Here is a 115343-nt window from a genome sequence, read left to right as displayed (position 1 = left end):
TGGTATCGATGCAGCTGATGCTGGTAGCCCGTGCACATGGTTATGACACCAACCCAATCGGTGGTTATGAGAAAGAACAAATGTCCGAATTATTCGGCATGGATACCAAACGTTATGTTCCGGTTATGCTGCTGACAATCGGTAAAGCAGCCAATGAAGGCTACCCTTCGATGCGTCTGCCAATTAACAGCATCGCAGAGTGGAAATAAGAACAACTGCATTAATGAAATGAATGTAGATTAACTTAACACATGGATAAAGTGGATGAACAGGCGACACAAATATAAAGCCTGCTATAGATAAAAAGAGAGACAGCCTCTGAGGCATATCTCTCTTTTTCGTGTTGTAAAATAGGTGTGTTCGCTGTCTGCTGCAAGCAGGAGATCATTTATGATTTGATCGTAGCTACTAACAGTCCCAGGTATTCCTTGAGCGCTGTGCTGGTAGAACTCATCGCTCCGCCGGAAGGCGAGAATTTGCCGGGATACATGGCTTCAGGCTGGCTTACCCAATAGTCTGTAGGGTACGGCTGCACAGCCAGTCCAGCTCGCTGGAATTCCACGACCGAACGAGGCATATGAAAAGCGGACGTTACCAATACCGGATGGCTCCATTTTTTTTGCTGCAGCAGAGCGGCTGTATTGACTGCATTTTGCTCGGTATTCAGAGACTGGTTCTCAGCGAGGATATCTTTGGCAGGGATACCCATACCAATCAGCTGCCGGCGCGCAATATCGGCTTCATTGCCGCTGTCAGCGAATACCTGTCCACCCGAGAAAATAATCGGCAGACCGGTCTGACGGTACAGACGCACAGCTGTAATCAGCCGGTTGCCGGCAGCTCCTGACAGATTTCCTTGACCATCGATATCCGGTGTACCCTGTGTTGCTCCACCGCCCAGTACAACGATCACATCGCCTTGTATCGAGGCTGGCGGAGCATAACGCTGTTCCAGGCTGCCGATCAGAGCGTCACTGACCAGACCTGTCGTAGACAGATACAGCAGAATAGTCATTACTAGCAGTATGAGTGCCTGCCGGAGTTGTCGCCGCCATAGCCAGATAGACATCGCTAGCAGCAGAATAATAAACAACCCAGGTGGAAGTACAAAGCTGTACAAAAACTTGATTACATATAACAAGAAAATCTACCGCCTTTGACAAAGAATAAAGGAATAATTAGAAACATAGGCTAGGATTCATATCATCTGCCTATACAGCTCGCTGTATTGTATCATGATTGAGGCGGCATATCATCGGACTCAGGGGAGGATGTATCCTGTACTGCCGACGAGACAGCAGTATCTTTTGTAGCATTTACATGGTTATGATTCGGCGAATCTTCTCCCGAATCACCGGGCTGATCGGGCCAGGTAATGCGGTGCGAGGTATGACTGATCTGCTCATAGAACAATAACGATCCCTTTCTGAAAAAACGAGTAATCAGATGAATAAAAAATCCGGCATTGATCACAAACAATACAGCCAGATACACAATAGCTTCCAGTCGGGAAGGGTTGCTTGTGATAAAAGGAATATTCAGCAGCCGGTTCAGTCCGAAAAATCCCCAATACAATAATCCATAACGAATAAGCAGTGCCGAGAAAGGAGGCCTGCGCTCCGGCTGATCCCTAAATACCAGATGGATACGTACCATCCATTTCCCAACTGTACGACCTCCCGTTATATAAGGCAGTAGTATAAAGTAAAGACCACTGGATAACCAAAATGTGAACGGAACCTGCATTCTTGTCAGAATAGAGGATAGTATAGACCAGACCAACATATCGATTATAAAAGCAATTCCTCGGCGGGTGTAGGTGACTCTTCGCTGTGACCGATCCAGCTGCTTATCCATCTGCCGTGCATCCGGCAGCCTCTCGGAAATCCAGGATGCCATAAGCAAGCCGATCATGCCACCGAATGTATTGCAGATCAGATCATCCACATCAAAGATCCGATAGGCATGATCATAAATGCCAAAAATGCCGGTTAGCTGAATCGTCTCAAAAGACAGCGAAAGCAAAAAAGACCAAATCAGAGCCGACCACCAGCCCTGACGAAAATAATAACGCAGGAACATTCCGAAGGGCACAGTCAGCAGGATATTGAATAGGACCTGCAAAAAGGCGCGTTCTTTGAATAAATGCATATAGGTCGCCGGATCATGCAAAGAGACCGAGGTTTCTTTCAAAAAATCGCTTACGAACTGAAAGGGTACCAGTTGTAAATCGCCATGCGCCAGCGGCAGATTATGCCGGGACGCCGGAAATGGTAAAATAACAAGGAAGTAGGCATTCATTAGATAAAGCAGTAGAGCATACAGTGTGATCGCCCGAACAATATTAATGTATCCATACTGCCGGTACTGATACACCAGAAAAGGAAAAGTAAATAACGCTGCCGCCAGCGGAAAAGCAAGGAAAGCATATAAAACAGGTAATAAATAGGCGTTGTACATAGATATCATGCCTCCCGATGAACCTTACTCTACCACGCAAAAATAACTATCGATATGTAGACTATTATAAGGAGGAACGCCTTATGAATGAAAGCAGCCCAGCCTTGTCTGCGCGCAGGATTGTTATTATTGATGATGAACCGGATATTACAGACTTACTAACTACAGTATTGCAAAAAGAAGGCTTTCGGCATATTTATACAGCAGCTACAGGAGAAGCGGGCATTAGCTTATGCCGGGAGCAGCAGCCGGATATTATTATTCTGGATATTATGCTGCCGGATCTGGATGGATTTGCTGTCTGTCAGCAGCTGCGTCAGTTTAGTCAGGTACCGATCTTTTTCCTGTCTGCCAAAAATGAAGATATAGACAAGATTATAGGTCTTGGAATCGGTGGTGATGATTATATTACCAAGCCATTCAGCCCCAAAGAACTGGCTTACCGGATCAAGGCACGTTTTCGGCGGGACCTTATGTTGTCCGGCATGATCAGAGAGCAGCGTCCTGTATATGAATATGGCAATATTCGTATTGATGAAAATAAGGGCGAAGTGACTCGTAATAGTGAACCTGTAGGTTTGACAGCCAAAGAGTACAAATTGTTACTGTTATTGGCTTCCCATCCTGATCAGATATTCAGCAAAAGACAGCTGTACCGAAATGTATGGGAAGAAGATGACAGGGGCAGCGATAACGTCATTATGGTTCATATCCGGCATCTACGGGAGAAGCTGGAGGAAGACCCGTCCAATCCGCAGCGGCTGCTGACAGTACGCGGGATCGGTTATAAATGGACTTCGCGGAGCAGAGAATCATGAAATGGAAAATCACCTCGCTGTACGTCGGTTCTTACATTGTCCTGCTTGGATTATTTTTGATTATCTATACAGCAGCTGTTTTTTATTTTATCGATAATGGCAGCGAATTCAGTCCGGTTGAGATGACACTGGAGTTTCAGCAGTACATTATCGGAGATAACCAAGATCAGCCGATCATTACCGATACTGGTAAAAGTCTGCTTCAGCAAAATAAGGCATGGATTCAGGTACTCGATGAAAATGGGACAGAGATCGCTGCCTGGAACAAACCGGATCATACGCCGGAGCATTATACGCCCAGCCGGCTTGTTTTTATTAATAAATTTTCGGTTAATGGATCAACCATTTTCACGGGCGTGCGGGAGTGGAAGGACAGAGAATGGAGTTATTTGATTGCTTTTCCGGAGACTCAGGTAAGTAAATACCCGGTGAATTATGAACCACGCTACATGTTTAACAGTCTTTTTTATATTTTGGGCATATTGATTTTATCGATTCTGCTGATTGGGTATCTGTTTGGCAGTATACTGAGCCGTCCTACATGGAAGCTGATTCAGGCAATCACCCGTCTGTCCAGGCGGGAGTATAGCCCCCGTTATAACGCGCGGGGATTATATCGTAACGTATACGAGAGTCTGAATACCTTGTCGGATAAGCTGCAGGAGCATGAGAGTGAGCATCAACGAATGGAGAAGATGCGGGAGGAATGGATCGCCAATCTGTATCATGATCTGAAAACACCCCTATCTTCGATTCAGGGATACGCTGAATTGATGAGTGATCCTATGGAAAGTATCAATGCAGAAGATCGTTCCCGCTACAGCCGTATCATTGCCAAAAATACTACTCAGCTGGAAGCGCTGTTGAATGATCTTAAGATCACATACCGCCTCCAAAATAATATTCTTCCCTTGACTATGCGCACTGAAGATCTGCTGGAGGTGATTCGTGAGACGGTTATTCAGGTGTTAAATAACCCTATGTATCGGGAACGAGAGATTGATCTGGATTCCGATCAGGAGACGATCTTCATGTCGATTGATCATCAATGGATGCAGCGTGCCCTGAATAATCTGATTCTGAACGCGCTCATCCATAATCCGGTATCCACCCGAATTCGTATTCGGGTGCAGCGCCGACAGCACGAGGTTAAAGTACAGATTATAGACAATGGCAAAGGAATTCCGATTAACGAGCAGCAGCGGCTGTTTGAACGTCATTATCGGGTAGCCGATGCCAGTCAGCCTACGGTCGGTTCCGGTCTGGGTCTGACGATTGCCAAGCAGATTGTAGAAGCTCATCAGGGAAGTATTACGCTGGATAGTGAGCCTGATCGAGGAACAGTAGTCACGCTCCTTTTTGCCCATCCTTCTTCCTGTCCCAACGAGTAATCAGGATGACTCCTATTGTTAAATATACCGTTCATGAATACACAGCAGGTGGATGATGATCCATACTAATCACTGTGAGATGACAGCTGCTTCAAAGCTCCTCTCCACAATAGATCTTTTCTACAAAAGACAGATACCGATGCAACAGGTATCTGTCTTTTTGCTTAAGCCAAACTTAAGGTGATTACAGTACTGCACTTAAACTTGGGTCCGTATACTGGGTGAAGAATCATTAACCAACCCGATATAAAGGAGCAGAAAAAATGAGTGAATGGATCATGGAGACACAGGGACTTACCAAAGCCTACAGGAAATTCATACCGGTCGATCAGCTTCAACTGCATGTGCGTGAAGGCGAAGTCTATGGATTTCTTGGTCCCAATGGAGCCGGCAAGACAACCACTATTCGTATGCTGCTGGGATTAATACGTCCCAGCGCCGGCAGTATTCGCATATTTGATCGGGAGCTGCCTCGGCACAGGTCTTTCATTTTGCGGCAAGTTGGTTCGATGGTAGAAGCACCTTCCTACTATGGGCATCTGACAGGCAGAGAGAATCTGAAGCTGACTTGTACACTGCTGCGGATCCCGGAAACCGAGGTGGATCGTGTGCTGGATATCGTACGCCTCAGCCAGGCACAGCACAAATTGGCGCGGACTTATTCACTAGGGATGAAACAACGTCTGGGTATAGCACAGGCACTGCTCGGTAATCCCAGATTGCTCATACTTGATGAGCCGACTAATGGACTGGATCCGGCAGGTATTCAGGAGATCAGGGAACTAATTGTACAGCTGCCCCGGCAGCATGGGATTACTGTATTTATTTCCAGTCATATTCTCCGGGAGATTGAACGGGTCGCCACTCGTGTTGGTATTATTCATACCGGACGTTTACTTTTTGAGGGAGAAATGTCCGAACTGCAGAGAAAAGGTCATCCTTTTGTGCAGTTGTCTGCCGAACCGATGCAGCAGACGATAGATTGTCTGAGGGATTGGGGATACCTGGTAGAGAAAGCGGATCATGGCATGAATATTATGACAGATCCTGCAGAAGCATCGGTAATTAATCGGAGGCTGGTGAGCCATAATATCGAAGTGTCGCATCTGAGTATAGGAGGTCGCTCGCTGGAAGATATCTTTTTGGAAATGACGAAAGGAGCCGACAGCCTGTGAATTTTATGAGAGTGCTGTATACGGAATGGCTCAAACAGCGGCGTGGATTACTTCCATGGATTGTAGTTGGTGGGCCTTTGATGTTTGCCGGTATGATGTGGGTGGATCTGTATCTGAGGTATAGCTATCTGAGCGGCAGACACCCGAACCTTAGTTCATGGGAACTGCTAATGCAGGAAGGATTCATGATATGGGCACTCTTTTATCCGATAGGTATTACACTGATCGCAGCGCTGGTTCATTATCGGGAATATACCGATCAGGGCTGGAAGCATCTGTTGGCGCTACCGGTCACCCGGTTATCTGTATATACAGCCAAGTGGCTTCTGATCTGGCTATTATCCTGTTTAGCGGCAGGCTTACTGCTGATTTTCATGTATATGACCGGTATGATTTTGCACTTTTCGGAGCCATTTCCTCTGGGTCAATATATACGATATGGTATCAATCTGTGTATTGCAGCCTTGGGAGTAGTGAGTCTACAGCACTGGCTGAGTTCGAGATTAGCTAATCCACTGTACGGGATGGCTATCGGTTTCTCGGGAAGTATGGGAGCTTTATTTTTTGCCCAGTCCGAGATGATGCGATTTGTTCCTTATGCGTCGGCCTTGTTCACTATGACAGTAGACAATGAGGATCAATGGCTGGCAATCACAACAGGGCTAGTCGCAGGACCGCTGCTGCTGATCGCCGGATTGGTAGAATTCAGACAGCGGGATATCCATTGAGAGGAGAGAGTGTATGATTCGCTTATTTCAATATGAGTTACAAAAGATGAGACGGACGCGGCTTCTCTGGCTTGTGGGGATCGCTCCGTTGTTTATGGTGTTTCAGGGAGTTCAGAATTTTATTCGTTACAGGCAAATCTGGACGAGAGAAGCATGGGAGGTCATTATGGAGCAGACCTTTATTTTTTATCCTTCTTTTCTCTATCCTTTATTGATTGCCGTTATTATGGCCATGGTGGCGCGCGTTGATCACGTACAGGGTGGCTGGAAGTATATGCTGGCTCGTCCGGTATCCAGATCAGGTGTATACATAGCCAAACTAGCAGTAGGAATATTGTATATTTTAATCAGCATGCTGGCTTTTGGCAGCAGTGTGGTGCTGGGTGGATTAGTTGCAGGAGCAGGTAGCAGTATTCCGTGGGAAGAAATTTCCCGGAAAATGGCAGGCTGCTTTCTCGCTTCACTTCCTGTTATTATGATTCAATATGAGATCAGTGTACGTTTTAATCATGTAGGAATACCTCTGGCTTTAGGTATTATTATGAGTGTACCTTCTATTCTGGTAGCCAACTCCGAACAGTTCTGGCTACTGGACCCATGGACATATCCGGTTGTACTCATGCTGGGTTCACGTCTGGGTCTGGATAATGGACAAGCCGGGATGATGAATATAGTTATTGTCATGCTGACGCTGCTGGTTTTCCTGATAGGAATAATGGGTTTTCGTCGCAGGGATATAGTATGAAATATAATATAAAAAGCCTGTTCTCTCTGTGACGGAGAACAGGCTTTTTTGAGTGGTTAGACAATTATATTTGTTTTAGGTTGTACGGCGGAACTTAAAGAGCGAGCTGATGAACAGAATGATGAGGAAAATAACGCATGCCCCAATACTAATCCGGTTGCTCGCATCAAACAGGAACAATACAGCAATTACACTGAGGCAGATGGCTGTCAGTCCGGAGATGTACGGATATCCCCAAATGCGGAATGAAGGCTGGATTGGATAACTTTTGCGCAGCTTGAGCTGGGACAAACAGATGCTGATCCAGACGAGCAGTACAACAAAGCCAGGTACAGCAATCAAAATACCGAATACCTGATCCTGAGCTACATAGGCAAGCCATGAGCCGAGCAGCAGGACTACAGCACATAGAATCAGACTGTTTACCGGTACACCGCGGCTGGACGTTTTGGCCAACATGGCAGGGGCTTCATTGCTGGTCGCCATGGAGTGCAGCATCCGGGTGGCTCCATAAATCCCGGAATTGGCAGCAGACAGGACTGCTGTAACGAGAATAAAGTTCATAATATGAGCGGCACCCTGAAGTCCGGTTGCTGTCAGTACCTGTACAAACGGACTGGTCTGGTCACTCAGCTGATTCCACGGGATCAATCCACAGATGATCAGAATCGGCAGGGTATAGAACAGCACAACCCGCAAAATAAAGCTTTTCACGATCTTTGGCAGTACTTTATCTGCATCAGGCGTCTCGGTCAGTGTCAGACCGATCAGTTCTGAACCTCCATATGAAAAGGTAACAACAAGCAGTGCCGACAGAATCGCGGCCCAGCCATTCGGCAGGAATCCACCGTGGGCTGTAAAGTTGCTCAAATAAGGAGCAGGGCTGCTACCCGGGATAATACCGAACAGCAGACAGCCGCCCAGTACGATAAAGATGATAATCATCGCAATTTTGATTCCGGCGAGCCAGAATTCAAGCTCACCCAATCGTCCGACGCTCATCGTATTAACCAGTAAAATAAAGGCAGCACTGGCCAGACTGAGCGTCCACAGTGGTACATCAGGGAACCAGAACTGCAAAAAGCTGCCGGCAGCGATGACTTCAATCACACATACGGCAAGCCACATAAAGCAGTACAGCCAACCGACAATAAAAGCGAGCCGTTGCCCGTAAGCCAGAGAAATAAAGTCTTTCATGTTTTTGTTGGGATAAACCGTCGCCATCTCTGCAATGGCTCCCATAACGACCAGCAGGAGCAGACCTGCAAATACATAGGAGAGAATAACTCCAGGTCCTGCGAGGTTGATCGTTTCGGAACTACCTTTGAAGATACCTGTTCCGATAACACCGCCCATTGCCATAAACGTAATATGCCGTGGACGGAGCTTTTTCTGTAATGATGCTTCTTCATTTGCTTTCAAGCGTAAGTCCTCCTCAGTGTGATACTGCTTTAAACCACTCCAGTGTATTTATCTATACTAACTTATAATCGGCATTTTCGATATGAAATTCAATGCTGGCTAGGTATCTTTTTGAATGAGATGTTATTTGGATAGGGTCAAGAGATAGAGAATAGATACGACGCACCCTAAAAACAAATAAAAAATGCCTTAACCTGGGCATTATCCGGTAAATTACAGGTTTGCGTACTGTAATCTACCGAGAATGCAGGTTAAGGCGGTTGGATAAATCGATTTTATAAATTAATTGGCGGCTACGTTTTTCATAATATCATCGATAATCATCGAGTTGGCGATCGGGCCGGTGTATAACCAGCTGGAATCCAGACTCATCGTATACGCATGTCCTGCTTTAACAGCTGGTATACTGTTCCATACTTCCGGACTAATATGATTTTCCGGAGATTCACCATCCTTGATAATAACAAACAGATAATCGGCATCCAGCTCGGAAAGGCTTTCCTGGGATAGGGAGCTCCAGTTGGCTTTGCTGCTGGCAGAGGCTTTTTTGACGACTTCAGGTACACTCATGCCCAGATCTTTGTACATGACATCCCCGCTAGACAGATCCTGGTTGACGATAAAGATACTTTTGCCGCTGATCCAGATGGCAGCAGCTGATTTGGTACCGACTGCCTGCTGCAGCTGCTGTTTGGCATTTTTGGCTTTGGCCTCATAATCCGCCAGCACTTGCTCGGCTTGATCGCTTTTGCCAAGTGCATTACCGACACTTTTCAGTTCTTCGCGCCAGTCGTTGTTCTGTGCGTTGCCGACAACATAGGTAGGAGCAATCTGGGCGTATTGATTATATTTTTCGCCTGCGACCATTTCTGCACTGTCCATCAGTAGCAGATCAGGTGTGAAATTAATAACAGCTTCATACGGTAATTCGGAAGAGATAGCAGGGACACCTTTGAGCTTGTCTTGCAGATAATCCTGGACATCGCCTTTGCCGATCGACCACTGTGCTACAGGAGTGACGCCAAGTGCAACGAGTGGATCTTCGAGATAGGAAGCGATAATACGCTGCGGATTGGCAGGAATCTTCACTTCATGTCCCATACTGTCTTTTATTGTGCGTTCCGCTGCAGCCGTATCTGCAGGAACAGCTGCTTCATTACCGGTTGAAGATGGAGTAGTGGCGGGTGCTGAAGATGAGCAGGCGCTTGTAACAAGTACTACAGACAGAAGCAGAGCAGCCGTTCCGAATGGTTTGTTAAAACGATACATATGTAATTCCCTCCAGATTTGATGTTTGCTCATGTTGGTTGTATACCCAAGTCAAGCATTAGGTACAGTATACATCATTTCCAGAATAAATGAGAATTATTATCAAGTAGATAATTCTACGAAATAATGACTATTTATTGAGACGGTAAAGGGAAATATCCTGTCTTTCTTATCAATTCTTGGCCTTCCGGGGAAAGAATCCAGGTCAGTAAAGGTTGAATATTTGGATTGCTGGATACTTTCGCTTTCTTGTTTGATGAATCATCGGTACCTTTGGATGATTGATGTGCAGTAACTGCGTAGAAAGGAGCAATCAGCTTATACGTACCATTTGCTATACTTTTGGAATCCGGGTAAACACCATCGACCGCCAGCAGTCGAATATCCGAATTGGGATTCATCGTCGTAGCAAAAAAATGAAAAGAGTAGCCGATCGCATTGTTATAGTTTCGATACGAAGCGACTTTTTCCATAATGTCGCCCATACCTGAAGCCACACTGTCGGTTGGCGGATTCATCGGTTGTTCGCTGCCCATCCACCTGCGCAGCATGGCTTGGCTGCCGCTGTCCTCTGGCCGCTGGAAAGCCTGGATCGATTCATTTTTGCCGCCTACCTGCTGCCAGTTGGTAATTTTGCCGCTATAAATCTCTTTGATCTGCTCAGAAGTCAGATTCGTAACCGGATTATCCTTGCTCACAAAGAATACAAATGCTTCCTTGCCAATAGGTGTCAACTGCAGTTCAAGATCATTTTGCCGGGCCAGCTGCTCTTGTCCGCTGGAAGGAGCAGCAGCGAAGATCATGTCTGTATTGCCAGCGATTAGTCGTTCGTATGCGGGCCCGGTACCGTTGCCTTGTACGGCACTTTTTTGCTCATGTGGATCATAGACAGCACGCGGATAGACGGCCTGGACAAAGGCAGAATAGACCGGATACAGAGCTGTTGCTCCATCCAGACGGGGCAACTTTGTCCCTTTGTCCAGATGATAGGAAGAAGTTCGTCCCAAAGAAGCGACCCGACTTGGCTGCTGCTCTGTCTGGAAAGGTTGGTATTGCTGTAGATCAATATCCTGCACACTGACAGCGACCATACTTTGATCATAAAGGGTATAGCCTTTGTAACTGGCTGTAGCTACGATGCATCCTGCCAGGCAGACAACCAGAAGCCAATTGAATAGTGGATGATGCAGTATGTTCTCGAAAGAAGAAAGAATAAAAGCAATCTCCAGAATAAGCAGTATGATATAAAAAATAACGGTGTAGAAAAGAGGGTGATCACTTGTAAATCCGATCACGATCGTTCCGATTATCCCTGCAAAAACACAACCTGCCAACCCCAATAAGGCGAGTCCAATCGTAGTCATTACGCGTTCCATGAATAGTTCTCCTTTGTTAAGAAAGCAGTGACGGATTCTTCATTTCCAGAATTACCGGACAATGATCACTGCCCATAATCTGACAGTCGATCTGCGCATCAATCAGTACCGGTGTCAGCCGGGAGGAAGCGAGGAAGTAGTCAATCCGCCAACCAATATTGCGCTCGCGTACTTTGGCCATATAAGACCACCAACTGTACATATTTTCGCGATCGGGATAAAAATGCCGGAAAGTATCAATAAATCCCGATTCCAGCAGGAGGGTCATTTTGCCACGCTCTTCATGGGTGAATCCCGAATTGCCTATATTGGAGCGGGCATTTTTGAGATCAATCTCCTGATGGGCGACATTCAGATCTCCGCAAATAATGACGGGCTTGTGCTTGTCCAGCTCCAGTACATAGAGGCGGAATCGGTCTTCCCACTCCAGTCGGTAGGGGAGTCTCAGCAGGTCGCGCTTTGCATTGGGGGTATAGACATTGACCAGATAAAATCCCTCGTACTCCAGCGTAATCATGCGGCCTTCCTCTTCATAATTTTCCTCCAGTCCATAGTGGACAGATAATGGTTTGATGCGGGTAAATACGGCTGTACCGGAATAGCCCTTTTTCTGTGCATAATTCCAGTACTGCTCATATGCTCCACCATGATCAATTTCGATCTGACCGGCTTGCAATTTGGTTTCCTGAATGCAGAAAATATCGGCATCCACACGGTCGAAATAATCATTAAATCCTTTTTTGACAGCAGCTCTCAGGCCATTGACGTTCCATGATACAAGCTTCATTGGTGTATAATCTCCTTAGGGGTCATAATGGAATAATCGATATGTAGCAGCACACAATCAAACAAGCAGAGCATGAACAGCCTGCATAGAAGCAGATCATCAAGCTTTGCTTGCTGAATAGCATACTATCAGTGTACCACGACTGCGAAAAGGAGGAACAGATGAGTAGCATATGTCTGCTGATCCATGGCTTCACTGGAGGACCGCATGAGGTCGAACCACTGCGCGCCTATTTGGCAGAAAGGAAATGTATCACCAAAACATTTATACTGGCAGGACACGGCGGCACAAGAAAAGATATGATGGATGTGAGCTACCAGGACTGGATAGCTGGAGCGGATCAGGAGCTTCAGGAGCTGCTGGAACAGCATGAATATGTCCATCTGATCGGCTTCTCGACCGGAGCACTTATTGCTGCCCATCTGAGCATACGTTATCCGAATCGGATTCGGACACTCACGCTGTTGTCTGCGCCCGTCTTTCCACTGAATCCACGGCAAATTATGAAGACGCTGATACAACCGCATATGGTTCGTGCATACTGGCGTAATCTATGGCAGGTTCCTCCACAGGCGACGCGAGAATTTTATAAAATAGTCCATGCTTCGCATAGGATTTACAAGCAGATAAATACACCGGTATTCATTGTTCAGGCTGAACAAGATCATCTGGTCAAACCGCACAGTGGCACCTATTTATATAATCAATTACAAATGGGGGAAAATAACAAACACCTATTGGTCATAGCGGATAGCGGACACTTGGTCTGTCACTGCAAAGACCCATCCGAATTATTTAACGCCGTATACGAGTGGATCTGTCGTCATGCATCTGATCAAAATGCTGCAGGAAAAAGATAAGTAGATCAAGATGCTATGAAGCATAGCCAGATTACATAGTAACCGAAAAAAGAATGCATGTTCGTATAAATGGATTGACAGACCTCATCGCATCCGCTATATTAAAAACAAATTCAATATGTTGTGCGGGTGAAGCACCTCGCAGAAACAGGCTATATGCTGTTTCTGGAGGTGCTTTTTTTGTTGTCTGCCTGCCAAACATATCATAGGAGGAATACATAATGAACAGCACCCATTCAAGCAATACAATCGCTAATCAAGAAAGAACAACAACCATCGTGAAAAGAAAAAGATTTTCTACACATTGGAGGTCGGGGCTGCTATCGATAGGATTAACGTTAATCCTGCTGACTTCGCTTTTGCCTGCCGGGCATGCGTATGCAGATAACTGGACTACAGCTGTAAACGGCATAGAAGCCGTATATGATGGAGTTGCTTCGCTGGAGTCCGTGATCCAGCTAGAGAATCAGCAGACCCAGACTCTGCGTAAGCAGAATAACAGCCGCCTTCAAATCGTCAATGCCAGAATCAAAGACATAGATAAAGCCAAATTAGCTGCTCTCAAAACAGCAGTTACGCAAATTGAACAGAAATATGCTCCCTTATTCTCGGAGTATGGAGAGCTTGGTAAACAGGCAGCCGCAGCTCGCAAGCAAAAAAACACCAAAAAAGTCGAAGTAATCAGTCTCAAACGCAACAAAATGAAAGCCGAGGTTACTGCTGCCCGCACTGAAATTAAACAAAAGAAAGCAGCTCTCACCCAGGCAAGAAAAGAAACAGCAGCACGCAAAAAGACCGTCAAAGAAGCGTTAGCTCCTGTACAGACGGTCAAAAAACAGATCACTGCCGAAAATAAAATCATTTCTACCTACAAAAAAAGCCGTTCTGCTGCACGGAAAAGCTATCATGCAGCTGTCAAAAGAGGAGATGCGATCAGTGCAGCTGCCTATCTGACAGTCGTCTATAACAAGCTTGGAGCAATCCATGCATCCCAGCAAAAAATGTACAACTGGGAGCAGCAGATTACGACGATTATCAAAACAGCAGAATCCCGATTATAGCTATTCAAAAGCCAGATTCAGCGGCTCATTCGACAGCTCTCTCTCTGGCTCCAAATTGGTAACCGGAATGCTATGATCAACTTCTTCGAAGCGGAATCCATCTACCCAGACATGGCCTGTACCGGTAAGAAGTATGCCGATCAGAATTATCTCGCTTGTCTGGGGAATATCCAGCACAATAGCATAGTGATTCCAGTCTGTATCACCCGAAATAGGCCGGTTATTCATATTATCAAATTGCAGAATCTGCTGATCGGCACCGTCGACCCGCATCCATAATCCGCACGCAAGATGAACATTACTGGTTTTGACAAAGCCCGAAAAGCGTATTCGTTTACCTGTATAATGATCTGCTCTGAATTCCTGCATCAATGTGGCAAATGCAAATGGTTCAACGGGATGAATCGATTTGAGATAAGCAGCAGTGCTGCCGGTATGCACAGTATGATGATCCAGACCAATTTCATAATGCGGAGTATCGGTTCCACTCAGGAACCAGCCCTTGATCGGTGAAGTAGTATCCATTATTGACTCTCCTTTATCCAGATAGGGTGAGAGGGAAGCAAAGACCTGACGATAGCGGCCGGGAGGAAGTCCGTATATTTTTTTGAATGAACGGGTAAAAGCTTCCTGACTCTCGAAATGACAGTGCAGCGCAATATCCAAAATGGGAGTATGGGAGTGTAGAAGCAATACTGAAGCCTGACTGAGACGGCGCTGCCTTATATAATCAGCAATATTCATACCTGTGGTTCGGCGAAACAAACGGTGAAAGTGATAAGGAGAAAAGCCTGCATAAGCTGCAATCTGCTCAAGTGTCAGTTCTTCCAGCAGATGGTTCTCTATATATTCAATACTGCTCTGAATAATCGTTTTCTTGATCAATGCTATCCCTCCTTTCTACAATTAGAATACCAGACAGGGAAAATAGATTTTTGATCATTTTTGCGGTCTTGAGGGTCTTTTTAACATCAATAATGTCCAGCAAAGAAGTACACGAAGACATAGAAGGGCGTCCTGTTCTAAACATTATGTCCTATCTGAAACTTGAAAAACACACTATACAAAAGCTGCTAATAGACACGTATAGTTGTAACCGCCAGTTGTCAGGGGTAAGATGGGGCTAACGTACATATTCAGGAGGTTACCCAAAATGAGTACTGACACTATGCTGATGGATTATCTGACTGTTCACTCTGCGTATCATCCGATTGCGATACCCGGCAGAAATAGCTGGACGTACTTTTCCAAAATGACGGGCATTCCGCAATTATGGACACTGGATGATTCCGGTACATCCCGGCTTGTAGTAGAAGCGGAAGACCGAATTTTGAGCGTAAAGTATAGCCCTCTGGGAGATCGTGCTGTAGTAGGAATGGATCATCATGGTAATGAGAAACAGCAGCTGTACATTATGCATCTGCTGAATGAATCCACTCTACCAAAAGCAAGTAGCGACTCGTTGGTTCCACTGGTGCAATCGCTGGAACATTTTCACCATATTGGTGGTTGGTCTCCAGATGGCCAACTGTTATCCTATTCAAGCAATCGAAGAGACCCGGCCTTTTTTGATATTGATGTTATTGAAGTAGATAGCGGAGAAGTGCGGACTATTTTTCAGTATGATGGTAATTGTGTACCGCTTGGCTGGGTAGATCATGAGCATCTGCTGGTTCGTATTCAAGAGACGAATCTGGATAGTGGTATTTATTTGCTGGATATCCAATCAGGTATACGTATTCGTCTTGGATCGAATTCGAATCTGGCACGTTATGAATCCATACTCACGGCAGATCAGGGACGTGCAGGCTATGTACTGACGGATGCTGGTGAAGAGACACTATATATTGCCCGGTTTACATGGGAGCAGCCGGAACAATTGCACAAGCTGCTGGGCATATCGGGTTGGGATATCGAAGAGATTGCTTTAACACCGGATCAGACGATGCTGGCTTTTAGTGTTAATGAGGATGGGATATCCAAACTGGGACTGCTGCGTCCGGATACAGGCGAACGTGAAATGATCGAGGTACTGCCGGAAGGTGTAGTCGATTCCCTTTCCTGGTTGAACGATTACGAATTGATCTTTGCACTGCGTTCTCCGGTAATGCCTGGCGATATCTGGCGGTATAACCGTCTGAATAAAGAGCTGGTTCGACTTACACGAATAGGACATTCCGACACAGTGGGATCATTGTGGAAACAGCCAAAGCTATATCGTTATGATTCATTTGACGATCTGTCGGTGCCTTATTTCCTGTATGATCAGCAGTCTGTACCCAGTGGAGAGAAGGCAGCAGTCATCTATGTACATGGTGGTCCGGAAGGACAGACCAAAGCGGAATACCATCCGGTTATGCAGTATCTGGTACAGCAGGGATTCGTCGTAGCCGCTCCCAATGTACGCGGAAGCAGCGGCTATGGAAGAACCTACATCCAGCTGGATGATGCCCGCAAACGGATGGATTCGGTGCAGGACCTTGCCTGGCTTGTAAAAGCACTTATTCGTGACCACGGTGTTCATCCCCAGAAAATCGGCATTATGGGACGTAGTTATGGCGGTTTCATGGTACTGGCTGCGATCACTCATTATCCCAAGCTGTGGGCTGCAGGGGTAGATATTGTCGGTATCTCCAATCTCAAAACACTGCTGCAAAATACAGGTGCCTGGCGTCGCCGGCTGCGTGAATGTGAATATGGTTCGCTGGCAGAACACAGTGACTTTTTCGATGATATCGCTCCACTGCATCATACGGCCAATATTACAGCACCACTGCTTGTATTTCATGGACGCAATGATACCCGCGTACCGGTCAGTGAAGCCGAGCAGCTGGTACATGATATGAAGGAGCGTAATCAACAGGTAGAGCTGATTGTTTTTGAAGATGAAGGACATCAGACAGAACGACTGGAGAATCATATTACCATGCACCGCAAAACTGTTGAATTTTTCAATGATCATTTGCGCTAAGTAGACCATATTTGAATGACAAAGGAGGCGGAATATATGAATAAACCAATCAATCATCCTGTTATATCCGCACAGGTGGGACAGATCTATGAGCAGCTTATGGCTGATGTACAGGTACAAGCCGGATTGCAGTTTCTGGAACAGGATCATGATCGAACGATTGAAGAACAGATTCAACTTACAGAGATCGAAGCACCAACATTTGCCGAAGCAGCCAAAGGAGCGGTATATAAGCGCAAGCTGGAGGAGTATGGCATTCAGGATGTTATGGTAGATGAGACAGGTAATGTATTCGGTCTTCGTTCTGGCAGTGGCAGTGGTCCTACTCTGGTTGTATGTGCACATCTGGATACCGTCTTTCCTGCCGGTACCGATGTTCAGGCCAAGCACAGAAACGGACGTATCTATGCACCGGGTATTGCGGATGACGGGCGTGGTCTCGCTGCTGTACTGACCATAGCCAGAGCGCTTCAGCACACCGGTATTCATACAGTAGGTAACCTGATTATTGGGGCAACAGTCGGTGAAGAAGGTCTGGGCGATCTGCGCGGAGTCAAAGCATTATTTGCAGGTCGCAGTGATATCGATGGATTCATTTCGGTAGAACCGGGAGCCCCGGAGAAGATTACCTACCTGGCTGCCGGCAGCAAAAGATACAGAGTAACTTTCCACGGTACCGGTGGTCATAGCTTTGCTGATTTTGGTATTCCGAACCCTATTCATGCGCTGGGACGTGCTATTGCTGGAATCTCGGAGATTCGTACGCCTGCTGAACCGAAGACTACTTTTAGTGTAGGGGTAGTAGAAGGAGGTACATCCGTCAATACGATTTCGGAGCATGCGACGCTGCTGCTCGATATGCGCTCCAATTCTGCACAAGCATTGGCAGAATTGGAGCAGCAGGCATTGAATATTATCCAAAAAGCAGCTGAAGCCGAAAACACCCGCTGGAACCGTGAAAATGAGCTGACAGTTCAATTGGAACTGGTCGGTGACCGGCCAGCAGGAGAACAGGGGTCTGATGCTGCAATTGTACAGGCGGCATCAGCTGCGAATCGTGCGATGGGACTGGAACCGGAACTGGAAGATGCAAGCAGTACGGATTCCAATGTAGCGATCAGTCTTGGTATTCCAGCGGTTACACTTGGCGGCGGCGGAGAATATGGAGGCATGCATACACTTGAAGAATATTTTGACCCTGCAGGTGCTTATCGTGGAGCGCAATATGTATTCCTTGTGATGCTGGGGCTACTTGGAGTAGAAGGTATAACACCGCCTTTGCTAATTTCCAAACAAAAATAAGACAAAGCAGGCAAGTAAAAAAGCAAAAAGGTAAAAAGCAAAAGGTAAAAGTAAAAGTCAATCAACAGCGAACGTAAAAGTAAAATCAAAAGTCTGATTATTTGTGTAAACTAATATTTGGTAGCGAAATAAGTCTACATTTTGCAGGTTGTGAGCAAGAATGGTATACTGGTAATTCTTTTTCAAACACAGTTATTTATGTGATATCGATATAGTCTTGATCAGATGGTAACACAATCAGAGACATATCCTGATGCATAATCAAATACTGTATTTTAGAAAATTGGAATTCCCAGTGACCTATTATTTTAGTAGTAATACTGCTAATGAGCGGCATCAACAGGACAAAGTAATCCTTTTTATAAATCATAAAAAATACTTCTTTAAGACTATGTCATAGTTGGCATATCCTACATACTCGGCTTGATTTGGTGACAAAAATGAAATATATTAATGGTGAAGCTGGTTACCAAAAGTCACATAAACTTAAAACATATGACCCAGTTTAAATCTTATAAATCTGGAAACTACCCTGTGGAGCTTGATTTAATCATATATTATGGGTCCGTGGCATGGTGATGTCAGCCAAAAGGTATGCTATACTGCTACCAATATGTTTATTGTTCATGTGTTTACCTGGTTACATTTTTGTAATGCGTTATCTATTTCCTTGTTTGAAGCAGGGTGACATTGAACGGAACAACGCGACTCAAAGGAGCTATTTATTTATACCGGGTCAGATACCGATACCTAATAATATAGTTCCATACCAGAGTACCCGCATAACCGGAACGACAGTAATAGGGCATATAGCCAATATTATGGTCTTAGCCGACTATTCAAAAAATGGAGGTAATAACGAACTATGAGAAAACTACCCGCTTTTATAGTATCCTGTGCCTGTGCTCTAGGCATTACACTAATGGCGTCACCCGCAGACGCTGCTGTCCTGACTCAGGGCATGAGAAGTGGAGATGTCGTTCAATTACAACGGCAGCTTGCCGAGCACGGGTTCTTTCATGCGAATACAACAGGATATTATGGAAGTATCACCACTTCGGCAGTAAAACAATTTCAGCGTGCACACGGACTTAGTGCAGATGGTGTCGCTGGCCCTGCTACACTGTCCAAGCTTGGTGGTAAACGAAGCGGAATTGTAACTGCGAGTGCAAATGTGAGCAGTTCCAGCAGCAACCGTGTGACCGGTTATCACGTGAACGATCAGGAAGCTGTGAATATTCTGGCTCATATCATTTACGGCGAAGCCCGTGGGGAATCTTTCCGTGGACAGGTAGCAGTAGGCGCAGTCGTACTGAATCGTGTTCAATCCAGTCAATTCCCGAATACGATCTGGGATGTAGTGATGCAGCAGGGACAATTTACCGCAGTAGCAGACGGACAGTATTACCTCAAGCCTAATCAGAGCGCATATAATGCAGCACGCCAGGCACTTCGTGGTGTCGATCCGACTAATGGATCGCTGTATTATTACAATCCACGGATTGCGACATCGCAGTGGAGTATGAGACGTCCGGCTGTTATTACCGTAGGACAACATATCTTTACGAACTAATTATTGGGTTGATTCCCGATTTCAAAAGCCCTATCCGCAGGTTGTAAGGGTACTCTGCGTATAGGGCTTTTATATATGTGTAAATTAAAGAAGTTACAGGGAAACGTATAGATTACCCATGATATATCTGTGCTGCTGAAGGAATATGAAAAAAGCTGGACACTGTGGTTGCTAACACGGTGTCCAGCTTTTCAGTTATATTTTTCTTGGGCTATAGCTTGTTATTCGGCTCTATCATCAGTTCCGCTTCGCTATACAGCTTTGGCGATCTCTCTGTCTGAAGCTGATCGTATCGATGTGTACAAATGCAAATCCCATGATTCCTTTTTTATCTTACCGGATATTAATCATTCATCTGCTTGATGTTCAGCAAGAGCAAGAATCCTGTTCCGTTTGATTCTGATGGCTTGATATGGAACAGATTCTTGTTCCCGCTGAAAGTCTGGCAGAAAGATGAATATACTCTGGTAATTTTAGTGCAATCAGAGAAAAACATTACATCAGACCAATAAGGCGACTATATTTAAGCAAAAATAGATACTTAATTCATCTAAGAAAAACATAGCTTTCGATTAAAAGGACAATCATTTAGACATCATGCCCTCACAAAGTGTACTTCGTTAAATATGATGCCCTTCAAAATAGCAACTAATTAGCATCATGTCCGATAAAAGGTACACTTCATTAGAAAAGATCAGCGTTTCAGACTTTTGCCATTCGTGCTGATAACTTCTTTGTACCAGTGGAAAGATTTTTTGCGATAACGTTCCAATGTACCTGATCCGTCATCATGACGATCCACATAGATATAACCATAGCGTTTTTTGAGCTGGGCAGAAGAGGCGCTGACTACATCGATACAGCCCCAGGAAGTGAAGCCCATAACCTCTACGCCGTCTTCTACCGCTTCGGCTACCTGTACCAGATGATCATTAAGGTACTGGATGCGGTAATCGTCTTCGACGGTTTTTTCTCCATCCGGACCAGTGATCAGTTCATCGACAGCGCCCAGACCATTTTCCACGATAAATAGCGGCTTCTGGTAGCGATCATAGAACATATTTAGTACATAACGCAGACCTTGCGGATCAATCTGCCATCCCCATTCGCTGGCTTCCAGATGAGGGTTCGGTACGCCGCTGAACAGGTTGCCCTGACCGGAATGCTTTTTGCTCTCATCGGCAGTTTCACAGATGCTGACATAATAGCTGAAGGAAATAAAATCTACCGTATTCAGCAGCATTTCCTCGTCGCCGCTTTCCATTTTGATCTCAATGCCATTTTCGCGGAAGTAACGCTTCATGTAGCCTGGGTATTTACCGCGTGCATGCACATCTCCGAAGAAGTAGTTTTTGTGCTCGGACTTCATCACGGCAATTACATCATCCGGATTAGGTGTCAGCGGGTAGGTGGGCATGCTCAGGATCATACAGCCAATCTGTGCATCCGGAATGATCTCATGACAGAGCTTCACAGCCGAAGCGCTTGCTACCAGTTCATGATGGATCGCCTGATACAGATCCTGCTTGCTCAGCTGATCTTTGGGCGTATAGATGCCGCCGCTCATAAACGGTGCTTCCAGAATAGAATTGATCTCGTTAAAGGTCAGCCAGTATTTGACTTTATCTTTGTACCGGCGGAATACCGTCTCTGCATAACGCTCATAAAAACCGATCAGCTTGCGGTTGACCCAGCCATCGTATTCTTTGGACAGATGCAGCGGAGTCTCGTAATGAGACAGGGTAACCAGCGGCTGGATACCGTATTTGAGACATTCGTCGAACAGATCATCGTAAAATTGCAGACCCTGCTCGTTTGGCTCCGATTCATCACCTTTCGGGAAAATACGGGACCAGGCGATCGACGTACGGAATACTTTGAAGCCCATTTCAGCAAACAACTTCACATCTTCTTTGTAACGATGGTAAAAGTCGATCCCGACCAGCTTCATATTGTCTTCAGTTGGAGCTTCGGTGATTGGCCCCATTACGCCTTTGGGAGCAACATCCTGGGTGGACCAGCCTTTGCCGTATTGGTCAAAAGCGCCTTCGGCCTGGTTGGCAGCAATAGCACCGCCCCACAGGAATCCCGGCGGGAAATTAAGCGTGGTATTTTGAGAGTCACTCATGTTCAGCACTCCATTCGTTTCGGTATTTTGTGCTACACTGTTAGCAGCACTGCCTTTCAAGCGTAATCGTTGTAACGGGTTACATGTCAACCGGGAATTTTTAGTGTGGTTCCGTCTGCATGAATGGGCAGGACAGTATAGTATGTATTTAGAGACAAAAGGGGAAGTCCGATGTCCAAGTTCGATGAAATTATTCGGTTATCCGGCTATTCCAGAGCAACAGTATCGCGAGTCATCAATCACTCGCGCCATGTCAGTCCGGAAGCAAGAGCAAAAATTTTGAATATTATGAAGCAGCTCAACTACGTACCCAATCGGAATGCAGTCTCCCTGTCGACAGGACAGACGAATCAGATCGGTATTGTAATGGCAAGTACAAACGAGATTGTACTGTCTTTTTTGAATCAATTTGTGGATATCGCCATGGATTATGGCTTTCAGACCATTATATATACGACACGCGGGGACAAAGAAAATGAACTGCGCGCTTTTGAAGACCTGCGTAGCAAAAGAGTCGATGGGCTGGTGATCGTCACCTGTGTTAATGAACCCCGGCTGCTCAAAGCTTACTGTGAATATGGACCTATCGTCTCCTGGCAGCGGATGGGCAGTGATGAGATTCCTTCCGTCGCCATGGATCAGGCAGAAGGATATCGACTTGCTCTGGAACATCTGGTATCCAGGGGCTATACCCGGATTGCCAATCTATTTGGCCGGGTCGAGAGCTTGAATACCCAGAGCCGACGGGAAGCCTATGAGCAGTTTATGCGGGATCATCATTTGCCGGTGCGAACAGATTGGTATCGGTATTCGGTATTTACACCAACTGATGGAGAGGAAGCGCTGCGCGAGCTGATTACCGGTTCGGAACTGCCCCAGGCTGTACTATGCGCCAATGATTATGTAGCGATCGGTATTCAGTCTGAAGCGAACAAGCAGGCAATCTCTATCCCGGATCAGCTGGCGATTGTAGGGTTTGATGATACAGAGCTGGCGCATACACTCGGGATTACGACTATTTATAATCCGATTGCAGAGCAGGCTACGCATGCCTTTTATCGATTATGGGCTGTGCTTGGCAAGCAGCAGATGGGACAGGAACAACAGCTGCCACTGGAGAAACTGCAGTACAAGCTGATTGCACGTCAGACTACTTAAGCCCTATTTTTTGTAATCCTTATGTAAAACAAACCTCTTTAAATCGCGATTTGTGTAAAAAATGTCTTATTTCCGAATTTTATTCGAAAAAGGCTTATCCATACTGACATTCCGTCCGAATAATTGGGTAATAAGACGATATAAATTAGGGTTTATGATCAAGTTGTAGCCTGGTAGAAATGAAAACAACAATGATCTATCAGCGTCGTATCATGTTGTTTGCTCCACTTGCGCTGAATACTCGAAGAGGAAGGCAGGGGTTGCAGTGAAGCAGATCGCCGTACAGCCTTATTACAAAATCGAGCGTGAAATTACAGATCGCGAGCAGAAATACCTGACCGACGAGCGGGAAATGGTGCTGTATGAAGACCGTCTGATTACGCACCGCAGAGAATTTCCACTGTGTGATATATTCGATATGTCCTATCGTAAACTGGGAGCAGGCGAAGGATTATTCTATCTGCATACCAGCAAAGGTGTATTTTCGTACACGATTCGCAAAGACCCTACACGCTTTATTCGTGCCTTTAAGGAAAAGGGGTCCAAGCAGCAGCAAGCCGGAACCTATCGCTCCTAAACCAGGTACAACGTCAACATAGCATCATAACACAAGATTGGAATAAAAAAGAAAGCCCCGATCCTGGATCAGGGGCTTTTTATAATAATCAGATATGGTATGAGTGAAGATAAATAGGGTCTGAATTTATAGAAAGCACCACCGTACAAGCTCACTAACGAGTTTGTACAGTGGTGCTGTTTGTGCATTTAATGAATGCTGGCAGCCGGGCGGATAATCATCTCGCTTACGTCCACTTCGGAAGGTTGCTCAATCGCATACAGGATCGCGTTAGCAATAGTCGATGCAGGGATAGAAACGCTGCGGTATTCTTTCATCGCCTGGCGAGCATGTTCGTCAGATATGGTATCTGCCAATTCGGACTCTGTTACACCCGGAGAAATCAGTGTAACTCGTATATTGGAGTCCGTCTCCATTCGCAGTCCATCCGTAATTGCTTTGACGGCGTATTTGGTTGCGCAGTAGACTGCTGCTGTAGGAGTAACGCTGTAAGCCCCGATCGATGCGATATTGATAAAATGGCCGTTGGACTGCTGTTTCATAAGTGGTAATCCTGCGGCAATCCCATGCAGTACACCGCGTATATTGACATCAATCATACGATTCCACTCCTCCACTTTGATCTCTTCAAGAGCGGAGAGCGGCATGACTCCTGCATTATTCAATAGCACATCCACCTGTCCATAAGTATGAACGGCAAACTGTATAAATTGCTCCATTTCCTCCAGCCGCGTTACATCCAGTTGCATATACGCTGCAGATCCGCCAGCAGCCTGGATCTCGGAAGTGATGACTTCCAGTCGCTCGGTACGGCGGGCGCCCAGAACGACGTGTGCTCCCCTGGCAGCCAATAGACGCGCGGTTGCTTCTCCGATTCCGCTGCTGGCACCTGTAATAACAATTACTTTTCCATTTAGATTAGACATGATAATTCCTCCAGTAAATTATATTTTAAAATCCCATATGAAGATATCCAGAATCGCTACTATCTCTAATCATCTGCTGGCGTTTCTTGTACGAATCATCTGCCAGCGTTCCATAGTTGAACCAGTGTACGATACATATCCCGGATGGTTTGATCTAAAAACATAATGTTTTGAAAGTAATAAAGTGTGTTGTCTATTATTCAATAAACAAGGGTAGGGTCAGTTCTGTTCACGATAAAGAACCATCCCGGCATGGTAAAGTACATCTTCACGAAAATCACCATCGGCAGTAAACCCGGTATCATCCACATAGTCAATATGATCACCGGTAATTGTATAATGACCTGTGTAGGCACTTGTAATCTTCCCTCTGGTTTCATCATAGCGTCCACCCGGTAATAATTCGTGACGGATATAACCGTCTGCGGTTACCCAGATGCCAATATACGGATGAGTCGATACAGTTGGTTCGGACATGGTAATCTCTCCTTTGCTGGTTATAATTAAAATAGCAGCGGCATGATATACGGCTTTGTAGAATATACTTATCGTATACAAACAGTGTATGAAGATAAGGAGTGCTGCCACTTGCTGATGTCTTTATTATGTGCCTCATTCAGCAGGAAGCGGTAGCAAGATCAGCCCGGATTCTTGCCTGAAACTCGCAAAATGGTTACAGCAGAAATTGAATTCAACAGCTAAATGATAATTGACAGGATGGATGATAGAGAAATTCATATTCCGAGTATTCTATGTAGACAGGAGGAATAGATATGACTATGATGGATACCGATCAGAGAATCCACGATCGTCTGCAGGAGTTGGCGGGTGAGATTGAGCGATTAACTGATCAAGAAGGCATTCAGCCAACACAGATTCCGTCACTAAGCCTGATTCGTAACAGTGAAGTGACCAATGCGATCCATATGATCTATGAACCGGCTATTTGTCTGGTGGCTCAGGGGCGCAAGCAGGTGATGCTGGGACAGGAGAGTTACGAATATGGCCCGCTGGATTACTTTCTCGTCTCGGTCGATCTGCCTATTTCGGGTCAGGTAATCGAAGCTGATCGTGATCATCCCTATCTGGCAGTCCGGCTGGCTCTGGACCCTGCACAGATTCTGGAGATGGTGCAAGAGACGGAACTTCAGGCTGCCGCCGCACCGGCCAAGCGTGCCCTATGTGTAAGCCGGACTGATCTGGGATTGACCGATGCAATACTGCGGCTGGTCAGACTGCTGGAGACGCCGGATCATATTGAGGTGCTTGCCCCTCTGTTAATCCGGGAGATCCTGTATCGTATCTGGCAAGATCAACAGGGAGATATATTGCGGCAGCTGGCAGTGACCGGCAGCAGTACATCGCGCGTCGCCGGAGTCATCAAGCATATCAAGCAGTACTACGATCAGCCGCTGCGTGTCGAGGAATTGGCAGCTGCAGGCAGCATGAGCAGTTCTTCACTGCATCGTTATTTCAAAGAAGTCACCGGCATGAGCCCGCTGCAGTACCAAAAGCAGGTGCGGCTTCAGGAAGCACGTCGTCTACTGTTATCGGAAGCGGCAGATGCAGCCGAAGTAGGCTATCGTGTAGGGTATGAGAGTCCTTCCCAATTCAGTCGTGAATATGCCCGGTTATTCGGTCTTCCGCCGATAAGTGATATGAAACGATTACGTGAATGTCCGGTAGTTATATAAAACATGCACCGTCATCATAGACGGTGCATGTTATAAACGTACAGGGGCGCATCGGATTCATTGCCGTTGCTTTTATATTATGTACGATTGGTATATTTGTAATTATTGGGCGGTAAATCCACCATCAATAGGTATCACAGCTCCGTTGATATAGCGGGCACGATCACTAAGCAGGAAAGCGACCAGATCGGCGATCTCTTCGGGTTGTCCCAGACGACGCTGCGGAATAGCATTTTCTACGGCCTGAAAAGTCTCGGGATTATCCTGACGATATTGTCTGACCATTGGAGTCTCGGTAGTACCCGGAGCAATCGCATTAATCTGGATGCCCTGATCGGCATATTCAACAGCAACTGTACGTGTAATCCCGATAATTCCATGTTTGGTAGCCGAGTAGGAACCCACGGTAGCTTGACCTACCAGTCCGGCGGTCGAAGATGTATTTACAATCGAGCCGCCGCCATGCTGAAGCATAACTTCCAGCACATATTTGATACCATACAATCCACCGAGCAGATTAATACCTACTACCTGATTGATCTGCTCAATCGTATTCTCTGCAAATTGTGTACCCGGTCCGGAAATTCCGGCATTATTAAAAAACATATCAATCGTGCCAAAATGCTCTACTGTACGATCTACATAATTTTTGACATCTTCGGCCCGGCTCACATCTGCCTGAATAAAAATAGCATCGACGCCCTTTTGCTTCAGCAGTGTAATCGTCTCTTGGCCTGCTGCTTCCGAGATATCAACGATACTGATATTAATGCCTGATTCCGCCAATTTCAGTGCCACGGACTGACCCAGTCCACTGCCACCTCCAGTGATTACAGCTACTTTACTCTTCGTCTCACTCATACCTTTGTTCCTCCGTTATCGCATAATTATGCAGAAATCTGCTGCTTCATTGTATGCTTACGATAACGTATTTTCAAGTAAACCTGACAGTCATATATGGATGCTATCACCGGATACACAGGAATAGAGTAGAAGGAAGGGAGCACAGAACAGTAAAATAGCTGAATGTATCAGGTGATGATGATTTTGTTTTTGCTGGCGAGAATGCGCAGTTCACGCAGTAGTTGATCGCGTCCGTTTGGCGGAAATTCAATCTCTACGCCATAATGGTAGCGTCCGGATTCGGTACGGTTCCATTTCAGACGACCTTCCAAATACAGAGGTTCTTCATGCAGTAGCATATGGATGCTGACGCGGATTTCTTGATGATCTGCCTGAATCTCTACAGGAAGGGATAAACGGCAGCCTGCACTGCTCAGATCCAACAGCAGAGCCTGCATCGGCTTCGAATGTACAGCTTTGCCATTGATTTGCAGGATGTGCAGAGCAAAGGGTACAGGTTCTTTCAGTACATAACGGAACGGGGTTTTTCTGCGGTTATGTGTCATCATGATAATTCCTCCTTTGATTGGGTACCAGGATATAACGAAAAGTAGAAGGGAAAGTTTATTTTACAGCCTAAAAGTAATGGTTTTTATAAATAACAGGTATTTAGTACTATTATTTATATCGACACGATTCGTCAAAATGTTAAGTCTTTTGTAACAATTTCGCCTAAAATAATACAAAATGAATGAAAATAATAAAATAAATTGAGAATATTGAATAGATGGATACGAATATGCGTGACAAATTTGTTATATATGGCATAAATGCGTTTATACGCACTATATTCTCCATAGAAATCCATAACAAAAAACATCTGCCTGTACTCAGGCCGGACAATAGCCATGAAGTTGGTACGGTCCGGTTGAAGTCTACAGAGAGATGTATAGATCGAGCAGATGAGTAAATGGTAAACGAAAAGTACAAATGAAAATAGTGAAGAGGGACAATGTGTATACCGATAGATGCAGACAGATATGGAGAAGCTGATATACACCTGAAAGATACAATTAATTACATCGATATCATTTGTATACTGATCAGAGAGCCAGTGCTTCTTCCGTAATCCGTTTGATATCAATGGTAGAGAATGTACCTTCATGTACCATATCCGGCAAAATATTTTCCAGAAAATAATCGACGCAATGAAGATCTACATGTTTGATTTTGACGAGTGCGTTACGGTACATGGCGATAAATTCTTTTTCGGTATTACCGCGCTGAAGCTCCGAAAAAGCTTCGTACACCTGGTCCATCTTATCAGCGACCTGCAGGATCATGCCTTCGACCGAGTTGTCCTTTCCTTCATGCAGCTGCTTGCGGAAAATAGGCTTGAAGTCATCCGGAATATTTTCCTCGATAAAATGTTCGATCATGCCTTCCTCTACCTTTTGCAGCAGCGAACGCAGTTCGAGAGAAGAGTGCTTGACCGGCGTTTTGATATCGCCGATGAATATTTCGCCGTAATCGTGGCTACTTGTAATCTCGTAAAGTTTTTTCCAATCGATAGAAACGCCGTGCATCTCTTCAATGTCTGCCAGTGTTTTGGCATATTGTACCACTTTCCAGGAGTGGGCAGAGACGCTGTGCTGTTCAAATTTAAATTTGCCCGGGCAGCGAATAATCCGTTCCAGATCATCCAGTGAGCGGAAGTAAGCGTGAATTCCCATATGACTAACCATCCTTTGAGTACTGTGAATTTGAAGTGAGATCGCAGGTATAATGATCAGTATAGTACTCTAGTGTTAGCGGCAGGTTAAGCACAGGTCAAATCTGTGACAGAGAGGAACAAAAGCAGACAAAATAAAAAAACTGATCAGCAATCAGATCAGTTTGGCATAACCTATGTAACAGACTGGGCCTTGGGAAGCCCGTCCACGAATAGATGAAAGGATGCTGCTGTCAGCATAACAGGGTATAATTATTAGTTGTAGCGAGGTGCAGTTTTTACGTTTTGATCCTGTACGATTTGTTCAGGGTTAAACTGCATCACACTGTCAGCAATTACGGATTTGGCTTGACCGTATGCATAAAATGAAGCTTTGAATTCCTTCAGGAATGAAGCCAGTGTTTTCATCGGGGTAGCTCCTTTGATTAAAATATCTACATAAGTTATTTTCGGTCAATCCAGCTTATTTATCAAAGGGTGTGACAACGAGTACAACAGAGATGTAAGCGAGAACAGTCTGCGTTCTCTCCGCCAATCTATTGTTTTCTCCCTCTACCTTTTTATTTTAAAATAACAACAGATAATTACAGGAGGTCATATCATGAAAAATGCAGCCATTTACAGTTCTATACCAGACCTGAAGCAGCTGGAAGAAATTATCCGTACTCTGTACAAGGATCACAAAATTACGGTAAAACCTGATCGTACCTATATCGAGGTCATCCAGGGCGGACTGTTCCGCAAGAAGATGAGAAAAGGATTCAATATCATGACCAGTCAGACCGAGCCTGCACAGTTCAGCGCGATGATCGACGGAATGGGTGGATTTTTCTATCAGGTACCTGCTGTGAATAAGCAGGTACAGCAAAAGATACTACTCAAACTGAGTACCCTTAATATGGTGATCGGTATTGAGACAGAAGAAGATATTTCGGAAGAGTTCTATGGAGAACTGCTGCATATTGTTCGTTCGCTGGATGGGCTACTGTTCTGGGGAGGCGGCCAGCTGTTGGATGGTCAGGGACAGCTGCTGCTTGATGCAGAAGGCAATTCCGGCGTGGAAGATTATATGGTTACTGCGCATACGAGTCATTTGCATAACGAATTTCAGATTACACCGACCGGGGAAAGTCGCAAACAACGCTCCAATACCCATCTGGAAAAGCAGGGCATACCGATCAATGCCACACTTTCTGCACGGCTGGGAGATGAGCAGGCCGAACGGATTCGTACGAGAGATGAGGTAGCCAAGCGAGCCGTCGCTGTCTGTATTACCGCTGTCAAAGGAGAATGTGTAGGTGCGGGCGAGACGGTGACAACTACCCGGAAACTGATCAGCCGGATTGTTCGGCAGTATGATGCAGAGGGCTTGTTCACTCCGGAAGAAAAGGCATTTATTGATCAGGAACAGCCAGGGCAGGACGATGTAGTTCGCTTCTCCTGGCGTTATGAAGCCTTATGGGTACTGCTGTGGGCACTCGGACATATCGATTCATTAGAGGAACCGACACAGATCTGTGACGTAGAAAAGGCAGTATCGATCCTGCATGAGTTTGACAGCTTTACAGCTTTTCGTGACCGTTCACAATTGCGACCAGCATCCGAGATTCTGGATGCAGCGGATTTGATCTATCGTTATGATTGGGCATGCATAGACAGTCGTGTACATCAGCGCCCTGTCCCGGGTGGTCTGGATGCAGGTGTTGTTCATGAACGACACTATGCGCTCAACTGGCTGACCGGTTACCTGGGTCAGGACTGGGATGATGTTCGCACCGATACGTGATCGAATCCATACACTCATGCCGGATCGCTCAGGTTCATCGATGATTGGATTCGCAATGAAAGAGGCAATATACCCATCATCCACACGATTCAGCTGTCCCGAAAGAACAGCATTCATCAGCTGGTTAACAGGGTAGATACACCCCTTTTTTTAATGCGATAACAATAATTCTATTCCTGCCCTGTGTGACATAAAGCGTTTACAATCGAAAAATATCGTGTTATGGTAATGACCAAAGGATTGTTACTGCGAATGCGGGCAAAACCTGGGTACGACTATGTTCCATGCTATGGAGCACAGTAGTGTCCGGGTTTTTTTGCGTTTATAGCTGAGGGGCAGACAATTCTACAGTATGTAAATGGAAAAGGGGTCAGCATAATGAGGAAAAGCAGATGGGTCAAAATGGTATTGTCAGTAAATCTATGTATACTGATCGCAAGCGGGATAAGCGGACAAGCGACAGCTGCACCTGCCAAGAGCAAGGACGCTTTGGCGGCAGCCGGACAATCTGTCCAGCAGCAGAAAGCGCGAACCATTATTACCAATGATGGTGAAGTGGATGATATGAACTCGATGCTGCGCTTTTTCCTGTATGCCAATGAAGTCGATCTGGCCGGGATTGTATTGACCAGCTCGGTCTATCATTATGCGGGTGATCCTGCGAAAGGAATTGAGCCTTATCGCTGGACCGGTACCCAGTGGCTGACAGATATGATCGATGCTTATGCACAGGCCTATCCCAACCTGAGCAAGCATGCCGATGGTTATCCAACGCCAGATTATATTCGTAGCGTAACCAAGATTGGCAATATCTCATACAAGGGAGAGATGGATCAGGTTACCGAAGGTTCCGAATTTCTGAAAAAGCTGTTCCTGGACAATGACCCGCGTGATCTGTACGTGCAGACATGGGGCGGTACCAATACAACAGCGAGAGCACTGAAATCAATTGAAGAGCAATATAAAGGAACGGATCAGTGGTCTGCTATTCAGCAGAAAGTCAGCGACAAGCTGGTACTGTACATTATTCTGGACCAGGACGACAGTTACAACGAATATATCGCCAAGAATTGGCCGGATATCCGTATTATCAATGATCAATCGAACTTCTGGCACTTTGCTTATGCCTGGAAAATGCACACCGAAGCTGTGAACAGCAAGCTGCACGGTGCGTGGAACTACGAGAATATCCAGAACAATCATGGTCCGCTGCTGAATCTGTATGCACTGATGGGTGACGGCAAAATGATCGATGGAGAGCTCGCAGAAGAACAGCGCGGCAGTGAATCCTATTTGCAGAACAATCCGCAGTATGATCGGTATGATTTTATTTCCGAAGGTGACTCACCATCGTTCTTTTACTTGATCGATAACGGACTGCGCAGTATGGAAGATCCAAGCTATGGAGGTTGGGGCGGCCGTTTCGGTCAGGTCAATGACAAGCTGTATCGCAACAATGTACTCGATTATGATGTACATACCGGCCGCTATGAATCGGAATATTCATTAACGCGCTGGTTTGATGATATCCAGAACGACTTTGCAGCCCGTGCAGATTGGGCCATTGCTTCACAATACAAAGATGCCAATCACAACCCCACGCTCAAAGTCAAAGAAGGACTGAATCTGACTGCCAAGCCGGGTCAGTATATTACGCTGCATGCGATAGGCAGCGATCCGGATGGCGACCAGCTGAGTTACCGCTGGTGGCGTTATTATGAAGCGGATACGTATACCGATTCCCGCGTAACGCCTGCTGCCGAAGAGAAAGACGCGGTGGACGGACTGCTACTGGGTATTCACCGTCCGCTTGCGACAGGCGAGAAACGTAATACGATAGGGCTGAAAAACAGCAATACCCCGACCGTTAAATTCCAGGTTCCCAAAGATGCCAAATCCGGTGATACGATCCATATGATCGCTGAAGTCCAGGATAATGGCGCTCATACACTCAAGCATTATCAGCGGGTAATTATTACAGTGAAATAATTCGCGCTGCTGCATGATCCCTGTTTCCCTTTTCCCTGAACGCTGCCATCTGTTCTACACAGCAGCAGTCTATGGACAAAAGGGATCAGGGTCTTTTTTTGTACAAGCGATCGAATGTAGTAAAATAAGTACTATACATAAAACGGATCATGAACGGAGGAGCTTATGGATAAAAAAGCAAAACAAATACTCACCAAAACGTTCTGGCAAACCGGCGGCTGGAAGTCTGGACCGCCAGTGCTGCAGGGAGAAGATTTTGAGTATGCCCGCAGTCAGGGTGTCATGTTCGACCCGCTGACGATTACGCATGATGAACTGGTACAGCGTCTGCATGAGCTTCATCAGCGTATTACGTTGGAACAGGTGAGCGAAGCCTTTTTGCATAGTTTGTCAACCCGCCGGATACATCTGCGCAGTGCATTGTCCAGCTGGGCGCTTACGGCGGAGCTGCCCCTGCATACATACGAACAGCGCCAATCGGTACATGCCAATACGAGCAGCTGTGGTGATTGTAATTTTCACAGGCTTATGTCGGATCGCAGCTATGTAAATACAGATCTGAATGTACTTAATTTCGAACGGATCAAATGGGGCGGTGTACGATTGAACTGGCTGCTGTACTGCTGGCTGGATCTGGAATTGTTCAGCAGGGAAGAGCCTGCTGCTGCCACACAAGAAGATGTATGGCTGTTCCGGCAGATGCTGGAGCAGGTGAATCAATGTGATCCTGCAGATAGCGCACGCAAACTGGAGAAGCGCTGGAAAGATATTTTCCCGTCCAGCAAGTATGAGCGGGATGCAGTTATGGAAATCCTCGGATATGCCGGAATTCTCAAGACACAGGATACACCGCGAATCGGCAGGGGCGGCGATAATGATTTTAGTTCGATGGCGGTATGGCAGGGACAGGATCGGTATGAAGCTGGAGTGGTTGCATATTATTTTGGCAAATGGAGGTTGGACTCATGAATGGAGAGATCCATCAGCTGCTGCTGATTACATCGCTGGGTAACGGTTATCTGATTCATAGCGAAGATGCTTCCAGCAAGGAATTGGAGCATACCAACAGCATTCACGTTACCTTTACAGATGGCGTACAGAGCTGGAATTGGGCGAGCTGGCTGGATTATCTGCGTAGCGTTGGCTGTCAGCGTCTGATGATGGTCAGCGGCAGTCAGCCCGAGGACAATTGGCAGACGAGCGGATTCGCCGGAGGTGGTGCCCGAGCAGGTATTATTGCCCTCGGAGCACAGCATAACCGGATCTGGATTCCGCAGTGGGAGAGTGGGCAGTTCCGTTCGGAAGTGCGCTGGAATATTACGTATACCGAGCAGGAACAAGAGCTGGGCCAGCCTTCCGAGCGGGTCTTTTTACCACTGGATGAAGTCAGGATACAGTTCAGAAGTGCGCTGGAACAAATTGCCCGATTGGCAGAGGAGATTGAACAATCCTTTTGGAAAAAGAACTTTTTTGACCCTGCGATTGCTATTCTCGATGGAACAGCCGATATGCCACGTCTTGTATTCAAACTGCCGGATGTCTACAGCGACGAAGCAGTGCGTCTGCTGAATGCAGTCTACAAAACATGGGTATTTGGCGCAATGGGTTCGTGGAACGACGATCCGCCTGCTTCTGCGCATGCTCACGGAAGATATGAGGAATATAACCAATACTCCGCCCGTTTGTATGCAATACTGGTGCAGACTGCCCAGGCAGCAGTAAATTCGGTTGTATTTTAACTTCTCGGATAGAGGAACAGGAAAGGAGGCGGACATCGATTATGTATCAGAAGATTCATGACCATCTGGTGCAGATAGAGCACACATTGACCCTGGAAGAAGTACAGCAGCTGGCTGCCAGCCCGGATCTTCGTATCATCCAGTGTGCAGAAGTGCTCGAACCGGCAGCCTGGAAACTGCTGAATGAGCACCTGTTCCCAGTAAGACAGGATATTCTGCTGCGTCTATACGGATTCTATGACTCGGTATGTGATCTGGGTGTTCTGGAGATTCTGCCACAGCTGACCCGACTGTCGGTGGAATGTGAAGGAGAATTCCGACATCTGGACGCAGTGGCTGCACTGCCAAAGCTGGTACAGCTGCAGCTGTCTCTGACACAACTGACTGATCTGGATATCCTGGAGCGGATTCCATCGGCACTGGAGCATCTGCATATCGGGCGTACGCAGTCCCGCAGACCCGACCTGCAAATGCTGGCGAGATTCCAGCAGCTGCATCATCTGCATATCGAGGGACATCACAAAGGTATCGAGGTGATCAGTCAATTATCTCAATTAAAGCAGCTGACTTTACAATCAATTACCGTCCCTGATTTGCAGTTTGTGCAGCCCTTGTGCAACCTGGATCAGCTTATTATTCGCCTTGGCGGAATACGGGATTTGAGTGCGCTGGATAACAATCGATCGATCCGGTATCTGGAGCTGTCGCAGATCAAGGGACTGGAAGATATCTCTGTAATTTCTTCACTGACAGGGCTGCAGTATCTGTTCCTCCAGGCACTGCCTCATATTTATGCGCTGCCATCCTTTTCCGGTCTGCATTACTTGCGCAAGGTGGCACTGGAAAATATGAAAGGACTACGGGATATCAGTACACTGGAGTATGCTCCGGCTCTAATCGAATTCACCCACCGCGAAGCATGGGAGATGAAGGTAGAGGCTTACGAACCGCTGCTGCGCAATCCATCGCTCCAGCGCGTCTATGCCAAACTGAAAACACCCAAAAAGATGCAGCAGCTTCGTCAGCGGATGATATATCATAACAAGAAAGATGCACTGGAAGAATATGAGCAGGGTAGAACCAGTTGGTGGGACACGTTTCCTGTTCAGTAGCGAGCACGGGTATAGAGACTGTAATTATAAAAAAGGGACGCCACCTTTTCCGGCAGCGTCCTGTTTATGATGCCATTATTTAATAATGTTCATTTTATTATCCCGTCAGGCAAGTATACTTTTGCGCTTTGCTTCCTCGATCCAGCTTGGGAATTCACTTAGCAGCCGATCATATAGCTCTTCGTCGCTGACTTTGGAGATATCGTCCAGTTCAAAGAAATTCGCATTATCTACAAAACGGCCTTTGAGTTCATCCAGTTCGCGCAGCACGCCATAGTTGGCATTGCCCAGTCCAACAAACTGCCAGAACAGATTGTAGCGAGAGCTGTCGATGATCAGCTTGGCAATTTTGCTCTTACTGCTGACACCACCATCGCTGAAAAAGATAACATAGGTAGGTATGCGTACATTGGGTTCTTCTTTGGTATATTTGCGGATCACGTCCTCCATCACGGGCGGCTCGTTATTGGTTCCGCCTTTGCTACCCAGCTTGTAGGCACGTTCCACATAATTCTCATAATCCTCTGCACGTACGCTTCGTGCACGCAAAAAATCTTTGGCAAAAAACCATACGTCCAATTCTCCATTATCATCAAAAGCAGCTGCAATCGCCAGTACACGTTCAAAAGCTTCCTGTACAATCCCTTTTTTGTAAAGGGAATACATGGAACCGGAAGCGTCGAATACAACGGCTACCCGTGCCTGGATTGGTGCTACGTTTTTCTTTTGGAGAGACAGGGTGACTTTCTTTTTGAGCAGATCGATCTTGGTCAGCGATGTCGTCAGTTTGGGACCTGGAGGTTCGGCAGCGGTTGAATCGGTAGATGCAGATACAGCAGCAGGGGTGGAAGCTGTTGTTTGTGTAGCGGAATTTGTTACGCTTGAGCCCTCTGCTTCATCAGCCGAAGCATCACTGCTCTCAATCTCTACGCCAAATGACTCGGCCAGTGGCTGCAGTCCACCGAAGAAGCCACGGCCAATCGCCCGGACCTTGAATGTATCTTTATACTTATAGATCTCGATTAAAATCAGTGCCGTTTCTGCGGTCACCTCGGATAGGGTATATGTAATTTGCTGTCCATTTATTTGTAGCACAGCCTGACAATTGCTCACCTCTGCAAAGGTACCTGCACCCTCAAGGGTAGCCGTAAATACACATTTGCTGACAGGAGCCTGCTGGAGTCTGTTCAGATCCAGTTGAAACCGGGAGCGCTGTCCATCTGCCTGTACCAGTTGAACACACTGGTGAGGATCTACATTCTGATTATAAAAAATAAAATACTCGTCGGAAGGAACCTTGCCATCCTCATTGACCATAAAGCAGCTGATATCCAGTGAAGAAGGGGAAGCACTACATTGTATAACCACGTCTAGCATACTGCCGGATGGTATATTGGCGTTTTGTCCCTGATTTAATGCAATCTGTTCTCCAGCCATGTGTCTAACCTCCTGAATAAATAATAGTTATTATACTCTTTACCATGATTTCTTGGATTCGCATCGTCCAATTGAAATAAATGTACGATTCTTCTATTGATCTTTGTGATACAAATAGTTAGAACAAGCATCCTCAAAAAAGAACCAATAAAGGAATCATCAGAGTAGCTATAGCAATCATAAAGGATACTTGGGACGATGCTCCAATCAAGTTGCTTCCTGCTCACCAGCTGCCAACATCAGCCGGTAAATCTGACGCGTTGTATTCACATTGCGTATTGTCATGTACCGGTACAGCCTGGAAGAGGCCAGTTTGTTCATGCCACTACGAGTAACATTTTCCCGGGGGACCGATACCAGCAATGCACCGGGGATATACAACAGCGTACCCAGATCTGGTTTGAGAGGTATCTGTTCCAAGATGGAGCTATCGTTGATGTCATCCCACAGGAAAAATACATCGCTTTTCATCTGTTCATCGTTGGTCCAGTTCTCTGGTAAAGCCGTGATAACCTCTTTCATCTGCGGCAGCGAACGTACCATTACCGGGATATCCAGCTGGAAATCTGCTGCAATCGCCTGTTCCAGCTGGATAGACAGTTCAGCCGAAGACAGTTCACTGGCGAAAATAATATTTCCCGAGTTAATATAGGTCTTCACTCGAGTCATCCCGGCTTGTTCAAAAGTGGATTTGAGCAGTTTCATATTGATGTTATTATTGCCGCCAACATTAATGCCGCGAAGCAAAGCTGCATAAATCATCTATACCCCTCCTTGCTGTCCAGTCTATTACCAGTTTAAACCCAGATACACAAACAGATCATTCATTTGCTGTTCGCCCAGAAGTTCGAGCAGTTGCGGTTCGATCATTTCCGTATATTCGGTCTTGATCTCGTCTGTCTCTTCATCTGTAATCTCTCCCTGCAGGACAGCAGCCGCTTCAATCATAATAACCAGAGCCGCAAAAAAATCAGCCAGGGATGAGGCTATAGGCTCGGGATCATTGCCTTCAAAAGCGGCATATACCGGAGAGTCCGCTCTGCTGGTATCCACAATCAGCGGATCATCATTATAATTGGCAATTACCACATGGTGGGATGGCCAATTTGCTGATTCCTCCGGTGAATCTGAAACTCCAATCCAGCGGTAGCCAAGCTGCTGGCGGTACAGATACTCCGGCGCTGCAAATTTTAGCAAAATACCGTCTCCAATCAGCACTGCTGCACTTTTTATTGAGCCAGCCGCTTTTTCATCGACCATTTCAAAATGACTGTATAGGTAATGAAGCTCGGGAGACAGGGGAATACGATCATCAATCTCTGGTTGAATCGGCTCGGAATAGGCACGAATAAAAGAATCGTCAAACAGTCCGTATGATTGATTGTACAGATCCTGCTGCTGAATAAAGGAAAGAATAGAGGTATGTAATTTACTAAAATCCGTCATTGGACAACGTCCTTTCAATAGGCTTTATAGGTGTGGATAAGTGTCTGTAACAACATTATAGTATACGATCCGGCGTACAGAACAACGTAGGTATTGGAGGCGAATAGATTACTATTTGGCCGGTCTGTTATACTCTACTATAAAGTAATTCAACCCAAAGGAGAGATGGATATGTCCGTATTATCTGCACAAGAATTAATTGACCGGGACAATCATGCCTGGGAAGAAATTGTACAGCTGTTTGCCGAAGGTGCGAATACATATACCATGTGGCCTGCCGACCGCAGCGAAGGAGAAGAGACCCTGCGCTGTCTTCAGGTAAGTACGCGTTCCTATCTGGGCGCAATCGCCTATGAAGCAGGCGGTATCTGCTTGGATCATGGCTGGATTACACTGCTGGGTGCAGGCAGTACAGAGGTATATGGTGATCTTCGTTCATGGAATGGACTGCAAAGTCAGTTGCCGGTGAAGACACTGACGGGCAAACTGCTGGTAGCCTATGATGCAGCAGGCGGGTTTTTCGCGCTGGATACGACAGATGGACAGATTTGTTATTTTGCACCAGATACGCTGGAATGGGAAGCGACTGAACTGACATATTCGGAATGGATCAACTGGCTGGCGGCCGGTGATTTGCAGCAGTTTTACGAGACATTCCGCTGGCAGAACTGGAAACAGCAGACCGAGCAGCTGGAAGTGGGACAGATATTTGCCTACTATCCGCCGCTCTGGACAGCTGAAGGTGGAGGAGAAACCAGCAGCAAACAGGTAGTACCTGTAACAGAAGCCTGGCAGCTGGCTTTGGAGAAAAGCTGACAATGGAGAATTCTGCAGGCCCATACCTATCGTTTGCACCTATTTATTGTATATTACAGCAGTAGAGAACGATTCGTTGGATGCCATACATGTACTCAACTTATATAATTGTCGATCGCAAGCTTCATCCCTTCATGACTAGCGACAAATCCAAGCTTTTCATAAAAATGATGCGCACTCGTCCTGCTCTTGTCGGTTGTCAGCTGAATCAGCTGGCAATCCATGTCCCGAGCCGTTTCAATAGCATGACGCAGTAATGCTTCTCCGATTCCCTGGCTGCGATAGCGGCTGTCCACACGAACGCCTTCGATTTGACCGCGTGTCATCCCGAGTCTGGATAGACCGGGAATGATCGTCAGTTGGAGACATCCGATAACATCCTCATTATGAACAGCAACGATAATCGAGTTGCCCGCCTGTTGCTGGATTTTGGCAAAAGCAGTCTGATATTCTTCCGGTAGCGGATCTTCAAAACGCTCTCTCGCAGCTCCCAGTTCATCATCTGCCAGCAAACGTACTATTGCTGGCAAATGTTCCAAAGTAGCTGTCTTATATTCCATAAGAATTCACTCCTTTTTTATATGAATAGCTATTCCTGTGCAGCATGACGATTTACATACCAGTCGATCGCATTTTTGTACATTACCTTGTCGAATTGTTCCTGCTCCAGCGTATGATGGATGAGTTCAATATCATCATGATGATAAGGTCGTCTGGCTCTTGTGGAAGGCAGATCTGTACCGAACATTAGTGCATCCGGACTCACTGCACAAATTGCCTGGATCGCCTCCGGCACATCCAGTTCCACTCTCCCAAAGCCGGTAGCTTTGACACGGATGCCTTTGTCCACCAGATGGAGTAAATGAGGAAATCCTGCACGGGACAGTCCCATATGATCTACGATTACAGCTGGAAGATTCTCAATCACCGAGGTAATCTCGGGCAAAGAGGAAGAGTCGATATATAATTCCGCATGCCAACCCGCCAGTTCGTGTACCCTTTTGGCAAAGTAATCCAGACGGGATAATGTCTCCGACCCGCCACGTTGCACATTAAACCGGATCGCCCGTACTCCATGTCCATGCAGCTCCAGAATGTCTTCATCTGGAGTGTCATAAGGAAGCTGCGTCACCCCTACAAAGTCACTGCCCAGTGTCTGCAGGGAATGAATTAAATAAGACTGATCAAACCCCTGAAAGGAGCCGGAAACGACTGCTCCACCTCTAATATCTACTTCTTTGACCTTATCCAGATAATCTTTGCAGGTAAATGGTTCAGGCAAAAATCCCTGATTTTCGATCAGTGGAAATTGCGGATCAATAATATGCAAATGCGCATCAAACAAGATTCGTTTCAAAAGGGAAAACTCCTCTCCATATCAAGAATGAATGGTTGTGAAATAGATTCATGACAAGCTATTTGTATCAGCGAACCGATCCATAGATTGTCCATGATAAAAGACTAGCTTTGTTCTCTGAGCTGACTGGCATGCTGCAGGAATTTCTTTTGTTTGCTTGCGCTGCCAAAGATCAGATATAGCAGCTGTTCCTGCTGATAGTCCTCCAGCGAGGTGAGCTGTTGATCCAAAGCAAGGACCAGCTCCGGTGTATTCCAGCGATCGGCGAGGCCTTTGACCGGACGCGCAGACTGACCGCTACCTAGCAGGATCGCAGCCAGAACAGGCACCAGCCGTGGTTCCACTTCATGAGTCTCGATAAAAGTCTGGATATAGCTGTTATGTGCCATCTGATGCTCGGTATCTACCAGTTTCATGTAGTCCACCAGAAGCGGGAAATACTCATCGCTATGCAGCCCCAGCCCCAATACCGCATATGTTCCCGGCATAACAGACTTCTCGCCGGGTTCTACATCGTTATACCAGGCAAATTCCTGCATCGCAAGCTGTGCATAATCAGCGATAAGCGGATACAGCTCGGGATACAGCATAGCTGCAGCAAATAGGCGGTGCAGCGGCGATTTGGCCAGTCCTTTTACAGACAGGAACAGTTTGGTCTTGCTGCCAAGCTTGAGTTTGTATTCGCGCGGGAATCCCTGGCGCAGCAGATCACAGAGGTAGGTGATGGCTTCCCGGTAAGCTGCCGGATCTTCATTCAACAGCTTGATCTCGATCAGCTGCAAAATATCATTGGCTTTACCATGGATATGGGCATTTTTACGGGAACTCTCGACCTGGCCGCTGCCTTCCTTGAGATAACGTGTCGCTTTATCGGAGCCTAATTGTGCAACATATTCCAGATACTGCTGCCGTTCATCGGCACTTTGTCTTCCCATGCACAGTGCAGCATAAAGAAGCAGTTCCAGTTCCTGTGGATCGACCGGACGGGAATCGGCATCCACTTTCAGACTGAATGGCTGGGCATAGCTGCCGGTTGCATCAAAGTAAACAGGCAGCCACTGTTCATTGGCCCATGTACGGAGCGCAGAGATCAGATTGCGGTCCCATTCAGCATGCAGCTTAGGAATCGGCTTTAGTTTGTGGTCCAGCTGGGTAGCCAATTCGATGATCCGGTCGGTACGGCGCGCCCAGATATCGCTATTCAACAGCAGTTCACTGAAAAAGAAGAGATCCAGCTCTTTGGGATACAGAGGTGGTGGACTCTCTACTTTATCCCGGATAAATGTCTCCATTGCCAGACGTAGCGCTTCCCGTTTGGATTCATTTGTCCAATATTCGGTATGCTGCAGCGTATCCTCAACGAGCGCACGTTCAATATATAAGGAGACTTCCAGCTTGTAATCATAATACTGTGATCCTAGCTGATCTTCATAAAAGACCGGCTCCAGCCGCTTACGCAAAGCCGGCAACCATTCCTGAATCAGCATCTCGTCGGTGATCGCTTCGATATCAACTTCTGTGTCCCATGGATACGCTGAATCACTCCAGGAAAAAGGTCTTTCAATCTCGATAAACATTTGGCCACTGGTCCAATTGTTTTTACCTTTGCGATAGCCGATGCGGATGTAATCGTGAATCCCTGCCTGAAGCGTACTGCGTTGGCCGAACTCACTAATTCGCTTTTGCTCACGCTCGGAGAGGGATTCCAGCTGCTCCCATGTTTCTTCCAGTAATAATTCAATAGTAGCGTCCATATTCTATTCCTCCTGTAAGCCGCTTATATGTAAAATCATTTGTTATTCATTATATCATTTTGTATATGCCATATTTTGGACGAGAAACTATCACTACAAAATATTAGCCGGTGATTGGAAAAGGATACATTTATTGATCATCTATAACAATTTATGATGAATCATCCGTTTAAGTATATAGAAGATTGTTTATGCATATATTCATTTTGCATAGCTATAGCACAGTCAAAGGATAACACTCATCCCTGATTATGCAATGGGATGACATCAAGGAGGTGAGAAGATTAATACACGGCAAATCGGGCTGCATATTATTTTGCCTATCTTGGTCGGTAGTATCATTTATATTCTTTACCGGCATACGACACTTCTTGTATTTCAATGGTTAAGCTTTGCAGGTCTATTGTCTTTTGTAATGCAGCTCAGAGAAATGGCTTTTCTATCTCTGCCATCTTTTGTTAAATATTCGCTGCCGGACGGATTATGGGCTTATGCATTTGCCTACACCATTTATCAGATCTGGCGAGAATCCAGTAAAGTAGTCACGTATAGCATTATTTTTGGAATACCATGTATCGGAATATTCAGCGAGCTTTTGCAGATTCCGCATATCATACAAGGTACATTCGATCTCAATGATGTGATCGCCTATAGTATCGCAGCTATTATTCTTTATATTATTTCTATTCAAAAGGGGAATATACACAGACATGAAAAAAACAATTTCAACACTGATCGCCTGCGCCATTTTTGGTACACTGGCAGCAGGAAGCATGAATAGCGATGAGCCTAGTTCGACCAGTAGTTCTACAAGCAGTTCCAATACAACTTCTGCCAAAGAAGAAAGTAGCAAAGCACCCAAGCAGGAAAAGAAACAATTTTATATTGGAGATGGCGTTAGTGTAGGTGGATTTGCCGTACTGGTACATACACCAGAAGTCAAAAGCAGTGTAGGTACTCAATACCTGCGTCAGGAAGCCAATGGCGAATTTTGGGCAATCCCGATTTCTGTGATTAACAATGACAAAGAAGCGCGTATGGTTACTATGGCTATGTTCAAGCTTGTATCCAAGGATGGAAGATCCTATGATGCCGATGCTACAGCCGTAATGTACATGGATTCTCAAAACAAATTGCTGCTGGACAACATCAATCCGGGTGTGCAGGTAGATGGATATATTGTATTTGATATGCCAACAGGCCAGAAAATGTCCAATTATTCCATGGAAGTTAGTGACCCGTTCAGCTTTACCCGTAACAGCCAAGTCATGATCAAGCTGGCCAAAAAATAACTTTGCTTCAAATAAAAAGACTGCCGACGTAGGTTCGGCAGTCTTTTTATTTTTTTATCATATGAGAGAGGTTGTAATAGAGTTGGCTGTATTCAAAATTTATTTGTTTGGAGAAACGAGGATTTTTACCTGATTTTTCTCTTTCATCAGTGCTTCAAATCCTTGCTCAACAATCTCGCTCAGGCCGATCCGTTTGGTAACCAGTTTCTCCGGAGAGAAATAGCCTTGATTCATCAGGCTGATTACAGCAGGGAACACATCACGATAGCCGATAATACCGGCGATATTGCGTTCCTGCATAACGATCAGATTCGGATGGATTGGAGCTTCTTTTTCGAAAATGCTGACGATCATGATCTGTCCGCTCAGCTTGGTTGATTCAATTGCCTGGGTCAGTACGACCGGTACACCGGTAACTTCATAGGCAACATCAGCGCCGCCTTCGGTCAGGCGATGAATTTCTTTGACTACATCGACATCAGCCGGGTTCAGGCCGATTGCGCCGAGAGATTCTGCTGTTTTGCGGCGTTCTTCGGACAGCTCAACCGCATAGATCTCGGCTGCGCCGGATGCACGCAGTGCTTCGATCACGAGCAGGCCGATTGGACCTGCACCGAATACTACAGCGCGATCACCGACTTTGAACTGGCTCTGACGAACAGCATACAATGCGACTGCAGACGGCTCAACCAGTGCGCCCTGTTCAAAGGAAACAGTATCCGGAATTTTGTGTACCATATGTTCATCTGCGGATACGTATTCGGAGAATCCGCCACCACCGCCGGCCAGACCGAGGAAGCCCATTTTCTCGCACAGATTATATTTGCCCTGACGACATGCTGTACATTTACCGCATGCAAAAATCGGCTCCACAACAACGCGGTCGCCTTCTTTGAATTTGGTTACGCCTTCGCCCACTTCGACGACCTGTCCGGAAAATTCATGTCCCATAACAACAGGTGCTTTTTCGTGAGTCAATGGGTGAGGGGTATCTTTGGAAATGAAAATAGGACCTGCCGCGTATTCATGCAGATCACTACCGCAAATGCCGCACCATTGTACTTTAATTTTTACTTTGCCTTCCTGTACGGTTGGTTCTTCAATTGTATCTACTCTCAAGTCTTTTACACCATGCCAACGTAATGCTTGCATCGAAGTCATCTCCCTGTGAGGTCATAAGATTATAAAGGTGTTGCTACCGATAAGTATACACTATTTTAGGAAACGTTTCCGGTATTAATGATGTCACACTATAGACATATTGTCAAATGGATTTCGGCAGGAACTGACGTAAACCTACACAAGAAGGCAAAAAAATATATAGATCCATATTATCTTTGGATATGTAATTAAGTCTTTTACATCAGCTGATGAATAGATAAAATTTGAAATAGTTCATTTCCGTAATGTAATCAGTATAGTCCGGATTGACTTCCTTTAATCAGACAGGCTTGTTTGCAAACCGCTATGTTATAATGTAAGAAAGTAATGAAAAATTTCACGGATGAATGGAAACGATTCCGGTAAGAGGAGTAGAAACTGGCATGGCCAACAGAAAAAAGGTAACGATCGAAGATGTAGCCCGGCAAGCGGGCGTTGGTATTGCTACTGTATCGCGTGCTCTTAATGATAGCGAAGGCATCAGTGCCAAGACCAAAGCGCGTATTCTGGAAATCGTCGAAGAGATGGGCTTTATCCCCAATACATCTGCACAGAGTCTCAAAATCCGCCAGACGCGGCAGATTGCACTCGCTGTACCCGATATCCGCAATGCCATTATTCCGGATATCGCATGGTCGGTGGAGCAGGCTGCCAAGCAGCATGGCTATCGTGTTGTGCAGATCAATACGCTTGGTAATGCACGATTGGAGCTGGAGACGCTGCGTGAAGTAAAAAAATTGCATGTGGACGGTCTGGTTCTTATGCCACTGGCTTATCCGAAAACATTGGAAAATCTGATCAATCAATCCGCTATCCCGATATCGGTTATCAATTACAGCAAAAAACTCAGTCCCGATCTCAAAGCGGATATTGTCGGTATGGCACGCCCCGAAGGACGTCTCGTTATGGAACATCTGCTGCAGATCGGTCGTACCCGTATCGCTTACGCGGGAGCACCCAAGGACAAGATCGAAGAGCGTTATCTGGCGTATGAACAGTCGCTGCGTCACGTAGATGCTTCGCTTGTATACTTTGGCGAAGACTTTACATTTGATACAGGACGTCAGGCGGCAGATTACTTTTATAATCTCAAACATATGCCTGATGCCATCTACGCAGTCAATGATATGGTCGCGATCGGTATTGTGAACCGGTTCAAGGAACTGGGTGTCCAGGTGCCCGAGGATGTGGCTATCGTCGGCATCGATAACAATCTATGGACTACAGTTACCACACCGCAGATCAGCTCGGTATCGATCATGGGCAATGAAGTGGGGAGGTTGGCAGCTGAGCTGTTGCTCAAACGTATTCAATCGCCGGAGCCTGGCGAATATGAACGCGTAGAATTTGAACCAAGGCTGATTGTCCGCGAATCGAGTCTTGCAGCCAAACATTATTCGCGTAAGGATCAGGAGTAGCGCGGATATCATGTCCAATCACATGAAGGAGAAAGTATGATTACTCAATCTCTGGAGCTGCTGCTCAAAGGAAAAATATTGCTAAAAGAAATAACGCCTGTCGATGCCAATTCCATCACATGGATGGAGGTGCGGCTGCAATCTGACTGCCTTCCAGCTTATCCGCTGCGTACTGAACCCGGTGCAATGATCGCATTTTCACCTTATCAACCAAGCGTTACTATAGAACACGCCTGTTTTCAGGTCAGACAGGCTTCGTTTGATAGAGCCGATATTGAAGATGAACTGGAGCCCTCATATGACCGGGTAGGCGAGTATATACAGATTGCCAACTGGCAGAATCTACAGGAATATTTGGGTCACTATGATCTGATGATTGATGATTTTATCGATTCGCGGCATGTAGACAAGTATCCTTTATAAATGTCTGCTGATGAACGAGTACCTGGTTATACTGAAGCAGTATAAAGGCAGAAAATCCAGCTTCCTTTTAGCTGTACATCCAGCTTCGTAAAAAGTACAGCCGATATTTCGACTTATCGTTGACAATCCGGCTGTACTGCTTCATAATCCATAGATGATAATGATTATCATTATCCGCAAATATATACATAATAGAGGAGAATTCGAACATGAAAAAGGGGTTCAGCGGAATCGCACTTATGCTTGTTCTGATGCTTGCACTTGCAGGCTGTGGAACAGCTGGAAATACAAAGACTGAAGGAGAAACTGCACCAGCCGCTGGCGGATCAAAAGAAGCTGCCGGACCGATAACGATCAAGCATAGTCATGGCGAGACAACACTGGATAAACCGGCACAACGTGTCGTTGTACTGGAATGGACATTTACCGAAGATCTGGTTGCTCTGGGTGTACAGCCAGTAGGTAGTGCTGACAATGAGCAGTACAAGATCTATGTAAGCCCGGAAGCTGCTCTGGACAGCAGTGTAGCCGATGTAGGTCTGCGTAATGAACCGAATCTGGAAGCGATTGCGGCACTCAAGCCGGACCTGATCATTTCCAACTTTGACAGCAATAATAAGATTTATGATCAGCTCAATACGATTGCACCAACGATCGAGTATAATCTGAATACCGGAAATGGTTATGACTATGACAAGATGGTTGAAGTGTTCAACAGTATTGCCACTGCAGTAGGCAAACAGGATCAGGCGAAAAAAGTACTGGCCGATCTGGATCAGCACTATGCCGATGCCAAAGAAAAACTGGCTGCTGCGGGCAAAGCGGATCTGCACTATGTGATCACCCAAGCCTTCACTTCCCAGAATGCAGCAAGCCTGCGTATGTTCCTGGACAACTCGGTTGTAGCAGGTACCCTGGCGAAGATCGGAATGATCAACGACTGGAAATCGGATAAAGTCGAAAATTACGGTTTCTCGACCGTAGGTATCGAAGCATTGTCCAAAGTACAGGACAGCAACTTTATCTATATCACCCAGCCGGATGACGATGTATTCGGAGCGGCAATGAAAGGCAATTCCGTCTGGAATGGACTGAACTTTGTCAAAGAAAAACGTACGTATCCACTGTCTGGAACTACCTGGACATTCGGTGGGCCTGTATCTTCCAAAGCATTGGTAGATCAGGTGGTTGGCGTACTGACGAAATAAGAAATATGCGGATTATGATACAGCTTTGCCAATGAATCATGCGGGTGAATTGATAGCTATTGTTATGAGAGTGGTTATGATCCAATTAAGTATCGGCTCATCATATTGATAACGACATTTGCAATAACTCGCAATAATGATGTTCGTAATACCGGCATTCGTCATAATGATGCTCGCATTAATGATAATATGAGAAAAGCCTGCAGACTTTAATCTGCAGGCTTTTTCGTATTTCAGATAAATGCAGGAATGCACCAAATATATTTTAATTAGTACACAAATATGTTAATCAATACAAGTACCATCCGGCTTATGGATGCATACTCCATTTCACGACTCCTCCCCGAGCATCAGCTGTATAGATTGCACCGTCACTATAAGCTCTGATGTCGGCATTCAGCAAAATATTACCGCTGGAAGAGGCGAAAATAGTTTGCAAATTCTGCGGATTCAAAACATAGGCGCTTTTTTGTAAAGTGAGCAGCAGATTACCATCGATCGTTTGGATCAAGGAGATTCCTTCCTCCGGCGGGCCAACCACACTTTGCTGTACTATCTGACTGTTCATGATATACAGGCTGATCGTATGGGAAGCAGGTTGGTATACAGCATAACCTGCACTCGATGCTGCAATCTGCGCATCAATTGAAATAAGACGTTTCCATAGAAGCTTACCCTTCAGCGAGAATCCGTACAGTTTATCTTGTGTAGAGCCAGCTTCGCGAATAATTATGGAACCGTCAGACAGGATAGTTTGCTGTTCGTCCATATCTTCATACAAAATAGTAGCTTTGGGCATTTGGCAGGTGTACTGCTGCTGACCGTTCTGGTTGTATACTGCCAGCTTGGAACCATAGGCGGTATCCCAGATGCCGCCGCGTCTAACCATGGGCGAGAGATCCATGAGGATATGCTCATTTTGGATACGGATTAACCGACCGGCGATTTGACTGCGATGTATCAGTTTGCCGCTGGCCTGGAAATGTAGCAATTCTGTATGATATATCCCTTTATTATCATAGCTGTACTGTACAGCAGCCAGAATAGAGTTGTCTTTCATCACAGATAGCTGCACGATATCCAGCCCATTCTGATGTGGAAGCGAGCGAGTCCAGTTTAATTTACCGGAACTGTTGATAGAATATAATTTGTAGGTGCTGTCCGTAAAATTCTGAAAAGCATATGTAGTACCATTAGCTGCAAAAGCAGTCTCGCTATAGATAGTAAAAGGGCCACCGGATTTGTGGAAATTATACGTCCATTTCACTTTGCCGGTATTCTCGTCCAATGCCTTCAGACTGTCCAATCTCCAATCGTACGATATTCTGGCCTTAGGAGTGTTATCGACCAGCTGCGTAACATAGGCATAGACCAGCTTCTTGGCAGGAACCGCATGAATAGTGCTGACAAAGGAATTGGACGCATGTCGTATCAGTACAGAGGGCGTTCTCAGATTGGACGATGTCCATGATTTGTGCAGTGCATTCATAGCTGTAAGCGATTTTGGAGAGGAGCTTGCTGGTAATGATGCTGCATTCGTTCCTGTAATAGAGGATTTAGCAATGCTATCTTTATCAGTAGCAGATACAGAAGATGCAGGAAGAGCAGAAGCATGGACAGCAGTAGAGGGAGTAAGCCACATGCTGCCGAGCAGGCCGGCTGTCACCAGACAGGAAGTCGTACGAGTAAAGAATGTTTGAAGCATATTGATTCCACCTTTATGTATTGAATTGTCGAATAGGTAAGCAGAGATGTTGCTGTAAGCAGGATAAGCTAATCCAGCTTATCCATGAACGACATCTACCTACCGGTTAGCAGACCCTGTTTATTTTAGAACAAAAAGGTAGAGTATTTAATATGGAAAAAGTGACAATCCTATTACTGAAATGATACCTGCCTATAAGAAAACAGGGAAGGGCAGTAGAGAGCGCAGCATAAACGGGCTAACAATACATTGTGTACAGTAGAAGATATGTGATCTAATTTAGAAGTATAGAAAAAGCCTGCAGAATCAGGTCTGCAGGCTTTTATATTCATTTTATTCTACCTCGATTGCCAATTGTGTTGCCTGTTCAATAAGTGCTAGATAACTGGCATTTACTTGGTCACTCATTTTCTGATACTTTTCATAATAACCCTCATCGTCGGTTTGCATATATTTGCTCATTAACTGCATCATATCGCTCGCTGTATTTCCCATATCCAGCGTGTGATTCCGAATAGAAACTACTTTTTCACGTACACTCGGATTGTCAATTTGAGGGATTGTCAGGGATTCAAGTCTTTGTAGGCGACTATCTATATTTTTGCGGTGAGAGGCTATTTGTGCCACTACTTTCTCAATTGTTGGTTCCTGCATCGTGGAGAGGTCAGCTGCTTGTTTCATTTCCTGACCGATATAATGCAGCATTTGTGTACATTCTTCTAAATATTGCAAAAGGTTATCACTTGCTTGCGTAGATAATTCGGATGCAGAGGTAGTTGGCTGCGATGGGCTGGGAGAATGATTCATCTCAACAGATGTGCTGGTCTCTACCGAAGTACTACTACCTGCAGAAACACTGGTCTCTACAGAGGTCGTTGTCTTCACGCTAGTAGAGATACTATTCGAATCTGGGGAGCTCTCCTGGACGGGAGGAGTACTGCTATTATCATTAAAATTATTGCTGCCAGCATTCTCGGTGTTGTACAGATCCTCTTCATTCTCGGCATAATTATCTATTGCGCCATTTGCGGTATTTCCGGTGGTGTCGGTATTCCATGTGGACGAGGAAGAAGAAGTCTCCGCCTGCTCTGTGGGCGCATCCTGCATATTTCCACAGCCAGCAAGAACAACAATTAGAGCAGCCGGTAAAATTAGATTTTTGAACAGTGTCATGATACACATCCTTATTGTTATAAAATAAATAGGGTAGCAGTACTACAGATACATAGACGTTATGTAATAGAACAAATCTGATTTAGAGCAGAGCTAATCATATCAAACGATAGGAAAGACTACAATTACTTTTACTATCACTCTATATCGGATATTTGCGATCATTTCATAAATATGAACAAGCAGTAAGTAGATAAATTGGCACCACATAACCGCTCATTCCCTAACTCATAGCCTTTATCCCATACGTCAAAAACCGTCACAACTTTGAATCAACAAAGTTATGACGGTTGGAGTCAATTTATCCTTAGGACATGCTATATGGTTTGGCAGCCGATAGGGTAGCGGGTTCGGAATGTGACGATTCCGAGGTTTCGCTATGCCATTCTTCTTCGCGTACGGTATGCAGCTCGTGTTTGTTCTGATGAAGTTCCTTGATCATATTCCGGTAAATAAAAGCTTCCTGCTGGGATAGGCCACTGCGGTTCTCTTTCAAAATCCAGTTCTCCACATTCTTCTTCAACATTTCACTTTTGCGTTCCAGTGCTTCGGTATAATTCAAGTATATTCATCCTCTCCGGTTTATGCTGTCAGATGGCAATCATAGTATGTAGTATGATCCCGATATAGAAGTCACATCCGACGTAACATTTACCATTATACGGCAAAGCTGCCGGGTGCCCAATCGGCATCTGCAGAGCTGAGTAACCATATTGCAGCTTGAGGATAGAAGAGAGGGAATCAGAAGATTCGTTCGAAAGAGTCCTCCCGTATGCTCGCTTTTGCTGTAATGAAGAGAATATTGCCTACATCTTATTAATTGTGCTGATAATTCGTTTATAATGTCATAGAGTAGCTACATTTAAACACCCAGAAAGGATGGACAAGATGAATAATCAAGTTTTTAAATGGATTATGGAAGAGCAGAGTAAAGTATAGAAAAAGTTCATGGAAACTTGTTCAACGAAACCGTGCGTGAATAAAGAAGACATAGACCAACAAGGCTGTCTGGAACGGTTGTATACATAAAAGAAGCAGACTGTGGAATCTGTTCGCAGTCTGCTTCTAGCTACAATAATATAAGATTACAAATAGATCTTCACAATCGAACTACTAATCACATAAATATCAGGCATTTCCCAATTCTTTGCGATTCTTGGCATACTCTGCTGTTGCTGTGAACAGTACATCCGAAGAAGAATTCAGTGCAGTCTCACAGGAATCCTGCAGTACACCAATGATAAATCCTGCGCCTACGACTTGAATGGCAATTTCATTCGGAATCCCGAACAGGCTGCATGCCAGCGGAATCAGCAGCAGGGAACCGCCAGCTACGCCGGACGCTCCCGCAGCGGCAACAGCAGATAACAGACTAAGTATAAAAGCTGTACCGATATCTACTTGAATACCCAGTGTATGGACAGCTGCCAGGGTTAACACGGAAATGGTCACCGCAGCACCAGCCATATTAATCGTGGCTCCCAGCGGAATAGAGACGGAATAACTGTCACGATCAAGTCCCAGCTTCTCACACAGCTTCATATTGACTGGAATATTAGCTGCCGAACTGCGTGTAAAGAAGGCGGTGAGTCCACTTTCTCTCAGGCAGCTGAATACAAGTGGATAGGGATTACGGCGAATATTTACATATACGATCAGCGGGTTCACTACCAGCGCCATAAACAGCATGCATCCAATGAGTACGAGCAGCAGTTTGCCGTAATCAAGCAGGGATGCCAGACCATTCGCTGTAATCGATTCATATACGAGCCCCATAATCCCCAGTGGTGCCAGATTAATGACCCATTTGACGATCAGGGACACAGCATCCGAGAAATTGGACAGCAGATTTTTGGTAGTATCTTTGGCATTTTTGAGAGCAAGACCAAGCATGATTGCCCAGGCAAGAATACCGATATAGTTGGCATTCATCAGTGCATTTACCGGATTGTCGACTACATTGAGCAGTAGACCTTTGAGCACTTCTACAATGCCTCCAGGCGGCGTCAGACCTTCAGCACTTTGGATCAAGGATAATTTTACAGGGAAGAGAAAGCTTGCGATTACCGCGATCAGACCAGCCAGAAAAGTACTTAATGCATATAGCACAATAATGGATTTCATATTGGTAGGCCGTCCCTTTTTATGCTGCGAGAGGGCAGACATCACGAGAAGGAATACCAGAATAGGCGCTATCGCCTTCAGTGCAGATACAAATAAGGAACCAAAGATACCAATTCCTGCAGCATGGGGAAAAGCCAAAGCCAGGATAATCCCGACTACAATTCCGATAAGTATTCGTTGGACCAGACTTACTTTATTCCATTTGTGCAGCAATGTCGCCATAATTCCCCTCCGGTTATCGTTAATCATATACCAACCTGCTTCACAGTGGTGAAGTAGGTTGGTAATTAGATATTAGTTTACCATGAAATTTTTCGTTTGCAATGAAAAATATAAGGTATAATCACTTCAAGCCAGACAGCAGGCTCGCACAGCCGATCCCAGAGCAGAATAACTTCAATTATGCATAGAAATACAGGAAGATTCATTATGAATGTAGCACGGTATTATGGAAGGACAAATACAACAAGGAGGAGGATGAAATGAAATTAATTATCCTGTCCGGACGGACCACAAGCAGTTGGCAACATGACTGTTGGACAGCATCTGGCTACCAAGACGGATATGAAGCTGTTTCATAATCATATGTCGATCGATCTGGTATGGTTGGAACAGGATCTGGTGAGCTCTCATGAGCAGTATTGGCTGAATTCACAGCCTGGAGAGCTGAGTGCGCCTCATTACCTGCAGATCAACAATACATATATCGACGCCGAAACCGCAGCGGAGATGATTATACAACATTTTGAATGGTAGATGGCTGCTTCTGTAGAGAAGCGCATCCCTATATTAACTAATACACAGGAGTGAATACATATGATCAAACGACCTGTATCGGTCGCTATTATGTCTGTACTAATTATGGCTATCGGTTTCCTCAATCTAATCCTGACCTCTATGATGATCAGCCGCGATGTACCGATCAAAGGAATTATTTTCGCAGATACCCCTGAACTGGTAGCTGTAATGCTGGCCTATGCGGGCGGTGCACTGCTATTCATAGGAGGAATTCTGGCTTTTAGAGGAATGCATGTGGGCAGGATGTTTATTGTAATCTGGTGTATTCTTTCTTTGCTGCTGTATGCGGATTCCATCATCCCGAGAGTAGTATATCTGGTTGTTATTTTCCTGACTTTATTCAACAGATCGGCTAACCCATTTTTCAAATCCAAAAGATAAGAGGTGCTGGAAATGAGTGAATTTACTGCTGGGAATATAATACTCGCTGCACACAAAGAAATGGTTAAAGATCAACTGCCATCAGGAACGGCTATTTATCGTTTGAATGATAAGTGGATCACCTGGCTAACCAAGGATGACGGTCATATAGCCGATCATAATCACAAGGCTCCAGCATATATATATCGTGTCTCGGATAGAGTACCTGTACTTTATTTTTATAACGCTGAAGATCACTGGTGGGGGTACCAGGTGTTTGATCAGGGCAAGGAAATAGCGAGGTTGCATTTTTCTTTTGAATATGAGGATGAGCTGGTATATAAGATAGCCAAAAAGCGATATCCGGAATCCAGTTCGAGTGATTTATTATTCAGTGGAAAGCTGGAAGATTTGTATACAGAATTAAAAGAAAGCAATATTTTTGAAGAGGAGTTTAAACGGGTATTTGATGATTGCAATACAGAAGCATTTCGATTGTTTGGATGCAACGACGAGCAAATAAACCAGCTGAACAATATTCTGAATATCGATTATATTGAAAATGGTATAGAAAAGAATATGAGTCTGGCAGAAGAGTTCAAATCGATTATCGGCATTCCGGAAATGTTTTTTGTTAGATATGATCGAGTTCTCGAATCCAAAGAATATGAAGAACTTCTCTAAAATCATTCAAGAATACAAAGTGCAAGCTCATTTAATTATCAAAGGAGCTAAATGATGTCCTATAATGTCCATGTTACAAAAGCCTTGAGTTGGTGGCATAGTGAGCAACATCCCATTACGGAAGCTGACCTTGAACAGGTAAAGTCCTGGATCGATCTATTGCCTATCACCTATACAAAAGGACGTCTTACTCTGGAAGGAGCCAATAATGAAGTGATGGGAATATTAATTGCTATTGCTGAGCAGATCGGAGCCCGTGTTCAGGGAGATGAAGGTGAAATATATGAAGGAGATTATCCTATTGCCCCCCAAATGCTAGTCGAGCTTGAACGGAGCAAATCCATCTATGTCAGTCCAGAGCTGCCAGCAACCAATGAATACATCGAATCACTCATTATAGGCTCGGAACTGCTGCATCCCAAGTATGGACCAGGAATAGTGATGGAGATCATTAATGAACAAACGGATAAAGAACTGATTGTGTTCTTCCCATCCATAGGCGCAACCAAATGGATCTTGGCCTACCATGCCAAACTTATTATGCCAGGCGAATAAAAGATCCCGTAGATGATGTGATTGAGAAAATGAAGTATATTGCATCCAGACTGCAAGCAAAAGTCCAGGGGAAGAGAACGAAGAATACTGAAGTAATTACTCACTTACCCGAAAAGGAGGAATGTTCTCATGAAACTCGTCATCCTGTTGGGCCCGCAGGCAGTAGGCAAAATGACCGTAGGACAGCATCTGGCTGCCAAGACGAATATGAAGCTATTCCACAATCATATGTCTATTGATCTGGTATCCCATTTTTTCGATTACGGTACCCCTGCTGGCAAACGGCTCGTGAATCTAATCCGGCGCGAGATTTTCGAAGAAGTTTCTCGGAGCGATCTGGAAGGTCTGATTTTCACCTATGTATGGGCGTTCGATCTGCAGAGTGACTGGGATTACATAGAACAGGTAGCTGCATTATTTGAAAGTAGAGGCGGGACGGTCTATTACGTCGAGCTCGAAGCAGACATGGAGCAGAGAATCCAGCGTAACAAGACGGAAAACCGGCTTCAGCACAAACTCACCAAGCGCGATATCCAGTGGTCGGAAAAGGATCTGATCGAGACCCATGAGCAGTATCGATTGAATTCATTGCCTGGCGAGATACAGAAGACAAATTACCTGAGAATCAACAACACCGATATTGGCGCAGAAGCCGTAGCAGAAATGATTATAAGCAGGTTTGCAATGTAACCGTTCAATATCAAATAGAGCTCAATTAGCCCGAAAGGATGACTTCTATTGATTATTGCAAAAGCAGAGCAATCCCATCTCCATCAAGTAACAAGTCTCGCTATACAGCTGTGGCCGGACAATATAGAGTCAGAACTTCGTGCAGACTTTGCGGAAATACTGGATTCTTCGACGGATATTGTATATCTGGCAAAGGCAGAGGAATTGAGTATTGGCTTTATTCATATGTCCCTCCGGCATGACTATGTAGAAGGCTCCGATTCCAGTCCTGTCGGTTATGTAGAAGGCATTTACGTTGATCCAGCCTTTCGTCACAGAGGAATATCCACCAGACTGCTGGCAGCAGGTGAAGAGTGGTCCAGATCAATGGGATGCAGCCAGATTGCTTCGGACACTGAGCTCGATAATCTTGGTAGCCAGAAGTTCCACAAGAAGCTGGGATTCGAGGAAGCCAATATAATAGTGGCTTTTATCAAAAACTTGAGCTGATTACTGGGAACTGCAACGAGCATCATAAGCTGATGAATGACGATGAGGATAAGGAGCGGGTCAGTATGGGAGTCAGCAAAAAAGGCAAAAGAAAAATTATTTGTCTAAATAGAGACTTTTATTGGTATGTTACGCCGGATTGGGAAGATGCAGGTCAGGTTAAGCTGCATATTATCTCCGAAGACAAACAATTTATAGCTGCATATAATGTGGGTCAATCCTCCCAGCCGGATAGTGCTCCCTTTATTGTCATTCAAGGCAAACAGTTTGAAGGAATTGTGATGGAGAATGGATGTTATAAAAGAATACTGACTCCTGTATGGGAGGATGATACCGTTATTACACCAGACATAGTAGCAAGAATTATTGTCTGGTGTTTTTCTGTAAAAGAAGTAGTGACCCTCGCAGATTAAAATTATCAGCTGATAGATTGTAATGCGACAGATGTAATCCATAAATCATAAACAAAGAAGGTGATTGGCTTGTCAAAGTTAGCGATATGCTTGCTGGGGATTATATTACTATGCAGCTGTTCAACCCAAACTGTTATAGAACCGGACGTTTTGGCTTGGGGAACGTCCAGAGAAAAAGTCGAGCAGACCGTAAATATGGATCTGATCGAGAAAACAAAAAACGAATTAAAATACAATACTCCTACCGATATAGGAGAAAAAGCGGAAATCTATTATTCATTTGATGACAAGAATAACGGTTTGCAAGCTTTTACCAAAATTATTGATTTTAAATACACTTCGAAAATTGATCATCAGAAGCGGCTGGAAAATCTGAATCTGGTCTATGAGCAGTACAAGAATAAATATGGTCCTGGTACATATACTAAAGACAAAGAGTTCGAGGGATATAGTTGGGAGCTTGAAGACAAACTGGTTAGAGTTATATTGTCTGAGGGGACTCCTGAATCTGTGTTCGTTGCTTACTACAATCCCGATTATGTAAAAAAACTTCAAAGTCATAGAAAGTCATCCTATAAAACAACATTCAGTGAATGAATAGCGCTACTTCATCGGAAAGGAAGCTACAAATGCCGGAATACTCTCATATTCAAACTTACATACCCTGTGATAAAAAGAGTTACAAAGATATATTCCGCTCCTTTGTATCCGTGCTCATCAAGCTCAATATCGATCCTGCATACATCCTGGACCTTTTGGAAGAGGAAGTTACAGATAAGGACTTTATGTACAAAGGTAGCAGCACGGCTACCCAGGAGTACGTATATCAAGAGCATACTATACATGTGCGTCCATATATTATGGGCTGGACTCCGGCAGTTATACCGGAACTTACCACGAACTGGATGGAGAGGGCTATCCTGTTATGGACAGAAGAGATTGAAATGGATCATGTAACAGGTGAAATAAAAGAAACGTACAGATCGCTGTTGTGGCAGATGATGTGTGCTTTGGCAGAAGAGTTCACTCAAACCGGCGTTTATTTCACAAATGAAGTGACAGATGGTTTACCATGGGAAGCTATCGTAAAGAAGCAGTATGAGAGCTTGTATGTATTTGATGCAGCGATCATTCCCAAATCGTTACATACAGTGTACAAAGATTTGGATGAAGAACAATTTATGCATATGCAAACGGATGACCATTTGTATATTGCTGACAAAGCCATTTGGAAAGAAGCACCCTAGGATCTGAAAAATGAATCCTCTTAAAAGTATAGCTGGATGATACGCATAGTATTCCTTGGTTAAATGAACAATGTCTTTTCGAGGATCAAAGTCTGATAGATTCCATAAGATCGAATATCGTCAAATTAAAGGTTTTGTTTATTCGATCGAATAATGACTGAAGAAAGGTATATATTAGAATTCTAAATTGTAATGATAAGTTGAAGTTATAAGGAAAGGTGATCGTAATGGGAAATGCGGTGTCGTTACCTAACGTCTATAATAAGGTTGTGGAATCCATACATATGTCTAATGGACTGACCGCAGTATTTATTGAGGTATTAGTAATTAGCGGATCCATGCTGGCAACAACTGTACGGGAAAAGGAATTGGTTATTTGGTTTGCAGAGAAAGATCAATCCAGCGTAGGAAGAGGAACAGTAGGTTTTGATGTGGATGATATACCTTGGACTGTAGATGGTTTTCAGTATGAAAAACAGTTTATCCTGCATATGATCTCTAATGCAGTAGCTGAAATAGGATGGGAGAAATTGGATTATACCCCTAACAAAGATATAGTAACAAGCTGTCTTAAACAATTTGCTCAAATGATTGAAATGTTTGAGCAACAACATGTAGATATTGATAATTATATAGAATGGCGTGATTGCGAATTATTGGACGGTGAACCTGGAATTCCTATAGGATATCCAAGATGCCAAAAACATGATATTTATTTAACGTGTTTTGGATGTCTACTTTGTAATGATCATTGATTGAAACTGTATATTCATATCATAATAGTACTTACTAAGTAATTATCAAATTAAAATAAAAATAAATGAAATTTTAGAGGTGCATTTTCGTGAAGAAGAATAATAAATATTTGCTGAAATTATGGGTTCCCATTGTATTACTTATCACTTTTGGAAGTATGAGTCTGTTATTAGGAATGGTCAAAGATCCCTTCATCTTAATAGGACCATTCATGCTAATTGTGGTTCTTTTTATCATCAAATTCAGAATGGGCAAAAAGCTTATAAATGCGCTTCAAAAAGATACACCTGAACCATTCATTAGGGCAATGATCGCCCCGGCAAAAAGAATTTCTCAAAAAGATATTCGAGAAGCTTCTCTGGCCTATAATACTGCTTTGGCATACGTCATTTATGGTCAATATGAAGAAGCTGTACAAATCATGGACAATATCAATTGGGGGACCAAAGAGCCTATATATCAAGCTCTGCCTCATAATATCCGAAGCTTAATACACTATTTTTCAGGTGAGATTACGGCGGGGTTAGCGAGTGCGCGAAAAGCGAGAGCACTCGCTTCAGTATCCGTTTTTCCAGGAGCTAAAAAAAGTATGGAAACCTATGATACATATGTAGAAATAGGACAAATTTTAAGTGGGATTAATATCGACGAGCATATTAACAATATCCAAATCAAGTATGAGAAGCTGCCATTGCTCCCCAAATTAATTGCTTCTTGGGGTCTGTTAAATGGATATGCTCAGCAGCATGATATGAATAAGAGTCGCATTATGCTCGAATATTGCCAATCCATCGCTCCCCACTGCAAACCACTTCATCTCACCCAAGAAAGCTCCCCACCAGCTTCTATCTTGTTATAGAGTAAGCAGCAAAATGATAGAGAAATAGATGGAGAAAATAACTATAAAATGTATGGCAGAGTTAGGACTTTGAGATGTACATCATCTTAAAGTCTTTTTTATTAGAGAAATCGTGTTCGAATTTTATAGCAAGTGATACTATAGGAACAATAAGATTAAAAAAACTTATACAATTAACACTTATATTCCTTCTAAAATAGAGAACAAACTGCAGGTTATTTTGTCTTAGTTCCATATGGGGATTTGTTATTAAAGTAATATGAAAGTTGATTTCTCAAGTCATTTGGAACTATATATAAGATAACATTCACGCTATGGATAGCCTTCCTTTTAAGAGGCATTGCGAAGATAGAATTTGAAAGCTATATCCGTTTAAAGAGAAACGATTGGAAGGCCTATTTAAATACATAAGCATAAGGAGCAAGAAGAATCGGAGAAGACGTATTTATCAGATGACATAATATGCACACTATAGGCATTCATTCTTTGTTTGGCATTTGCCGGATACTCCACATAACTCGGTTCATGAATATGTAAACGTCAGATGAAATCGTCTAAATTCAGTGGAAATCATATTTGGGAGGTGGAGTTCAATGATGCTTAAAGAAATTGTTCCAGTTTTACGGATTTTTGATGTAAATAAAGCAAAAGAGTTCTATTTAGATTATTTAGAATTTAAACTAGATTGGGAACATCGATTTGATCCTAAATCACCTTTATATATGCAACTATCTAAGCATGATATTAAGATACATTTAAGTGAACATTATGGAGATTGTAGTCCAGGAGCAGCCCTTAGAATTAAGGTGATCGGAATTGAAGAAATTTATAAAAATCTAATAGGAAAACAACACAATTATTCGAAGCCTGGATTAGAAAGTACACCTTGGAAAAGTGAAGAATGTTGTTTGATTGATCCATTTGGAAACAGAATTATTTACTTCGAAGAGCAAGATCCGTAATACAAATCTTAATGTGAGAATAACTGAAGAAGTCGATGGCACTATCTACAAATGTATTCATGTATCCCAATCCATCCGATAACATGATATTCACATTGTGGGGGATCGAGCCTCTTGCTTTGTCCAACGATATGAGCTGAAAATAGTTTAGGCGAAACTTACCAAAACGATTAGATGAGGAGCTGGATATAGATGATTATTAGAGAAATGAAGCTCGAAGAGGCAGAGAAAATCAAAGAAATTGATCGATCAGAAAAAATTGATTTGATCTATGAGAACAGTGATGCAGGACTGAAGGAAGTTAGCACCGATCATGAATGCCCAACATGGGATACTAGGGAGTTAGATCAATTGTTAGAAAGGTTCAGAATTGAAATAACAGCGGGTGGGATAGCTTATGGAGCATTTGAGAACGACTGCCTTATCGGTTTTGGTGTTTTAGGTCACAAATTAAGAGGAAAAAATAAAGACCAGCTGCAAATAGATCTCATGTACGTAACAAGAAGTTTTAGAAGGAAAGGAATAGGCAAACAATTAATGAATGAGTTAAGCAAAGAAGCCAAAAACAGAGGTGCTAAATTCTTGTATATTTCCTCAACGGAGACAGAGTCGGCAGTGAATTTCTACCAAAACTGTGGAAGTGAATTGACAGACGAAATAGATCAAGAATTATTTGATTTAGAACCCAATGATATACATATGTTAAAAAGACTTTGAAAGTAACGTAGGTTATAATATCCACGTTGCGTTCATACGCCGGACACTCGATATGCATCGGGTCGTGAATACAGGAACGTTAAGCGCAACTTCTGAACAGTATATTTTAAGAAGATTGAGCAACTGATTTGAGCACGAGGCAATCATTTAATAAGTTGTAAGTCTGCTAAATGTTAAAGTGTATTCAATAATTCATTATGGAGGGAATAAATGGAATTCAAGGACAAGGCTAAAGAAAATAATGAGATGAACATCTCTAAAGATTCAAAGATATTTTTAGAACTAAGAGAAATCGTTAACCGATTTGATCCTGTAAGTTTAGTGAAAAATGGTGCTCCAGATGATGAACATGATCGTTTAACTACAGAAATATTAGAATTGCTTCTTCAAGAGTCGATGGAAGAGATTCGAGATCTTTTGATTAATTGTAACGTATGGTATGGATATGATCCCAATGATATTAAAGAAGAATACAGAGAAAGATATAACCAAAAGATTGATCAAACACATAAAGATATTTTAAATTGGTATGCCACGAAGAAAATAAAAATTAGAAGCTAAAAAAATTAGAAGCTAAAATAGTATAGAACTAATGAAGTCAATTCAGGAAGTCGGAAGCAGCGCTTAGCATAATATCCACGTTGCAGACATGGGCCTTAAGCTGATGTTCGCCATAAAATCGACATGCGCTTAGTTAGTGAATACAAGAGTATTAGGCGAAGTGCCCGGAAATCTATTCTACGAGGTGTTTCAAGATGAAGGAGCCACATAGAATTATTCGTGATTCTTCTAAAGACATTTCTACAAAACTAGATGAACTAGTCAATGATTTTTGGGAATGGTCAAAATCCCAAAAACATGAATATGAATGGGAAACGGAATACGATAATTGGACAACAATACATACTATATTTTCAGAATTGATAGAAACGACAGGACCCTCATATTGGTCTCAAAGAACAATCCATAACTTACTCTATATAATTGCAAGAGATAATGAATGTGAAATTCTAATTAATAAGTTATGTGAAAGGCCAAAAAGTCTTCTGTTTTTAGCTCAGGAGGGTTTATTTCATCCCGACCTGGATGTGAGATGGCAGTTAGCGCATTATCTTATAAAAATATCTGAGCGCTATTCAGAAGCTGAAGAAATCATTCTTAAATTTGCTGATGATCGGGATGAGTATGTCCGAAGAAGAGCATTGTTAGCTCTTGGATATATTAAATCTCAGTATGCTGAAGAAAAAGCCATAATTGTATGGAATACGAACTTGGAATATCAAAGAATTGCCGCTCTGGAAGTGTTATACCAAATAAAATCGAAAAAACTTGAACACTACCTAAAGTTAGCACTAAATAGTGAGTTTGAGTATGTGAGATCAAATGCAGAAAGAATAATAAATGACTTCATATAGAAGCTTTGAATAAGATTGTTACATCTCATAATATCCAATCAAAATATAAATTGTGTAACCTTGGTTCTGTCAGAAGTGGTGAGCAGAGAAGCGAAAACAGGAGGACATCTTTGCGAAATTAAGTGGCGAAGCACCCGGTTCTATAAGCACATTGAAGTAAATATGAGAGATCAAGTGATTCTAGATTATGATCTAATGATCTATCTAATTAAAAAATTGGAAAATGAGCTGTGAATGTAAATCTAAAAAGTGAAGATGATTCGTTTGATACAAGGAATCATCATGGCTGAACGGAACTTCAAGTTTTAAAGTCAGAAAGAGATTTTTTTAATAACTAATCACAACCAATACAATGAATTTATTAAAGGGGGAGCTAAGAAATGCAAAAAATAGTAAAGGTAATATGGATTATAGCGGTTGTGATTGCAGGGTTGGCGTTGATGTGGTTTATGTCTTTGGTAATTGATGATAGAAATATGATTGGACCTGCAGGCCCTTTCATTCTTTATTTCATCTGGTTTCCACTTCTAGCTTTTTTTATTATATCCATAGTGCTTTTGATTAAAAATAAGATGCCATTTGGAATAGTTTCTCAGATCATGCTAGTTTTGTTTTTGGTTATAGTTTCATTTGTTTTTTCTGCAACACTTCTTCGGGAGCCACAGTATGAAAAATTAATGCAAGAAATCGATGAAAAAAATCAGCAATATTTAGAGCAAATGAGGCAAGTTACGATTGATGGAAAGTACGAATACTCTTTTTATTTAGTTGGAAGGCTAACCGACAGTCCACATGCACATATCGCTGTTCGTAACTTAACTAACAACGACGAAAAAAGTATTACCATAGATCTAAACTTTGAAGGAATTGGAGCGGTGGAACAACTTTCTCCAAGCGTCAGATTAATTAAACTTGCTCCAACAGATAAAGAAGATATTTATACATTAACTACAACGCCCCAATTAAAAGATGAAATAGAAGTTTTTAAAGTGAATATGGAAACAGAGATGTCAAAAAAAATTAAGTGATAAGGAGAGATATCATATAGAACTAATGAGATTGCACGAATTAAAGCAACGAAATTATTTTGAGCTTTTTCCAGGTGTACTATTTAAAGGTTATGGTAATGAAGAATCTATTTATATAGATGATGAGTCTTTCAGTTTTATAACTCCAGCAATTCAAAAGGGATTTGAATCCTATAGGGTTTTTGAAAGGTTCGAAATTGGAAAAAGTCAATGGCATTCGATTATAAAAGAATTACTAAACTTAAGAGATATAATTGATCGTAAAGATCGAATCAGATTGAAAGCTTATATTTCAACATTTTTTTGGCAAGAATCAGTTTTAGAATGGAAATTGGAAGAGTATGAAAAGATAGATGTTTTAAAACTAATGAGATTTATTGAAGATCTAATCGAATGGATTGAGAGCCAACTTGAAGACAATGATGTCATTACTTTAATTGGACTATAAGACTGGAAAGACTCTCATGAAAATGTCAGCATCTGATAGTGTAGTATTCACGCTAATGTATGTAGCCTGATCCGGTATTCGCCATATACCCAACATACGTCGGATCGTAAATATAAGTAATTATCTAAAGTGCGCTAAATCTTATACAAGAAAAGAGAGTTAGCAGAAATGAATACAAAAGAAATCAGAAATTGGATCAGTACAGAAAATTTATTGGATCAAACGTTTCAAGGATTTTGGATATCTATGAGTGAGGAGAGAAGAAATGAAATTTGGAATCAACAACTATGAGCCAAACTTTTATAAATCGAGTTCTGAAATCATACAGAGCTTTTCTTCTCAATTACTAAGATTAAAAGAGCAGCACATCATAAATATATATACCATGTGGGACAAGATCAATGAAGAATGGAATGACGATGCTCCAATTATTCTGGAATTCACTGCTTTCAATTTGGAAGTATGCAACTACAAGCTAGAGGAATTGGCTTTATCTATAAATTTAATCAATATTCATCAAGAGATTGAGAAATATGATTTTGAGGAGTTTGGAAAGTTTGAATATGAGTGGCGTAAAAGACCGGAAGAAGTTCTCAAATTTAATCGAGCTACAATTATTGGTATGGAGATTATTGAGTATAAATTTGAGTCAACCTTAATAGCTAGTCAGTCCGTCACAGAAGAGATCAGTCAAACAACTTCAAACTGGATTTTAAACGGAATAGGCTTTATAACTTCCAAAGGCTACTTTTCTATTTGTAATGGCTTAGATACAAACCGGATAAGCCATTTCAGAGAAGAAGGAGACTATTTAAGATATATCAAGGTCTTTTAGTATTTCAAGAATGAACATAGCATCATTTTACTTAATATCCACGCTGCAGACATTCGTCGCGCGTGAATACAGGAACATCATAGGAAATCAGCTCACACTATAAAAGTCCACTGATTATCCAATGCCTGGAATTTAGTTACTAACGGGCAAGTCATAATACAAGTTAATGGCTTATATTGAATCGTTTAAAAGTAAATAAAAACAACTTCTTACCAACATATGGTATAGTTGTAGCTAAATTAGAAGTGAAGAGGATGGTGTAGATTTGAACTCATTTCCTGTTACCTACTCGCTCTTATCCAGGCAAGCTTTACTAGCGCATATCAAAAACAATTATGACTTTCAAGAAACTGTCCATTTAAAATACTTCCTTAGAGGCATGAACGATACATATATTCTAGAAACGGGTTCAGGAAAATATGTCTTTAGAGTGTATCGTGCGGATCGAAGAAATCGATCGGAGATTGCTTTTGAACTGGATGTATTGAATTATCTCAATCAGAATGATGTAAACGTATCCATACCACTCGCTCGAAAAGATGGCACCTTCATAAACGAATTTTGGGTCACTGAAGGTGTAAAACATGGGGTCATGTTTAGTTTTGCAGAAGGTTATGAAAAGCCGATTCATACCGTAGAAGATAGCTATTTATTTGGACAGTCCGTTGCTCACCTCCATAAAGTGACTGAGCATTTTAGAAGTGAGCATGCGAGAGAGAATCTGGATTTGGAATATCTAATAGATAGACCGCTTGATATCATCAAATTACATATGGAGCATCGTCTGGAGGATTACCATTTTATTCATAAACGGATCTCAGAATTAAAGGAACCGTTGGCGAACAAGATCGAAGAAGGTTTGGATTGGGGGATTTGTCATGGAGACTTGCATGGCAATACAAATGCAGCCTTTACAGAGGATGGGCAGTTAGCACATTATGATTTCGATATTTGTGGTTATGGATGGAGAGCTTATGATATCGCAGAGTTCAGATTGGCGAGAGAAATTCATAGTGGTCATGATAAGGATGAAGTAGAAAGACTATGGCAAGCATTTCTAAACGGATACAGGCAAGTAAGAGACTTAAGTAGAAATGATGTAGAAGCGGTCTCTATATTTGTTGTACTAAGGCAGCTGTGGCTCTTTGGCTTATGTTTTACTGAAGCAGAGATGATCGGTGGAGCGGACTTTGATGATGGATTTATTGACAGCAAGATAGAGTATTTCAGGAAAGTGATTTTCTGATCGTATGCATCGTTTTTCCGTAAGATTAGAGCTATCTAAGAAGAAAGGCTGTCGTGAATGCGGAAGCATTAGCTGGAATTATTATGAATGATAAAAGGATGAGGAAAATGAATGAATTAAAAAAGGCTATTGAGTTTAGAGAATCGGGAAAACTATTGGAATCTAAAACTCTGTTACTTGATTTATTAAAGCTTTACCCTTCTAATCCAGATGTCTGGTACCAATGCGCTTGGGTACATGATCTGCTGGAATTAGAACGAGAAGCGATACCTTATTACCAGAAAGCATTGGAATTGGGGCTTCAAGATGAAGATAGAAAAGGAGCCTTACTAGGGCTTGGGAGTACTTATCGAGTATTAGGAATGTATGAACAATCCAAAGTGATTTTTGAAAAGGCAATACATGAATACCCAGAAGATAACGAATATCGTGTCTTTTTAGCAATGGCTAAATATAACTTGAAAGAATATGACCAGGCGATGGAAATATTATTAACGTTGCTTTCTGAAACGAGCAGCGACCCAGGAATTCAATCTTATAAAAAAGCGATACAGTACTATTCAAATAAGTTAGACAAGGTATGGAAATAAAGATGAAGAAAATAATGTTTACGTTGCGCTAAGATCCAGACGTCTGACATACACTGAGCCATGAATACAGGAATCTTAGCAGATACGCTGGGATTAACGAATAGGAGCTAATCAATGATGTTTGAATTTCCAAATCAAATTCAAATAAACGATGAGAAAATAAAACCATTTGTTAGCTATTTGAAAAAAGAAAAAGTTGAAAGTTGTTTGATAAGTGTCGGAACAGACATCGTGCTTCAATATTCTAGAAATAATAAATCAAAAGACAAGCTCCACAAAATTAACTCATGCACCAAGAGTATTACTTCATGCTTGATTGGAATAGCGGTAGAGCAGGGATTAATTTCGGATATTCATACGCCGATTGTTCATTACTTCCCGTCGCTTCAGCAGGATCAAGACATCCGCAAACAAAGTATTACCATTGAACACTTATTGAGTATGAGTGCAGGATTTGATTGGCCAGAGCTGGGAGAATGGAATGGATGGCCTGCCATGATACATAGTCCTAACTGGGTTGATTATATATTAGAGCGCCCATTAAACGCCGAACCTGGTGAAAGAATGAACTATAATTCGGGCTGCAGCCATCTGTTACTAGCCATACTTCAACAAGTGTCAGGCATGAGTGCAAAAGATTTCGCAATAAAGGTTCTGTTCTCCAGTTTGAAGATCAAAGATTTCATATGGCATGCAGATCCCCAGGGAATTAATATTGGTGGTTTTGGGATACATATGTCTATACAAGATATGCATAAATTCGGCAGCTTCTATTTAAACAAAGGGCGCTGCGGGAAACGGCAATTACTGAGTGAGGAGTGGATATCCACTTCAACCCAACCAAAGTATTTAACCTATGATGGTATCGGTTATTACGGTCATCATTGGTGGGTAGCCGGTGATTCATTAGATCCTTCTTTTTATTTCGCTATGGGTATGGGCGGGCAGTACATCTGTGTAGATCATTCCCAAAATATAGTTGTCGCCTTAACCAGTGATACCTACGGCGATACCTTCAAACCATTAAGAGCGATTACAGAACTTTTGCGATAATACGAAGAAATCAGCGCTTCTGCTAACAAAATTTTAATTCAGGAGGATTTCATATGATATTAGAAAAAGTCATAAATAAAATTGAAATACAAAGTGAATACAAGGATTTTGTTGATAAGTATATCGATAACCTTCTTACTGAATTTAAAGGCAAGATTCATAGCATCTATATGTGCGGTTCCATTCCCAAAGGAACGGCTACACCATTTAAGTCAGATGCAGACTTTACGATTGTATGTGAGGATCCCAAAGAGATTGATTACGAAAGACTATCAAAGATTAAAGACAGACTTTTGCAAGAATATCCGATACTCACTAAGATCGATACAATCATCTGCTCGATGGAGGATGTATTAAGTAAGCCCAATGAGTGGGGGTTCTGGGTGAAGGTGATTTGTACCTGCGTATATGGTCAAGACGTTGGTGAACAAGTACCACCGATCCAGATTTCTCCAAAGTTTATTTTGGACTTGAATACAGACACCAAGGAAGAAGTAGCTCATATACACCGTTTACTATCTACTGCTAGTGATCACACAATGCAAGTCCGATATATAAAAGGTTACTCTAAGCGATTACTTCGTGCTTTGTACTGTTTGGTTTTGGAGGATACAGGTGTATGGGAAGATGATATGGTTACGATGAAGAATGCCATATTAGATTATTGTGAGATTGATCCTGCTTTAGTTGATTATCTGTATGCTTGTTACCTCGATAGTAATGTAAGTGTTGAAGAGTTTCTGGGAATTGCAGATGAAGTATATCGTTATTTCGAGAACGCTCTACGTGTAATGGCTGCTTCCAGAAAGTTCTTGAGCTAAAATCTGTTCACTCAGTAGACAGGTTGACGTGAATATTCCTCGCTCATATTCAATTTTATAGTGAAAATGAGTTGGGTTTATGAAGAGTGTACAAGAAAGTGTAATTGAAATGAATGAAGAGCTATTCTTCTTTGTAGCGTGTATACTATGTTCTCATTAAGAATGGAAATAATACATATGGAGGTAATTAAGTTTGAGTACTCACTACTATCTCAGTTGGTTTAATCATTTTTTTCCAGAGCAACTGGCCAAATTATTGCATAAGGATATAACAGACAGAAAATCGCTCGTTATGATCAGTGCTCAACCGTCTAGTTATACAGATGAACAAATTGCTATGGAGGATGTTTCTGAATACACCTGGTTAAATCAGGCCGATATTATTTTCGATGAATATCATTTCATTGATTATCGCATGCAGAAGGAACAGGCCCAGCAGTTCATTCAAAATGCCTCTGTCATTTTTTTGTGCGGTGGAGATCCTGTGTTGCAGAAAGATTTCTTGGCAGAATATGAATTGTCGGATGTGATTAAGAACAGCAAGGCGGTTATAATAGGTGCCAGTGCTGGCGCGTTAAATATGTCTGCCAAATGGTTGAGCTTGATAGAAAATGAAGATGAAGTTGAAACAAGTACTATTTATGAGGGGATCGGCTTTCATCAGTTTGCCTACGAATCTCATGCTAAACGCGATTACTCCACGTTTGTTCAAGGCTATCTGTTCCCCTTATCTGAAGAAATGGATGTCTATGCTGCAGAACAGGAGAGTGCTATACGTGTAAAGGATGGCAAAATGGAAATATTGGGACCTGTATATTTGATTTCCCACTCCGGGATTCAGAAAGTATAGTAGAAATAAAAATGGAAGAGGTACGACATATTTATGCAAAAACTATTACATAAAATCAATAATCAATTCGAACTCGAGGTTGATTCGGGAGCAGCTCCTATCGTTTCTCTCGAGTTATTTTTTGATGGTAACGAGGAAGAATCATCCATTGGATGTAATTTGTTAAATCATCCGGGTATTGATGTATTCTACGAGACATTGAAGAGTACCAAACAGTTAATTGAAGTCCAAGATGTATTTGTGGAAATCTATGAGGTTGAAGAAAACGGATGGCCATTCTCTGAAAGAATATATATATTATCCACTTTACATCAAGATGAATTAATGGATCGATTAAGGATTCTGGAACCAAGTGATATAGAAGAAGGATATCAATTTGGTGAGCCGAAAGCAGCGCCATTATTGGAAGCCGGAATGAAGGTTTACTCCGTATGGTGGGATTAATAGATGATGAGAATAAACCAAGTGGACTTTATTTAGTAAGGAATTAATGTATGCAGATAAATCAAATTATCATGGGGTGATTTTGGTTATGGGATCCAGAATTATGCATTTGATCATCGGTTATAAAATTGCCGAACGATTGAATATCGAAGATAAAACTTCATTTCTGCTGGGCAGCATTGCCCCAGATGCGGTTGTCACCAAGGATGAATCCCATTTCTATAGAGGAGAACATCAGAACTATACAAGACATATAGACTACCTGGAATTCCTGTCTAAATACAAATCATACTCAGATCATATATATGTGCTGGGATATTTTGCGCATTTGATTGCAGACGAGCAGTGGATGAAGGGATTTTATATGCCATGGCTAAGAAATCGAATGGAAGCAGATCCTGAAGTGTCCTCCCTGTATCACGGTGATTTTCAATTACTGAATGGAAAGCTGTTAGAGCATTATGATTTTACTAATCAAATGAGGGAAGCAATCAATAATAAAACGAATAAAGTTATTGATCTGGATGAAGTAAAGTCCAGTGATGTATTAGAATTGGTTCCCCATGTGTTAGGGGATATGGAATATGAAAAGCAAGTAATCAATGAACCGCTGAATGTCTTTCATTTTATGCAGATCGAAGGATATATTGAAACATCAGTCAATGTAGCAGTAATGAATTTACAACAATTATCTGGAAAAGAAAAAAAGGGACAACATACCCTATGATAATGAAGGAGATAATGTATGAAGGACACTTGACACACAATGAGGAACCTGTTTGGAATGGAGTGTGATACATATGGAATGCTTGGGATGCAGAATCGCCAACAATATTGAACCTAATCTAAACATCATTTATGAAAATGAATGGATTACGTGTGTACTGGATATTGCTCCTTTTAATGAAGGGCATACTCTAATCCTTCCCAAACGACATTACCTCGATGTTGATGAGATTGATCCACAGACTGCATATGCAATCATGGATGCCTCACAAATGCTCTCAATTGTTTTGAAGAAAGTATTTAAACCCGATGGAATAAGGATTTGCCAAGATGGAGGAGTATTTAATGATCTGACCCATTATCATATGCATCTCATTCCAAGATACCAGGGCGATGGATTTACTTGGGGTGAACCTCTGCATCCGGACGGAGCTGAGAACCGACTAAGCCAAACCAGAGAACGGATTTTAAAAGCATTGATAGAGTAGTAAAAACTGTATATAAACATGATTAAAGCATACTATTCATGCGGCATACCTAGGTCTAGGCAGAGCACTCTATGCTGTGGCGAGAATAAAGAAACACTACCTGAGAGATACGCAATTCTTATAGATAAGGGTGATCCATTTGAGAAAAGGACTCATTGTACTGCTTAACGGAACCTCAAGTTCAGGAAAGACAAGTATTTCCAATGAACTGATTAATCAGAAAGAGATTTTATTCCACCATTTATCACTGGATGAGTTTTTTGATAATTATAATGACTTTGTTAATAATAAGTTGATAGGTACATCTCCAAAAGAAATAGACCATCAAGTTGTCTCACAAATTGTAGATGATTCGGTATTCTCAGTGTATCATTCGACAGTTAAGCTCTTTTCGGAGATGGGTTTGAATGTAATAGCAGATACTGTGATGGATAGTGACAAACGGTTTAATGAATGCCTCGATATGTTTGCTGATCAGTCTGTATTATTCGTAGGTGTACAATGCTCCAAAGAAGAACTTGCACGAAGAGAACAAAAAAGAGGAGACCGAAATATTGGACTGGCAAATTTTCAGTTCGATCAGATTTATCGTTTTGACGAATATGATCTTGAAGTAAATACGGAGGCATTGAACCCAGCAGAATGTGCGAAAGAAATTTTGAACTTTATACAATCTGGTCAGGATTACTCAGTATTTAAAAAGCTGAATAAGAGAGATGTTAACAAATACGAATAAGTTGTGATGTAAAAGACGACATGAAACTAAATAGTTTAAAAAAGTTGTCTTTTACTATTTTAGTGCATGATATAGGAGTCGTTCTGAATGTTAAACAAAATGCGGAGGATCTAAAATGGATTTTGATATCATACAAGTTAATCAGAAGCATAAAGAAGTATTGGAAAATCTCATGCAATTTTATATTTATGATTTCTCGGAGTTTCTCCAATTTGACGTAGAAGAAGATGGGCAATATAGTCCGTATCCTTTAGAAGAGTATTTTCAAGAAGGCAATCAACGATTTGCTTATATTATCAAAAAAGAAGAGAAATATGTAGGGTTTGTGTTGGTTCATTTCATTGATTCTGCAGAACTGCGCTATTATTCCATTGCCGAATTTTTCATATTGAAGAAGTATAGACGAGAAGGAATCGGTAGGTCCGCAGCAGCTCATATATTCAATATACATAAGGGGTTATGGCAAGTACATCAGATTGAGAGTAATCGGCCAGCCCAGATATTTTGGAATAGCGTAATTAATGAATACACAAAAGGCCAATTTGAGGAACGGATCGAGAATGGTAAAAGAATACAAACATTTACCAGCTGATTGAGACAGACACTTTACTATATAAGTTGCGAGTATGTATTATTTGATGACTGTTTGGCAGGCGGTTTGTCATATTGGAAAATTTCATCTTGGCATTATGCGAATGAAGATGAAGGATCAAAAGATTGTATAACACTGTATTCATCTCTCGGCCGTTCGTCTTCAGCCCAAATTGGCAGGATCACGTCGTATTAGTCCCATCAATATGTCGCAAAAGTACATGGTAACGCCAAGTATAGATCGTTTATACTCCCTTTATAGTCGATAATGAAAATCATTATCATACATAAGGGGGATTTACCATGAATGGAGAAATGAAAGGGCGAGCGTCCAGAAGCTGGGGAAATGCTGCCTACAAATCGAGATTAGGGATAGGCTTACTGCTGGTCCTTATGCTTATATTGACTGCCTGCGGAGCCGGAACCGGTGCGGATAACAGCAAGCCGTCTGCGGCAGCCGCTAAGACCCCTGCGCAAACAGACACAAATACAGAAGCTTTTCCCGCTACCCTCAAGCATATGAAGGGTGAGCTGGTGCTGAATGAAAAGCCGAAGAAAATTGCCGTACTGGATGTGAAGTTTCTGGATCAGATGTTGGCGGTTGGTGAGAAGCCGGCAGGCAGTGTGATCGCCGGAGGCAATACCGGTTTCCCGGAATATTTGGGCGATCAGCCGAATGGTGTACAGATTCTCGGTACCCGGGATGAGCCTAATCTGGAAGCTATTGTGTCTTTGGAACCGGATCTGATTATTATGACCGATTTCCAAGAGAAACAGTATGAGAATGTTAGCAAAATTGCACCGACTCTCGTATTGGACTTTTATGAAGATTGGCGTGATACACTGTCCACGATCGCTAAAGTGACGGATAAGCCAGCCGAAGCCGAGAAGGTGCGCCAAGCTTACGAGAATAAAGTTAATGGGCTAAAGGCGAAGCTGGCTAAGAAGCTGGGCGATGAGACGGTAGCTCTGATTCGTCCGAGAAAAGAAGGTATTCGCATTCACGGGATTCAACATCGGACTGGCGAAATTCTGTATCGGGATTTGGGCTTGAACATGCCGCCGATGATTCAGAAGGTTGGCAAGGAAGGTTCACTTGAAATCTCAATGGAACAAGTTCCCGCAATCGGCGCTGATCGTTATTTTGTACTCTCGGACGAGCTGTTTGCCACAGAGGCTGAAGCAATGGCGAACAACCCGGTATGGAAATCGCTGGATGCGGTCAAAAATAACCGCGCTTACGACGTGAATTCCACCTTATGGATTGCCTATTATGGCCCGCTTGCTATCAATTTGATCGTAGATCAAGCGGCAGAAGCCCTGCTTGGATCGAACTAAGATGGACCGTTATCTCTCGAACGATTTGTGGAAACAGATGGCATCCAAACATTCGATTTTGCTGGGTGAGCCGCCTGAAGACAGTGTCCGTATCGTTGCTTTGAATGATCTGTACGAAGAAGCGGCATGTCGGGATTATATCCGCTGGTTTCAGACGTATATCGATGCGCCTGACCTGAAAGTTGCGGCTTCGATGTTAGTCAAGCGTATCGGCTATCTATGGACCGCTCCGCTGATGACGGCCCTGACTTTTCATCATCGACATGTTTCTTTCTCGCTGCAAGATAGTTTTCTGTATCACCCGGCGCTCATTAAGGAGGGAGGGACCCGTTTTCCTTTTCTTGCAGTCAGCGGTCTGCGGGCGGAAGCGCTCACGCCAAACCGGGAAGTCCAGCGGGAAAAGGCGCTGGAGGAGATATTTGCGCTGCAGCTGACTCCGCTGTTCAAGATGCTTGCTGCAATCGCGCCGCTTCCGATGAGTATCCTCTGGGAGAACATTATGGTGCGGATCGGTCCGCTGTATAAGCTTGAAGCAGGTGAGACGGGAGAAAAGCATCAGCATGTACAGGCAGATTTCAGCTATTTGACCCAGGAAGCGCCCGGAGCTTTATTTGACCAAAGACGGAATCCATTTACCCGATTTACAACATGCAAGGACCAGATTCCGATTGCCAAAAACGAACGAATTACCTGCTGCTTCTATTATCAGATGTCCGGGGAATATTGCAGAAAATGTCCGAAAATTGACACTGAGAATAAATCTCAATTAAAATGACAACAGCAAGCATGTTACTTTTGCTAATTGTCAGGAGATGAGAGAGATGCCGCTGCAGACAAGTCCATGGAGTGAAACGACAATCAAGATGCTTGACGGGTACAGTGATACTTTGCAAGCAGGCGGTGTTCTTGATGTTAATAAAACCGAATTCGCCTCGAATGTGCTGCTGCTAGCAGTAGGCGGGGAAGGGGAGCTTGCAATGAATGGCGAAGTTTGCCGCATTGGAGCTTCTTTTGCTTGTCATATTGTAAAAGGTACTTCGTTTAGGCTGACGTGCGGATCAGATGAACTTTATTATATGGTGATTACATACGAGGCTTTTGCCCTGGATGGAGCGTCTCCTGCCATGCCTTCGTATCGTAAACATCCGCTGCAAATCTCTTTTATTCAGAGTACGACCATTCATACACAGTGGGTGCAGCAAGCCGAGAAAATCATCGCCAAATGGCGCCGCGGCGAAGGGTTGGAACATTTTCATGCCAATGCGTTGCTGCAAAGCATGATCTATGAGCTGATTATGGAGTATGAACGCGGTCAAGGTGGCGCAGAGTCGGACAGAGTGGATGTAGTCGCATCCTATATCGCCTCGCATTATCGCCGGAATCTGGAGCTGCAGGAGTTGGCAGACCTTGCGGGATGCAGCATACGGCAGCTCCAACGACGATTCAAGCAGGAGAAGCAGTTGGGACCGATGGAGTATGTAAGCAAGCTGCGGATGGAAAATGCATCGCGGATGCTGCAGTATACAGACGCTTCCATCGGAGAAATCGCTGATCGAATCGGTTATCGTGATATGTATTATTTCAGCAGGGTGTTCAAAAAACATTACGGCGTCTCCCCTTTGCGTTATCGACTTGATCATGTTTCCAAAGCGGATGAAGAATACACGAAGGCTTTGCTGCGCAATCGAATAGCTTCGTCGTACGACTCGGCGGAAGGAACGGTCATCTGTCATATGGGGGGAGAATATCAAGTGAAGAGACCGCCACAGCGTATCGCTGTACTCGATGTGCAGTATGCTGACCATTTGCTCGCGCTTGGACTGTCTCCGGCAGGAAGTGTCGGATCCGGCAGTGTGTCGATCCATTTTCCGTCATCGATTCGGGACAGACTTCAGGGTGCTGAACTGCTCGGAACGTATGAGTACCCGGATCTGGCAGCTGTAGAGCAGCTGTCGCCGGATCTAATCATTTGCACCGAGGTTCATGATCGTCATTTTGAAAGGTTAAGCCGGATTGCTCCCGTCCTCATGTTCAGGCGCAACGAGAGATGGCAGACGATTCTGGGAGTTTTCGGTGAACTGACTGGCAAAAGAGCGGAAGCCAAAATCATCCTGGCGGATTATTACCGACGCACTGCGCTGCTGTCCGAAGAACTGGCTATCGTATTGGCAGAACAAAGTGTGGCTCTAATCCGTCCGCTTGATTCGCTCATTCGCGTTCATTCGGCTGCTCATCGTACGGGTGCTGTGCTGTACAAGGATCTGGGTTTGCCTATTCCATTATTTGTGGCGGATACTTCGGATACGGCGTATCATATTTCCGTAGATAGACTTCCGGCTGTGCAAGCCAGCCACTATTTTCTGCTTAGCAATCGGGCAATGCAGGGCGGTATATCGGCGACCGAGCAGCAGGTGCTGGACATGCTCGATAATCATGCGGATCAGCATATCCACTGCGTCGATGCGATAACCTGGATTGGTTGTTACGGACCGATTGGGATCAATAGCATCGTGGATCAGATTAAGCAGGCTTTGTTGACAATAAACTTTCAGATGAACTGCCACTAGGAGTGAATCAGAGGAAATCGAAACATTGGACGGACAAGTTCTCAATTCGACCAGATATATCGTTTTGATGAATATGATCTTGAAGTAACTACAGAAGAATTGAATCCGGTAGAATGTGCTAATAAGATTCTACGATATACAATCTGGTCATGATTATTTGGTATTTCAGAACTAAGTAAAAGAAATACTGATAATTTATAGAAAATGTATCCATTGGTTCGCAAATAAGAATAGAGGGGGCGAGCATATGAAGGTATTTCGAAAGCAAGTTCGAAAAATAACAGTGGGAGGAACTTTGTACTTATATGTCGTTGACGAACAAGCGTATGATATCGTGTTAAGAATATATTCAAATCAGTTCAAATCAACATTTGCTGAATATATTATTGGATGGAAAGATAGTTGGGACATTATTGTTTACGAACCCGGGCTGATTGCCAGTCTCATTGAACATGCAGTATCAATAGGGTGGGAAAGTGATAAAAGAAATAATAAGATCAAAATCGAAAATGCTGCAACGCTCATTAGAGAAATAATGAAGCGTGATGTATGAAGAGAAGAAGACTCCAATGCTCGCAAATCTAAAAGAAATTGTAGTATAGCATACCTCCTCGATCTGATAGAGTCTGCTAATGAATGTATGACAAAGGGGTTTGATAAGGTTTATCTCTATACGGATCTGTCAGAATATTACGAAAGAATGCAATGGCGCTATATAGATAAAGGTTATTCTTTGAACGATGAGAAATAAGAATTTACAAATATTCAATTAATGAGGGATGATTTTGGAAACAAAAACGGTAATATATTTTGTGAGACATGCTGAGTCTCCTTATATAGAGGGACAAGAAAGATCCAGAAGTCTGTCTGATCAGGGTAGAGAGGATTCACTTAAAGTAGCAGACATTTTACAAAGTGAAAGTATAGATCATTTTATATCCAGCCCTTATGAACGAGCTATTGAAACGATCCGAGGATCTGCAATTGAATATGAGAAAGAAATCAGCATAGTTGAAGATCTTAGAGAAAGAGCAATTGGTGTTATTCCAGATAACGGATTTACAGCAGCCAAGAGACGGGTATATGACGATTTTAATTTTGCTTATTCGGGTGGCGAATCAAGTAATCATGCACAAAAGAGAGCTGTTGAGGCTTTACGAATGCTATTATATAAACATCAGGGCAGAAAAATGGTGATTGGAACACATGGAGATATCATGACGCTAATGATGAATTATTTCGATAAGCAGTACAGCTACGATTTTTGGAGTTCATCGACGATGCCAGACATGTACAAAATGGAATTTAAGGGCGATATATTAGTTGAAGTAGAGAGAATATGGCGCTAATCAATATCTACTATATAAAGAAAGGAATGATTTTTTGAAAATCTATAATTTTGATAAAGATACAGGAAGAGAAATTACCAATTTTGATAGTAAACAGTCTGTCTTCTCAAGAATTATTCAACATAACGAATCATTACATATAGGCTGTATGTTTATTGGACCCGAAGGAATAGTCGGCTCACATCCAGCGACGATCAACCAGTTATTTTTAGTCGTTCAGGGTGAGGGATGGGTAACAGGTAAAGAAGGAATACAATACCGGATTCAATCTGGAAAAGCAGCTTATTGGGAGCCAGGTGAAGTGCATGAATCTGGATCAGAACAGGGAATGACTGTAATCGTGATAGAGGGTGAAGATCTGCAACCTTTGATGAGCGAAGTGAAATTGAACGTTAAAAACACTTTATAGCCAAGCTATAAATATAAAGGATGGAATCATATTGACTAGACCTCCTATTTTTTCAATACATTCAGTCGTATCCACATCCAATGAGGCAATACGAATAAAAGGCAGAGCACTCGACATCATTGAAATAAAGTCTAAAGTATTCGATTCGAATTCTAATATCGGTACGATTGAAGAAATCACGATAGAAGACAAACAGGTTCGAAAGCTCGATATTATGTCAGAAGGTATAATTACAATAACAGGTATTACAAAAGATTTTCAGATGAAAGAATTGTTATATGAAGATCGATTAGAGGAGTATAAAGAGACTATAACTTTTGAACAGGCCAAGAATATGGCTGAACATATGAGTCGTCAAGTTTTATTGGATTATGTAGACCATCCCAATATGTCCTTTTTGGATGAGCTTGTATTAGAGGCAGACTGTTGCTGGTTCTTTTTTTATAATCCCCAGATCATTATTCCACAAGATAAGTGGTTATTGCACATATTAAAAGCCTATGCTATTTCGAAAAAAGGCAACGTGAGTCATACCTATAATTACTTGGATGATCCTGTGGAAGCAAAAGACTATTTGCATGCAATGTCAGGATACTTTAGGAAGAGAGGACTTTAAAAAAAGAGTAAAGCCTGAAACATATATTAAATAAACGGAACTCTAGAGACTTATAATATCTGATTTAAAAGAGAATGAAAAATATGTCTAGAACAATAATTTTAAATAAACTGAAAAAGAAAGATCTATTACTATCGAAATCGAAGAAGAACTGGATATATTGTAGCGCAGCATCTATACTGGCTGTGTCCGCTATTTGATTACAGGAATACTGTAGCTAAGAGCCGTCTTTGAAGTAGTATCTATACGAGACAACCTTCATAATTAATAGTAGAGTCTATTTTAAAATTAAAGAGTTGTAATCGAATTATTATATCCCATGACGGAAAGGTGGATTCATATGATTACATTCGAAAGAGATAATAATAAGTTTAATTTCAGAGTGGCAGGCATTGTTGTTCATAATAATCGGGTTTTACTACATACTACATTAAAGGACGACTTCTGGAATCTTCCGGGAGGTCGCGTTGAATTTAATGAATCGACAGAGCAAGCCGTCTTGAGAGAAATCAAAGAAGAGCTGGATGTGGAAGGTGAGAATCCAAAACTGCTTTTTATTAATGAAGATTTCTTTGAATACGATGGTTTGCAATTTCATGAGATTGGCTTTTACTATCTGGTTTCTTTTCCGGAAGGACATGAAATCACAAAACCTACAGACGAATTTCCAGGAGTAGAAGACGATGGTAGACTTATTTTCAAGTGGTTCCCTATCGATGAATTGCAAGACTTGGAAGTCTACCCGGAGATCCTGCGGACTGAATTGCTCCAATTGAAAAGAAGCGATCATATTCAGCATTTTGTGAATCTTCGGTAAATCGTTTAGTGAATAATTCAAATAGATAAGAGGGTTCGTTAATGAGAGCATATATTCAAACAAACAAAAATGGGGAGTTCTACAATGTAAATGCGTTTGTGGCATATGAAGGATTCATGTCATTGGGTTGGGAAACGGTTAAATTTTATGAGGTAGAAGACATCAAGGATCACCATCAGGAAGATATTGTAGTCGGTGGAATTGGTAATGTGAGAAGTCGGCTGTCACTGCTTGGTATTAATAGAAATAAAGAAGAAATTGATTATCCTCATTCGTTATCTCATTATTTTGGTAGAAGGATATGGACAACAACGATCCAGGAGCTTTTCGAAGATAATCAGAACTGGAATGTATTTGTTAAACCCAAGGATATCACTAAGAAATTTGCTGGTAAAGTAGTTAGAGAATATAAGGATTTCATAGGTCTCATAGAAGAAGATGCCAATACCACTGTCTGGTGTTCCGAGATTGTTGATTTCAGAACAGAATGGCGCTGCTTTATTCGCTATGGAGAGATTCTGGATATCAGACCGTACAAAGGTGCCTGGGATTCAAAATTGGACCTTGATATAGTGAATAACGCTATCAATGATTTTGCCGATGCGCCCGCAGCCTATGGATTGGATTTTGGCATAGATTACGATGGAAATATGAAGTTGGTAGAAATTAATGATGGTCATTCTCTCGGAACCTACGGAATAGCTCCTGTAAACTATGCGAAATTCCTCACCGCCAGATGGTCAGAGTTAACGGGAACGACCGATTATTTGAGACATTTGTAAGCGTAGGTGAAGAGACACTTCTTCATAACAGCGGAGTTCCAAGCTTCACTTCCGGGAAGCGGCGATCTGCTCCTCTCATCAAGCTGTCACTTTGCCCCTTCAGATACTCATCGAAAAAATCGAGTATACAAGCATTGATCACCGTATTCGCTCTCTCCGGTGCAATCTGCCCGGTAATACCTACCATGCGGAACAGTGGAGAAATGAACTGAACATCGGTGAAATTCAAATGTTCGGTATGCTCGATATAGAGAACCTGCCCTCCTTCACTAATAGTCTCGCGCATTCGTTGCAGCTCCAACTTTTTATCTGCCGCTACCTGATCTTCCCACTCTCTGGTTGAACCCATTTGCTCAATCTCTGCATCCGTATAAGGCTTGTTTTCACGCACTCTTTTTAATTTTGTGAATTCGCTTTGTGAAGTGATAAATAAAAAGGGCTTGTGCAGTTGCTGTCGATCGTGGAGTCGATAGAGTCCGCCATCCAAGTCGATTCCAGCCGTAATCCGTGGATCAAAAGAAGCATCATAAGCGGTTGCGCCACCGATCGAATGGCCAAATACGCCGATATGATCGAGATCTATTTTCCCCTGAAGATTACTTGTGATCTGTCCGGATTGGATCAACTCCAATTGATCCAGTATAAAAGCTACATCATCCGTAAGCACTTTTCCCAATGTATCGCGATTGCTGCGTTCGGTCTGATAGTCATGGTCAGGTGAGAATAATTGATTAGTAGTACTGGTCGTGATTTTTCCATCTGGAAATTCGGTTGCAAATGTATTATAGGTATGATCGATGGCTGCTACGATATAGCCGTGACTGGCAAGCTCCTCGGCCTGCGAGGTGTGGAGGAACCTGGAAGAACCATTACCGGGATTTACCAGGATCAGAGGGTAGGCAGCTTGCGCTGGAGAGATAATGGCGCCTGTGTACGAATGACTGGATACATACTTCAGATGCTGAAAAGTAAAGTCAGGAAGACCATAGTCTGCTGCCATATAATCCAAAATCCGGGTGTCTGGAATCCAGGGAGCATAATCACCAGCACCTGCTTGAGCCGGGTACCATACCTGAACCATTAATTCCCGCTTGCTGTCTCCAGTTTCGCCAAAAGTCTCTTTTCTATTCGTATCCACGAAGTGAAAAGCCTGTGTGCCTACCTTGAATGAACCAGTAGGTGATGGTAATTGAAATAGTGGGAAAGCATACAGCAGTCCTGCCGTGATAACCAGGCTGACTGCCATAGCGCTATAAGCTATACCCCGCAGGATTCGCGAGATTTTCCAAGGAGCTGCTTTCTGGAAATAGGCATACGCCGAAACTGCTAAACAAATAACCGTGATACCATACAGGAAAAGGAGCTGAATTCTGTACCCTTCTACTACCCACTGAATGACTAGAACCAGTGCAGTAATGCCGCTTGCAAAGAAGAGCGGTACTCTGCGGCGATCTTTTCTCAACACAATGCTCAAAGTAAACAGTCCGATAATGGAAACAAAAAGCAGCAGCTCAAACAGTCTCATCCTGATCTCCTTGTGAAAATGAATTTGTGTGTTCTTATGTGATATTGCTGGATGTATCTAAGCTACTGAAATACCTCGTTAATACGCTGCAATGTCATCAAGTGATCTGTTGGTATAGAATAAAAGATAAGATGTCCGAGAGAAGTAGTTATTAGATTGTTGAACGCATTTACATGAAGTAAATAATTAAGCAGAGACATCCCGGCTCTCCTGTTAAAGGCATTCAAGAAACAATCAACATGATGTAGACGAAGATTTTTTTCATTTTATAACATTCGTAATAAAGAAAGATTCGGCAGCGCATGCTGATGAATAGGAAAGATAAGAGGCTGATTCGATGAGTTTTGATATAAAAACCTATTTAGCAACCTATTTTGAAAATATACAAATAAAGTGTCCTTTGTTTTATAACGCACCGGTAGGCATTCGATTTGAACTGGGAGTACCTTATCGTGGGGTGGATGATCCCAAATACTTCATGACGGTTCATCTGCGCGCCAAATTGATTGTAGAAGCTTTATTTGATGAAAAAGATGAAGTGATCATCCTGGTCCAGACTTTTAAATATGTAGAACCGTTTTTAGATTTTCAGGTCGGTGATTCCGTATTTTCCGCTTCGTATATTAAAGGTAATCTCGAGGGAAGAGTGCAGTTATATGATGAATCCCCGCAGTATGACGAAGATGATGGAACTCTTATTGGCTATTCCCAAACATTCTACATACAGTGCCTATGGTCCGAAGTGAATAATTCCAATTTGATAAGAGTCATTGGCAATCAGGATTTTGCTATTCAGCCATTTACCAGAGATGATATATTTTTGCTAAATCCCAAACGTCATACGATCTGGCACATGTATGATGATAGAGGGCTTGATGTGATCGCGAATAATAAGAGCGAGTTGAAATCGTTATATACCACATTTAATGATTGGATCCTGGATTATGACCGGGAGAGAATAGACTATATTATGATATGAAGCGAGGAGACCTACCATGAGAATAGATATCGCTGTCGATACTGACTATAATTTTATCGTGACCAGAGATCACCATATTGCCAAAGAGCTAGTCGAAGCCAAGATCCATGGAAGTGAGATTTATATTTTGCGAGAGGCGGATCAAGAAATCGGATGGATGCGGTTTAATTATTTTTGGGACAATACTCCGTTTATGAATATGATATGGATTGATGAAGAATATCGGGGCAGGGGATATGGCGCTCAAGTGGTGAAGTATTGGGAAGACCTCATGCGAGAACAGGGATTTACAGTAGTCATGACATCTACCCAATCCAATGAAGAGGCACAGCACTTTTATAGAAAGCTGGGCTATCAGGATGCTGGATGTTTGCTGCAGGACAATGAACCTTTGGAATTGATTATGTCCAAAAAACTGTAGTTATATATGAATTTGGTCAAAGCTATTTGTCATTGTCGTTCAAGATACTAGGACTTCAGCAGATGATTGTTAATCCAGAAATGAGGTACATATCGCATGATCACATTACGAAAGATTACATTGGAAAATAGACGTGATATCTTTAATCTGGAAGTCTTGGAGGAGCAGAAGAAGTATGTGGCATCCAATTTGTCGAGTGTAGCTTCGTGTTATGTGCTTTCGATCAATGGAGGGAATCCGTTCCCGCTGGCGATCTATGCAGAGGAACAGCCAGTTGGTTTTGTGATGATTACCTATGGAATTACCGGATACGATCTTCCCCGGATAGCAGAAGGAAATTACTGCATATTACGATTAATGATCGATCAACAATACCAAAATAAAGGATATGGACGCAAAGCTATGGAGAGAATAATTGAATTTATTCGTACATATCCAGCCGGACCTGCGGAATACTGCTGGATTCCATACAGCCCTGACAATACTTCAGCCCGAAAGTTATATGAAAGTTTTGGCTTTCGGGATAATGGCGAGATTTGCCATGATGAATTAATTACTGTGCTGCAGCTTTAGGTCGCTGAGAATTGAGAAGGAACATCTTTATTTTATCCAAATATTAAACACAATATAAAAGTAAAGAAGTGATGTACTCCCATGATAGATACGCAATGGCAACAAATAAATAATCAAGAAGATATTGATCATATTATGACTAGATTTGGTGGATTTCATGACTCCTGCATCAAAGAACTATACATATGGACAGGTCATCATGTTGACGAAGACCTGTCCATGTCGGTACCAATGCAGCGTGATTATAAGGTAAGGCTACTCGTTCAAAGACAATATGCAAATCCAACAGCCATTGAGTTAATGTTTGATGAGCTGGTTCAATTATACATAAAGCCAAGTCCTGAAAATTATGACTCGATTATATATGGAGCGAATTTTCTATGTAAGGATGGCTTATTTTATTGGGCAGATGATAGAGAATGGACTCCTGAAAAAGCACATCAATACCAGGATGTGAATTGGATTTGTTCCAACAAAATGAAGTGGAGAGAGGTCAATGAGTGGGTTGGAGAGATACAAAGATATGGACCTCAAGATAATATCGAATGATATATTAAAAGACGGTTCGATCAAAAAGATAAGTGTTATTTTCTAGGATTGTCAGAAAAGCCGAGTAGATATGAAATGAATATACAGGCAGAAGTGCAGTGAGTGAGGTATTTGATTTTAAATGGAGTCTGCATCATCTAGTAATATAAGTTACATCGCAAAACACCACATCAATCGGAAGATCAAATTTTTGGTTCTTTTGGGGAAAAGCGAAAATATTGCTGCCGGATATGTACGATAGATAACGATTAAAGAAAAATAATTGGATAAATAGGAGGAATAATAAAATGGAACACTTTTTCGAGAAGTTTCAAAAACAACTGGTAGATGCTTTACGTGCCGATTGTGCGGAACTGATCAAACATATAGGTGCAGAGAGACTGTATGCGGTTGCGCTAGTTACAGACAGCGATGCGGGTAGCGTATATCTGGGCATGAATACCGAGGAATCCCTGCAGCGACGAGTGGAATACTATAATCGGGAAATGGACGGAGGTTATTCATCCGATCATCCAACATTGCGCTGGATGCCGGATGAATGGGGATACAGTGACAGCGATCTGGGACGTTCGTGCCTTGTTGAAGTCAGTAATATGTTACTGAACAGGGAAGACTATAGTGACGAATCTCGTACAGCGTTTTATGAGGCGGCTACTCGGGCACTACAGAAGCTGGATGAGGAAGGTGTATTTGCGAGTATACCACGCAGCAGCTTAACTTTGTTCGTATCAGTTACAGATGATGATGAGGCAGAGCAAGTAGAAGATTACTCGGCGAAGTTGCTGAATCCCGAGGATGTGTATCAGCAGTTTGCAGAGCGATTCGATGGAATAGAAGATGCAGCAGAATAGGCTGAAAGGCTGTAAAAGCCAATTTGGCATAACGAAAGGTGCATTCAAACATGGGATATTATTTTAATGGAATTCTGACTTCGATCGAAGCCTGGGATGCCTATAAAGGGAAATATTATAATATTTGCGCGATCGAGCTGTATCCAAATATAATCGCTATACCGATAAGTGATGATTTTTACGATGAAATCAATAAAGAGCAAATAACCAAGGTACAGGATTATGAATATCTGACTGATGCACTCAAACAGTTGTGCTCCGATTTCTCCAAGATTGCTAGAACAGCCTATATTGAGGCAGAATATTTTGGGGGTGTAGGTACACAGAACGCAATAGTATGGGAGGCATCCGATATTATTTTTGAAGAAACTTTGAGTGGGAATGCTATAAATAAAGCACTGCAGCAACTGTGCGTAACCAGAACAGATGACCGAGACGAATTCGATACCGTGCAGCTGGGAAGACACCGATCGAATGAACGCTGGTTAAAGGAAGAAAAACATGTATAATAACGATCCAGGCATTGAATTCAATCGACTATGCACATATTTTGGGTGTCAAACAGTCACAAATACTTGAATAGGATTTGCTGGGCAAGCAATCGCCACAAATCATACTTGAGTATAAATTCCGATAAAGGAGAGAATTACATATGCCCAAAAAGAAGAAAACTTTACCCAAAAACTTTGAGGAGCTTATTGAAGCTGGCGATCTATCGGCTTTGAAAGAGGTATTTACCTTATGTGAACTGGATGCCCGAGGCGGTTACAGCAAATCAACAGCGCTGAGCTTCTACAATGTGCCGGCCGATTTGGTTCGCTGGCTGGTAGAACAAGGTGCCGATATTAATGCGGTAGATAGTTACAAAAAAACTCCTTTGCACAGTCATGCGATGAGTTGGTGTGGGCATACCGAGCTTATGCTGGAACTGGGTGCAGATCTGGAAGCATTGGATTACCGCGGCGAGACGCCATTGTTTGCTGCGGTATCCTCTTACAAACCTGAGGCGGTTCGTGTGCTGATCAATCATGGAGCAAATGTGAATGCCAAAAATGGCATGGGGCAGACTCCACTTGAAAAAGGATTAGCATACTGCAGAAATAACAATATTTCCGATATGGCAGAAATAGCGGATCTTCTGCTTGCTGCGGGAGTAGCCGTCACCCCAACAATGAAAGATTCTGTTCAAAATATCGGTAAAGAATTCGAATTCCATCGGGAAGGATTTAACAAAGATTCTCTGGAGCAAACCGATAAGGCACTGCAGCATCTGTATGAGCTGTTCGATGTTGCACCGATTGGGAAGCGGAAAATGCATGATGGTGTCTCCCCAATCACCGTCTCTGCACAGACTTGGCGGGAGCAGCATGATGAGCTGTGGAAATGGCTGATTCCATCCAAGGGACATGCGCACACGGTTCAAGGTGAAGTGATACGGATTACCGGCAAAGTCCTTTATGAAATTAGAGATAACGGAGGCGGTAACTGGGATAATCAATTTCGCAAAATGCTTAGCAGCTTGATTCGTTACTTTAATTGGGGGAAGCCATTGGACGCTACTGTCATCCAGGAAGCAGAAGAGTTAGTTCAACATCTGCATAACGGAGACAACGATATTGAAGCTGAAATATTGTGTGAGCTAGCTGTACAATGGGTGCTCCGTAATCCCAATCCAATACCGATGGAAGAGCCTGATTACAAGCGATAATAGAAGATTGCCTTATTCATATGATTGCTTTATTCCTATAAAAGATATTGATTGCGTTATATCCCTTTTTCGAAGCCTATTCAGCCCAGAGAAAGGGATATTTTTTAACAGAGAACATATACTTGTACTACATATGACTAACTATTTGCTACATGTCATCGTTTTGTTCGATAACGGATAGAAGGAGGAGCATTTATGAAGGTGCGTCTTACGGAATACGATACTCGCTGGGTGAAGATGTATGAGGATGAGACCCGACTATTGAAAGCCATATTGGGTGAAGAAATCATTTGCTTTGAGCATTTTGATAGTACAGCGGTGCCGGGAATGAAAGCAAAACCGGTTATTGATATGATGCTTATGGTTCGGGACATTGAGACGATCGATAGGTTCAGTACCCGAATGGTATCACTCGGATACGATGCAGCAGGAGAATGGGGAATACCTGGAAGACGTCTGTTTCGCAAAGGTGGAGAGCAGCGGACGCATCATATTCATATATACCAGTGGAATAACCCGCATATATCCAGACATCTGATTGTACGAGATTATCTTCGGATGCATCCCGAAGAAGTAAAACGTTATAACGCAATGAAAGAAGAGCTGGCACAGCTTTATGAGGATACGAGCGGCTACAGCCAAGCCAAAAAGCCTTTTGTACAGGACATGGAGACGCGGGCACTGAAGTGGTATGCTACCCGAAATCGATCATAATTCAAAAAAAAATTTGGAAATTTGCGGTAAATAGTATGTATAATTGGACCAAGCGGGATATATCCTATTTTGGAGGAGTGGATGAAATGAGCCTGGCATTTCTGATTGTTGATATGCAAAAGATTCATTTGCATAACCAAGTGGAGCAACGGATGGTAGATCATGCTTGTGAATATATCAATTATGTTGCAGATCTGCTTCGTTCCCATAACCATCTTGTCGTACATATCCAGGACATAGAAGGGCGTGAGGAATCCAATCAGCAAGAATATGAATTTATTCCGGATATTCGCATGGAGGAGAGCGATCTGACCGTAACCAAAGAGTATTCTAATGCTTTTTGGCAAACCGATCTGGAACAGATTCTGTTGGATCATCATGTTGAATTGATTATTATTGCAGGCCTTGCAGCGGAGCACTGCGTATTGTTCACGTATAATGGAGCGACAGAAAGAGGATTTCGACCGGTGTTGCTGCAAAATGGAATTCTGAGTACGCATAGTGATATTATCACTTCCACGTACAGAGACCGAAACCTGATTTCCTATCCGGTCATCAAGTATATGGTAGATCAATAAAAGACAGGAAACTTCCGGATGTAACGGTCGTGTCTGAGCGAATTTTAATGCATTTCTATATTGGTGGTTATTGGGCAAATAATGAAGATGCACCCAACGCAGAAAGGACAATAAATGAACACCAAATTGATTATGGTCGAAGGACTGCCTGGCTCGGGAAAATCCACTATTTCACAGCTTATAGCAGACATGCTCAGGGAACAGGGAATGAACGTTCAACTATTCCAGGAGGGCCACCTGGAGCATCCTGCGGATTATGAGAGTGTTGCTTGTTATACAGAGAAGGAACTAGATCAGCTGTTATCTACATATGAGGAATACGCGGAATTATTGAAAAGTAGAGTGATTCAGAATGGCAATGACTTCTTGGTTCCTTACCAAAAAATAAAAAATGAATTGGGATTGGATGAGCTACATCAGCTGTGGAATGAAGTATCCCAAAAAGATATTTACGAGCTGCCTTTTGAGCAGAATAGGAGAATTATTACAGATAAATGGGATCGCTTTCAACGAGAAGCATTAATTAGTGACTCTATATTTGTCTTCGAATGCTGCTTTATGCAGAACCCGCTTACCATAGGTACAGTGAAATACAATGTGCAGAAGCAGGAAGTTATTGATTATGTGATGCAATTGGGAGAGCTTATGAAGCCACTACATCCGTTGTTTATCTATATTGATCAACCGGATATTCGATCTGTGTTTGAAAAAGCAGTACGGGAAAGACCGAAAACATGGTCCGATGGGTTTATTGATTATTATACCCGTCAGGGATTAGGCAAGGCGAAGGGGTATCATGGTTTGGATGGAACGATCCAGGTTCTCGAAGAACGAAAGAATATCGAACTAGAGATTTTTGATTTGTTGGATATGAACAAGTGGAAAATAGATAACGCCGAGTACAATATGGATCAGTGTCAAAAGAAAATAAGAGCCATTCTTGAAAGTATTGTATAGAGTACCTAATCCAATAAATAAAAAATGTAATAATGATTGAAATTCTTGAAATGGGAGAGCAGACAGTGAGAAAATATGCTTTTATAACGGATCAAAGCAAGATACAGAAAGTTATGATCTATGAGAACGATCAAGACGTCTATCTGTTCACTTACGATACGAAGGAAGATCTTCCCTGTATACACGACTATTGGTTCGATAATCTGGAAGAGGCAGAAGAATATTGTAGCGTATTATTCGGAGACGGCGTATTGGAGTGGATAGATGTTGAAGATCCAGGTCAGGAAGAAGCACATGATTTAATCATTTCCAGAAAGCGATAGAAGGGATATGAAATAGGACTTGAAGATACTTTTTATATGCAGCCGTAATAAATGGCGCAGTTTAACAGCAGAGAAAGTTTTTGATGGATATAACGGCTATGAAGTAAGATCTGCAGGAACCGAAGATAGTGCAAGAATCAAAGTGACCGAAGGACATATTGGCTGGTCAGATTTGATTTTTGTGATGGAGAAGAAACACTCAAGAAGATTAAAGATGAAATTTTCGGATAGGTTGGCTGATAAAACATTAGTCTGTCTGGATATACCGGATGATTATGGTTTTATGGATGAAGAATTGATTGAAATACTGAAAGCCAGAGTGAGTGAATATATCGAAGTACCTGAATAGACAAAGTATCATATGTAGTTAGCAAGAGAAGGGAGCGTTTATGAATCGCAAAGGTATACAAAGAACAATAGTACTATTAGTTCTTATATTTATAATCGTTTATGCGTTTAAGAATTCTGGTTACTCTCTGGTGGAACAGGCAGCGATCAGGAATTCCTTTCCATTTCAGGATGGCACAAAGGTCTATGAGAACGAAGATACAGACAATCAAACGGTTATATGGAAAACGGATAACGGATACTATGCAAAGTTGGTGGAATCGAAATGGGGATTTCTCTACCATGTATCGAATGTATCCATGTTACAAGTCTTATCACCTCTAAATGGGAAAGAGGGAGATATCGAGCGAACATGGTCGGCCAATTTAAATGCAGATAATAAATATGATACTATATTTGCCGTCAAATCAAATAATCCTGAAATTAAAAAAGTGATTATAAGCAACGATAATATTGATGATAACATTTCAACAGATATTCATGAAATAAAGAAAGAATCTACTTTATTTATGGAATTGAATCTGGAAAATGGTTTTGCAGCAACGTATAAAGAGCTAAATGTAAACGATGCAGGCGGGTTTGTATTTAGAGGAGTAAACGAGAAAGGTAAAGTGATAGTATTAGGAGTCTAAAAAATATTTTTTGAATACTACTTGGACGAAAATAAAGAAGATTAGAACCTATTACTATTAAAGCATGGATGATGACAAAGCCGTATAATATTACACAGGAAAGGAGGAGCAGGAAGTGACTATTATCAGTATAGAAGGAGCAAGTGCAGCAGGAAAAACAACCACTTCAGCTACGCTTGCGATTCGCAACAACGCTCTTCATATTCCCGAAGTCGCTGCTTGTTGGGAAAAGCCGGAGCCCATCTATCCCGAATGGTTTTTTGAACGACAGGTGGATCGGTGGAATATGGCCACCAGGCAAGAACCGACTACACAGGTGATTATCGATATCGATTTGTTTCAGCCCTTTTGGTATAACTGGTCATTTGATTTTACGTTGTTCGATGGACAGAGTCTCGAATTTGTGGAGCGATTTTATAGACCGTTTATAAGCCGGCAGAAAATTGGGTTTCCTGACAAGTATTTTATTCTCCATACCGAAAAGCAGAATCTTCGGGAAAGAAAGGCTAATGATGCTACACGGTTAAGAAGAGGCTTTGAATTAAACCTGAAATTTATCGAACCACAAAAACGATATTTTCAGGCTTTGAATACGTTTTGTCCAGGGCTGGTATGTTTTGTGAATTCGGTAGATATTGAGAGTAATATAGAGAAGATTCAGCAGGAACTGCCTGGTTGTACCAATGATCATCGGTATTCGATGGAATTGTTTGACTTTATGGTGGATTGGCTTCGAACTAATCAGGCGCATAGTCATAATAAAGACGAATAACAAGCGAATGTTATATCCGGAGAAGGGGAATATGATGAGCAGAAGAGAGACTTTGGCTGCCGTTGCTGAACAATTAGCTTCAAAGCCTTTAATAGGAAACGAACATAAATATGGGCCGGATCTAGAGCCGATTCTTAGGTACTTTCCCAGAGAAGATCCCCATATAGGTTTTGATTGGTGTGCTGCGTTTGTCTATCACTGCTGTATAGAAGCTGGTATTAAGCTGCCTGTCCGGTATGCAACCCCTGTTACGCGCAACTTTGCCTGGGTAGAAGCATGGATGGAATGGGGACAGCTATATGGATTCTATCATCCGATCAGCGAAAGGTCTTTTGTACCGGCACGAGGAGATCTTATTGTATTTGATAATGTTGTAGAGAATGGACCGAATGATCATATTGGAATTGTAGTGAGAAGCGAAGGAGAATATATTATTACGGCGGAAGGCAATTATTATAACAGATCCGGTATATTTCAAAGAAGACTGGAACAAATAAATGGATATATCCGAATCGACGATACATATAAGTACGCTTCAGAGTGACATTTGGAAGGGATCGGGAGGGAAAATGAATACAAAAGCCATATACCAACTACTTTGGGATCATCAAATCACTCTGGCACCCGGCCTGTCTGATAAAGAAGTTAGTCAGATAGAAAGTATCTATAATATTCAATTCCCGCCAGATTTACAGGAATTGTTGCAATATATGCTACCTATAGGCCGCTCGTTTCCTATTTGGCGGGATTTCTCTAAATCTACGATAGCTGATATTCGCAGACAACTGGATGCACCCTTGGAAGGAATATTATTTGATATTGAGCATAACCAGTTTTGGCATCATTCTTGGGGAACAAGACCGAATAATCTGAAGGAAGCCCAAAAAATAGCCTGCCAAGAGTATTTAAAAGTTCCTCCATTGATCCCTGTTTATGGACATCGGTATATTCCGTCGACTCCGGCAGAAGTGGGGAATCCGGTATTATCTGTGCATCAGACGGATATTATCTACTACGGAAGTAATTTGGAAGAGTATTTTAAAATCGAGTATAGACTTAAAGCGCAGAGCGAATTGGATGACGCCAAAATAAAATACATAACATTCTGGAGTCAACTGATAGAAGGATAGAGAAACGCATTATTCGGTTTATATCCATTACTCAATTACAGGGGGGAATACATATGCCATGGCCCATGGTTCATTTTGCCGTATCCTATCAGTTATATTCCGGTAATCCTACACCTCATCTACTGCTTGGCAGCATTGCGCCGGATTCACTGCATGCAAGAGGACAGACCACTCGAGAAGAGAAAGGTCGAACACATCTCGTACAGAATGATCAGCTTGCCAGTCCCGCATTGATTATGCAGACGCTGCAGTCCTATCTTGATGAGCGCCCTCAGGTAGAATGGAAAGACTATATTGTAGGTTACTTTACGCATATCTATACCGATATGAAATGGACGCACAATCTGTATGCAGAGTACAAAGAACAGTATCGCGGTGAGGATATACGGCACTCCTATCATCAGGAGGCGGCACAGCTTGAATTTGAACTGCAGCGGATAGTGCAGGAGCAAGGGGATGACCCAGTGTCTATGCTTTTGCAAGCAGAGGGTTATGCGGTAGAGCCTCTGGTAACAGCCTCCGAAGTAACCAAGTATCGTGATATGAAGATCGAGTGGTTGAATGATGCTGCGAATGAGCCACATATTGTTCCGACTTATTTTTCGTTGGAAAGAGTAGAAGAGTTTGTGAGAGTAACAAGCGAAGAGTTGCAGAAGTTATTCAAACAGCATGATATAGAGCGTCTGCTACAGCCCATAAAGATCGATTAATCGGCAATTGGGAGTTATTCCATAGAAAAACGTATTAGTTTACAGCTTGGGATGGAGCGAGTGTAGATGAACCCATTATTGGAATTTAAAATTATCTCCAAGCACCGGATGGTCAATCACTATTACCCAAAGCTATGTACTGCTCTCAATTATCTGGAAGAAGACCAGCTATGGAGCCGAGAAGCCGGAGAAGCTAATAGTATAGGTGGAATTGTGATACATATCGTAGAGCATATCAGGCGTAATACTCAGAGAATGTTGACCCCAGAGATTCGATATGAGACTGGTATCGAGTCGACGTTTACCGATCTGGATATCAGTAGAAATGAGCTGCTGGCACTACTGGAGAGTACATTCAGAGAGTTCGAACAAGTCATTCATCAGACGGCAGCTGTGAATATGTATGATATCTATCATCTGGTAGAGCATACAGGCTACCATCTGGGACAGATCATAGATCGTACACAGCGAATGACAGGTAGAAGCTTCCAATTCGTTCAGCAAGGAATCAATGAAAAAGCATTACAACAGTTGATAAAGCAAGATACTTATGATGAGGATCGCTAATAGGACATTCATCATAAACAGAGTAAAGTATAAAGCTATTTCAAAAATAAAAACATAAAAAAACAGCCGGAATGCGAATACATTCGGCTGCCTTTTCCAACTAGTGCATCATAACCATCCATATTTGCAAAGTCTATTTACAGTTACAAAGATCTAAGCTTTATTTCAGAGAGAGCTGTTTGGACAGCTGCTCAAACTTTTGCAAATGCGGCGTCACCTGTGTAGTGATACTTTTCAGGTATTTGATCGATGCCTGACGTTCACGTTCTTTTTTGGCGGATTCTTCAGGGAATAGGGAATAGCTGTGTGACGTAGTCCCCTTTTTGTACGTTACACTGAACAGGCTGCCTTTTTTCCAGAGTGGGAGCAGATTCCCCTGATTCTCCAATACATTCAGCGTCATGTTATTAGTCTGATAAGTGAAGCTGTATTCCGGATCGGCTTCGGCACGTGTAACACTGTAGCCGGACAGCAGCGCATTGTTCTTAAATGTGCCAGTCTGGATTTGGTTCGAGACCATATGATCTTTTTCCAGAAAACGTTGTTCCGTTAAAGTACCATCACCATTCATCCGATCATTGTTCCAGGAACCGTTATATACGACTTTATAGCGGTAATCAGAATCGCTGTACTCGTTTATGTATTTCCCTGTTCCCGAGCGCAAGCCATTTACAAAGCTGCCGGAATAGGTTTTGCCATTAGGCCATTTGACTGTGCCCTTGCCATGGGCTTTTCCATTTTCGACCTGTCCGTAATAGGAGCCACCACTTACAAAAGTCAGAGATTGTTTGGCTGCAGCCGCATTTGTTGTGGAAGCAATAGGGGAAGCTATTGTTCCACCGAGAGCTAGCGCGATGGTTAAAGTGCAAAGAAGGGCAGAACGTTTTTTCATAAGTAGAGTCTCCTTTATCGTTTGAAAATTGGGCCGCCTTTGATCGGCACAATGGATAGACGAATAATATTCTGAAAATGTTACGTATTCGTGCAATTTTAAAATGGAAGGAAGAATAGTAATATTTACAAATTGTCTTCAAATGTTCCCAAGTCCAGCTATGGAAAAAACAGCAGCATTTTATCAATCGATTGGCTTTATAGCAGTTCCTTACCTGGAAGCGAAAGAGCCACATATTTGCCTGTACAAAGATCGTATCGAGATTGTGCTGACTCAATCCAATCAGGAGTTTGTGTTTGAGGATATTGACAGAAGATGGATAGCAGTCGGCAAAAGCAGCAAAACATACTAGAACCACACTATACACGGAAAATGTCTAAAATGCCTAAGCGATAGATATAGGATTAGGAAGACCCACAGAAAGCGAAGGGTACATTAAACAATCCGTAAACAAATAAAACTCGCCCGAATACAGGCGAGTTTTATTTCATATCCTACGCTTCTTGCTATTCAATCATATTCTTGCTGGCCTGGTACATCTTTTCGGTATAGATATCAATATCCTCCCTCGACATGCGCAAACGCTCTGCAGAACTACCATATCCAATTTCAGCCAGTCCTTCTTTGAGTCCTGCAAAAATTCCATCTGCAAAATCATCCAGTGGTTCACCATGCGTATGCAGTCCCGCGCCGCCCAGGTCGGTATTCACTGCCGGTGGTGCGATCTCGATCACTTCCACAGCTGTGTCTCCCAGCTGATGTCTCAGACTCATAGTAAACGAATGCAGTGCTGCTTTGGTAGCGGAATAGATCGGAGCAATTGCAAAAGGTGTAAATGCCAACCCGGAAGTAACATTGAGAATCGAAGCCTTGTCCTGTGCTGCCAAAAATGGTGCAAACAGCATCGCTAGATGGATCGGAGCTTCCATATTGGTCGTGATCTCTCTGTTAAAGTCACTCCAATGGTTCCGGGCATCTGCAGTCAGTACATTAAAACGCTGCTGAATCCCGGCATTGTTAACCAGTACATTGACATCCGAATACTGGGTTGTGACCCAGTCAAATAAAGCAATACGTTCGGATTCATTATCCAGATTGCTCACCCGGGTAATCAGATTCGGATATTTAGTCTGAGCATTACGAAGCGCTTCTTCACGTCTTCCACAGATAATTACAGTATTACCGAGTTGCAAAAAGCGTTCAGCAAAAGCGAGTCCAATACCGGCACTACCGCCGGTGATCAGTATGGTATTCCCAGTAAGCTGCATATAGCTTCCTCTTTTCTAGTTGTTTTGATGTTCTATACGATTCAGATAGCGGGCGATTTTGGAGTCGATGCCATCGAGAGCAGTATGCATCACAGAGATTTCATCCAGTACTGCCTGTTTGTGCTTTTGCATCATCTCCAGCCGTAATCCGGTGGTATGGTCTCCTTCAATAACCCAATCTACATACTGTCTAATCGTACGGATAGGCATATGGGTGTGTTTGAGATGGATAACGATTTTGAGCAGCGTCATCTGTTCCTCCGAGAACAATCGTCTTCCGGCAGCATCTCGTTCCATGAGCGGAAGTAATCCTTGTTTCTCGTAATATCGAAGTGTGGATTCTGGTATGTCAAAATAAGCAGCTGCTTCGCCAATAGAACAATATTTCATATGAAGGCCTCCAAGGGTGAATATAGAACGTCGACAAGTTCATGATAGAACTTAAACCATGGTTTATGTCAATATTAATTCGTAGAGAAACGGGAATATATGGAATTCGCATTGATTCGGTGTATTCGATACTGCTATACTTTTCGTATACTACTGAATTGGGGGTCATACCGTTGGCAATGTTGGCAGTAGTGCTGTGTTGCTCGTTCACTAGAGAAGCCTTGCGCAGAGCCTGAGTAGGGGCGAGTCTTTGTGCAGGGCGCGATTTCGATAGAGGATTTCGCCCAGTTTATTTTATTCGTTACCATGTGCAGGCTTTGCACCTTATGGATTGTCCAATACAAATAAGGGGCGGTTAGCTATGCAAACACCATTTATTCAAAATCACCAATTAAATGTGATTCACAAACAAGCGGATTTTCTGCTAAAAACGATGCGGACTGTAGCTGATCGTAAAGTGCTGGAGACCGTCAAAGGTACAGCTGTTATAAATGCTATTGATGCATTTGATCAATTGACGATGGAACAGAAAAACCTGTTGGAGCAGATGTCCAAGCATGAAGCAGCCTACGAGCTGCAGAGCTATCTGGATGAGCTCGAGGCGCATGTAATTCCTTTTCCGGAAGTCACAGTCAAACAGATTCAAAAATTATTTCCTAAATCCAAAAAGCTGAAAACGCCGGATCTGGCATCTGTCGATTACAAACGTACAACGTATCTGAGATGGATGGATGTGGCTACGAATCGGCTGTATATTGTATACCCATATGGAGAGCAGTTGCTCGGTATAGAGGGACAGATGACCTCCACCAACAAAAACGGATTCTGTATGTTCTGCAATCGGCATAGAGAACTGGGATTCTTCAATGTGAAGACCCGAGGCAGCGGACCGGATCAGTTTGCTTCGGCAGGTCAGTATATTTGTATCGATGATGAAGCTTGTAACCATAGTATTACCAATACCGCTCCGCTGGAGAAATTTCTTCTGGCAGCAGGCAAGTAAGCGTGATATGAAATGAAAAAAGGCCACTTTGCGGTGGCCGCATGAATAGATAGTTGGAAAAGAGCTGACTGCAAAGCAGCTCTTTTTCGTTGGCGCTACTAATAAATCACAAAAAGAATGGAGGATTTCCTATGCAAAAAATCGCGATTATCGGCTCGGGTGGCTCTGGCAAATCTACTCTATCCAAGAAGTTGGCAAATAAGCTGAATCTGCCAGTGTATCATTTGGACGCACTGCACTGGAGACCAGGCTGGGTACCTACACCAGTAGCCGAATGGGATCAGCTGCAATTAGAACTAACCGCACAGAACGAATGGATTATTGATGGAAATTACGGTAGAACGATGGATATCCGCCTGCGAGAAGCAGACACAATCATTTATCTGGATTATCCAACCTATATCAGTCTGTTCCGGGCAGTGAAGCGAAGATTTCAGTATAAAGGTAAAACGCGCCCTGATATGGCGGCTGGCTGCGAGGAGAAGATAGACCTGAAGTTTGTCAAATGGATTTGGCGATATCGCCGGGATCAGCGGCCCAAAGTACTGAGTAAGCTGAATGAATTAAAAAGCAGCAAGCAAATTTACATATTTACGTCGCCCAGACAACTGGAACAGTTTTTGCAACAAGATCTAAGTGAACATTAATGTACATCCATACATTATTAAAGGTCAAAATAAAGAAGGTATAGTATTCAGTCTGGAAGCTGAAATGAACAGGGATGGGGACTGGATCCTGAATCAAAGATGGTCTTCATAATCGGACTTATCTGTAGCAAGTTTCTCTTCTTTAAGCATATATTCCAGTTTGAAATTCAATCGTTCTTGCAAACGCTGCACCATCTTGCCGTATACAGATAACAGCAGGTCGGTCTCCTGCTCGGATAAATCGTCCCATAATCCCTGGGTCAACTGCTTGTAGCGTACACGTAATTTATTTTCGGCCTCATGACCCTGTCTGGTTGCCTGCAGATAGGTCTGGCGTCGATCCAGGGTAGAAGGCAATCGCTCAATATAACCTTTTTGAACCAATTTGTTCGTCAGATTGGTAATTGCGGCTGGTGTGACATCCAGGATGGATACAAAATTGGTGCTGATCATCGGTCCCTGCCGAACCAGCATTTGTAGAATCAGATATTGTGGAGCGGAGAGACTGTCATCGACTAGCTTGGCATGTCCGGCTACAATCATCTGCATTTGACAGCTGACCAGCGCGGATAATCGTTCTTGTTTATTCAGCTTGTTCGCCTCCAGCTCTATGTCATGTATAACCAGATTGGAATTCTAAGCCGGTTAAATATTTTAATTGTATGATGTGCTTTTTGGCACGTCAAGTAATGATGGGAATGGAAAAGTAGCTGATTCTTACATATCCATTTATTTCTAAAGATGATATATTATTGGTGTTATTTAGAAAGGGAGTAAGTAATAGGGTGGAAAAAATGGCAGAAAAGAGGTGCAAATATTCAGTAAGTCGCTGGATTCAAGATGGATACTATTAATCAGAATGAGGGGTATTAATAATGGAAAATGCTAAACGGTGGATTCGTAATCTGTCTGTGGCTGCTTTTGGGCTAAGTCTGGTATCTACGTGTTCTGTTCCTGGTCTGTACTCTACCGCGTTTGCAGAAACTACTCCGGTAGAGTACTCTTCTAGCAGTGTACAAATGGAAGCAGCAGGAATTCCTGATCCACCGCAATTCGATGATCCTATGCCGGATCTGGGTTATTATGTGTATTATACGTTTACGAATGAGACTACACCGCATACTATTAATAATCTAAAAGCGGAAGGTATCACTGATGTTCAATTTACGGTGTTTCCTTTTACCGGTCAGAACGAAGAAGGTGTTGTGTTCAGTCTGGAGACCGAGACAGACAAAGGATGGCAGCCGGTATTGGTAAGCACGTTCCAGCCAAGATCCAAAGCGCAGCACCAACATATGAAATTGCCGAGAAATGATTATAAGAATTTTAGAATCGTCGTTACGAGCACCAATAAAAACTTCACTGTAATGGGATATAAGCAGTGGACTAGTTAAGACGCAAAACCTATTGCTTCCGATTGCTATTGACGAAGCAGGGCTTGAATGGTTAAGTTGGCATCAAACAGATAATTAGAAGTTTGGCAAAAGGAGCTGTTTAATAAGACGGCTTCTTTTGTTTTATTAGAGAACAGTAGGGATATGAATGGATATATTCACAATCAGATCTTATATGTATGGGGGAACGGCATGTATACACATAATTGTTTTTGGTTTTATGTTGAAAAGGAACTATCCGATGTAATTGAAGATATTAAGGAAGTACTCCGCTTGCCAGAATGTCATAGAGATTATGAAGATAGATGGGAATGGTATGAACTAGAAGACACCGTAGACTCTGAACAAATGATTTCTTTTAACATGTCCAGAGAGCATGATTGGACACAGGGATTGTACGAGTGTCCAGTTATATTGAGAATCGAATATCCTGGGTATGATATTGATGAAATTGGGAGGAGGCTGTTAGAAGTATTTCAGGTGAGTATTCAATTTGGCAAGCTTGAATTTAGTGATTATAGCCCCGATTATACATACGATATTGTACACAAATGGTATGTATGATTCAGTAGTACATATGTGTACATAACGGTGGTTATAAAAGTAGATATTATTTACAAGTTGGATACAATTCGGTTCCAGGATCGATACATTCGGTGGGTAAGATAAGCACATACCAAGAAAACACATATACGAAGGAGATGGATGAATTATGCGTTACCCACAATGGATAGCAGCTTCTCTCGCCGCAGGCGTACTTTTGACAGGAACCGTATCTACTCCGACCGTCTCGGCGGCCAGCACGACCAGCAAATCAACATCAGCAGTCGCTACAAGCTCTGCTTCATCTTCGCAGAAAATGAATTTCTCCCTGAGCGACGTTCCCTATACCGCTGCTCAGTACAAACAAATTGTCAAAGCTTTTGCTGCCTTTGACGGATTCGAGACACCATATGTACCTTCACGAATGATCACCGGTGATGCTTTCAAAAAAGTAGGCGTTGGTGGCGATAGTGTGACCTTTATTTTCAAATATATGAGAGTGTCCGTATCTCCGCGTGATGATTCCTACAGCTACAAAGGCACGGTAGTTACACTTCCAGATTCCAATAATGTAAAAGGCAAATGGTATAAAGTAAACGGTACCGATATGCTGACTTTCCCTTTAAAAGACCGCTTCGTTACCATCTATGCACCTGCTCATTCATTAAGCAAAACGAAGCTTGAGCATGTAGCGGTAGACGTTACCCGCTATGCTCCGCAAGCCAAGTGAGTATCTAGAGGCGAGAACTTTGGAACATCGTGTGGTATCTGCAAATAGAATTGCATTTCCAGAATCGACAGTGTTCAATCCAAAAGAAGAAACCTGTGCTTACAGCAGGTTTCTTCTTTTTTATGTTTTCTAGTGCTGTGCACCTTCTTTGTTCTCTTGGTGCTTGTATTAGCATGCGGCATCCATATAATGGTATATTGTTAAAGTGTCAAAAACAGAGAAGAAGAAAGGTGGATGAAATGATCAATCCATTCTTAAAAACAGCAGGTATTACTACTTTATCAATTATGCTTCTTGCTGGATGCTCCAGGCACAACTGAAGTCTTTGTAAATAATGATAACGGCCCGAAAGTTCCATCTGGAGACTGTATTATAACGATTTACGGTGGAAAGAATATGCCAAAAGGGACTATAGTACTGGAAAATAGTGAGCATCGCTTATAGAACTTGGCTGGAGAAGCTGTATAAACATGCGCAAAGCAGTAAATGATGCGTGGGCTACATAACTAGGAGAGCAAGCGATGTGATTTCTTACTGGAAAGGAGATTGAAAATAATGAGAAGAGTCAACGTAGCCTATTGCCTGATTACCGATCCTGCCCATTCCAAAGTACTGATAGTGAAAAATATCGATGAAGCAGGTGATCGGTGGTCTCTTCCAGGTGGAGCTGTAGAAGAGGGAGAATCCCTGGAGCAGGCAGCGATTAGAGAAGCCAAGGAAGAAACCGGGCTGGATGTTACTATTCATGGCATAGTAGCTATAAATGAATGTGTATTTTCCGCCAAGCAGGAGCATGTGTTATTTATTACGTTTAAAGCTGAAACATGCGGTGGTGACGAACAGATCGTCAGACCGGATGAGATCGCCGAGTTAGCCTGGGTCGATCTGGAGGAAGCGGAGCAATTAATGCCTTATTATCAAGGTGGATTGCGAAAGATGATAGGCAGTCAAAGCGCCATCTATTTCAATGAAGGCGAGAAGTAGATGGTAGATAGTAGATAGTAGATGAGTAGGGTAGTGCATTTGAAAAAGCTTTTGGTTAAACAGCTGCACGGCCAGATCATGATTCTCTGGCCATGCAGCTGTTTTTTGAATAAATCAACATTCGTATTATAAAAATTAATCTGCTCACATAGATAGTCGCTTAAGATGTAGTCTGAGTCACTCGAATATCAGGTAGCTGCTGCTTACTGTCGGCGACATGACCAATATGAGCAAACAATTTGCGTAAAGGACCAAAACTGGCAATCCGCAAAATGGTCTGTATGGTGCCTACGCCGGCTTTGCTTTGGGGGAAAAATAGATCTGGAGCTCCTGGAGGCAGTTTCTGGGCTTTCTCCACCATGGGACGCATCCACTGCTTATACTTGCTTAGACAACTGTTTAGGCTTTCTGGTTGGCTGGACTCGCACTGAGACAGAAAGGCTGCAAGAACATATCCGCCAATCAATGCCAGCGATGAACCTCCTCCGCCTATAGGGGTGACACACCATGCTGCATCGCCAGTGACACACACTCTGCCTTCCGACCAGGTCGGCATCATAATCTGTGTAAGATAATCAAAGTAAACATCCTTCGAGGTAGCAAATCCGCTAACTACGCGTTCGTCCTGCCAGCCGGCTCCGATGAAAATATCTGGCAGTTCAGCACGAGCCTGATCGGAAGGAAGGTCTGCCAGATTGCGCTCTCGATCTTTGAAGGCCAGCGTTGCCCGCATCGTTCCCTTATTATCCGGACGAATCGAGATTTGGCGCCTACCTGCAGCATTATACCAGCGCCACCAGCGGTCATCTCCATCTTGCTTTTCAATCGTTCCATAGATCATATTCAATCCCAGTTCATTGCGGGAGACACGATCTCCGAATACCTTATCCCTTGTTCTCGAGCGGACGCCTTCTGCAATAATGAGCAGGTCGTATCTTTCTTTTTGCCCGGAATGCAGTTCGATCTCGACATATTCATGCTGATCGTTCACTTGTTCAATCCATTCTCCATAACGAACCGAAATACCTGGCGGCAATGCATCCAGAATAATACGCGCCAGATCGCCTCGCAGAATCTCGATTTCAGCGGTGAGCCCATCTGAATCCTCTACAGGGAAAGCGCCTATCACCTGTCCTTTGTCGTTGACAAATGCAGTCCCTTCTTCGGTGGTAGTCTGCTTGCGGACCTGTTCTTCGATGCCCATTTTTTGAAGAAGCTCACGCGCCACTCCGCGTACATCAACATTCTGTCCACCCTCACGGAAGACGCTTGCACGTTCAATAATTGTAACTTCCCAGCCTACCTTGCCCAGCCAGAAAGCAGTGCTGAGACCGGCAATACTCGCACCTGAAATAAGTGCCTTTTGAACTGTCATTATGTTGCTCCTCTCGGCATTTGCGTATGTGTTTATAAATAAAAATAGAGCAGGAAAGCGGGAAGAAAGAGCATTAAAAAAACCACATCTAACACTTGGCAAACAGTGAAAAGATGTAATTAGATGTTCCTTACCCTGTAAATAGAGGTTGAAACGAGCAGGATGAATCGGCGAGAAGAGAGAGGTAGTTTGGCGTTTGTGTATACTTATACATCAACAACACATTTGTTCAGACCATAATGATTTGTATGGGCATACTGTTTCTTCATTATTATAGTCTATTTCTTTTCGATAGAAGTTATAAAGTACGTATTATGACTTATACAGTTTGGTCAGTTTTTCAGTGTCTAATTTCGCAAAATAGGGCAATTGCCATTTCTGTGTGGCAATCGCTTGTTTACTGGTTACTTCATCCCAACTTGGATATACGCGCATAGCCATCTTCCCTTTATTGTCATCGGTGGATAAAATGCCATGTTTTTTGAGTACATCTTTGGGGAAAACGAACTGACCATTTTCACTCGTTGCAGGATGGATCACATGAATAACCAGCAGGTCGGCTGATTCTTCATAAGTAAAAGGCTGATTTTGTTTCTCGGCATTTTTTTGCCAAAATACAACGAATTGTCCTGCTTTGGTAGGTGTGGTTTTTGCGACTCTGAATCGCACTGACAGAGATGTATCTGATCGTTGGTGAAGCTGAAATATGCCTGCTCCATATTCCGCATTCTGCTTTTCTTCATGCAAGTGATCGATATGCCAGCCTGCTGGTATGTATACCACTTCTTGTATGTGAGTCAGCGTCTGTTGGAAAATACTCATAATAGGTTTAGTCTCCCGGCTATAGTTACTAATTTTGTAGGTATTCTATTTTAATGCAGTGCGAACCAAGTCTATTTTAGCACATCAATGAAAGGGCCATGGTTTTTCATCACTTATAGAAAAACTATATTTTCACAAGCTTTACTGCTTTAAATTATTTTATACATCTTTACCAGTCGCAATCGGGTTCTCCTCATAACTAATCCACTTCACTCCAGTTGTCGCTATTCGCTGAAAGCATATCTCTGCAGGTACAGTGAAGTTGGAGTTTCCGAGGTGTATGATGGAGAGAGAGTGCGGCTTTAGCGTTTGACTTTTTAAATATTAGAAGATATTATAGATACGTTAAGTCTTTAATAGAAGCGAGATTTATGTATTTCTTGGCTTACGTGACTTATCGTATCTAGATCGAGCAGATTAATATTTTTTATTCTAATTAAGGATATAAGAGATCTTCTTTGTCTTTAATAAAAAGGGGGAAAAATTATGCATATTTTCATGACAGGAGTCACCGGATATATTGGAAGCTCTGTAGCAAAAGTATTACTGGAAGCGGGACATTCGATTTACGGCTTGACGCGGAAAGAAGAAAGCTTCAACGCGTTAAAACAATTGGGAGTGGAACCTGTATTGGGTTCGCTGGAAGACGAATCTCTTTTAATCAAATACGCTCGGATGAGCGATGCGGTCGTTCATACGGCGGATGCCGGTCACCGATCTTCGGTGGAGGCGTTCCTGCGTGCTCTGCGTGGAACGGATAAAGCGCTGATCCATACCTCCGGTTCCGGAATCGTTGGCGACGATGCGCGGGGAGAGTACGAAGCGGAGCACATCTATCAGGAAACAACGCCGCTGAACCGGGATCTGGAACATATCCGCATCAACGAACAGGTACGCAAAGCCGGTGAGGAAGAGGGCGTGCGCGGAATCGTTATTGTCCCATCCATGGTATACGGAACATCGCTTGGTCTTCCCGCCGAAAGTGTACAATTGCCTGTCATTGTTCGCAAATCAAAAGAAAACAGCACAGGTGTCTATATCGGTCAGGGACTCAACCGCTGGTCCAACGTTCATATCGACGATCTGGCCCGGCTGTATCTGCTCGCGCTTGAAAAAGCGCCGGCTGGATCTTATCTGTTTGCCGAGAACGGAGAAGAATCGTTCAAGGATCTGGCCCGTTATGTAAGCGAGGCTCTTGGTTACGAAGGCCGAACGGCTTCATGGCCGCTGGACGAAGCAGTGGCGGAATTCGGACCGATCGCGCAGTATACGCTTGCTTCCAATTCCCGGGTACGTTCGGTTGTGGCACGGGAAACTCTGGGCTGGCGGCCAGCGGGAGAATCCATTCAGTCCTGGATATCCCATATTTATCGGAGGAGCTGATCGTTATGGCCCTTATAAAATCGATTGCCCCCGCCACGTTCGCCCGGCCGGGCTGGATCGTTTCTTCTTTGATCGCCGCAAACTTCCTGGCTCAGTTGATGCAAACCATGTTGAATACGGCATTGCCTCGCATGATGAGCGATCTGGGCATTCTGGAAAACCAGGCGCAGTGGCTGGTTACCCTATATCTGCTGACCAGCGGAATCGTCGTGCCAGCCGCCGGATTTCTGCTCGGACGCTTCTCCACGCGGGCTTTATTCTTCGCTTCCGCAGGTGCTTTCCTAGCCGGACTGCTGATCGCCGCCGTTTCTTCTGGTTACTCGCTCCTGCTGATCGGACGCCTGGTGCAGGGCATCGGAGCAGGCCTGCTCATGCCGCTGTTCCAAACAACGATTCTACGCGTATTTCCCCGAGAAAAGATCGGTTCGGCGATGGGCACGGTCGGGATCGTGATGGGCCTCGCTCCCGCGCTCGGTCCCGTCTTGTCGGGAATCATAGTGGAAGATCATTCGTGGAGAATGCTGTTTTATGCGACGCTGCCCGTTGCCGTTCTTAATCTCGCGCTGTCTTTTGTCAGTTTGAAAAATGTGGGTGAACGAAGTCCGGCGAAGCTGGATCTACGTTCTCTGCTTTATTCATCGGCGGGGTTCTCCAGTGTGCTGTACGGGTTAAATTCGGTTGGACGGCAGGGAAACACGCTTACCGCCTGGGCCGTACTGCTGGCCGGAATCGTGCTAGTCGCCATATTCGTCATGCGCCAGTTGAGACTGCCCGAGCCTTTCCTGGATATGCGGCTGTTCCGGAATCGGATATTCACGCAAACGACGTTCATCAGCATCGCTTTATTTTTCGCCATGATCGGCGTCGAAATCTTTCTGCCGCTATATGCGCAGAACGTTCGCGGCATGACGCCGAGGGAATCCGGGCTGACCTTGCTCCCGGGAGCGCTGCTGATGGGCATTTCCGGCTTTGTCTCGGGGCGGCTGTACGATCGCTTTGGTGCAACCCGGCTGATCCGCTTCGCGCTGCTTAGCATGACGGCCGCTCTGCTGCTGTTCGCGCTGCTGATTGGACCCGCCACGCCGATCCTCCTGCTCGTTTTGTTATTTGCCATTTTTATGGTCAGCGTCGGTTTTATCATGTCGCCGGTTACGGCCTACGCGATGGCAACCATACCGCCCAGTCTAATCAAGCATGCTTCGCCGATGATGATTATGATCCGCGCTTTCAGCGGTGCGCTGAGCGGAGTCGTGCTGGCCGCCGTGCTCACTCCGTTCGCTGCGCACAGTTCGCTGCCTTTCCCGGCGAATACGCTACCGGGTATTCGCGCCGTATTCTGGATTCTTACGTCCGTGGCCGGAGCAGGAGCCGTTTATTCCTTCTTTATGCGCTCGTCCAGACCTCCTGTAGAAGAAACGTCCAGAGATGAGGCGCTGCTCTCCGATGGTCGAGAAGAGGGAGCCGAGCGGAAGATCGACTGAGTTTGGGATATCGAGCAGCACGTTACAAAGAAGCCCGCGTCTACCGCGGGCTTCTCTATTCTAACCAATCTTACACTTCATTCCCCGTCGCTACCGGATTATCCTCGTAACTGATCCAGTCACTCCAGCTCCCCGGATACAGTTTCACATTCTCAAATCCAATCTGTCTTAAAGCAAACACATTCGGACAAGCAGATACGCCAGAACCGCAGTACACGATAATCTCAGCTTCTTTATCCAGCCTGGCAAATTGCTCTTCCAGCTGTTCGGCAGATTTCAGGCTTCCTGCTTCGGTCAGTACATCCTGCCAGAAAAAGTTGACTGCGCCGGGAATATGACCAGCTTTTTTGTCCAAATGTTCTTCCAGTCCCAGATAGCGGTTATGGGCGCGCGAGTCGATCAGTACTGTTGGCGTGTTGAGATGTACAGTGGAGTCTGCTTCGTGACTGCTGTTGGTATGATCAGCCGCCGTATGATTAATACTATCAGCTTGCCCGGCATTGGCACGGCCCGATCCCAATAGGCGCTCTGACACCTGACGCACATAATCGACATCTACTACCATGTCTTCCTGTGGACGCGCTTCAAATGTCTTCGGCACGATTACCGGCTGCTCATCGGTCACCGGATAGCCTGCCTGCTTCCAGGCGCTGAAATCCTGCTCTAGTATGTACACCTGATTGTGTCCCAGATACGTCAGCATCCACCACAGGCGGGATGCATTCATGCCGTTATTGTCATCGTAGATTACGATTCGGTCATCCTGGCTCAGTCCAGCGCGGCCGAAGATACGGGCCATCTGTTCCGACTCCGGCAATGGATGACGGCCGCCGTGAGTGCTGACGGGGGAGGAGAGGTCTTCCTCCAGATCGAGATAGATTGCTCGCGGAATATGAGATTCGGCATATTTTTGGCGTCCAGCTAGTGGATCGTTCAGCCAGAAGCGGCAGTCGGCGATAACCAGATCCGGTTCGAACATCCGGGCGAGCAGCCATTTGATAGATACGGTATTTTGCATGTGTTGTGCTCCTTCCATGTACAGGATTAGATAGATTTCGAGTTGGATAAGCTTAGTAACCTAGAGAGAAGCAAGGAGTACTACTTCCAATCTGTCTCTATTTTACACTGTATTACTAGCTGGATAATAGAAATAATCATTTATCCTATTTGGCAAGAGCAGAAAAGAAAATGTGATAGCAGATTATTTAGAAAATAAAGATTATTAGAGAACAAAAGAGCTGCTCTGCATAAAAAGCCCACTATATAGTGGGCTTTCCTGTATGCAATCCAATACTATTTTAAAATATACTTCAAGCAGCACAGTGCTGCTATACCAACTCAAGGCTGTTATACTACCTCAATGCTGCTGCACTGTTTCAACATTTCTATGCTAGCCTTGATCTACACTTTGGATAGCATGGATTGAATCCTATTATACTTTAGACCTGTTCTTCCCACAGCTTGGCCTGATACTCCTTGACCTGCTGTTCGGAAGCTTCCGGATAGACATTGCGGAACGCATGATGCTTGGCATCGATGATCTCGACCATTTTGTCGATCATGTCCTGCGGATCGAACTGTTGGGCGAGCATCTTTTCGCCTTTCATCATGTCGGAGCGTTTGGTGAAGTTAGTTTTCTCGTCGTACCATTTTTCTTTCTCGGCGAACATCATATCGTTGAAGCCGGTTTTGAAAGGACCCGGGTTGATTGTAGCGACCTGTACACCAAATTCGGCCAGTTCATCTTTGAGCGCCTGAGCGATCGCTTCAACTGCATGCTTGGATGCGCAGTAAGGGCCGAGATATGGCGTTACGCTCAGTCCAGCGATGGAGCTGATAAAGATGATTTTACCTTTTTTCTTGGCGACAAATTGACGTGCTGCAATCTGTACCAATTCCAGAGAGTTAAATACATTGGTATCGAAAATCTGGCGCAGGTTCTCGACCGGCAGTTCAGCCAGCGGGCCGCCTTGACCAATCGCTGCATTGGCAACAAATACGTCGATATCGTATTTCTCCAGCTGTGCTCGATCCAGTGGATTGTTGACATCTAGCTTGAACACTTCAATATTCAGTCCCTGTTCTTTGGCATAGTCCTGCAGAGGGGGAACCTGAGAGATCGTTTCGACGGTAGCGATGACTTTATGTCCTTTTTGGGCGAGACCAATAGCGGCACCTTTGCCCAGTCCACTGCCTGCACCTGTAATAAAAATTGTTTTTTTGCCCAGCATATAATTGTCCTCCTTGAATTTAAAATGATTTCGTACATGTCACTAATATTGCATTTACCCGGACTCATCGGCAGTCAACCAGCGGTAAATAATGAGAAAGTGCATATAGGCAATAATCCATAACAGTTGTAAAGCCGTTCTGGAGTCGTATGATGTCATTGCCAGATGGGGTATAGCGACGGATATAAACGTAGTAATGTAGCGAGCAGGAAATCGCTCAACAGTAAGGCATCCAGAGAAATAATCAGCAAGCAGAATCAGGTGAACAACCCTGCACCCATAATCGGACAGGCTTCTGCTTCCGCATCTCAAGTCTATCTGGTATAGTTACTGCGAGATGCAAGTGATAAGGAACCAAGGAACGAGAACAAAGAGAGGACAACCAGAAGATGACAGATGATTTGTGGATAGGGCAACCGCTCTGGATGTATGGACTGACAGCAGTTGTTATTGTAGTCATACTTATACTACTAATCCGGGGACTAAAGCGGCGGAGTGCACGTATTCGGCGGGAACAACTCGATCCAAAACGGATTACCATCCAGGATATTGATCAGATGGAGGGCGCAGAGTTTGAGCGGTATCTGTACCGTCTGTTCAGCGAATTGGGTTACGAAGATACATATAAGACCAAAGACAGCAGCGATTTTGGTGCGGATCTGGTCTTCACGGATCGTCTGGGAGTACGTAACGTGCTGCAGGCCAAGCGTTATCAGGAAAGCAGTGCGATTAGTCTGGACGCGGTTCAGGAAGTGTATGGTTCCATGCGATATTACCAAGCCAAACGTTCGATTGTGCTGACCTCTGCAGCACGATTCACGGCAGCCTGCGAGACACTCGCCGGGGTAAATGGAGTTAAGCTCCTGAATCGGGAAGATCTGATAGAGCTGATCGAGGACTTCAAGTCCGGGCATTATGAGGATGCGATGGATCGTATCGAGGCAGAAGCCTATACTGAATTGTCGCCCTGGGCTGAATATATGGATCAGCATCTTCATTCTCCAGGCAGGGATCGCAAGGCAGAGAAATGGCTGCGTAACCGTTCATGACGGGAACGCAGCTTTTTCGCGTATGCACGATGGGCCGTATCATCAATAAGGAATCAATGAACAAGGGAGCGTATAAATACGGATCACACGGCATTACCATAGCAGAGTCATTTATTTACTATAGAAAGTAAAGGATCTGCATTGACAAAGAGAAGGTAGAGCTTCATAATCCATAATGATAATCATTATCATTATCCACATAAAGCATACCTATACAGGGGGACGGAAATAGTGATAGCAACAAGCATACATAAGTATAAACGCACTTCTTATTTGACAGTGCACACCGTTCAGACGGTTGGAGTGATTATACGATGAGCTCTGTTTCATTGACAGGCTCTGCATATCCATGGCGTGTTATTAGTATTTATGGAGGCGGGCTGGCTGCGCTGGTCATTCTTTTTTTCGTAAGTCTGTGTTATGGGGAAGCAGCCATTTCGCTGCATACGGTGATGGAAGCGTTAACCGGACGACAGGACACATTGGAACATAATATGATCTGGGATCTGCGGATGCCGCGTACGATGATTGGCATTCTGGCAGGCGGCGCACTGGCGATTGCCGGTGCACTGCTCCAGACAATTACACGTAATCCACTGGCTGCATCCGATACGCTAGGGATTAACGCAGGTGCTTATTTTGTCGTGGTATTAGGTACTGTGATGTTCCCGAACTTGCTGCATACTTCTCCCTTTCTGTTCGCAGTATTGGGGGGATTGATCGCAGCGGGAGCAGCTTATCTAATGGGCGGAGGTCGTTCATCCAGTCCGGTACGACTCGCGCTCTCGGGTATGATTATTTCCATGGTGCTAGGGTCATTTACGAGCGCACTGCATATTTTCTTTGCACTCGAGACGCAGGGACTGTTCCTGTGGGGCTCGGGTACGCTGGTCCAGAACGATTGGAGCGGCGTTCATTATGCCTGGCCATGGGTGGTATTTATTACGATTGGTGCACTGCTGCTGTCCAGACAGTGGGATGTACTGGATCTGGATGAATCAACTGCGTCATCGCTCGGACAAAAGGTCGGTGTAGCACGTGCAGGCGGTCTGCTGATTGCTGTGCTGCTGGCTGCTATTATCGTCAGTGTGGTCGGTCCGATCGGCTTTGTGGGTCTGGTGGCACCGCATCTGGTTCGCTTGAGTGGAATCCGTTCCCACCGCTGGCTGCTACCGGGTGTATTCATCTGGGGAGCAGCGCTATTGATTGGAGCGGATGTACTCGCCAAAATGGTGCATAACTCCAGTATGGAGTTGCCAACAGGCGCAGTGATGGCTTTGATCGGTGCTCCATGGCTGATCTGGCTCGTACTGGTCAAAATGAAAGCGGCCAACGGAGTCGGAGGAGCTACTTCGATGAGTACTGGCGCATCTGTTCAGCGCTGGCCGTTTGGTCGTCTGGCTGTTATTTTTACGATACTGACTGTGATATTGATTGTAGGTAGTACGATGTTTGGTGGTTTGCGCATCCCGCTGGGGGATCTGCTGCCTTCATTATTCAGCTCGGATGGATTATACTCGGCACTGCTGCAGTTCCGCATTCCGCGTACATTGGTAGCAGCAGGAGCAGGTGCAGCGCTGGCCATCAGCGGTGTGCTGATCCAGATGTCCGTGCGCAATCCGCTCGCTGATGCCTCTATTGTCGGTGTATCCTCGGGAGCAGGACTGGCAGCGATGATGGTCATGATCCTGTGGCCTGCCTTGCCGGCTTACTTCGTTCCGGTAGCTGCTATTGTCGGCGCCGGAGCAGCGGCATCCTTTATTTTCTTCCTCTCTTGGAACAAGGGATTGAATCCATCGGCTGTCGTACTACTCGGTATCGCAATCTCGGCGATTGCCGGAGCTGGTATACAGATTCTGATTGTACAAGGGACGCTATGGGGTGGAAGTAGTTACATCTGGTTGACAGGCAGTACCTATGCCCGTACCTGGGATCAGGTGAAGATGATAGCTATTTTCCTTGTACTGCTTGTTCCGGTCGCCTGGTGGATGGCAAGGCGCTTTGAACTGCTCGTGTTTGATGATCAGAGTGCTGCCGGACTCGGATTATCGGTACGCCGAACACGCCTGCTAGCGATGGCGACAGGCGTTTTGCTGGCTGCAGGTGCGGTAGCCTGTGTGGGTACAGTCGGTTTTATCGGTCTGATTGCGCCGCATATGGTGCGTCTGCTGACTGGTCATCACATGCGCCGTTCACTGCTATTGTCTGCGCTGACAGGCGCAGTCATGCTGGTACTGGCGGATACGATCGGACGTACAGTTATTGCGCCGACAGAGATTCCTTCGGGTCTGCTGATTGCACTGATCGGTGCTCCGTACTTCCTGTATCTGATGTACCGTTCCAATTGGCATCGTCCAACAAAGTAATCTGATAAGAGTGGCATCAAATAGAGAATTTACTACAAGGTGAGAACGAATCCGGTTATCCGGGTTGACTACATTATCTATCAAAAAAAGCTGTCCCTGTTCATCGTAGAGATGAGGGACAGCTTTTTTGGTTTTTCTAGGAGTATACGAGCAGCAGATCAGCGAAATTCAATGCTGCCCAATCCAATATATTGAATCACAAAATTAATAGAAATCAGCGCTAGATTTCCAATAGAAATATTAGTGGTTTTTACCGGAAACGGGTGCCAATTTCTCCTGCTGCTGATCGGCATTCTCTCCTTCGGGAGCCATAATATCGGGCGGTACCAAGGATTCTTCTTTGTCCTTGCCAAACTGGATAAATACCCAGACACCGATCAGGATCAGTGTACCTGCTCCCAGCTGCATACCGGTCAATGCCTCCCCGAGCAGCCAAAAAGCCAGCAGGGAAGAGAAGACCGGTTCACCCAGTACGGCCATCGATACGGCGCCGGCATTCATATACTTGAGCAGCCAGTTGAACAGATAGTGACCGAACAGTGTCGGTACCAGAGCCAGCAACCAGAATACGCCCCAGTCTCTGGCTTCATAGCCTGTAAAAGGAATCTGATTGACCAGATTATAGATAGCCAGTACTCCTGCCGCCATAAAGAACACCCAGAAATTATAGACAAGCGCCTCCATATAGGAGCGGATATGCTTGCTGATCAGCATATGAATAGCAACTGCAATCGTTCCGAAAAAGGACAGCATATCTCCCTGCAGCGCCGTCCCGGATAACCGGAAATCACCGAATCCGATCGCTACGGAACCGATCACCGCCATGGCCATACCAATAATCATATAGCGGTTGGTACGGGTCTTGAACAGGAAAAAGGAACCGATCACGACCATAATAGGCTCCAGCGTCAGAATAACGGTAGAGCTGGCAACCGTCGTCAGCCGCAGCGATCCCATCCACAGCAGGAAATGCAGCGCCAGCATCAGGCCGGAGACAAACAGCAGCAACCATACTTTCGGTGGAATACGGAATAGCTCGCGGTAATAACGAATCGCCAGCGGCAGCAGCAGCAGGTCGGTAAAGTACAGCCGGTACATGGCGATTACCGATACATTCGCGTCAGACCAGCGTATAAAGATGGATGAAAATGAAATAGCCAGAATACCGATAACGTAAAGCACTTCAAGTGGAATCCAGTGCTCACGGGTCTTGATAGATTGATTCATGTCTGTTCTCCTACTCTTATGCTGCCAGTACAGCTTGATTTGCTTTTTACATTACATATTTGTAACCGGTACCCCATACGGTCAGAATGTGCTCGGGGTTTTTGGGATCCCGTTCGATTTTCTTACGCAGATTGGAAATATGTACATCAATCGTGCGCTCCAGATAGGCGCGGTCATCGCCTTTGATCCGGTCCATTAGTTCATTACGGGTAAATACCTTGCCAGGGGAATGATACAGCTCCCGCATAATCGCGAATTCAATCTGTGTCACTTCAACTTCCTGATTTTCTACAAATAGACTGTGGCGGTAATCATTTACCGATACTCTGGACGCTGTCTGTGTGGCCTCCGGAGCAGCTGTAGTTGTATAGCCGTGCAGTCGCTGTGGGCCACTGCGACGCAGTAGCGCCTTGATTCGTGCATCCAGTTCTTTGAGGCTGAATGGCTTGCAGAGAAAGTCGTCTGCGCCGTTATCGAGCGCTTTGAGACGCTCATTCAGCATCGTATTGGCAGAGATCATCAGTACGGGAACCGTTGATTGTCTGCGAATCTGCTGTACCAATTCGCTGCCGCTCAGATCAGGCAGCATCAGATCCGTCACAATAATATCAGGCTGATAGTCATTGAGTTTGCCAATCGCCTCTTTGGCATCATGAATAAGCTCTGTATGGTAACCTTCCTCCTGAAGGAAAAATGCAATCATATCGGCGAGACTTTTCTCATCTTCAATAAGCAGAACTTTGATGGGCATGCCAGTCACTCTCCTGTGCGAAAATTATAAGCTTGATGAGTATGCATGACGATCAAGCCCATTAGCTGTTTTAAGTGAACTATTCTTTAGGAACATACGAATAAACCGGTATAAAAGTTCAATTGTACAAGCTGCCCGGTTCGCAGCCTGGTATGGAGGCTCTGCAGAATCATGGATTAATGGGTTAAATCAAGAAAAATTTTGTTGATCCCATGGTAATTTTGTTCAATATGTAAGATAGTAAAGTTACTGAGGTTATAGTTTTATACATCCGGCCATAATATGAATTATTTTCCAAACCGTCTCTTGACGTTATAATAAAACAAGCTGACAGCAATATACTTTACATACAGATTTCGCTAACGAACCTTCTGACAAATACGGATATATTGTACCATTGTTAGCGGATATGGTGGATAAGGAATATTTTATGCTGATAAAAGTAACAGACAGATCATGTCATACTCGCAATTTTTAATCAGGTATACATGCACTCAGACATACGATGACTAGGAGTCAGACGGTCTCTCGGGTGAAGCTGCTGTCCGCGTGAGAAAGGACCGTTCGTTATGAATTACAAATTACTTCAATGGTTAAAACATCCTTGGTTGGGAACCAGCGTCCTGACGATTTTGGGAATAGCAATAAACTACTTCAAGCTGGATTTATCGGTTGTTCTTCAATTTATTTTTGGCGGTACGGCTGCTCTGATCATTCTAAGATTATATGGACTGAGGTTTGCGGCCCCGGCAGTGATACTGATTAATCTGCCATTTTTGTGGACAGACTACTATGGATTCCTGCTGATAGTGATAGAGCTGGAATTAATCTTCGTATGTATAGGCTCACGTCTGT

General features: G+C 43.6%; 127 protein-coding genes and 1 pseudogene (2 of these 128 only partly in view). 92 read left to right on the top strand and 36 right to left on the bottom strand.

The genetic code is table 11. The features are described from left to right. Nucleotides 1–209 carry the 3' portion of a nitroreductase family protein gene (locus H065_RS0105500; protein ID WP_017812024.1) on the top strand. It extends 439 nt beyond the left edge of the window, so the window shows 209 of its 648 coding nt (coding positions 440–648); its start codon lies off the left edge, out of view; the stop codon is at nucleotides 207–209. Nucleotides 210–388: 179 nt separating this feature from the next. Here the strand turns inward: H065_RS0105500 and H065_RS0105495 are convergent, their stop codons facing one another. Together H065_RS0105495 and H065_RS0105490 are read right to left on the bottom strand one after the other, a co-directional pair. Beyond that, nucleotides 389–1141 carry a YdcF family protein gene (locus tag H065_RS0105495; protein ID WP_017812023.1) on the bottom strand — a complete coding sequence of 251 codons (753 nt, stop codon included), beginning with the start codon at nucleotides 1139–1141 and terminating at the stop codon, nucleotides 389–391. A 92-nt stretch (nucleotides 1142–1233) separates the two neighbouring features. After that, the gene (locus tag H065_RS0105490) at nucleotides 1234–2460 is read right to left on the bottom strand and encodes a VanZ family protein (protein ID WP_017812022.1); all 1227 of its coding nucleotides are present in this window, start codon (nucleotides 2458–2460) and stop codon (nucleotides 1234–1236) included. Nucleotides 2461–2543: 83 nt separating this feature from the next. Here H065_RS0105490 and H065_RS0105485 point away from each other — a divergent pair, with 83 nt between their 5' ends. The 5 genes from H065_RS0105485 to H065_RS0105465 all read left to right on the top strand — a co-directional run bounded on the left by H065_RS0105485 (nucleotide 2544) and on the right by H065_RS0105465 (nucleotide 7317). Continuing rightward, nucleotides 2544–3278: a response regulator transcription factor gene (locus tag H065_RS0105485; RefSeq protein WP_017812021.1), complete on the top strand. Its 735-nt coding sequence runs from the start codon at nucleotides 2544–2546 to the stop codon at nucleotides 3276–3278. Continuing rightward, on the top strand, nucleotides 3275–4669 hold the full coding sequence (locus H065_RS0105480) for a sensor histidine kinase (protein WP_017812020.1): 1395 nt from the start codon (nucleotides 3275–3277) through the stop codon (nucleotides 4667–4669). The genes H065_RS0105485 and H065_RS0105480 overlap by 4 nt, the downstream gene beginning before the upstream one ends. 263 nt (nucleotides 4670–4932) lie before the next feature. After that, nucleotides 4933–5844: an ABC transporter ATP-binding protein gene (locus H065_RS0105475; RefSeq protein ID WP_017812019.1), complete on the top strand. Its 912-nt coding sequence runs from the start codon at nucleotides 4933–4935 to the stop codon at nucleotides 5842–5844. Nucleotides 5845–5849: 5 nt separating this feature from the next. Next, nucleotides 5850–6572, top strand: coding sequence for an ABC transporter permease (locus tag H065_RS0105470; RefSeq protein WP_238557892.1), 723 nt, complete (start codon nucleotides 5850–5852; stop codon nucleotides 6570–6572). A 13-nt stretch (nucleotides 6573–6585) separates the two neighbouring features. After that, complete coding sequence (locus tag H065_RS0105465) at nucleotides 6586–7317, top strand: ABC transporter permease (RefSeq protein ID WP_017812017.1); 732 nt, start codon at nucleotides 6586–6588, stop codon at nucleotides 7315–7317. A 75-nt stretch (nucleotides 7318–7392) separates the two neighbouring features. Here the strand turns inward: H065_RS0105465 and H065_RS0105460 are convergent, their stop codons facing one another. The 4 genes from H065_RS0105460 to H065_RS0105445 form a co-directional block, all read right to left on the bottom strand. Further along, a complete protein-coding gene (locus tag H065_RS0105460) occupies nucleotides 7393–8739 on the bottom strand; it encodes an amino acid permease (protein ID WP_017812016.1) in 1347 nt (448 codons plus the stop codon). A gap of 282 nt (nucleotides 8740–9021) precedes the next feature. Continuing rightward, entirely contained in the window at nucleotides 9022–10008 is a 987-nt protein-coding gene (locus tag H065_RS0105455) for an ABC transporter substrate-binding protein (RefSeq protein WP_017812015.1), read from the bottom strand. Between the two features lie 134 nt (nucleotides 10009–10142). Further along, nucleotides 10143–11384, bottom strand: a complete 1242-nt coding sequence (locus H065_RS0105450) for a PstS family phosphate ABC transporter substrate-binding protein (RefSeq protein ID WP_017812014.1) — start codon at nucleotides 11382–11384, stop codon at nucleotides 10143–10145. 16 nt (nucleotides 11385–11400) lie between these two features. Then, nucleotides 11401–12171 (bottom strand): exodeoxyribonuclease III, encoded by a 771-nt coding sequence (locus H065_RS0105445; protein ID WP_017812013.1) that lies wholly within the window; start codon nucleotides 12169–12171, stop codon nucleotides 11401–11403. Nucleotides 12172–12332: 161 nt separating this feature from the next. Between H065_RS0105445 and H065_RS0105440 the strand changes: the two genes are divergently transcribed. Beyond that, entirely contained in the window at nucleotides 12333–13031 is a 699-nt protein-coding gene (locus H065_RS0105440) for an alpha/beta hydrolase (RefSeq protein WP_017812012.1), read from the top strand. Nucleotides 13032–13252: 221 nt separating this feature from the next. Then, nucleotides 13253–14092, top strand: a complete 840-nt coding sequence (locus H065_RS0105435; protein ID WP_017812011.1) for a hypothetical protein — start codon at nucleotides 13253–13255, stop codon at nucleotides 14090–14092. On the opposite strand, the gene H065_RS0105430 is transcribed toward H065_RS0105435, so the two are convergent. Then, nucleotides 14093–14977 (bottom strand): helix-turn-helix transcriptional regulator, encoded by an 885-nt coding sequence (locus tag H065_RS0105430; RefSeq protein ID WP_017812010.1) that lies wholly within the window; start codon nucleotides 14975–14977, stop codon nucleotides 14093–14095. It abuts the gene before it with no gap. Between the two features lie 268 nt (nucleotides 14978–15245). On the opposite strand from H065_RS0105430, the gene H065_RS0105425 reads away from it, so the two are divergent. From H065_RS0105425 to H065_RS0105410, 3 genes are all read left to right on the top strand, one after another. After that, on the top strand, nucleotides 15246–17063 hold the full coding sequence (locus H065_RS0105425) for a S9 family peptidase (RefSeq protein ID WP_017812009.1): 1818 nt from the start codon (nucleotides 15246–15248) through the stop codon (nucleotides 17061–17063). Between the two features lie 36 nt (nucleotides 17064–17099). Continuing rightward, nucleotides 17100–18365: a M20/M25/M40 family metallo-hydrolase gene (locus H065_RS0105420; RefSeq protein ID WP_017812008.1), complete on the top strand. Its 1266-nt coding sequence runs from the start codon at nucleotides 17100–17102 to the stop codon at nucleotides 18363–18365. An 865-nt stretch (nucleotides 18366–19230) separates the two neighbouring features. Further along, nucleotides 19231–19938, top strand: a complete 708-nt coding sequence (locus tag H065_RS0105410; RefSeq protein ID WP_026136041.1) for a cell wall hydrolase — start codon at nucleotides 19231–19233, stop codon at nucleotides 19936–19938. 694 nt (nucleotides 19939–20632) lie between these two features. Here the strand turns inward: H065_RS0105410 and H065_RS0105405 are convergent. Next, nucleotides 20633–22066, bottom strand: coding sequence for a glycoside hydrolase family 1 protein (locus H065_RS0105405; protein ID WP_017812005.1), 1434 nt, complete (start codon nucleotides 22064–22066; stop codon nucleotides 20633–20635). Nucleotides 22067–22237: 171 nt separating this feature from the next. Here H065_RS0105405 and H065_RS0105400 point away from each other — a divergent pair, with 171 nt between their 5' ends. Both H065_RS0105400 and H065_RS0105395 read left to right on the top strand, forming a co-directional pair. After that, nucleotides 22238–23224, top strand: coding sequence for a LacI family DNA-binding transcriptional regulator (locus tag H065_RS0105400; RefSeq protein ID WP_017812004.1), 987 nt, complete (start codon nucleotides 22238–22240; stop codon nucleotides 23222–23224). Between the two features lie 265 nt (nucleotides 23225–23489). Further along, nucleotides 23490–23801 carry a hypothetical protein gene (locus H065_RS0105395; protein WP_017812003.1) on the top strand — a complete coding sequence of 104 codons (312 nt, stop codon included), beginning with the start codon at nucleotides 23490–23492 and terminating at the stop codon, nucleotides 23799–23801. 188 nt (nucleotides 23802–23989) lie between these two features. Here the strand turns inward: H065_RS0105395 and H065_RS0105390 are convergent, their stop codons facing one another. Continuing rightward, nucleotides 23990–24727 (bottom strand): SDR family oxidoreductase, encoded by a 738-nt coding sequence (locus tag H065_RS0105390; protein ID WP_017812002.1) that lies wholly within the window; start codon nucleotides 24725–24727, stop codon nucleotides 23990–23992. A gap of 219 nt (nucleotides 24728–24946) precedes the next feature. Next, the gene (locus H065_RS0105385) at nucleotides 24947–25204 is read right to left on the bottom strand and encodes an Atu4866 domain-containing protein (protein ID WP_017812001.1); all 258 of its coding nucleotides are present in this window, start codon (nucleotides 25202–25204) and stop codon (nucleotides 24947–24949) included. Between the two features lie 296 nt (nucleotides 25205–25500). Here H065_RS0105385 and H065_RS0105380 point away from each other — a divergent pair, with 296 nt between their 5' ends. Next, nucleotides 25501–26421, top strand: a complete 921-nt coding sequence (locus tag H065_RS0105380; RefSeq protein WP_017812000.1) for an AraC family transcriptional regulator — start codon at nucleotides 25501–25503, stop codon at nucleotides 26419–26421. A gap of 102 nt (nucleotides 26422–26523) precedes the next feature. Here the strand turns inward: H065_RS0105380 and H065_RS0105375 are convergent, their stop codons facing one another. From H065_RS0105375 to H065_RS27810, 4 genes are all read right to left on the bottom strand, one after another. Next, nucleotides 26524–27282: an SDR family NAD(P)-dependent oxidoreductase gene (locus tag H065_RS0105375; RefSeq protein ID WP_017811999.1), complete on the bottom strand. Its 759-nt coding sequence runs from the start codon at nucleotides 27280–27282 to the stop codon at nucleotides 26524–26526. A 170-nt stretch (nucleotides 27283–27452) separates the two neighbouring features. Further along, entirely contained in the window at nucleotides 27453–27833 is a 381-nt protein-coding gene (locus H065_RS0105370) for a PilZ domain-containing protein (protein ID WP_017811998.1), read from the bottom strand. Nucleotides 27834–28367: 534 nt separating this feature from the next. Then, complete coding sequence (locus tag H065_RS0105365; RefSeq protein ID WP_017811997.1) at nucleotides 28368–28997, bottom strand: YfbR-like 5'-deoxynucleotidase; 630 nt, start codon at nucleotides 28995–28997, stop codon at nucleotides 28368–28370. 254 nt (nucleotides 28998–29251) lie between these two features. After that, nucleotides 29252–29404: a hypothetical protein gene (locus H065_RS27810; protein ID WP_017811996.1), complete on the bottom strand. Its 153-nt coding sequence runs from the start codon at nucleotides 29402–29404 to the stop codon at nucleotides 29252–29254. A 193-nt stretch (nucleotides 29405–29597) separates the two neighbouring features. Between H065_RS27810 and H065_RS0105355 the strand changes: the two genes are divergently transcribed. The 5 genes from H065_RS0105355 to H065_RS27805 all read left to right on the top strand — a co-directional run bounded on the left by H065_RS0105355 (nucleotide 29598) and on the right by H065_RS27805 (nucleotide 35622). Beyond that, the gene (locus tag H065_RS0105355) at nucleotides 29598–30782 is read left to right on the top strand and encodes a DUF4272 domain-containing protein (RefSeq protein ID WP_017811995.1); all 1185 of its coding nucleotides are present in this window, start codon (nucleotides 29598–29600) and stop codon (nucleotides 30780–30782) included. 378 nt (nucleotides 30783–31160) lie between these two features. After that, nucleotides 31161–32771 carry a DUF1593 domain-containing protein gene (locus H065_RS0105350; protein WP_017811994.1) on the top strand — a complete coding sequence of 537 codons (1611 nt, stop codon included), beginning with the start codon at nucleotides 31161–31163 and terminating at the stop codon, nucleotides 32769–32771. Between the two features lie 165 nt (nucleotides 32772–32936). Continuing rightward, nucleotides 32937–33740 (top strand): hypothetical protein, encoded by an 804-nt coding sequence (locus tag H065_RS0105345; protein ID WP_017811993.1) that lies wholly within the window; start codon nucleotides 32937–32939, stop codon nucleotides 33738–33740. Continuing rightward, on the top strand, nucleotides 33737–34510 hold the full coding sequence (locus tag H065_RS0105340) for a hypothetical protein (RefSeq protein ID WP_017811992.1): 774 nt from the start codon (nucleotides 33737–33739) through the stop codon (nucleotides 34508–34510). The genes H065_RS0105345 and H065_RS0105340 overlap by 4 nt, the downstream gene beginning before the upstream one ends. A gap of 41 nt (nucleotides 34511–34551) precedes the next feature. Next, complete coding sequence (locus tag H065_RS27805; protein ID WP_017811991.1) at nucleotides 34552–35622, top strand: leucine-rich repeat domain-containing protein; 1071 nt, start codon at nucleotides 34552–34554, stop codon at nucleotides 35620–35622. Nucleotides 35623–35727: 105 nt separating this feature from the next. On the opposite strand, the gene H065_RS0105330 is transcribed toward H065_RS27805, so the two are convergent. The 3 genes from H065_RS0105330 to H065_RS0105320 all read right to left on the bottom strand — a co-directional run bounded on the left by H065_RS0105330 (nucleotide 35728) and on the right by H065_RS0105320 (nucleotide 38505). Next, a complete protein-coding gene (locus tag H065_RS0105330) occupies nucleotides 35728–37059 on the bottom strand; it encodes a VWA domain-containing protein (RefSeq protein WP_017811990.1) in 1332 nt (443 codons plus the stop codon). 207 nt (nucleotides 37060–37266) lie between these two features. Further along, entirely contained in the window at nucleotides 37267–37821 is a 555-nt protein-coding gene (locus H065_RS0105325) for a DUF1697 domain-containing protein (RefSeq protein ID WP_017811989.1), read from the bottom strand. Nucleotides 37822–37848: 27 nt separating this feature from the next. Continuing rightward, on the bottom strand, nucleotides 37849–38505 hold the full coding sequence (locus H065_RS0105320) for a type 2 periplasmic-binding domain-containing protein (RefSeq protein ID WP_017811988.1): 657 nt from the start codon (nucleotides 38503–38505) through the stop codon (nucleotides 37849–37851). 171 nt (nucleotides 38506–38676) lie between these two features. Between H065_RS0105320 and H065_RS0105315 the strand changes: the two genes are divergently transcribed. After that, complete coding sequence (locus H065_RS0105315) at nucleotides 38677–39321, top strand: DUF2625 family protein (RefSeq protein ID WP_017811987.1); 645 nt, start codon at nucleotides 38677–38679, stop codon at nucleotides 39319–39321. Between the two features lie 95 nt (nucleotides 39322–39416). On the opposite strand, the gene H065_RS0105310 is transcribed toward H065_RS0105315, so the two are convergent. The 3 genes from H065_RS0105310 to H065_RS0105300 all read right to left on the bottom strand — a co-directional run bounded on the left by H065_RS0105310 (nucleotide 39417) and on the right by H065_RS0105300 (nucleotide 42432). Beyond that, entirely contained in the window at nucleotides 39417–39881 is a 465-nt protein-coding gene (locus H065_RS0105310; RefSeq protein WP_017811986.1) for a GNAT family N-acetyltransferase, read from the bottom strand. 29 nt (nucleotides 39882–39910) lie between these two features. Next, nucleotides 39911–40678, bottom strand: coding sequence for an amidohydrolase family protein (locus H065_RS0105305; protein WP_017811985.1), 768 nt, complete (start codon nucleotides 40676–40678; stop codon nucleotides 39911–39913). Between the two features lie 104 nt (nucleotides 40679–40782). Next, nucleotides 40783–42432 (bottom strand): DUF6138 family protein, encoded by a 1650-nt coding sequence (locus H065_RS0105300; protein WP_017811984.1) that lies wholly within the window; start codon nucleotides 42430–42432, stop codon nucleotides 40783–40785. Nucleotides 42433–43142: 710 nt separating this feature from the next. On the opposite strand from H065_RS0105300, the gene H065_RS0105290 reads away from it, so the two are divergent. After that, nucleotides 43143–43724, top strand: coding sequence for a DUF4352 domain-containing protein (locus tag H065_RS0105290; protein ID WP_046227001.1), 582 nt, complete (start codon nucleotides 43143–43145; stop codon nucleotides 43722–43724). A gap of 99 nt (nucleotides 43725–43823) precedes the next feature. On the opposite strand, the gene H065_RS0105285 is transcribed toward H065_RS0105290, so the two are convergent. Continuing rightward, nucleotides 43824–44876, bottom strand: a complete 1053-nt coding sequence (locus H065_RS0105285) for a 2,3-butanediol dehydrogenase (RefSeq protein ID WP_017811981.1) — start codon at nucleotides 44874–44876, stop codon at nucleotides 43824–43826. A 392-nt stretch (nucleotides 44877–45268) separates the two neighbouring features. Between H065_RS0105285 and H065_RS0105280 the strand changes: the two genes are divergently transcribed. The 3 genes from H065_RS0105280 to H065_RS0105270 all read left to right on the top strand — a co-directional run bounded on the left by H065_RS0105280 (nucleotide 45269) and on the right by H065_RS0105270 (nucleotide 47934). After that, a complete protein-coding gene (locus tag H065_RS0105280) occupies nucleotides 45269–46303 on the top strand; it encodes a LacI family DNA-binding transcriptional regulator (RefSeq protein WP_017811980.1) in 1035 nt (344 codons plus the stop codon). Nucleotides 46304–46339: 36 nt separating this feature from the next. Beyond that, a complete protein-coding gene (locus H065_RS0105275) occupies nucleotides 46340–46726 on the top strand; it encodes a hypothetical protein (RefSeq protein ID WP_017811979.1) in 387 nt (128 codons plus the stop codon). Nucleotides 46727–46935: 209 nt separating this feature from the next. Further along, nucleotides 46936–47934, top strand: coding sequence for an ABC transporter substrate-binding protein (locus tag H065_RS0105270; protein ID WP_017811978.1), 999 nt, complete (start codon nucleotides 46936–46938; stop codon nucleotides 47932–47934). Between the two features lie 310 nt (nucleotides 47935–48244). Here H065_RS0105270 and H065_RS0105265 read toward each other — a convergent pair whose 3' ends face one another. The 4 genes from H065_RS0105265 to sstT form a co-directional block, all read right to left on the bottom strand. Continuing rightward, on the bottom strand, nucleotides 48245–49639 hold the full coding sequence (locus H065_RS0105265) for a PQQ-binding-like beta-propeller repeat protein (RefSeq protein WP_017811977.1): 1395 nt from the start codon (nucleotides 49637–49639) through the stop codon (nucleotides 48245–48247). A gap of 333 nt (nucleotides 49640–49972) precedes the next feature. Next, nucleotides 49973–50812 (bottom strand): hypothetical protein, encoded by an 840-nt coding sequence (locus H065_RS0105260; RefSeq protein ID WP_017811976.1) that lies wholly within the window; start codon nucleotides 50810–50812, stop codon nucleotides 49973–49975. A gap of 307 nt (nucleotides 50813–51119) precedes the next feature. Next, complete coding sequence (locus tag H065_RS0105255; protein WP_017811975.1) at nucleotides 51120–51374, bottom strand: hypothetical protein; 255 nt, start codon at nucleotides 51372–51374, stop codon at nucleotides 51120–51122. Between the two features lie 566 nt (nucleotides 51375–51940). After that, nucleotides 51941–53158, bottom strand: coding sequence for a serine/threonine transporter SstT (sstT, locus tag H065_RS0105250; RefSeq protein WP_017811974.1), 1218 nt, complete (start codon nucleotides 53156–53158; stop codon nucleotides 51941–51943). 306 nt (nucleotides 53159–53464) lie between these two features. On the opposite strand from sstT, the pseudogene H065_RS28545 reads away from it, so the two are divergent. The 38 genes and pseudogenes from H065_RS28545 to H065_RS0105065 form a co-directional block, all read left to right on the top strand. Further along, nucleotides 53465–53539, top strand: a pseudogene (locus H065_RS28545) (shikimate kinase); the annotation flags it as partial. 213 nt (nucleotides 53540–53752) lie between these two features. Then, complete coding sequence (locus tag H065_RS0105240; RefSeq protein ID WP_017811972.1) at nucleotides 53753–54115, top strand: hypothetical protein; 363 nt, start codon at nucleotides 53753–53755, stop codon at nucleotides 54113–54115. A gap of 12 nt (nucleotides 54116–54127) precedes the next feature. Next, nucleotides 54128–54778 carry a hypothetical protein gene (locus H065_RS25270; protein WP_017811971.1) on the top strand — a complete coding sequence of 217 codons (651 nt, stop codon included), beginning with the start codon at nucleotides 54128–54130 and terminating at the stop codon, nucleotides 54776–54778. A 51-nt stretch (nucleotides 54779–54829) separates the two neighbouring features. Beyond that, nucleotides 54830–55333 carry a hypothetical protein gene (locus tag H065_RS0105230; protein ID WP_152425808.1) on the top strand — a complete coding sequence of 168 codons (504 nt, stop codon included), beginning with the start codon at nucleotides 54830–54832 and terminating at the stop codon, nucleotides 55331–55333. 129 nt (nucleotides 55334–55462) lie between these two features. Further along, entirely contained in the window at nucleotides 55463–56023 is a 561-nt protein-coding gene (locus H065_RS0105225; RefSeq protein WP_017811969.1) for a DEAD/DEAH box helicase family protein, read from the top strand. A gap of 48 nt (nucleotides 56024–56071) precedes the next feature. Continuing rightward, complete coding sequence (gene aac(6') / locus H065_RS0105220; RefSeq protein WP_017811968.1) at nucleotides 56072–56512, top strand: aminoglycoside 6'-N-acetyltransferase; 441 nt, start codon at nucleotides 56072–56074, stop codon at nucleotides 56510–56512. Between the two features lie 32 nt (nucleotides 56513–56544). Beyond that, a complete protein-coding gene (locus tag H065_RS0105215) occupies nucleotides 56545–56925 on the top strand; it encodes a hypothetical protein (protein WP_238557891.1) in 381 nt (126 codons plus the stop codon). Between the two features lie 69 nt (nucleotides 56926–56994). After that, a complete protein-coding gene (locus H065_RS0105210) occupies nucleotides 56995–57522 on the top strand; it encodes a hypothetical protein (RefSeq protein WP_152425807.1) in 528 nt (175 codons plus the stop codon). Nucleotides 57523–57785: 263 nt separating this feature from the next. Beyond that, nucleotides 57786–58172, top strand: coding sequence for a hypothetical protein (locus H065_RS27670; protein WP_238557890.1), 387 nt, complete (start codon nucleotides 57786–57788; stop codon nucleotides 58170–58172). Between the two features lie 284 nt (nucleotides 58173–58456). Beyond that, the gene (locus H065_RS0105200) at nucleotides 58457–58927 is read left to right on the top strand and encodes a hypothetical protein (RefSeq protein ID WP_238557889.1); all 471 of its coding nucleotides are present in this window, start codon (nucleotides 58457–58459) and stop codon (nucleotides 58925–58927) included. A gap of 89 nt (nucleotides 58928–59016) precedes the next feature. Beyond that, nucleotides 59017–59787: a hypothetical protein gene (locus tag H065_RS0105195; protein ID WP_017811963.1), complete on the top strand. Its 771-nt coding sequence runs from the start codon at nucleotides 59017–59019 to the stop codon at nucleotides 59785–59787. Between the two features lie 593 nt (nucleotides 59788–60380). Beyond that, nucleotides 60381–60749, top strand: coding sequence for a glyoxalase superfamily protein (locus H065_RS0105190; RefSeq protein ID WP_017811962.1), 369 nt, complete (start codon nucleotides 60381–60383; stop codon nucleotides 60747–60749). Between the two features lie 192 nt (nucleotides 60750–60941). Next, nucleotides 60942–61466 (top strand): GNAT family N-acetyltransferase, encoded by a 525-nt coding sequence (locus H065_RS0105185; RefSeq protein WP_017811961.1) that lies wholly within the window; start codon nucleotides 60942–60944, stop codon nucleotides 61464–61466. A 210-nt stretch (nucleotides 61467–61676) separates the two neighbouring features. Further along, nucleotides 61677–62027 carry a hypothetical protein gene (locus H065_RS0105180; RefSeq protein ID WP_017811960.1) on the top strand — a complete coding sequence of 117 codons (351 nt, stop codon included), beginning with the start codon at nucleotides 61677–61679 and terminating at the stop codon, nucleotides 62025–62027. A gap of 194 nt (nucleotides 62028–62221) precedes the next feature. Then, the gene (locus H065_RS0105175) at nucleotides 62222–62881 is read left to right on the top strand and encodes a HEAT repeat domain-containing protein (protein WP_017811959.1); all 660 of its coding nucleotides are present in this window, start codon (nucleotides 62222–62224) and stop codon (nucleotides 62879–62881) included. A gap of 380 nt (nucleotides 62882–63261) precedes the next feature. After that, nucleotides 63262–63909, top strand: coding sequence for a bacteriocin-associated integral membrane family protein (locus H065_RS0105170; RefSeq protein ID WP_017811958.1), 648 nt, complete (start codon nucleotides 63262–63264; stop codon nucleotides 63907–63909). Between the two features lie 25 nt (nucleotides 63910–63934). Next, entirely contained in the window at nucleotides 63935–64357 is a 423-nt protein-coding gene (locus tag H065_RS0105165) for a hypothetical protein (protein ID WP_017811957.1), read from the top strand. 265 nt (nucleotides 64358–64622) lie between these two features. Then, nucleotides 64623–65192, top strand: coding sequence for a hypothetical protein (locus H065_RS0105160; protein ID WP_017811956.1), 570 nt, complete (start codon nucleotides 64623–64625; stop codon nucleotides 65190–65192). Between the two features lie 265 nt (nucleotides 65193–65457). Further along, nucleotides 65458–66438 (top strand): phosphotransferase enzyme family protein, encoded by a 981-nt coding sequence (locus tag H065_RS0105155; RefSeq protein ID WP_017811955.1) that lies wholly within the window; start codon nucleotides 65458–65460, stop codon nucleotides 66436–66438. 107 nt (nucleotides 66439–66545) lie between these two features. Continuing rightward, entirely contained in the window at nucleotides 66546–67028 is a 483-nt protein-coding gene (locus H065_RS0105150; protein WP_026136039.1) for a tetratricopeptide repeat protein, read from the top strand. A gap of 114 nt (nucleotides 67029–67142) precedes the next feature. Continuing rightward, nucleotides 67143–68081, top strand: a complete 939-nt coding sequence (locus H065_RS25265) for a serine hydrolase domain-containing protein (protein WP_017811953.1) — start codon at nucleotides 67143–67145, stop codon at nucleotides 68079–68081. A gap of 53 nt (nucleotides 68082–68134) precedes the next feature. Beyond that, nucleotides 68135–68902: a nucleotidyltransferase domain-containing protein gene (locus H065_RS0105140; RefSeq protein WP_017811952.1), complete on the top strand. Its 768-nt coding sequence runs from the start codon at nucleotides 68135–68137 to the stop codon at nucleotides 68900–68902. Nucleotides 68903–69095: 193 nt separating this feature from the next. Continuing rightward, nucleotides 69096–69752, top strand: coding sequence for a Type 1 glutamine amidotransferase-like domain-containing protein (locus H065_RS0105135; RefSeq protein ID WP_017811951.1), 657 nt, complete (start codon nucleotides 69096–69098; stop codon nucleotides 69750–69752). 33 nt (nucleotides 69753–69785) lie between these two features. Further along, entirely contained in the window at nucleotides 69786–70196 is a 411-nt protein-coding gene (locus H065_RS0105130) for a YfbO family protein (protein ID WP_017811950.1), read from the top strand. Between the two features lie 88 nt (nucleotides 70197–70284). After that, nucleotides 70285–70923 carry a zinc dependent phospholipase C family protein gene (locus tag H065_RS0105125; RefSeq protein ID WP_017811949.1) on the top strand — a complete coding sequence of 213 codons (639 nt, stop codon included), beginning with the start codon at nucleotides 70285–70287 and terminating at the stop codon, nucleotides 70921–70923. 73 nt (nucleotides 70924–70996) lie between these two features. Then, entirely contained in the window at nucleotides 70997–71410 is a 414-nt protein-coding gene (locus tag H065_RS0105120; RefSeq protein ID WP_017811948.1) for an HIT family protein, read from the top strand. Between the two features lie 139 nt (nucleotides 71411–71549). Beyond that, entirely contained in the window at nucleotides 71550–72146 is a 597-nt protein-coding gene (locus H065_RS0105115) for a chloramphenicol phosphotransferase CPT family protein (protein WP_017811947.1), read from the top strand. 115 nt (nucleotides 72147–72261) lie between these two features. Then, nucleotides 72262–72738 carry a GNAT family N-acetyltransferase gene (locus H065_RS0105110; RefSeq protein ID WP_017811946.1) on the top strand — a complete coding sequence of 159 codons (477 nt, stop codon included), beginning with the start codon at nucleotides 72262–72264 and terminating at the stop codon, nucleotides 72736–72738. A gap of 302 nt (nucleotides 72739–73040) precedes the next feature. After that, entirely contained in the window at nucleotides 73041–74075 is a 1035-nt protein-coding gene (locus H065_RS0105105) for an ABC transporter substrate-binding protein (RefSeq protein WP_017811945.1), read from the top strand. 1 nt (nucleotide 74076) lies between these two features. Beyond that, nucleotides 74077–74850 (top strand): (2Fe-2S)-binding protein, encoded by a 774-nt coding sequence (locus H065_RS0105100; protein ID WP_017811944.1) that lies wholly within the window; start codon nucleotides 74077–74079, stop codon nucleotides 74848–74850. Nucleotides 74851–74896: 46 nt separating this feature from the next. Next, nucleotides 74897–76642: a helix-turn-helix domain-containing protein gene (locus tag H065_RS0105095; RefSeq protein ID WP_017811943.1), complete on the top strand. Its 1746-nt coding sequence runs from the start codon at nucleotides 74897–74899 to the stop codon at nucleotides 76640–76642. 6 nt (nucleotides 76643–76648) lie between these two features. Next, entirely contained in the window at nucleotides 76649–76795 is a 147-nt protein-coding gene (locus tag H065_RS28540; RefSeq protein ID WP_152425812.1) for a phosphotransferase-like protein, read from the top strand. Between the two features lie 94 nt (nucleotides 76796–76889). Then, on the top strand, nucleotides 76890–77195 hold the full coding sequence (locus H065_RS0105090) for a hypothetical protein (RefSeq protein ID WP_017811942.1): 306 nt from the start codon (nucleotides 76890–76892) through the stop codon (nucleotides 77193–77195). Nucleotides 77196–77427: 232 nt separating this feature from the next. After that, nucleotides 77428–77991: a histidine phosphatase family protein gene (locus H065_RS0105085; protein ID WP_017811941.1), complete on the top strand. Its 564-nt coding sequence runs from the start codon at nucleotides 77428–77430 to the stop codon at nucleotides 77989–77991. Nucleotides 77992–78025: 34 nt separating this feature from the next. Next, nucleotides 78026–78400 carry a hypothetical protein gene (locus tag H065_RS0105080; protein ID WP_017811940.1) on the top strand — a complete coding sequence of 125 codons (375 nt, stop codon included), beginning with the start codon at nucleotides 78026–78028 and terminating at the stop codon, nucleotides 78398–78400. A 31-nt stretch (nucleotides 78401–78431) separates the two neighbouring features. Beyond that, nucleotides 78432–79016 (top strand): hypothetical protein, encoded by a 585-nt coding sequence (locus H065_RS0105075; protein ID WP_017811939.1) that lies wholly within the window; start codon nucleotides 78432–78434, stop codon nucleotides 79014–79016. 340 nt (nucleotides 79017–79356) lie between these two features. Continuing rightward, nucleotides 79357–79833: an NUDIX hydrolase gene (locus H065_RS0105070; RefSeq protein ID WP_017811938.1), complete on the top strand. Its 477-nt coding sequence runs from the start codon at nucleotides 79357–79359 to the stop codon at nucleotides 79831–79833. A gap of 41 nt (nucleotides 79834–79874) precedes the next feature. Further along, entirely contained in the window at nucleotides 79875–80615 is a 741-nt protein-coding gene (locus H065_RS0105065; RefSeq protein WP_017811937.1) for an ATP-grasp domain-containing protein, read from the top strand. A 22-nt stretch (nucleotides 80616–80637) separates the two neighbouring features. Here the strand turns inward: H065_RS0105065 and H065_RS0105060 are convergent, their stop codons facing one another. Then, nucleotides 80638–82140: an alpha/beta hydrolase family protein gene (locus H065_RS0105060; protein WP_017811936.1), complete on the bottom strand. Its 1503-nt coding sequence runs from the start codon at nucleotides 82138–82140 to the stop codon at nucleotides 80638–80640. Nucleotides 82141–82477: 337 nt separating this feature from the next. Here H065_RS0105060 and H065_RS0105055 point away from each other — a divergent pair, with 337 nt between their 5' ends. The 18 genes from H065_RS0105055 to H065_RS0104970 all read left to right on the top strand — a co-directional run bounded on the left by H065_RS0105055 (nucleotide 82478) and on the right by H065_RS0104970 (nucleotide 93952). Further along, entirely contained in the window at nucleotides 82478–83119 is a 642-nt protein-coding gene (locus H065_RS0105055; protein ID WP_017811935.1) for a DUF3885 domain-containing protein, read from the top strand. 16 nt (nucleotides 83120–83135) lie between these two features. Then, a complete protein-coding gene (locus H065_RS0105050) occupies nucleotides 83136–83540 on the top strand; it encodes a GNAT family N-acetyltransferase (protein ID WP_017811934.1) in 405 nt (134 codons plus the stop codon). A gap of 96 nt (nucleotides 83541–83636) precedes the next feature. Beyond that, nucleotides 83637–84113: a GNAT family N-acetyltransferase gene (locus H065_RS0105045; RefSeq protein ID WP_017811933.1), complete on the top strand. Its 477-nt coding sequence runs from the start codon at nucleotides 83637–83639 to the stop codon at nucleotides 84111–84113. Between the two features lie 81 nt (nucleotides 84114–84194). Next, nucleotides 84195–84662 carry a hypothetical protein gene (locus H065_RS0105040; protein WP_017811932.1) on the top strand — a complete coding sequence of 156 codons (468 nt, stop codon included), beginning with the start codon at nucleotides 84195–84197 and terminating at the stop codon, nucleotides 84660–84662. A gap of 287 nt (nucleotides 84663–84949) precedes the next feature. Beyond that, nucleotides 84950–85513: a DUF4303 domain-containing protein gene (locus H065_RS0105035; protein ID WP_017811931.1), complete on the top strand. Its 564-nt coding sequence runs from the start codon at nucleotides 84950–84952 to the stop codon at nucleotides 85511–85513. A 50-nt stretch (nucleotides 85514–85563) separates the two neighbouring features. Continuing rightward, nucleotides 85564–86022: a hypothetical protein gene (locus H065_RS26845; RefSeq protein ID WP_017811930.1), complete on the top strand. Its 459-nt coding sequence runs from the start codon at nucleotides 85564–85566 to the stop codon at nucleotides 86020–86022. A gap of 143 nt (nucleotides 86023–86165) precedes the next feature. Continuing rightward, nucleotides 86166–87221, top strand: a complete 1056-nt coding sequence (locus H065_RS0105025; protein WP_017811929.1) for an ankyrin repeat domain-containing protein — start codon at nucleotides 86166–86168, stop codon at nucleotides 87219–87221. A 195-nt stretch (nucleotides 87222–87416) separates the two neighbouring features. Further along, on the top strand, nucleotides 87417–87935 hold the full coding sequence (locus H065_RS0105020; RefSeq protein WP_017811928.1) for a GrpB family protein: 519 nt from the start codon (nucleotides 87417–87419) through the stop codon (nucleotides 87933–87935). A gap of 86 nt (nucleotides 87936–88021) precedes the next feature. Then, nucleotides 88022–88513 (top strand): cysteine hydrolase family protein, encoded by a 492-nt coding sequence (locus H065_RS0105015; protein ID WP_017811927.1) that lies wholly within the window; start codon nucleotides 88022–88024, stop codon nucleotides 88511–88513. A gap of 114 nt (nucleotides 88514–88627) precedes the next feature. Beyond that, entirely contained in the window at nucleotides 88628–89470 is an 843-nt protein-coding gene (locus H065_RS0105010) for a P-loop NTPase family protein (protein ID WP_017811926.1), read from the top strand. 113 nt (nucleotides 89471–89583) lie between these two features. Further along, nucleotides 89584–89793, top strand: coding sequence for a hypothetical protein (locus tag H065_RS0105005; RefSeq protein ID WP_238557886.1), 210 nt, complete (start codon nucleotides 89584–89586; stop codon nucleotides 89791–89793). Between the two features lie 19 nt (nucleotides 89794–89812). Then, a complete protein-coding gene (locus H065_RS0105000) occupies nucleotides 89813–90142 on the top strand; it encodes a low molecular weight protein tyrosine phosphatase family protein (RefSeq protein WP_017811924.1) in 330 nt (109 codons plus the stop codon). A 40-nt stretch (nucleotides 90143–90182) separates the two neighbouring features. Next, nucleotides 90183–90773 (top strand): hypothetical protein, encoded by a 591-nt coding sequence (locus H065_RS0104995; RefSeq protein WP_017811923.1) that lies wholly within the window; start codon nucleotides 90183–90185, stop codon nucleotides 90771–90773. Nucleotides 90774–90888: 115 nt separating this feature from the next. Beyond that, a complete protein-coding gene (locus H065_RS0104990) occupies nucleotides 90889–91545 on the top strand; it encodes a hypothetical protein (RefSeq protein ID WP_017811922.1) in 657 nt (218 codons plus the stop codon). 31 nt (nucleotides 91546–91576) lie between these two features. Further along, a complete protein-coding gene (locus H065_RS25255; RefSeq protein ID WP_017811921.1) occupies nucleotides 91577–92089 on the top strand; it encodes a CHAP domain-containing protein in 513 nt (170 codons plus the stop codon). 25 nt (nucleotides 92090–92114) lie between these two features. Beyond that, nucleotides 92115–92675, top strand: coding sequence for a hypothetical protein (locus H065_RS0104980; RefSeq protein WP_017811920.1), 561 nt, complete (start codon nucleotides 92115–92117; stop codon nucleotides 92673–92675). A 53-nt stretch (nucleotides 92676–92728) separates the two neighbouring features. Continuing rightward, nucleotides 92729–93385, top strand: coding sequence for a hypothetical protein (locus H065_RS0104975; protein ID WP_017811919.1), 657 nt, complete (start codon nucleotides 92729–92731; stop codon nucleotides 93383–93385). 66 nt (nucleotides 93386–93451) lie between these two features. Further along, on the top strand, nucleotides 93452–93952 hold the full coding sequence (locus H065_RS0104970) for a DinB family protein (protein WP_017811918.1): 501 nt from the start codon (nucleotides 93452–93454) through the stop codon (nucleotides 93950–93952). Nucleotides 93953–94112: 160 nt separating this feature from the next. On the opposite strand, the gene H065_RS0104965 is transcribed toward H065_RS0104970, so the two are convergent. Further along, nucleotides 94113–94844, bottom strand: coding sequence for an MORN repeat-containing protein (locus H065_RS0104965; RefSeq protein ID WP_017811917.1), 732 nt, complete (start codon nucleotides 94842–94844; stop codon nucleotides 94113–94115). A gap of 103 nt (nucleotides 94845–94947) precedes the next feature. Here H065_RS0104965 and H065_RS28130 point away from each other — a divergent pair, with 103 nt between their 5' ends. Continuing rightward, the gene (locus H065_RS28130) at nucleotides 94948–95196 is read left to right on the top strand and encodes a hypothetical protein (protein ID WP_036629367.1); all 249 of its coding nucleotides are present in this window, start codon (nucleotides 94948–94950) and stop codon (nucleotides 95194–95196) included. Nucleotides 95197–95350: 154 nt separating this feature from the next. Here H065_RS28130 and H065_RS0104955 read toward each other — a convergent pair whose 3' ends face one another. Further along, entirely contained in the window at nucleotides 95351–96112 is a 762-nt protein-coding gene (locus H065_RS0104955) for an SDR family oxidoreductase (protein WP_017811915.1), read from the bottom strand. A gap of 15 nt (nucleotides 96113–96127) precedes the next feature. After that, nucleotides 96128–96502 (bottom strand): MerR family transcriptional regulator, encoded by a 375-nt coding sequence (locus H065_RS0104950; protein WP_017811914.1) that lies wholly within the window; start codon nucleotides 96500–96502, stop codon nucleotides 96128–96130. A 361-nt stretch (nucleotides 96503–96863) separates the two neighbouring features. Here H065_RS0104950 and H065_RS0104945 point away from each other — a divergent pair, with 361 nt between their 5' ends. Beyond that, nucleotides 96864–97505: a FusB/FusC family EF-G-binding protein gene (locus tag H065_RS0104945; protein WP_017811913.1), complete on the top strand. Its 642-nt coding sequence runs from the start codon at nucleotides 96864–96866 to the stop codon at nucleotides 97503–97505. Between the two features lie 131 nt (nucleotides 97506–97636). Next, nucleotides 97637–98152 carry a DNA topology modulation protein gene (locus tag H065_RS0104940; protein WP_017811912.1) on the top strand — a complete coding sequence of 172 codons (516 nt, stop codon included), beginning with the start codon at nucleotides 97637–97639 and terminating at the stop codon, nucleotides 98150–98152. Between the two features lie 93 nt (nucleotides 98153–98245). Here the strand turns inward: H065_RS0104940 and H065_RS25245 are convergent, their stop codons facing one another. Beyond that, nucleotides 98246–98701: a MarR family transcriptional regulator gene (locus H065_RS25245; protein WP_152425804.1), complete on the bottom strand. Its 456-nt coding sequence runs from the start codon at nucleotides 98699–98701 to the stop codon at nucleotides 98246–98248. A 326-nt stretch (nucleotides 98702–99027) separates the two neighbouring features. Between H065_RS25245 and H065_RS0104930 the strand changes: the two genes are divergently transcribed. From H065_RS0104930 to H065_RS0104915, 4 genes are all read left to right on the top strand, one after another. Further along, entirely contained in the window at nucleotides 99028–99546 is a 519-nt protein-coding gene (locus H065_RS0104930; RefSeq protein WP_017811910.1) for a hypothetical protein, read from the top strand. A gap of 192 nt (nucleotides 99547–99738) precedes the next feature. Then, nucleotides 99739–100110: a hypothetical protein gene (locus H065_RS0104925; RefSeq protein ID WP_017811909.1), complete on the top strand. Its 372-nt coding sequence runs from the start codon at nucleotides 99739–99741 to the stop codon at nucleotides 100108–100110. A 148-nt stretch (nucleotides 100111–100258) separates the two neighbouring features. Then, entirely contained in the window at nucleotides 100259–100819 is a 561-nt protein-coding gene (locus H065_RS25240; RefSeq protein ID WP_017811908.1) for a hypothetical protein, read from the top strand. A 555-nt stretch (nucleotides 100820–101374) separates the two neighbouring features. After that, a complete protein-coding gene (locus H065_RS0104915) occupies nucleotides 101375–101803 on the top strand; it encodes an NUDIX hydrolase (RefSeq protein ID WP_017811907.1) in 429 nt (142 codons plus the stop codon). Between the two features lie 160 nt (nucleotides 101804–101963). Here the strand turns inward: H065_RS0104915 and H065_RS0104910 are convergent, their stop codons facing one another. Continuing rightward, nucleotides 101964–103178, bottom strand: a complete 1215-nt coding sequence (locus tag H065_RS0104910; RefSeq protein WP_017811906.1) for an FAD-dependent monooxygenase — start codon at nucleotides 103176–103178, stop codon at nucleotides 101964–101966. Nucleotides 103179–103490: 312 nt separating this feature from the next. Continuing rightward, a complete protein-coding gene (locus H065_RS0104905; RefSeq protein ID WP_017811905.1) occupies nucleotides 103491–104000 on the bottom strand; it encodes a MepB family protein in 510 nt (169 codons plus the stop codon). A gap of 486 nt (nucleotides 104001–104486) precedes the next feature. On the opposite strand from H065_RS0104905, the gene H065_RS0104900 reads away from it, so the two are divergent. Both H065_RS0104900 and H065_RS0104895 read left to right on the top strand, forming a co-directional pair. Then, nucleotides 104487–105383 (top strand): NAD-dependent epimerase/dehydratase family protein, encoded by an 897-nt coding sequence (locus tag H065_RS0104900; RefSeq protein WP_017811904.1) that lies wholly within the window; start codon nucleotides 104487–104489, stop codon nucleotides 105381–105383. Nucleotides 105384–105388: 5 nt separating this feature from the next. Continuing rightward, nucleotides 105389–106864 carry a DHA2 family efflux MFS transporter permease subunit gene (locus H065_RS0104895; RefSeq protein WP_017811903.1) on the top strand — a complete coding sequence of 492 codons (1476 nt, stop codon included), beginning with the start codon at nucleotides 105389–105391 and terminating at the stop codon, nucleotides 106862–106864. A gap of 70 nt (nucleotides 106865–106934) precedes the next feature. On the opposite strand, the gene H065_RS0104890 is transcribed toward H065_RS0104895, so the two are convergent. After that, nucleotides 106935–107882 (bottom strand): sulfurtransferase, encoded by a 948-nt coding sequence (locus H065_RS0104890; RefSeq protein ID WP_017811902.1) that lies wholly within the window; start codon nucleotides 107880–107882, stop codon nucleotides 106935–106937. 421 nt (nucleotides 107883–108303) lie between these two features. Then, a complete protein-coding gene (locus tag H065_RS0104885; RefSeq protein ID WP_017811901.1) occupies nucleotides 108304–109095 on the bottom strand; it encodes an SDR family oxidoreductase in 792 nt (263 codons plus the stop codon). 389 nt (nucleotides 109096–109484) lie between these two features. Here H065_RS0104885 and H065_RS0104880 point away from each other — a divergent pair, with 389 nt between their 5' ends. Continuing rightward, entirely contained in the window at nucleotides 109485–110144 is a 660-nt protein-coding gene (locus H065_RS0104880; RefSeq protein WP_017811900.1) for a restriction endonuclease, read from the top strand. Nucleotides 110145–110458: 314 nt separating this feature from the next. Then, the gene (locus tag H065_RS0104875) at nucleotides 110459–112510 is read left to right on the top strand and encodes an iron ABC transporter permease (protein ID WP_017811899.1); all 2052 of its coding nucleotides are present in this window, start codon (nucleotides 110459–110461) and stop codon (nucleotides 112508–112510) included. Nucleotides 112511–112750: 240 nt separating this feature from the next. Here H065_RS0104875 and H065_RS25235 read toward each other — a convergent pair whose 3' ends face one another. Beyond that, nucleotides 112751–113737 carry a DMT family transporter gene (locus H065_RS25235; RefSeq protein ID WP_017811898.1) on the bottom strand — a complete coding sequence of 329 codons (987 nt, stop codon included), beginning with the start codon at nucleotides 113735–113737 and terminating at the stop codon, nucleotides 112751–112753. Between the two features lie 46 nt (nucleotides 113738–113783). Further along, nucleotides 113784–114488 (bottom strand): response regulator transcription factor, encoded by a 705-nt coding sequence (locus H065_RS0104865; protein ID WP_017811897.1) that lies wholly within the window; start codon nucleotides 114486–114488, stop codon nucleotides 113784–113786. Between the two features lie 569 nt (nucleotides 114489–115057). Between H065_RS0104865 and H065_RS0104860 the strand changes: the two genes are divergently transcribed. Then, on the top strand, nucleotides 115058–115343 hold the 5' end (the start) of the coding sequence (locus tag H065_RS0104860) for a sensor histidine kinase (protein WP_017811896.1). Its footprint extends 2498 nt past the window's final position; only the first 286 of its 2784 coding nucleotides appear in the window; its start codon is at nucleotides 115058–115060; its stop codon lies beyond the right edge, outside the window.

Source organism: Paenibacillus shenyangensis, assembly GCF_000346635.1.
Taxonomy (GTDB): domain Bacteria; phylum Bacillota; class Bacilli; order Paenibacillales; family Paenibacillaceae; genus Saccharibacillus; species Saccharibacillus dauci.
Note: the sequence above shows the minus strand (reverse complement) of the source record. Positions and strands in the feature narration are given on the sequence as shown.

Coding starts and splice junctions, on each gene's coding strand:
- H065_RS0105490 (WP_017812022.1), bottom strand. CDS start 2,460: ATGTACAACGCCTATTTATTACCTGTTTTATATGCTTTCCTTGCTTTT.
- H065_RS0105485 (WP_017812021.1), top strand. CDS start 2,544: ATGAATGAAAGCAGCCCAGCCTTGTCTGCGCGCAGGATTGTTATTATT.
- H065_RS0105480 (WP_017812020.1), top strand. CDS start 3,275: ATGAAATGGAAAATCACCTCGCTGTACGTCGGTTCTTACATTGTCCTG.
- H065_RS0105475 (WP_017812019.1), top strand. CDS start 4,933: ATGAGTGAATGGATCATGGAGACACAGGGACTTACCAAAGCCTACAGG.
- H065_RS0105470 (WP_238557892.1), top strand. CDS start 5,850: ATGAGAGTGCTGTATACGGAATGGCTCAAACAGCGGCGTGGATTACTT.
- H065_RS0105465 (WP_017812017.1), top strand. CDS start 6,586: ATGATTCGCTTATTTCAATATGAGTTACAAAAGATGAGACGGACGCGG.
- H065_RS0105455 (WP_017812015.1), bottom strand. CDS start 10,008: ATGTATCGTTTTAACAAACCATTCGGAACGGCTGCTCTGCTTCTGTCT.
- H065_RS0105450 (WP_017812014.1), bottom strand. CDS start 11,384: ATGGAACGCGTAATGACTACGATTGGACTCGCCTTATTGGGGTTGGCA.
- H065_RS0105445 (WP_017812013.1), bottom strand. CDS start 12,171: ATGAAGCTTGTATCATGGAACGTCAATGGCCTGAGAGCTGCTGTCAAA.
- H065_RS0105440 (WP_017812012.1), top strand. CDS start 12,333: ATGAGTAGCATATGTCTGCTGATCCATGGCTTCACTGGAGGACCGCAT.
- H065_RS0105435 (WP_017812011.1), top strand. CDS start 13,253: ATGAACAGCACCCATTCAAGCAATACAATCGCTAATCAAGAAAGAACA.
- H065_RS0105425 (WP_017812009.1), top strand. CDS start 15,246: ATGAGTACTGACACTATGCTGATGGATTATCTGACTGTTCACTCTGCG.
- H065_RS0105420 (WP_017812008.1), top strand. CDS start 17,100: ATGAATAAACCAATCAATCATCCTGTTATATCCGCACAGGTGGGACAG.
- H065_RS0105410 (WP_026136041.1), top strand. CDS start 19,231: ATGAGAAAACTACCCGCTTTTATAGTATCCTGTGCCTGTGCTCTAGGC.
- H065_RS0105405 (WP_017812005.1), bottom strand. CDS start 22,066: ATGAGTGACTCTCAAAATACCACGCTTAATTTCCCGCCGGGATTCCTG.
- H065_RS0105400 (WP_017812004.1), top strand. CDS start 22,238: ATGTCCAAGTTCGATGAAATTATTCGGTTATCCGGCTATTCCAGAGCA.
- H065_RS0105390 (WP_017812002.1), bottom strand. CDS start 24,727: ATGTCTAATCTAAATGGAAAAGTAATTGTTATTACAGGTGCCAGCAGC.
- H065_RS0105385 (WP_017812001.1), bottom strand. CDS start 25,204: ATGTCCGAACCAACTGTATCGACTCATCCGTATATTGGCATCTGGGTA.
- H065_RS0105380 (WP_017812000.1), top strand. CDS start 25,501: ATGACTATGATGGATACCGATCAGAGAATCCACGATCGTCTGCAGGAG.
- H065_RS0105375 (WP_017811999.1), bottom strand. CDS start 27,282: ATGAGTGAGACGAAGAGTAAAGTAGCTGTAATCACTGGAGGTGGCAGT.
- H065_RS0105370 (WP_017811998.1), bottom strand. CDS start 27,833: ATGATGACACATAACCGCAGAAAAACCCCGTTCCGTTATGTACTGAAA.
- H065_RS0105365 (WP_017811997.1), bottom strand. CDS start 28,997: ATGGGAATTCACGCTTACTTCCGCTCACTGGATGATCTGGAACGGATT.
- H065_RS27810 (WP_017811996.1), bottom strand. CDS start 29,404: ATGAAAACACTGGCTTCATTCCTGAAGGAATTCAAAGCTTCATTTTAT.
- H065_RS0105355 (WP_017811995.1), top strand. CDS start 29,598: ATGAAAAATGCAGCCATTTACAGTTCTATACCAGACCTGAAGCAGCTG.
- H065_RS0105350 (WP_017811994.1), top strand. CDS start 31,161: ATGAGGAAAAGCAGATGGGTCAAAATGGTATTGTCAGTAAATCTATGT.
- H065_RS0105345 (WP_017811993.1), top strand. CDS start 32,937: ATGGATAAAAAAGCAAAACAAATACTCACCAAAACGTTCTGGCAAACC.
- H065_RS0105340 (WP_017811992.1), top strand. CDS start 33,737: ATGAATGGAGAGATCCATCAGCTGCTGCTGATTACATCGCTGGGTAAC.
- H065_RS27805 (WP_017811991.1), top strand. CDS start 34,552: ATGTATCAGAAGATTCATGACCATCTGGTGCAGATAGAGCACACATTG.
- H065_RS0105330 (WP_017811990.1), bottom strand. CDS start 37,059: ATGGCTGGAGAACAGATTGCATTAAATCAGGGACAAAACGCCAATATA.
- H065_RS0105325 (WP_017811989.1), bottom strand. CDS start 37,821: ATGATTTATGCAGCTTTGCTTCGCGGCATTAATGTTGGCGGCAATAAT.
- H065_RS0105320 (WP_017811988.1), bottom strand. CDS start 38,505: ATGACGGATTTTAGTAAATTACATACCTCTATTCTTTCCTTTATTCAG.
- H065_RS0105315 (WP_017811987.1), top strand. CDS start 38,677: ATGTCCGTATTATCTGCACAAGAATTAATTGACCGGGACAATCATGCC.
- H065_RS0105310 (WP_017811986.1), bottom strand. CDS start 39,881: ATGGAATATAAGACAGCTACTTTGGAACATTTGCCAGCAATAGTACGT.
- H065_RS0105300 (WP_017811984.1), bottom strand. CDS start 42,432: ATGGACGCTACTATTGAATTATTACTGGAAGAAACATGGGAGCAGCTG.
- H065_RS0105290 (WP_046227001.1), top strand. CDS start 43,143: ATGAAAAAAACAATTTCAACACTGATCGCCTGCGCCATTTTTGGTACA.
- H065_RS0105285 (WP_017811981.1), bottom strand. CDS start 44,876: ATGCAAGCATTACGTTGGCATGGTGTAAAAGACTTGAGAGTAGATACA.
- H065_RS0105280 (WP_017811980.1), top strand. CDS start 45,269: ATGGCCAACAGAAAAAAGGTAACGATCGAAGATGTAGCCCGGCAAGCG.
- H065_RS0105275 (WP_017811979.1), top strand. CDS start 46,340: ATGATTACTCAATCTCTGGAGCTGCTGCTCAAAGGAAAAATATTGCTA.
- H065_RS0105270 (WP_017811978.1), top strand. CDS start 46,936: ATGAAAAAGGGGTTCAGCGGAATCGCACTTATGCTTGTTCTGATGCTT.
- H065_RS0105265 (WP_017811977.1), bottom strand. CDS start 49,639: ATGCTTCAAACATTCTTTACTCGTACGACTTCCTGTCTGGTGACAGCC.
- H065_RS0105260 (WP_017811976.1), bottom strand. CDS start 50,812: ATGACACTGTTCAAAAATCTAATTTTACCGGCTGCTCTAATTGTTGTT.
- sstT (WP_017811974.1), bottom strand. CDS start 53,158: ATGGCGACATTGCTGCACAAATGGAATAAAGTAAGTCTGGTCCAACGA.
- H065_RS0105240 (WP_017811972.1), top strand. CDS start 53,753: ATGATCAAACGACCTGTATCGGTCGCTATTATGTCTGTACTAATTATG.
- H065_RS25270 (WP_017811971.1), top strand. CDS start 54,128: ATGAGTGAATTTACTGCTGGGAATATAATACTCGCTGCACACAAAGAA.
- H065_RS0105230 (WP_152425808.1), top strand. CDS start 54,830: ATGATGTCCTATAATGTCCATGTTACAAAAGCCTTGAGTTGGTGGCAT.
- H065_RS0105225 (WP_017811969.1), top strand. CDS start 55,463: ATGAAACTCGTCATCCTGTTGGGCCCGCAGGCAGTAGGCAAAATGACC.
- H065_RS0105215 (WP_238557891.1), top strand. CDS start 56,545: ATGAATGACGATGAGGATAAGGAGCGGGTCAGTATGGGAGTCAGCAAA.
- H065_RS27670 (WP_238557890.1), top strand. CDS start 57,786: ATGGGCTGGACTCCGGCAGTTATACCGGAACTTACCACGAACTGGATG.
- H065_RS0105200 (WP_238557889.1), top strand. CDS start 58,457: ATGTCTAATGGACTGACCGCAGTATTTATTGAGGTATTAGTAATTAGC.
- H065_RS0105190 (WP_017811962.1), top strand. CDS start 60,381: ATGATGCTTAAAGAAATTGTTCCAGTTTTACGGATTTTTGATGTAAAT.
- H065_RS0105185 (WP_017811961.1), top strand. CDS start 60,942: ATGATTATTAGAGAAATGAAGCTCGAAGAGGCAGAGAAAATCAAAGAA.
- H065_RS0105180 (WP_017811960.1), top strand. CDS start 61,677: ATGGAATTCAAGGACAAGGCTAAAGAAAATAATGAGATGAACATCTCT.
- H065_RS0105175 (WP_017811959.1), top strand. CDS start 62,222: ATGAAGGAGCCACATAGAATTATTCGTGATTCTTCTAAAGACATTTCT.
- H065_RS0105170 (WP_017811958.1), top strand. CDS start 63,262: ATGCAAAAAATAGTAAAGGTAATATGGATTATAGCGGTTGTGATTGCA.
- H065_RS0105165 (WP_017811957.1), top strand. CDS start 63,935: ATGAGATTGCACGAATTAAAGCAACGAAATTATTTTGAGCTTTTTCCA.
- H065_RS0105160 (WP_017811956.1), top strand. CDS start 64,623: ATGAAATTTGGAATCAACAACTATGAGCCAAACTTTTATAAATCGAGT.
- H065_RS0105150 (WP_026136039.1), top strand. CDS start 66,546: ATGAATGAATTAAAAAAGGCTATTGAGTTTAGAGAATCGGGAAAACTA.
- H065_RS25265 (WP_017811953.1), top strand. CDS start 67,143: ATGATGTTTGAATTTCCAAATCAAATTCAAATAAACGATGAGAAAATA.
- H065_RS0105140 (WP_017811952.1), top strand. CDS start 68,135: ATGATATTAGAAAAAGTCATAAATAAAATTGAAATACAAAGTGAATAC.
- H065_RS0105130 (WP_017811950.1), top strand. CDS start 69,786: ATGCAAAAACTATTACATAAAATCAATAATCAATTCGAACTCGAGGTT.
- H065_RS0105125 (WP_017811949.1), top strand. CDS start 70,285: ATGGGATCCAGAATTATGCATTTGATCATCGGTTATAAAATTGCCGAA.
- H065_RS0105120 (WP_017811948.1), top strand. CDS start 70,997: ATGGAATGCTTGGGATGCAGAATCGCCAACAATATTGAACCTAATCTA.
- H065_RS0105110 (WP_017811946.1), top strand. CDS start 72,262: ATGGATTTTGATATCATACAAGTTAATCAGAAGCATAAAGAAGTATTG.
- H065_RS0105105 (WP_017811945.1), top strand. CDS start 73,041: ATGAATGGAGAAATGAAAGGGCGAGCGTCCAGAAGCTGGGGAAATGCT.
- H065_RS0105100 (WP_017811944.1), top strand. CDS start 74,077: ATGGACCGTTATCTCTCGAACGATTTGTGGAAACAGATGGCATCCAAA.
- H065_RS0105095 (WP_017811943.1), top strand. CDS start 74,897: ATGCCGCTGCAGACAAGTCCATGGAGTGAAACGACAATCAAGATGCTT.
- H065_RS0105090 (WP_017811942.1), top strand. CDS start 76,890: ATGAAGGTATTTCGAAAGCAAGTTCGAAAAATAACAGTGGGAGGAACT.
- H065_RS0105070 (WP_017811938.1), top strand. CDS start 79,357: ATGATTACATTCGAAAGAGATAATAATAAGTTTAATTTCAGAGTGGCA.
- H065_RS0105065 (WP_017811937.1), top strand. CDS start 79,875: ATGAGAGCATATATTCAAACAAACAAAAATGGGGAGTTCTACAATGTA.
- H065_RS0105060 (WP_017811936.1), bottom strand. CDS start 82,140: ATGAGACTGTTTGAGCTGCTGCTTTTTGTTTCCATTATCGGACTGTTT.
- H065_RS0105055 (WP_017811935.1), top strand. CDS start 82,478: ATGAGTTTTGATATAAAAACCTATTTAGCAACCTATTTTGAAAATATA.
- H065_RS0105050 (WP_017811934.1), top strand. CDS start 83,136: ATGAGAATAGATATCGCTGTCGATACTGACTATAATTTTATCGTGACC.
- H065_RS0105045 (WP_017811933.1), top strand. CDS start 83,637: ATGATCACATTACGAAAGATTACATTGGAAAATAGACGTGATATCTTT.
- H065_RS0105040 (WP_017811932.1), top strand. CDS start 84,195: ATGATAGATACGCAATGGCAACAAATAAATAATCAAGAAGATATTGAT.
- H065_RS0105035 (WP_017811931.1), top strand. CDS start 84,950: ATGGAACACTTTTTCGAGAAGTTTCAAAAACAACTGGTAGATGCTTTA.
- H065_RS26845 (WP_017811930.1), top strand. CDS start 85,564: ATGGGATATTATTTTAATGGAATTCTGACTTCGATCGAAGCCTGGGAT.
- H065_RS0105025 (WP_017811929.1), top strand. CDS start 86,166: ATGCCCAAAAAGAAGAAAACTTTACCCAAAAACTTTGAGGAGCTTATT.
- H065_RS0105020 (WP_017811928.1), top strand. CDS start 87,417: ATGAAGGTGCGTCTTACGGAATACGATACTCGCTGGGTGAAGATGTAT.
- H065_RS0105015 (WP_017811927.1), top strand. CDS start 88,022: ATGAGCCTGGCATTTCTGATTGTTGATATGCAAAAGATTCATTTGCAT.
- H065_RS0105010 (WP_017811926.1), top strand. CDS start 88,628: ATGAACACCAAATTGATTATGGTCGAAGGACTGCCTGGCTCGGGAAAA.
- H065_RS0105005 (WP_238557886.1), top strand. CDS start 89,584: ATGATCTATGAGAACGATCAAGACGTCTATCTGTTCACTTACGATACG.
- H065_RS0104995 (WP_017811923.1), top strand. CDS start 90,183: ATGAATCGCAAAGGTATACAAAGAACAATAGTACTATTAGTTCTTATA.
- H065_RS25255 (WP_017811921.1), top strand. CDS start 91,577: ATGATGAGCAGAAGAGAGACTTTGGCTGCCGTTGCTGAACAATTAGCT.
- H065_RS0104980 (WP_017811920.1), top strand. CDS start 92,115: ATGAATACAAAAGCCATATACCAACTACTTTGGGATCATCAAATCACT.
- H065_RS0104975 (WP_017811919.1), top strand. CDS start 92,729: ATGCCATGGCCCATGGTTCATTTTGCCGTATCCTATCAGTTATATTCC.
- H065_RS0104970 (WP_017811918.1), top strand. CDS start 93,452: ATGAACCCATTATTGGAATTTAAAATTATCTCCAAGCACCGGATGGTC.
- H065_RS0104965 (WP_017811917.1), bottom strand. CDS start 94,844: ATGAAAAAACGTTCTGCCCTTCTTTGCACTTTAACCATCGCGCTAGCT.
- H065_RS28130 (WP_036629367.1), top strand. CDS start 94,948: ATGGAAGGAAGAATAGTAATATTTACAAATTGTCTTCAAATGTTCCCA.
- H065_RS0104955 (WP_017811915.1), bottom strand. CDS start 96,112: ATGCAGCTTACTGGGAATACCATACTGATCACCGGCGGTAGTGCCGGT.
- H065_RS0104950 (WP_017811914.1), bottom strand. CDS start 96,502: ATGAAATATTGTTCTATTGGCGAAGCAGCTGCTTATTTTGACATACCA.
- H065_RS0104945 (WP_017811913.1), top strand. CDS start 96,864: ATGCAAACACCATTTATTCAAAATCACCAATTAAATGTGATTCACAAA.
- H065_RS0104940 (WP_017811912.1), top strand. CDS start 97,637: ATGCAAAAAATCGCGATTATCGGCTCGGGTGGCTCTGGCAAATCTACT.
- H065_RS25245 (WP_152425804.1), bottom strand. CDS start 98,701: ATGCAGATGATTGTAGCCGGACATGCCAAGCTAGTCGATGACAGTCTC.
- H065_RS0104930 (WP_017811910.1), top strand. CDS start 99,028: ATGGAAAATGCTAAACGGTGGATTCGTAATCTGTCTGTGGCTGCTTTT.
- H065_RS0104925 (WP_017811909.1), top strand. CDS start 99,739: ATGTATACACATAATTGTTTTTGGTTTTATGTTGAAAAGGAACTATCC.
- H065_RS25240 (WP_017811908.1), top strand. CDS start 100,259: ATGCGTTACCCACAATGGATAGCAGCTTCTCTCGCCGCAGGCGTACTT.
- H065_RS0104915 (WP_017811907.1), top strand. CDS start 101,375: ATGAGAAGAGTCAACGTAGCCTATTGCCTGATTACCGATCCTGCCCAT.
- H065_RS0104910 (WP_017811906.1), bottom strand. CDS start 103,178: ATGACAGTTCAAAAGGCACTTATTTCAGGTGCGAGTATTGCCGGTCTC.
- H065_RS0104905 (WP_017811905.1), bottom strand. CDS start 104,000: ATGAGTATTTTCCAACAGACGCTGACTCACATACAAGAAGTGGTATAC.
- H065_RS0104900 (WP_017811904.1), top strand. CDS start 104,487: ATGCATATTTTCATGACAGGAGTCACCGGATATATTGGAAGCTCTGTA.
- H065_RS0104895 (WP_017811903.1), top strand. CDS start 105,389: ATGGCCCTTATAAAATCGATTGCCCCCGCCACGTTCGCCCGGCCGGGC.
- H065_RS0104890 (WP_017811902.1), bottom strand. CDS start 107,882: ATGCAAAATACCGTATCTATCAAATGGCTGCTCGCCCGGATGTTCGAA.
- H065_RS0104885 (WP_017811901.1), bottom strand. CDS start 109,095: ATGCTGGGCAAAAAAACAATTTTTATTACAGGTGCAGGCAGTGGACTG.
- H065_RS0104880 (WP_017811900.1), top strand. CDS start 109,485: ATGACAGATGATTTGTGGATAGGGCAACCGCTCTGGATGTATGGACTG.
- H065_RS0104875 (WP_017811899.1), top strand. CDS start 110,459: ATGAGCTCTGTTTCATTGACAGGCTCTGCATATCCATGGCGTGTTATT.
- H065_RS25235 (WP_017811898.1), bottom strand. CDS start 113,737: ATGAATCAATCTATCAAGACCCGTGAGCACTGGATTCCACTTGAAGTG.
- H065_RS0104865 (WP_017811897.1), bottom strand. CDS start 114,488: ATGCCCATCAAAGTTCTGCTTATTGAAGATGAGAAAAGTCTCGCCGAT.